The 90,957-nt window shown below is 55.0% G+C and carries 81 protein-coding genes and 2 tRNA genes; 38 read left to right on the top strand and 45 right to left on the bottom strand.

Annotation, left to right across the window (positions count from 1 at the left end; all coding sequences use genetic code 11):
• Positions 1-325 precede the first annotated feature (325 nt).
• The 4 genes from purT to FWJ25_RS17480 are packed head-to-tail and all read right to left on the bottom strand — an operon-like array spanning position 326 to position 2,825.
• Positions 326-1,522: a formate-dependent phosphoribosylglycinamide formyltransferase gene (purT, locus tag FWJ25_RS17495; RefSeq protein ID WP_149601554.1), complete on the bottom strand. Its 1,197-nt coding sequence runs from the start codon at positions 1,520-1,522 to the stop codon at positions 326-328.
• A 1-nt stretch (position 1,523) separates the two neighbouring features.
• The gene (locus FWJ25_RS17490; RefSeq protein ID WP_149601553.1) at positions 1,524-1,706 is read right to left on the bottom strand and encodes a DUF1289 domain-containing protein; all 183 of its coding nucleotides are present in this window, start codon (positions 1,704-1,706) and stop codon (positions 1,524-1,526) included.
• Positions 1,703-2,236 carry a gamma carbonic anhydrase family protein gene (locus FWJ25_RS17485; protein ID WP_149601552.1) on the bottom strand — a complete coding sequence of 178 codons (534 nt, stop codon included), beginning with the start codon at positions 2,234-2,236 and terminating at the stop codon, positions 1,703-1,705. The genes FWJ25_RS17490 and FWJ25_RS17485 overlap by 4 nt, the downstream gene beginning before the upstream one ends.
• A complete protein-coding gene (locus FWJ25_RS17480) occupies positions 2,226-2,825 on the bottom strand; it encodes a CoA pyrophosphatase (protein WP_149601551.1) in 600 nt (199 codons plus the stop codon). The genes FWJ25_RS17485 and FWJ25_RS17480 overlap by 11 nt, the downstream gene beginning before the upstream one ends.
• A 97-nt stretch (positions 2,826-2,922) precedes the next feature.
• On the opposite strand from FWJ25_RS17480, the gene FWJ25_RS17475 reads away from it, so the two are divergent.
• Positions 2,923-3,486 (top strand): NUDIX hydrolase, encoded by a 564-nt coding sequence (locus FWJ25_RS17475; RefSeq protein ID WP_149601550.1) that lies wholly within the window; start codon positions 2,923-2,925, stop codon positions 3,484-3,486.
• On the opposite strand, the gene FWJ25_RS17470 is transcribed toward FWJ25_RS17475, so the two are convergent.
• Both FWJ25_RS17470 and purL read right to left on the bottom strand, forming a co-directional pair.
• Positions 3,481-3,792, bottom strand: a complete 312-nt coding sequence (locus tag FWJ25_RS17470; RefSeq protein WP_149601549.1) for a YqfO family protein — start codon at positions 3,790-3,792, stop codon at positions 3,481-3,483. The genes FWJ25_RS17475 and FWJ25_RS17470 overlap by 6 nt on opposite strands.
• Before the next feature lie 415 nt (positions 3,793-4,207).
• Positions 4,208-8,113: a phosphoribosylformylglycinamidine synthase gene (gene purL / locus FWJ25_RS17465; RefSeq protein ID WP_149601548.1), complete on the bottom strand. Its 3,906-nt coding sequence runs from the start codon at positions 8,111-8,113 to the stop codon at positions 4,208-4,210.
• 325 nt (positions 8,114-8,438) lie between these two features.
• Here purL and mltF point away from each other — a divergent pair, with 325 nt between their 5' ends.
• Positions 8,439-9,899, top strand: a complete 1,461-nt coding sequence (gene mltF, locus FWJ25_RS17460; RefSeq protein WP_149601558.1) for a membrane-bound lytic murein transglycosylase MltF — start codon at positions 8,439-8,441, stop codon at positions 9,897-9,899.
• A gap of 18 nt (positions 9,900-9,917) precedes the next feature.
• Here the strand turns inward: mltF and FWJ25_RS17455 are convergent, their stop codons facing one another.
• Positions 9,918-10,394, bottom strand: coding sequence for a regulatory protein RecX (locus FWJ25_RS17455; RefSeq protein WP_149601547.1), 477 nt, complete (start codon positions 10,392-10,394; stop codon positions 9,918-9,920).
• Between the two features lie 167 nt (positions 10,395-10,561).
• On the opposite strand from FWJ25_RS17455, the gene FWJ25_RS17450 reads away from it, so the two are divergent.
• Positions 10,562-13,030, top strand: coding sequence for a DUF349 domain-containing protein (locus FWJ25_RS17450; protein WP_149601546.1), 2,469 nt, complete (start codon positions 10,562-10,564; stop codon positions 13,028-13,030).
• A 12-nt stretch (positions 13,031-13,042) separates the two neighbouring features.
• On the opposite strand, the gene FWJ25_RS17445 is transcribed toward FWJ25_RS17450, so the two are convergent.
• Positions 13,043-13,306 carry a late competence development ComFB family protein gene (locus FWJ25_RS17445; protein ID WP_149601545.1) on the bottom strand — a complete coding sequence of 88 codons (264 nt, stop codon included), beginning with the start codon at positions 13,304-13,306 and terminating at the stop codon, positions 13,043-13,045.
• 213 nt (positions 13,307-13,519) lie between these two features.
• Between FWJ25_RS17445 and FWJ25_RS17440 the strand changes: the two genes are divergently transcribed.
• From FWJ25_RS17440 to FWJ25_RS17425, 4 genes are all read left to right on the top strand, one after another.
• Entirely contained in the window at positions 13,520-14,728 is a 1,209-nt protein-coding gene (locus FWJ25_RS17440; RefSeq protein ID WP_149601544.1) for an acetyl-CoA C-acetyltransferase, read from the top strand.
• Positions 14,729-14,756: 28 nt separating this feature from the next.
• Positions 14,757-16,907, top strand: coding sequence for a 3-hydroxyacyl-CoA dehydrogenase NAD-binding domain-containing protein (locus FWJ25_RS17435; protein WP_149601543.1), 2,151 nt, complete (start codon positions 14,757-14,759; stop codon positions 16,905-16,907).
• 225 nt (positions 16,908-17,132) lie between these two features.
• Complete coding sequence (locus FWJ25_RS17430) at positions 17,133-19,316, top strand: carboxy terminal-processing peptidase (protein ID WP_149601542.1); 2,184 nt, start codon at positions 17,133-17,135, stop codon at positions 19,314-19,316.
• 25 nt (positions 19,317-19,341) lie between these two features.
• Positions 19,342-20,091, top strand: a complete 750-nt coding sequence (locus FWJ25_RS17425) for a helix-turn-helix domain-containing protein (RefSeq protein ID WP_246166877.1) — start codon at positions 19,342-19,344, stop codon at positions 20,089-20,091.
• Positions 20,092-20,103: 12 nt separating this feature from the next.
• Here FWJ25_RS17425 and mtnA read toward each other — a convergent pair whose 3' ends face one another.
• Positions 20,104-21,168 (bottom strand): S-methyl-5-thioribose-1-phosphate isomerase, encoded by a 1,065-nt coding sequence (mtnA, locus tag FWJ25_RS17420; RefSeq protein WP_149601541.1) that lies wholly within the window; start codon positions 21,166-21,168, stop codon positions 20,104-20,106.
• Between the two features lie 107 nt (positions 21,169-21,275).
• Between mtnA and FWJ25_RS17415 the strand changes: the two genes are divergently transcribed.
• From FWJ25_RS17415 to rdgC, 8 genes are all read left to right on the top strand, one after another.
• On the top strand, positions 21,276-22,616 hold the full coding sequence (locus FWJ25_RS17415; protein ID WP_149601540.1) for a TRZ/ATZ family hydrolase: 1,341 nt from the start codon (positions 21,276-21,278) through the stop codon (positions 22,614-22,616).
• Positions 22,617-22,652: 36 nt separating this feature from the next.
• Positions 22,653-23,369 (top strand): bifunctional 2-polyprenyl-6-hydroxyphenol methylase/3-demethylubiquinol 3-O-methyltransferase UbiG, encoded by a 717-nt coding sequence (gene ubiG / locus FWJ25_RS17410; RefSeq protein WP_149601539.1) that lies wholly within the window; start codon positions 22,653-22,655, stop codon positions 23,367-23,369.
• Positions 23,359-24,024: an HAD family hydrolase gene (locus FWJ25_RS17405; protein WP_223163265.1), complete on the top strand. Its 666-nt coding sequence runs from the start codon at positions 23,359-23,361 to the stop codon at positions 24,022-24,024. Before ubiG ends, FWJ25_RS17405 begins: the two co-directional genes overlap by 11 nt.
• Before the next feature lie 55 nt (positions 24,025-24,079).
• Complete coding sequence (locus FWJ25_RS17400; RefSeq protein WP_149601537.1) at positions 24,080-24,829, top strand: YciK family oxidoreductase; 750 nt, start codon at positions 24,080-24,082, stop codon at positions 24,827-24,829.
• Entirely contained in the window at positions 24,829-25,062 is a 234-nt protein-coding gene (locus tag FWJ25_RS17395; protein ID WP_149601536.1) for a glutaredoxin family protein, read from the top strand. The genes FWJ25_RS17400 and FWJ25_RS17395 overlap by 1 nt, the downstream gene beginning before the upstream one ends.
• A 12-nt stretch (positions 25,063-25,074) precedes the next feature.
• On the top strand, positions 25,075-25,845 hold the full coding sequence (gene yaaA / locus FWJ25_RS17390) for a peroxide stress protein YaaA (protein WP_149601535.1): 771 nt from the start codon (positions 25,075-25,077) through the stop codon (positions 25,843-25,845).
• A 23-nt stretch (positions 25,846-25,868) separates the two neighbouring features.
• Positions 25,869-26,069 carry a DUF2788 domain-containing protein gene (locus tag FWJ25_RS17385; protein WP_149601534.1) on the top strand — a complete coding sequence of 67 codons (201 nt, stop codon included), beginning with the start codon at positions 25,869-25,871 and terminating at the stop codon, positions 26,067-26,069.
• 111 nt (positions 26,070-26,180) lie between these two features.
• Entirely contained in the window at positions 26,181-27,107 is a 927-nt protein-coding gene (gene rdgC / locus FWJ25_RS17380) for a recombination-associated protein RdgC (RefSeq protein ID WP_149601533.1), read from the top strand.
• A gap of 36 nt (positions 27,108-27,143) precedes the next feature.
• Here the strand turns inward: rdgC and FWJ25_RS17375 are convergent, their stop codons facing one another.
• Complete coding sequence (locus FWJ25_RS17375; RefSeq protein WP_149601532.1) at positions 27,144-29,888, bottom strand: bifunctional acetate--CoA ligase family protein/GNAT family N-acetyltransferase; 2,745 nt, start codon at positions 29,886-29,888, stop codon at positions 27,144-27,146.
• A gap of 208 nt (positions 29,889-30,096) precedes the next feature.
• Between FWJ25_RS17375 and FWJ25_RS17370 the strand changes: the two genes are divergently transcribed.
• Positions 30,097-31,023 (top strand): histone deacetylase family protein, encoded by a 927-nt coding sequence (locus FWJ25_RS17370; RefSeq protein ID WP_149601531.1) that lies wholly within the window; start codon positions 30,097-30,099, stop codon positions 31,021-31,023.
• A 33-nt stretch (positions 31,024-31,056) separates the two neighbouring features.
• Here FWJ25_RS17370 and FWJ25_RS17365 read toward each other — a convergent pair whose 3' ends face one another.
• Positions 31,057-31,974: a flagellar protein MotY gene (locus FWJ25_RS17365; protein ID WP_149601530.1), complete on the bottom strand. Its 918-nt coding sequence runs from the start codon at positions 31,972-31,974 to the stop codon at positions 31,057-31,059.
• A gap of 174 nt (positions 31,975-32,148) precedes the next feature.
• On the opposite strand from FWJ25_RS17365, the gene pyrC reads away from it, so the two are divergent.
• Together pyrC and rnt are read left to right on the top strand one after the other, a co-directional pair.
• On the top strand, positions 32,149-33,180 hold the full coding sequence (gene pyrC, locus FWJ25_RS17360) for a dihydroorotase (RefSeq protein ID WP_149601529.1): 1,032 nt from the start codon (positions 32,149-32,151) through the stop codon (positions 33,178-33,180).
• Between the two features lie 73 nt (positions 33,181-33,253).
• Positions 33,254-33,880 (top strand): ribonuclease T, encoded by a 627-nt coding sequence (rnt, locus tag FWJ25_RS17355; RefSeq protein ID WP_438616574.1) that lies wholly within the window; start codon positions 33,254-33,256, stop codon positions 33,878-33,880.
• A gap of 53 nt (positions 33,881-33,933) precedes the next feature.
• Here the strand turns inward: rnt and FWJ25_RS17350 are convergent, their stop codons facing one another.
• Positions 33,934-35,919, bottom strand: a complete 1,986-nt coding sequence (locus FWJ25_RS17350; protein ID WP_149601528.1) for an SDR family oxidoreductase — start codon at positions 35,917-35,919, stop codon at positions 33,934-33,936.
• Positions 35,920-36,314: 395 nt separating this feature from the next.
• On the opposite strand from FWJ25_RS17350, the gene FWJ25_RS17345 reads away from it, so the two are divergent.
• Together FWJ25_RS17345 and FWJ25_RS17340 are read left to right on the top strand one after the other, a co-directional pair.
• A complete protein-coding gene (locus FWJ25_RS17345) occupies positions 36,315-36,614 on the top strand; it encodes a hypothetical protein (RefSeq protein WP_149601527.1) in 300 nt (99 codons plus the stop codon).
• A gap of 35 nt (positions 36,615-36,649) precedes the next feature.
• Entirely contained in the window at positions 36,650-39,502 is a 2,853-nt protein-coding gene (locus tag FWJ25_RS17340; RefSeq protein ID WP_246166876.1) for an insulinase family protein, read from the top strand.
• A gap of 7 nt (positions 39,503-39,509) precedes the next feature.
• On the opposite strand, the gene FWJ25_RS17335 is transcribed toward FWJ25_RS17340, so the two are convergent.
• Positions 39,510-40,142: a TIGR04282 family arsenosugar biosynthesis glycosyltransferase gene (locus FWJ25_RS17335; protein ID WP_149601526.1), complete on the bottom strand. Its 633-nt coding sequence runs from the start codon at positions 40,140-40,142 to the stop codon at positions 39,510-39,512.
• Positions 40,135-40,836, bottom strand: a complete 702-nt coding sequence (locus FWJ25_RS17330) for a TIGR04283 family arsenosugar biosynthesis glycosyltransferase (RefSeq protein ID WP_246166875.1) — start codon at positions 40,834-40,836, stop codon at positions 40,135-40,137. The genes FWJ25_RS17335 and FWJ25_RS17330 overlap by 8 nt, the downstream gene beginning before the upstream one ends.
• Before the next feature lie 88 nt (positions 40,837-40,924).
• Here FWJ25_RS17330 and FWJ25_RS17325 point away from each other — a divergent pair.
• Positions 40,925-41,001 (top strand) — tRNA-Arg (locus tag FWJ25_RS17325).
• 92 nt (positions 41,002-41,093) lie between these two features.
• Here the strand turns inward: FWJ25_RS17325 and FWJ25_RS17320 are convergent.
• Positions 41,094-41,990 carry a DMT family transporter gene (locus FWJ25_RS17320; RefSeq protein WP_149601524.1) on the bottom strand — a complete coding sequence of 299 codons (897 nt, stop codon included), beginning with the start codon at positions 41,988-41,990 and terminating at the stop codon, positions 41,094-41,096.
• A gap of 110 nt (positions 41,991-42,100) precedes the next feature.
• On the opposite strand from FWJ25_RS17320, the gene FWJ25_RS17315 reads away from it, so the two are divergent.
• Positions 42,101-43,018, top strand: a complete 918-nt coding sequence (locus tag FWJ25_RS17315) for a LysR family transcriptional regulator (RefSeq protein ID WP_149601523.1) — start codon at positions 42,101-42,103, stop codon at positions 43,016-43,018.
• 40 nt (positions 43,019-43,058) lie between these two features.
• Here FWJ25_RS17315 and FWJ25_RS17310 read toward each other — a convergent pair whose 3' ends face one another.
• The gene (locus tag FWJ25_RS17310; RefSeq protein ID WP_149601522.1) at positions 43,059-43,856 is read right to left on the bottom strand and encodes an AraC family transcriptional regulator; all 798 of its coding nucleotides are present in this window, start codon (positions 43,854-43,856) and stop codon (positions 43,059-43,061) included.
• A 103-nt stretch (positions 43,857-43,959) separates the two neighbouring features.
• Here FWJ25_RS17310 and FWJ25_RS17305 point away from each other — a divergent pair, with 103 nt between their 5' ends.
• The 3 genes from FWJ25_RS17305 (at position 43,960) to FWJ25_RS17295 (ending at position 46,259) form a co-directional block, all read left to right on the top strand.
• A complete protein-coding gene (locus FWJ25_RS17305; protein ID WP_149601521.1) occupies positions 43,960-44,913 on the top strand; it encodes a DMT family transporter in 954 nt (317 codons plus the stop codon).
• A 51-nt stretch (positions 44,914-44,964) separates the two neighbouring features.
• Complete coding sequence (locus FWJ25_RS17300; RefSeq protein WP_149601520.1) at positions 44,965-45,540, top strand: Tll0287-like domain-containing protein; 576 nt, start codon at positions 44,965-44,967, stop codon at positions 45,538-45,540.
• A gap of 71 nt (positions 45,541-45,611) precedes the next feature.
• On the top strand, positions 45,612-46,259 hold the full coding sequence (locus FWJ25_RS17295) for an MBL fold metallo-hydrolase (RefSeq protein ID WP_149601519.1): 648 nt from the start codon (positions 45,612-45,614) through the stop codon (positions 46,257-46,259).
• Here FWJ25_RS17295 and FWJ25_RS17290 read toward each other — a convergent pair whose 3' ends face one another.
• On the bottom strand, positions 46,260-47,876 hold the full coding sequence (locus tag FWJ25_RS17290) for a methyl-accepting chemotaxis protein (RefSeq protein ID WP_149601518.1): 1,617 nt from the start codon (positions 47,874-47,876) through the stop codon (positions 46,260-46,262).
• Between the two features lie 265 nt (positions 47,877-48,141).
• Here FWJ25_RS17290 and FWJ25_RS17285 point away from each other — a divergent pair, with 265 nt between their 5' ends.
• Entirely contained in the window at positions 48,142-48,810 is a 669-nt protein-coding gene (locus FWJ25_RS17285) for a hypothetical protein (RefSeq protein ID WP_149601517.1), read from the top strand.
• Positions 48,811-48,815: 5 nt separating this feature from the next.
• On the opposite strand, the gene FWJ25_RS17280 is transcribed toward FWJ25_RS17285, so the two are convergent.
• The gene (locus tag FWJ25_RS17280) at positions 48,816-49,439 is read right to left on the bottom strand and encodes an L-threonylcarbamoyladenylate synthase (RefSeq protein WP_149601516.1); all 624 of its coding nucleotides are present in this window, start codon (positions 49,437-49,439) and stop codon (positions 48,816-48,818) included.
• The gene (locus tag FWJ25_RS17275; protein ID WP_149601515.1) at positions 49,439-49,783 is read right to left on the bottom strand and encodes a BolA family protein; all 345 of its coding nucleotides are present in this window, start codon (positions 49,781-49,783) and stop codon (positions 49,439-49,441) included. Before FWJ25_RS17275 ends, FWJ25_RS17280 begins: the two co-directional genes overlap by 1 nt.
• Before the next feature lie 125 nt (positions 49,784-49,908).
• Here FWJ25_RS17275 and FWJ25_RS17270 point away from each other — a divergent pair, with 125 nt between their 5' ends.
• The 4 genes from FWJ25_RS17270 to FWJ25_RS17255 all read left to right on the top strand — a co-directional run bounded on the left by FWJ25_RS17270 (position 49,909) and on the right by FWJ25_RS17255 (position 57,155).
• Positions 49,909-52,083, top strand: coding sequence for a DNA topoisomerase III (locus tag FWJ25_RS17270; RefSeq protein WP_149601514.1), 2,175 nt, complete (start codon positions 49,909-49,911; stop codon positions 52,081-52,083).
• Positions 52,084-52,193: 110 nt separating this feature from the next.
• Entirely contained in the window at positions 52,194-52,928 is a 735-nt protein-coding gene (locus FWJ25_RS17265; RefSeq protein WP_149601513.1) for a response regulator transcription factor, read from the top strand.
• A complete protein-coding gene (locus FWJ25_RS17260) occupies positions 52,921-54,558 on the top strand; it encodes a FecR domain-containing protein (RefSeq protein WP_149601512.1) in 1,638 nt (545 codons plus the stop codon). Before FWJ25_RS17265 ends, FWJ25_RS17260 begins: the two co-directional genes overlap by 8 nt.
• 29 nt (positions 54,559-54,587) lie before the next feature.
• Positions 54,588-57,155: a CHASE2 domain-containing protein gene (locus FWJ25_RS17255; RefSeq protein ID WP_149601511.1), complete on the top strand. Its 2,568-nt coding sequence runs from the start codon at positions 54,588-54,590 to the stop codon at positions 57,153-57,155.
• A 51-nt stretch (positions 57,156-57,206) separates the two neighbouring features.
• On the opposite strand, the gene FWJ25_RS17250 is transcribed toward FWJ25_RS17255, so the two are convergent.
• From FWJ25_RS17250 to rpsB, 17 genes are all read right to left on the bottom strand, one after another.
• Positions 57,207-57,416 (bottom strand): fibronectin type III domain-containing protein, encoded by a 210-nt coding sequence (locus FWJ25_RS17250; protein WP_149601510.1) that lies wholly within the window; start codon positions 57,414-57,416, stop codon positions 57,207-57,209.
• Positions 57,417-57,930: 514 nt separating this feature from the next.
• Positions 57,931-58,007 (bottom strand) — tRNA-Met (locus FWJ25_RS17245).
• A gap of 78 nt (positions 58,008-58,085) precedes the next feature.
• Complete coding sequence (rnhB, locus tag FWJ25_RS17240) at positions 58,086-58,766, bottom strand: ribonuclease HII (protein ID WP_149601509.1); 681 nt, start codon at positions 58,764-58,766, stop codon at positions 58,086-58,088.
• Complete coding sequence (gene lpxB / locus FWJ25_RS17235; protein WP_149601508.1) at positions 58,759-59,946, bottom strand: lipid-A-disaccharide synthase; 1,188 nt, start codon at positions 59,944-59,946, stop codon at positions 58,759-58,761. Before lpxB ends, rnhB begins: the two co-directional genes overlap by 8 nt.
• Before the next feature lie 17 nt (positions 59,947-59,963).
• Positions 59,964-60,755, bottom strand: a complete 792-nt coding sequence (lpxA, locus tag FWJ25_RS17230; protein ID WP_149601507.1) for an acyl-ACP--UDP-N-acetylglucosamine O-acyltransferase — start codon at positions 60,753-60,755, stop codon at positions 59,964-59,966.
• Complete coding sequence (gene fabZ, locus FWJ25_RS17225) at positions 60,755-61,192, bottom strand: 3-hydroxyacyl-ACP dehydratase FabZ (RefSeq protein WP_149601506.1); 438 nt, start codon at positions 61,190-61,192, stop codon at positions 60,755-60,757. The genes lpxA and fabZ overlap by 1 nt, the downstream gene beginning before the upstream one ends.
• Before the next feature lie 11 nt (positions 61,193-61,203).
• Positions 61,204-62,229 (bottom strand): UDP-3-O-(3-hydroxymyristoyl)glucosamine N-acyltransferase, encoded by a 1,026-nt coding sequence (gene lpxD / locus FWJ25_RS17220; protein WP_149601505.1) that lies wholly within the window; start codon positions 62,227-62,229, stop codon positions 61,204-61,206.
• A 46-nt stretch (positions 62,230-62,275) separates the two neighbouring features.
• A complete protein-coding gene (locus tag FWJ25_RS17215; RefSeq protein ID WP_149601504.1) occupies positions 62,276-62,773 on the bottom strand; it encodes an OmpH/Skp family outer membrane protein in 498 nt (165 codons plus the stop codon).
• A gap of 44 nt (positions 62,774-62,817) precedes the next feature.
• Positions 62,818-65,136, bottom strand: a complete 2,319-nt coding sequence (bamA, locus tag FWJ25_RS17210) for an outer membrane protein assembly factor BamA (protein WP_149601503.1) — start codon at positions 65,134-65,136, stop codon at positions 62,818-62,820.
• 44 nt (positions 65,137-65,180) lie between these two features.
• Entirely contained in the window at positions 65,181-66,530 is a 1,350-nt protein-coding gene (gene rseP, locus FWJ25_RS17205; RefSeq protein WP_149601502.1) for an RIP metalloprotease RseP, read from the bottom strand.
• A gap of 48 nt (positions 66,531-66,578) precedes the next feature.
• Positions 66,579-67,763 carry a 1-deoxy-D-xylulose-5-phosphate reductoisomerase gene (gene ispC / locus FWJ25_RS17200; protein ID WP_149601501.1) on the bottom strand — a complete coding sequence of 395 codons (1,185 nt, stop codon included), beginning with the start codon at positions 67,761-67,763 and terminating at the stop codon, positions 66,579-66,581.
• 2 nt (positions 67,764-67,765) lie between these two features.
• Complete coding sequence (locus FWJ25_RS17195) at positions 67,766-68,605, bottom strand: phosphatidate cytidylyltransferase (protein WP_149601500.1); 840 nt, start codon at positions 68,603-68,605, stop codon at positions 67,766-67,768.
• 15 nt (positions 68,606-68,620) lie between these two features.
• Positions 68,621-69,397, bottom strand: a complete 777-nt coding sequence (uppS, locus tag FWJ25_RS17190) for a polyprenyl diphosphate synthase (RefSeq protein ID WP_149601499.1) — start codon at positions 69,395-69,397, stop codon at positions 68,621-68,623.
• Between the two features lie 70 nt (positions 69,398-69,467).
• Complete coding sequence (gene frr / locus FWJ25_RS17185) at positions 69,468-70,025, bottom strand: ribosome recycling factor (RefSeq protein WP_149601498.1); 558 nt, start codon at positions 70,023-70,025, stop codon at positions 69,468-69,470.
• Between the two features lie 59 nt (positions 70,026-70,084).
• A complete protein-coding gene (pyrH, locus tag FWJ25_RS17180; RefSeq protein WP_149601497.1) occupies positions 70,085-70,819 on the bottom strand; it encodes a UMP kinase in 735 nt (244 codons plus the stop codon).
• 182 nt (positions 70,820-71,001) lie between these two features.
• The gene (gene tsf, locus FWJ25_RS17175; protein ID WP_149601496.1) at positions 71,002-71,871 is read right to left on the bottom strand and encodes a translation elongation factor Ts; all 870 of its coding nucleotides are present in this window, start codon (positions 71,869-71,871) and stop codon (positions 71,002-71,004) included.
• A 95-nt stretch (positions 71,872-71,966) separates the two neighbouring features.
• Positions 71,967-72,719 carry a 30S ribosomal protein S2 gene (gene rpsB, locus FWJ25_RS17170; RefSeq protein ID WP_149601495.1) on the bottom strand — a complete coding sequence of 251 codons (753 nt, stop codon included), beginning with the start codon at positions 72,717-72,719 and terminating at the stop codon, positions 71,967-71,969.
• Between the two features lie 250 nt (positions 72,720-72,969).
• On the opposite strand from rpsB, the gene map reads away from it, so the two are divergent.
• Genes map through dapE form a run of 6 tightly spaced genes read left to right on the top strand, consistent with a single transcriptional unit; the run spans position 72,970 to position 80,111 of the window.
• Positions 72,970-73,740: a type I methionyl aminopeptidase gene (gene map, locus FWJ25_RS17165; RefSeq protein WP_149601494.1), complete on the top strand. Its 771-nt coding sequence runs from the start codon at positions 72,970-72,972 to the stop codon at positions 73,738-73,740.
• The gene (locus FWJ25_RS17160; protein WP_149601493.1) at positions 73,741-76,386 is read left to right on the top strand and encodes a [protein-PII] uridylyltransferase; all 2,646 of its coding nucleotides are present in this window, start codon (positions 73,741-73,743) and stop codon (positions 76,384-76,386) included.
• The gene (gene dapC, locus FWJ25_RS17155) at positions 76,383-77,588 is read left to right on the top strand and encodes a succinyldiaminopimelate transaminase (RefSeq protein WP_149601492.1); all 1,206 of its coding nucleotides are present in this window, start codon (positions 76,383-76,385) and stop codon (positions 77,586-77,588) included. The genes FWJ25_RS17160 and dapC overlap by 4 nt, the downstream gene beginning before the upstream one ends.
• Positions 77,585-77,932, top strand: a complete 348-nt coding sequence (locus FWJ25_RS17150; protein WP_149601491.1) for an ArsC family reductase — start codon at positions 77,585-77,587, stop codon at positions 77,930-77,932. The genes dapC and FWJ25_RS17150 overlap by 4 nt, the downstream gene beginning before the upstream one ends.
• 27 nt (positions 77,933-77,959) lie before the next feature.
• A complete protein-coding gene (gene dapD / locus FWJ25_RS17145) occupies positions 77,960-78,988 on the top strand; it encodes a 2,3,4,5-tetrahydropyridine-2,6-dicarboxylate N-succinyltransferase (protein WP_149601490.1) in 1,029 nt (342 codons plus the stop codon).
• A complete protein-coding gene (dapE, locus tag FWJ25_RS17140; RefSeq protein ID WP_149601489.1) occupies positions 78,975-80,111 on the top strand; it encodes a succinyl-diaminopimelate desuccinylase in 1,137 nt (378 codons plus the stop codon). The genes dapD and dapE overlap by 14 nt, the downstream gene beginning before the upstream one ends.
• 11 nt (positions 80,112-80,122) lie before the next feature.
• Here dapE and FWJ25_RS17135 read toward each other — a convergent pair whose 3' ends face one another.
• A complete protein-coding gene (locus FWJ25_RS17135) occupies positions 80,123-80,341 on the bottom strand; it encodes a SlyX family protein (protein WP_149601488.1) in 219 nt (72 codons plus the stop codon).
• Positions 80,342-80,500: 159 nt separating this feature from the next.
• Between FWJ25_RS17135 and FWJ25_RS20020 the strand changes: the two genes are divergently transcribed.
• Positions 80,501-81,028: a cold-shock protein gene (locus tag FWJ25_RS20020; RefSeq protein ID WP_149601487.1), complete on the top strand. Its 528-nt coding sequence runs from the start codon at positions 80,501-80,503 to the stop codon at positions 81,026-81,028.
• 49 nt (positions 81,029-81,077) lie between these two features.
• Here the strand turns inward: FWJ25_RS20020 and FWJ25_RS17125 are convergent, their stop codons facing one another.
• From FWJ25_RS17125 to FWJ25_RS17115, 3 genes are read right to left on the bottom strand one after another with little or no spacing between them, the layout of a single operon-like run.
• Positions 81,078-81,452, bottom strand: a complete 375-nt coding sequence (locus FWJ25_RS17125) for a hypothetical protein (protein WP_149601486.1) — start codon at positions 81,450-81,452, stop codon at positions 81,078-81,080.
• Positions 81,439-82,821: a hypothetical protein gene (locus FWJ25_RS17120; protein WP_149601485.1), complete on the bottom strand. Its 1,383-nt coding sequence runs from the start codon at positions 82,819-82,821 to the stop codon at positions 81,439-81,441. The genes FWJ25_RS17125 and FWJ25_RS17120 overlap by 14 nt, the downstream gene beginning before the upstream one ends.
• Positions 82,822-82,867: 46 nt before the next feature.
• Entirely contained in the window at positions 82,868-83,308 is a 441-nt protein-coding gene (locus FWJ25_RS17115; RefSeq protein WP_149601484.1) for a VOC family protein, read from the bottom strand.
• Between the two features lie 79 nt (positions 83,309-83,387).
• On the opposite strand from FWJ25_RS17115, the gene FWJ25_RS17110 reads away from it, so the two are divergent.
• Positions 83,388-84,293 (top strand): DUF1853 family protein, encoded by a 906-nt coding sequence (locus FWJ25_RS17110; RefSeq protein WP_149601483.1) that lies wholly within the window; start codon positions 83,388-83,390, stop codon positions 84,291-84,293.
• 39 nt (positions 84,294-84,332) lie between these two features.
• On the opposite strand, the gene FWJ25_RS17105 is transcribed toward FWJ25_RS17110, so the two are convergent.
• The 5 genes from FWJ25_RS17105 to FWJ25_RS17085 form a co-directional block, all read right to left on the bottom strand.
• Complete coding sequence (locus tag FWJ25_RS17105) at positions 84,333-85,409, bottom strand: hypothetical protein (protein WP_149601482.1); 1,077 nt, start codon at positions 85,407-85,409, stop codon at positions 84,333-84,335.
• Positions 85,410-85,593: 184 nt separating this feature from the next.
• A complete protein-coding gene (locus FWJ25_RS17100; RefSeq protein WP_149601481.1) occupies positions 85,594-86,469 on the bottom strand; it encodes a hypothetical protein in 876 nt (291 codons plus the stop codon).
• Complete coding sequence (locus tag FWJ25_RS17095) at positions 86,444-89,305, bottom strand: toxin VasX (RefSeq protein WP_149601480.1); 2,862 nt, start codon at positions 89,303-89,305, stop codon at positions 86,444-86,446. The genes FWJ25_RS17100 and FWJ25_RS17095 overlap by 26 nt, the downstream gene beginning before the upstream one ends.
• Positions 89,298-90,167: a DUF4123 domain-containing protein gene (locus FWJ25_RS17090; protein ID WP_149601479.1), complete on the bottom strand. Its 870-nt coding sequence runs from the start codon at positions 90,165-90,167 to the stop codon at positions 89,298-89,300. Before FWJ25_RS17090 ends, FWJ25_RS17095 begins: the two co-directional genes overlap by 8 nt.
• Positions 90,167-90,957, bottom strand: a 791-nt coding sequence (locus FWJ25_RS17085; protein WP_368732303.1) for a type VI secretion system Vgr family protein, incomplete at its 5' end; no start/stop codon positions are given. The genes FWJ25_RS17090 and FWJ25_RS17085, both read right to left, overlap by 1 nt.

The raw sequence follows: 90,957 nt of genomic DNA, 5'->3' as shown, positions 1-90,957 counted from the left end.
CGAATTACTTGGTTAACTTTTTAAAGAGCGTTGAGCCTCTGCTCAATCAAGGCCGCGTATTCTACATCGAATCCCGACCTTGTCAACCACTTATTTTCCAAAGAATCCGTAAAACTTTTTCTTCAACACTTTCAAGTGGTTAACTCTTCAGAACCGACCCCGTTCGGCGTCTTGTCCCTCAGAAGTGGTGCGCATTCTACAGCCCTCAGGAAAACTGTCAACGACCTTTTTCAACTTATTTCCCTATGCTTCGGTTTCCACCTACTCAAACGATCAAACCCCCACCAAACTGGCTACATAACAACCAACCTGGCGGGATAAAACCTCAGAGCTCTACCTTTACGGCCGCTGCTGCGCTCCGAGCCCTGGCCTTCGCTTCTTCAATCGACTCGCCCCTGGCAAGCGCCACCCCCATTCGACGCCTACCTTTCAGTTCCGGCTTACCGAACAGACGTAGTTGGGTGTCGGGCTCGGCAAGAGCTGCCTCTACACCACTATAAGCAACCGCTCCGGAATCCCCTTCGGGCAATATGACTGCAGATGCACTTGGACCGTTTTGGCGAATTGTCGGAACGGGCAATCCCAAAATAGCCCGCGCATGCAAGGCAAACTCAGAAAGATCCTGGGAGACCAACGTTACCAGCCCGGTATCATGGGGACGGGGAGATACCTCGGAGAACCACACATCATCTCCCTTAACAAAAAGTTCGACGCCATAAATTCCGTAACCACCAAGATCAGCAACCACCGCCTCCGCGATCTCACGCGAACGCTCTAATGCTTTTGGGGACATTGCCTGCGGCTGCCACGATTCACGATAATCTCCGTCCTCCTGACGATGACCGATCGGATCGCAGAAAGAAATACCATCGCGGTGACGGACGGTGAGCAGGGTAATTTCATACTCGAAGTCGACAAACCCCTCGACAATTACACGCCCTTTACCAGCACGACCGCCTGACTGAGCATAATCCCACGCTGCGTCAACATCGGCCTCAGATTTTACGGTGCTCTGGCCTTTACCCGATGAACTCATTACCGGTTTGACGACTAGCGGCAACCCAACGTCGCGAACAGCCTGGAGGTATTCTTCTTTGGTTCCAGCAAAACGGTATGGAGACGTCGGCAGCCCTAACTCCTCTGCTGCCAACCTGCGAATGCCTTCACGATTCATGGTCAGATTGACCGCACGGGCCGTCGGGATAACCCGATACCCTTCCTCTTCAAGCTTCACCAGTTCCGGTGTTGCGATCGCTTCGATCTCGGGAACAATAAGGTTGGGCTTTTCAAGCTCAATGATCGAACGCAGAGCCTGGGCGTCAAGCATATCCACCACATGGGCACGATGAGCCACTTGCATGGCCGGAGCATCGGCATAACGGTCAATGGCAATGACCTCCACTCCATAGCGCTGAAGCTCAATGACCACTTCCTTGCCCAGTTCGCCGGAGCCACAAAAAAGAACCCGGAATGCATTGCCTTTCAGGGGTGTTCCGATTCTTACCGTATTAGTGTCTGTCATCTCAGAGGGCTACCTTTTCTTCCCGCTTTGCCACTTTGCGCAGAACGTCCCTGCGCTCGTCATTGGTCATTTGAGTCCAACGCAGAATTTCGTCACCGGTGCGGTGACATCCGATGCAAACGTCATTTTCATCAAGCGCGCATACGCTCACACACGGCGACCGAACTTTATCTGAAGCTCTCATCGGACCGGTTCACATACTTTCAGTTGCTGCCGATACCGGGCTGCGTTCTGAACATAGTGCGCGGCACTCATCTCCAGCATTTTTTTCTGACTATCATTCAACTCTTTTCTGATCTTGCCCGGCGAACCAATCACCATAGAGCCATCCGGGATTTCCATGCCCTCCGGAATCAGGGTATTGGCGCCAATCAGGCAGTGCTTGCCAATTTTGGCCCCGTTCAACACAACAGCGTTGATACCGATCAGCGAGTAATCGCCCACCTCGCACCCGTGCAACATAACCTTGTGACCAACAGTCACGCCACGCCCAAGGGTCAACTGAATACCAGAATCCGTGTGGAGAACAGATCCATCCTGCACATTCGTTTCCGGACCAACCGTAATAAGGTCGTTGTCGCCACGAATCACGACGTTGTACCAGACACTGCTCTTCTCCATTAACCGGACGCTGCCAATGACCGTCGCATTATGGGCAACGAACTGTTCCTCACCGACCAGTTCTGGTGTGCGCCCATCCAGCTCATAAAACATGCTTGCCTCCTTCAGGCGGTTCCAGCAAATCAATACCGGCATCGTACACAGCGTTCAGGAAGTCGACCAGAACCACTGCAGACATTCCCCATATTTCGTACCTTTCCCACCGGTAACACGGCACATGGAAAGTATGATTTAAAAAATTCAGTGCATCTGTTCGCTCACGTTTGTCTTCCAGAAAAAATGACAGGGGAACCTTGAAGATGCTCTCTATTTCGTCGGGATTGTGTTGAAGTGGATGATCACCCGGAACGACGCCGACATACGGCGTAACGAGAATGCCATGGCGGGACATGACCTGGCTGAGGGGCGCGATCACCTGGACCTGGTCCGGTGGCAAGCCGATTTCCTCGTGGGTTTCTCTCAGAGCCGTGGCCACCAGTGAGTGATCCTCAGGATCCCTTTTGCCCCCGGGATAGGCCACCTGTCCGCTATGGGTACTCAGATTCGCCGATCTCAGGGTAAAGATCATTTCGGGGTTGCTGTCACTGTCTGTAACCGGAACCAGGATACCGGCTTCCGGATAATCAAGGGTCAGCTGTCTGGGGGCGTAACCGGCAAGGCGCCCGGCAAGAAAATCGCGCACAATGGAACTCCGCGGTAAATCATGACATAGGGTGAGACAGCGGCAGCGTCGATGGTTACACTGACTACCAAACCACAAACAGTATACGGGGAAAAACATGAAGTACTGCAGCACATGCGGCCAACCGGTTGAACAACGCATCCCCGAAGGCGATAACCGTTACCGCTATGTATGCATCAGCTGCGACACAATACATTACCAGAACCCTCGCATCGTTGCTGGCACAGTTCCTGTCTGGGAAGGAAAAATCCTGCTGTGTCGGCGAGCCATTGAACCGCGCTACGGCTACTGGACCCTGCCTGCAGGCTTTATGGAAAATGCAGAGACAACCGTTGAGGCGGCCGCTCGCGAGACCCTTGAGGAAGCGCTGGCAGACGTTGACATCGAAGGTCTCTATTCAATTATTGATGTCCCCCATATCAATCAGGTTCACATGTTTTATCGTGCAAGCCTGAAGGATGGTCGGTTCGGAGCCGGCGAGGAGTCACTGGAGTCCCGCCTTTTCGGGCTGGACGAGATCCCATGGGATGAAATTTCATTCCCCACCGTCCGGAAAACGCTGGAACTGTTCATTGAAGACACCCGCAATGCCAGCTACGGAGTTCACATCAAAGACATTCGTCGGCCAATGGGCGCCGAAAAAAGCAAAGAACCGTTATAGGTTTTCCAATCGATAAACCTCGTAAGCAGGCTCTTCATACGGATGAGCCTGCTTCAGAGCCAGAACCGCATCGGCAATTCGCTCATCCGCACAAACCAGCTCAACCTTGTATTCCCTCACTTTTTCGATTTCCCCTACTTTCCCCAAAAAAGGATCGCTTCCATCAAGGGGACGAAACTGGCCCTGCCCCAGACACTGCCAGGCACAACGATCGTAATCACCGATGCGCCCCGCTCCCGCTTCAAAGAGCGCTATCTTTGTCTCCTCCAGATGGCTTTCCGGAACAAAGTAACAAAGCTTATACATCTAATACCCCCATCCTATTTGAAGATTTTTTGGGCAGATTAGTACCTTAGAAACTTACCCACAGATTCTGTGGATAACTCTGGGGAAAGTTTTTGGGAACAGCCCCCCAAACCCCGTAATTACTGACTCCATGTCAAATTGGCGACAAAATCACCCGATTATATTTTTCATTTATTTTCAATAAGTTATATTTTTCAATAAGAATTTAAGTTCAAATCCAATCATTTTGCGCACATAACAGGCAGCAGGCACCATGAGTGTGCATAAAAATATCGAGTCAAGGGAAATTTTACGTTTTTTGTGACTTTTGAAGCTTGCAAACTGAACAGAAGCAAGGCAGAAAAACAAAAAAAGCCGACCTGAAAAATGCTCCAATACAGCATTTCCCAGGCCGGCCTTTTTAGATCATTCCAGATTAGCCGAACCAGCGACGCGCATTCCGGAACATTCGGATCCAGGGGCCATCCTCCTGCCATGAGTCTGGATGCCAGGAATGCTGAACAGCACGGAACACTCGCTCCGGATGAGGCATCATAATTGTGACTCGACCATCCCGAGTAGTAACACCGGTAATACCGCTTTCTGAGCCGTTCGGGTTATAGGGGTACCGCTCCGTCGCTTGGCCACGGTTATCAACGTAACGCAGGGCAACCAACTCATTATCCGTCAGACCCGCCGCAGAGGCGTCTCCGGAAAATTCGATACGACCTTCCCCGTGAGCAACAGCGATTGGCATCCGGGAACCAGCCATTCCATCCAGGAAGGCGGAAGGTGATTGTGTTACCTCAGCCATCACGAAGCGAGCTTCGAACTGCTCAGACTGGTTGCGAACAAAGCGCGGCCAACCTTCACTACCCGGAATCAACTCGTGCAGATTTGACAACATCTGACAGCCGTTACAGACACCCAGCGCCAGGGTATCCTGACGGTTGAAAAACGCTGCAAACTGATCCCGAACCCGGTCACTGAACAGGATGGATTTTGCCCATCCTTCGCCGGCACCCAAAACATCGCCGTAGGAGAATCCGCCACACGCAACCAGGCTGTTGAAACCTTCCAGCGATATGCGGCCAGACAGCAGGTCACTCATGTGCACATCAACCGACTCGAAGCCTGCACGGTCAAACGCGGCAGCCATCTCAACCTGGCCGTTCACGCCCTGCTCACGCAGCACTGCCACCTTCGGACGCGCGCCCTTGTTGATAAACGGAGCAGCAATGTCTTCGTTAATATCAAAGGTCAGTTCTGTATTCAGCCCCGGGTCCTGGGTATCAAGCAGATTATCGAACTCTTCCTGGGCGCAATCGGCATTGTCCCTCAGAGACTGAATACGATAACTGGTTTCTGCCCACAGACGCTGAAACACAGACCGAGGCTCTTCGACGACAGGTTCACCGGCAAAGCTCAGGCGCAGGCGATCATCATCGTTAAGGGTGCCAATTACGCTGGTGTGGTCCCCGAGACCCGCGGCCGAGAACTGCTGCAGCACAAAATCGGTGTCTCCACGACGAACCTGAATAACCGCCCCGAGCTCTTCGTTAAACAGTTCACGCGGGAACTGGGAGGCATCTTCAGCCAGACCGTCCAGCTTCACATCAATACCAGTGCGACCAGCGAAGGCCATTTCGGCCAGGGTCACAAAGAGACCACCGTCGGAACGGTCATGGTATGCCAGCAGTTTGCTATCAGAGTTAAGCCCCTGAATGACTGCAAAGAATGCCTTGATATCCTCCGGATCATCCAGATCCGGTGCAGCTGCACCGACCTGGCGATAAACCTGGGCCAGAGCAGAACCACCCAATCGATTCTGACCCGCCGCCAGATCCACAAGGATAAGGTCGGTTTCTCCCGCGTCAGTTACCAGCTGTGGCGTCAATGTACGAGCCACATCAGTAACCGGCGCAAAACCGCTGATAATCAGCGACAGTGGTGCGGTAACGCTCTTCTGTTCGCCATTATCCTCTTCCCAGGTGGTCTTCATGGACATGGAGTCCTTGCCCACCGGAATAGTAATTCCGAGCTCCGGACACAGTTCCATGCCCACCGCACGAACCGTTTCGTAAAGGTTTTCATCTTCACCGGGGTGACCGGCTGCAGCCATCCAGTTTGCAGACAGACGGATATCAGACAGTTTGTTGATGGACGCCGCTGCCAGGTTGGTAATAACCTCACCCACCGCCATCCGCCCGGATGCAGGAGCATCAATAACCGCAACGGGCGTGCGCTCGCCCATGGCCATTGCCTCACCGGTACGCACATCAAAAGAGCTGGCCGTTACCGCAACATCGGCAACGGGAACCTGCCATGGACCGACCATCTGATCACGGGCAACCAAACCGGTAATCGTGCGGTCACCAATGGTGATCAGGAAGCTCTTCGACCCCACAGATGGCAAACGCAGAACGCGACGGATCGCATCGTTAAGATCAACTTTCGTGGAGTCAAAGATTGGCTTGGTGAACGAAGCCCGGTTAACACTGCGATGCATGCGTGGAGGCTTGCCAAACAGCACCTCCATCGGCAGATCGACAGGCTTGTCGTCAAAGTAAGAATCACCAAGTTCCAGATGGTGAGCTTCGGTTGCCTCACCGACGACCGCGTATGGGCAGCGCTCGCGACGGCACAAGGCATCAAACAACTCGAGATTTTCCGGAGCCACCGCCATCACGTAACGTTCCTGAGACTCGTTACACCAGATCTCAAGCGGAGACATTCCCGGCTCATCACTCGGGATTTCACGGAGTTCAAACTTACCGCCGCGACCACCGTCTTTCACCAGCTCCGGCATGGCATTGGACAGTCCGCCCGCGCCCACGTCGTGGATGAAGCAAATCGGGTTGTTATCCCCCATCTGCCAGCAACGGTCGATAACTTCCTGGCAACGACGTTCCATTTCCGGGTTGTCACGCTGAACCGAGGCAAAATCCAGATTTTCGTTACTGGAACCAGAGTCCATGGAAGACGCAGCGCCACCCCCGAGACCGATCAGCATGGAAGGCCCGCCAAGCACAATCAGCTTGGCACCGACCGGGATATTCCCCTTCTCGACATGCTCCCCCCGGATATTGCCGAGGCCGCCGGCAATCATGATGGGCTTGTGGTAACCACGCACCTCTTCACCAGCAGCACCCGGAACCTTTTCTTCAAAGGTACGGAAATAGCCAGCCAGGTTCGGGCGACCAAATTCATTGTTGAAGGAAGCGCCACCGATGGGGCCTTCGATCATGATATCCAGCGCAGACGCAATACGCTCCGGCTTGCCGTAACCGATCTCCCACGGTTGGGGATCTCCAGGCAGGTTCAGGTTGGACACTGTAAAGCCAGTGAGGCCGGCCTTCGGCTTTGAACCTCGTCCGGTAGCGCCTTCGTCACGAATTTCACCACCGGATCCAGTGGCAGAACCCGCAGCTGGCGCAATGGCGGTCGGGTGGTTGTGAGTCTCCACCTTCATCAGAATGTGGATGTCTTCCTCGTTATATCCGTACACACCAGTATCGGGATCCGGGAAGAAACGACCGCCACGGCTGCCGCGAATGACAGAGGCATTATCCTTGTAGGCTGAGAGCACACCTTCGCTGTTCATTTCAAAGGTGTTGCGGATCATTGCGAACAAGGATTTCTCCTGCCCTTCTCCGTCGATATCCCAGGAGGCATTAAAGATTTTGTGACGACAATGCTCGGAGTTAGCCTGGGCAAACATCATCAGCTCGACGTCAGTCGGGTCTCTCTGAAGATCGGTAAAGGACTTGACCAGATAATCAATCTCATCCTCAGCCAGTGCCAACCCCAAACGCACATTGGCCTCAACCAGAGCAGTGCGTCCGCCCTCAAGCACGGATACCCGCCCCAGGAGACGCGGTTCCTCATGGCTGAACAACAGCTCCGCACCACCCATCTCATGAAACACTTTCTGGGTCATGCGGTCGTGCAGCAGAGCCGCAATGTGTTCACGCTGCTCAAGGCTCAGCTTCCTGGCCGCACGAATATAGTACGCAGTGCCTCGCTCGATACGGTGGATCTGGCGAAGGCCACAATTTCTGGCGATGTCAGTCGCCTTACTGGACCAGGGCGACAGTGTGCCCGGGCGCGGAACCACCAGAAACAGTACGCCGTCGGGTTCTTCAACCGGCACACTGGGACCATAAACCAGCAGCCGATCCAGAACAGCCTGCTCCGAATCTGAGAGACTGTCATCGAGATCCACGAAGTGCATGAACTCGGCATAGACATGCTCCACCTCAGGAACAATTTCCTGAATCCGGGAATGCAATTTGCGGGAACGGAAGGACGAGAGCGCGGGAGCGCCGCGAAGTTCAAGCATGATATCAACCTGTATCGCGCGAAACGGAGAAATCCGGGTGCAATCTGAAAGGGCGCAATGATACTCGAAAGAAGCCTCGGGATACAGCGTAAGTGCCGTATCGGACTTCCCGTATAATTGACATTATTTTGCACATTAATTAATCAGATTTATTGACCCGACCTGCAGCACCAGAGATCATATAAAGGTGGAAACGGAAGCCACACCCAGCAAGATACCGGATACGTCCCTTTACTGAATCCCTGACGTATCCCCAAGATCCAGCTGTATGGAGTTCAGGGATTTGTCCAGATTGCTAACCACACTTGCCAGCGTTCCAGCGCGGATGGCCCTGTTAGTCAGTGTCATCCTCTCAGTTACCGCCTGCTCACGCCCGACAACCCTTCAGGAAGTTCTCAATGAAGGTGTGCTGCACGTTATTACTCGTGAAGCCCCCTCTATTTACTATGAAGGGCGCGAGGGCGAGACTGGCTATGACTACGAGCTGGCGAAGCGTTTTGCTGAAGAGCTTGGCGTAGAACTGCGTATACGGGTCGCCGACGACAATACTGAAATACTGTCGGTGCTATCCCGGGATTATGCCCATATCGGCATGGCCGGGCTTTCGGGACAGGCGGGAATCGACGACCTTTACCGGGTGCTGCCGACAGGTATTGCAGCGCAGTCTGTCGTCGTTTACAACCGGGAGCATGGCCGCCCAGGCTCACTTAAGGATCTCACCGGACAAACACTTCATCTGGTTCCTGACAGCAACCATGAGCACCACCTGGACACCGAGGATAACTACCAGTGGCAGGTACATCCGGGCATCGATGCAGCCGGCATTCTTGCCCGCGTCGAAAGCGGAGAGTTCGCCTATGCCGTCGTATCGTCCAACGAACTGGAATTGAACCAGGTATTCTACCCGCACGTAAAAGAAGCTTTCGCGCTGGGAGATCCGGAAGAGCTGGCCTGGCTTTTCCCGAAAGCCCAGGACAAAACTCTGATTACCGCCGCCAACCAGTTCCTGCAGAAACTGCAGGCAGACGGCACTCTGGCCCAACTCTCTGAACGCTTCTATGGACACCTGGACCAGCTCAACTACGTTGGCGCCCGCACCTTCATGCACCACGTCCAGAACCGCCTCCCGAACTATGAGCACTTGTTCCAGAGTTATGCCAAGGATGCAGGAATGGACTGGCGGTTACTGGCTGCTATCGGCTATCAGGAATCCCACTGGCGCCCGAACGCCGTCTCTCCAACGGGCGTTCGGGGTCTGATGATGCTCACTCGCAATACCGCAAGCTACATCGGGATTAACAACCGGATGGATGCCGAGGAAAGCATTGAAGGCGGCTCGAAATACTTCCAGATGGTTCACGACAAGATCCCTGCCCGGATTCCGGAACCCGACCGCACCTGGTTCGCCCTGGCCTCCTACAACGTTGGCTTTGGCCATCTTGAGGACGCCAGACGGCTCACCGAGGGCGCAGGCAAGGACCCCGATCGATGGATGGACGTTAAGGAATTCCTGCCTCTCCTTGCGCAAAAGGAATGGTACAAAAAAACCCGGTTTGGCTATGCCCGCGGCCATGAACCCGTGCTTTATGTTCAGAACATTCGCCGTTATTACGACGTGCTGGCACGGATAACAGACCGCCCCCCGGCCCGGCCCGAACCTGTCTCAGAAATTGTAAACCTTGAGGGCACACCGCCAGACACGACTCCGGCTAACCAAAAGGTCGTCCCGGATGACATTCAGGCCAGCCTGCCATCGGATCTGGGCCTGATCCCACCCACTCTCTGATCGTTCTGATACAGCTGCTTACTCGTCTGTCGACCGGGCCTCAAGCGCCGCTTCCACCTGGCTGGAAGAAAATCCCCTGCGGGTCAGAAAGCGAGCCTGACGGACCTTCTCGTCCCAGTCATCAGCGAGATCCGACAACCCGAAACGCTTTTCTCGAAGCCTCGTCACCAGATGACACCAATCTGACTCGGTCATACTGTCAAGGTTCTCTGGCGCGCTCTTTACCCCCCGCTGCTGCAACTCCCCCAGAATCCGGATGGCGCCATAGCCGAGTTCCATGCGCTGACGGGCATAGACTTCGGCGAATCTCTGGTCATCCAACCACCCCTCTTTTTCGTAATCGTCGAGGACTGCATCAATAATCTGCTGATCAAGCTTTCTTTGACGCAACTTGAGCGAAAGTTCGAGCCGGCTATGTTCGCGCCGGGCCAAGAGCCGTAACGCTACGGAGCGAGCCTTGTATTCCTGGTCCTCAAGATTTTCGTGTTTTGCCATACAGACCCTTTTCGCAAACACATACAAAACGCTAGACTAGCGGCCGAATTTTTCTTCCGACACACGTCGGAATTGTGTATCCGACCTGCCAATGGCAGGTCGATGGTCGGCGTTGGGCCACTTTGCCCACGCCGCGGACTGGTTTCAATCCCATTAAGGATACCCACATGGCCGCATTCATCCAGAAACTGTTCAGATCCCGCAAATCTCCGGAAACTTCCACCAAGCCCCGGAGACAGACTCCTCCTGCCGATACTCAACAGACGGACGAACGTGCCAGGCAGCGGGAACAGCAGCTCGCAGCCCTTAAAGGGACACCAGACCAGAAAACCCTGAGCGATCTCGCCACCAGCGGCCTTACTGCCGAAATACGGCTGGAAGCCGCCGGAAGGCTGGCCGATGAAACCTGTCTGCATGCGGTCCAGAAACAGGCAAAGGGCCGGGACAAAGGTGTCTATCAGATTACCAAACAGGCCCTTCAGAAAATCCGCGAAGAGCAGGCTCGGAAAGAAAACCTCTCACAGAACATCACAAACTTGGTCCGGAGCGTTTCCGAGCTGGCAAAAACCGATGACACCAAGCTCTATGAAGCCAGACTGGACTCCCTGATAGCACAATGGTCCAGCGTTGAGAGTGAAGCAGCAACTGATCAGACTCAACAATTCCTGGATTCTGTACATCGTTGCAAGCAGCGTCTTCAGTCTATTCAGAGTGCACTGGAGGAAGAAAAGCGCCACCTGGCCCAACGCGAAGAACGCGCAGAGACATTGGCCCTGATCAACTCCACGATGAATGAGCTTAAGGAACAGTCCCCTGAGGAACTGCCCTCGCTGGCTTCCCTCGATGCGCTACAGAAAACCCAGGAAAATCGATGGCTTGAAGCTACTCGCGACACTGCTGTCGACAAGCAGGAACAGAAGACCTACGAAGCCGCAATGCATGGTCTCCGCAACTACGTGAGCGCCATTCGCCGCATCATCCAGGACAAGGAAACACTTGTCGAAATGGCAGCTGTTTTGGCGTCAGGAACCGAACCTACCGACGACCAGCGGGAGCAAGCGCGGACTCTGAGTCGGGAAATACACTGGCCCGAGGGTTTCCCAACCCCCTCCCTTCTCGAACATGCCCGAAAGCTCTCTGGAAAGCGCAAAGAACGGCCTGCCCCTGATAGCGCCGACGTTGAAAAGCAAAAAGCACTGACCGCTGCACTGGAAACCACCATTGCCAAGCTGGAAGAGGCTCTGGAAGCCAAACAGCTAAAAGAATCCAAGCAACTTCTTAAAACCGCCCAGCAGCAACACCGAAACCTCGACAATCGCCACGGCAAGCCGTTTCAGGCCAGGATGCAGTTACTAACGGGACAATTCAGAGAGCTTTCTGACTGGCAGGGTTTTGCCACAGAACCCAAACAGATTGCCCTGTGCGAACAAATGGAATACCTCGCACAGCAGCCGATGGAGCCGGAAGCCAAAGCCGAGCGCATCAAGGAACTGCAAAATGAATGGCGAGAGCTTGGCGGCTCCTCCGACCGGACCCTCTGGGCCCGCTTCAAAGAAGCGTCAGATAAGGCTTACGAGCCTTGCAAAGCCTACTTCTCCGCCAAATCCGGACTGAAGCAGGCCAACCTTGAAAAGCGCCAGGCCATTTGCGACGAGCTTGAAGCTTTCCTGAAAGCAGCAGACTGGTCGAATATTGAATGGAAAGCTGCTGAAAAGATCCACCAGACGGCACGTCAGGAATGGAAAGCGGCATGGCCAGTTGAATTCCGGGATAACCGCCAGGTTCAGAAGCATTTTGACGACCTGCTCAAGAAGCTCGAAGCACCGCTGAATGAAGAAAGACTGAAAAACGAAGCCATCAAACAGAATATTGTCGACCAGGCCACCGCGCTGGTCAGCCACGAGCCACTTCAGGAGGCCATGAATCAAGCCAAGAAACTCCAGTCCGACTGGAAAGCGGTTGGCATCACGCGGCACCGGGAAGATCGCAAAATGTGGCAATTGTTCCGCCAGGCCTGTGACCAGATCTTCGCCCGGCGCGAGGTTCAGCGCTCTCAGCAGGAGCAGGCCACCCAGGCGGCTGATCAGGCCGCAGCTGATGCGGTGGCTGAGGTACAAACGATTGATCGAAACAGCAGTAACGAGTCTCTCTCAAGCGCTCTTGAAAAGCTTGCAGCACTCGACAGCTCGGCCCTGTCCTCCACGTCCAGGGAGCAGGTTCAGAATGAGAAGAAGCGCCTGAAACAGGCTATTGAGATTAACCGGCTATCCGCCAACATTCAGTCCTGGCAATCGTTGGTGACAGCAAGGACTGCCGGCCCCGTGGCCTCTGCAGAAGCGCCAGCACACTGGCCAGCCCTTGCCGCCGGTCAGGAAACACTGAGCATTCAGGAACTGGTCATTCGCGCCGAGATCCTCGGCGGAATTCCATCTCCTGAGTCAGCTCAGCATCAGAGAATGGAAATTCAGGTAAAAAGGCTGGCCGAAGGCATGGGTTCTTCAGAAAAGGCCGGCGACCAACTCACTGAGCTGGAAAAGCTGGTCGCGGGCTGGTGCCTGAATGAATCCGCCGAACAACCCGATCAGACAATGGCCCAGAGGCTCAATTCTGCCTTGTCAGCCGTTATCGACGGCTAATCACTGAAGGTCTTAACCTCTTTGGTGCTCTCTGACAAAATCCCTGGCGACCTTCACGGCTTCCAGGGATTTTATTTTCATGTCCTTTAGTTCTTCATCCGCAAGATAAAACATCATATCAATGGAGTGGCGGTAGTACCGGGCGGGTAACCTGTTCAAAGCCACACACATGACATCAGTCAGATAATCAGCCGTATCCCCATCGTCCCGCGTTGCCTGGATCGCATCCAGTACGAGCCGCTCATAAAAGTTGTCGATTGCATCTCGGAAGGACATAACCATCTGCCTCCAATCTTTACCAGCGAGTTCCTCTAAACATAGAACTCATTAGAGCGCCTGTCATGGCAGTCGGGAGATTCGTTGCGATTGCCTCATGAGCATTTTCGCCAATGTAATTGGCAGGCCACGTCATTACGCCCGATATCCGCAAACAGCTATGGTTGTCCCAACGCAATTCTGTTCTACACAACAATCATCAGAGGATCAGAGATGACTACCGAGGCGTATATTTTCGATGCAGTCCGCACCCCCAGGGGGAGAGGCAAAAATAACGGCGCGCTGCACAGCGTAAAGCCGATCACGTTACTGACCACAGTTCTGAACGCACTCCAGCATCGTAACCGCCTTGATACCGCGCAGGTCGATGACATCGTCATGGGATGCGTGACAGCCGTTGGTGATCAGGGCGCTGATATTGCCAAAACAGCAGCACTCGCAGCCGACTGGGATGAAAAGGTCGCAGGTGTCACCCTGAACAGATTCTGTGCCTCTGGCCTCGAAGCGGTGAATCTGGCTGCCATGAAAGTTCGATCAGGATGGGAAGATCTGGTTGTTGCCGGCGGCGTCGAGGCCATGTCTCGAGTACCTATGGGATCCGACGGCGGTGCCTGGGCCACAGACCCCGCTACCAATCTGCATACCGGGTTCATGCCTCAGGGTATTGGTGCGGATCTCATCGCCACCCTGGAAGGTTTCAGCCGCGAAGATGTAGACAGCTTTGCTGTGCGTTCGCAGAAAAAGGCAGCCAATGCGTGGGCAAACGGATATTTTGCCCAGTCCATCGTACCTGTAACCGACCAGAACGGCGTAGTGATCCTGGACCGGGACGAGCATGTCCGTGCCGACACAACGGTTGAGTCGCTATCGGGCCTTAAACCCTCATTCCAGATGATGGGGGAAATGGGTTTTGACGCTGTCGCCCGCGAAAAATATCACTACGTCGAGAAAATCAATCACGTTCACCATGCAGGCAACTCATCCGGTATCGTGGATGGCGCGACGGCCATGCTCATTGGCAGTGAAGCAAAAGGCAAGGCTCTTGGCCTCACCCCCAGAGCCAGGATCGTAGCGACCGCAGTCACCAGTACGGACCCCACAATCATGCTCACTGGCCCGGCACCTGCGGCCCTCAAAGCGCTAGAAAAGGCGGGCCTGAGCGCAGACCAGATTGATCTGTTCGAGGTGAACGAAGCCTTTGCCTCCGTCGTCATGCGCTTCCAGAGAGAACTGTCCGTCCCCGATGAAAAAGTAAACGTCAACGGAGGTGCCATCGCCATGGGGCACCCCCTTGGCGCTACGGGAGCAATGATCCTCGGTACCCTGCTGGACGAACTGGAACGCCGTGAGTTGCGATACGGCCTGGCCACACTCTGTGTAGGTGGCGGCATGGGTATTGCCACCATCATCGAACGCGTCTGACCCCATTACTTTTTAAGGAGAAACGAACATGAGCGCTATCCGCTACGAATTGGGGCCAGATCAGATCCTGACCCTGACTATCGACATGCCTGGCCAGTCAGCCAACACCATGAACGGCGAATTTCGACAGGCTTTGGCAGCCACTGTCCATAAAGTCAAAGAAGATCTGGAGAGTATCAAAGGAATCATCATCGCATCCGCCAAAAAAACCTTTTTTGCCGGTGGCGACCTGAACGAACTGCACAAAGTGACCAGGGCAGACGCCGAAGCGTTCGAGACGATGGTCAACGGTCTAAAAACCGACTTGCGCTATCTGGAAACCACCGGAAAGCCCATGGTCGCTGCCATCAACGGCGCTGCCCTGGGCGGCGGGCTGGAAATCGCCCTCGCCTGCCATCACAGGATTGCCCTGGATGATGACAGGATTCAGCTCGGGTTGCCGGAAGTCACCCTGGGCCTGCTTCCTGGTGGAGGAGGCACCCAGCGTCTACCCCGTATGATTGGCCTCGAAGCCGCCTTTCCCTATCTCATGGAAGGTAAGAAAGTCAGCCCCAAGGCAGCCCTTAAAGCCGGCATCATTGATGAGCTGGCCGCATCGCCAGAAGAGATGATCGCCAAAGCCCGCGCCTTTATTGAGGCGAACCCTACCTGCAAGCAGCCCTGGGACCAGAAAGGCTTCCGGTTTCCAGGCGGGGCACCGCATCACCCCGCGATGGCGCAGAAACTTGCGATCGCTCCCGCCATGCTCAAACAAAAAACCAAAGGCTGCTATCCGGCGCCAGAGCGTATTCTGTCGGCAGCCGTCGAAGGTGCTCAGGTGGATTTTGACAATGGTAGCCTGATCGAAACCCGTTATTTTACTGAACTGGTCACTGGCCCGGTCGCCAAAAACATGACCGGAACCTTCTGGTTTCAGCTTAACGCCATCAAAGCAGGCGAGAGTCGCCCTGATGGTATTGAAAAGAAAACCTTCAACAAGGTCGGCGTGCTCGGTGCCGGGATGATGGGCGCCGGCATTGCCTACTCTACGGCAGTACGCGGTATCGAGGTGGTTCTTAAGGACGTATCCGTCGAAAATGCCGAGAAAGGCAAAAGTTACGCGTCGAACCTGCTGTCAAAGAAGGTCAGCCGGGGCCGGATGACAGAAGACAAAATGCAGGCAATCCTTGGTCGGATTAAAACGACCGATTCAGCCGACGACCTCGAAGGGTGTGATCTGGTAATCGAGGCTGTTTTCGAGGACAGCACACTGAAAGCCAGCGTAACCGCCGAGGCAGAACCCAAACTGGTCGACAACGGGATCTTTGCATCCAACACTTCCACCATTCCCATCACCCAGCTGGCTGAGGCGTCTGCCCGGCCGGAAAACTTTATCGGCCTGCACTTCTTCTCCCCAGTGGACAAGATGCAGTTGGTGGAAATTATAGTTGGCGAAAAAACGTCAGATGAAACCCTCGCCCGGGCATTCGACTATGTCCAGCAAATCGGCAAGATTCCGATTGTGGTCAACGACAGCCGCGGTTTCTTCACCTCACGAGTGTTCGGCACCTTCGTGAACGAAGGTATCAGTATGCTTGGAGAAGGCATCCACCCGTCGAGCATTGAGAATGCGGGCTTGCTCGCCGGCATGCCGGTAGGCCCCCTGGCGATCTCTGATGAAGTCAGCATGACGCTGATGCAGCACATCCGGGACCAGAGCAAACATGACACCGAAGCGGCTGGAGGTCAATGGAATGCACACCCGGCCGAAGCCGTCATCGACCAGATGGTGAACACGCATGGGCGTATGGGCAAGGCTGCTGGAGCAGGCTTCTATGAGTACCCGGCCAATGGCAGGAAATACCTGTGGCCAGAGCTGGAAAACCTCTATACGAACTCCGACAAGGCTGCAGCCGTGCAACTTCAGGATCTGAAAGACAGAATACTGTTTATTCAGGCAATCGAAACCGTTCGGTGCCTTGAGGAAAATGTGCTGCGAACGGTGGAGGACGCCAACATCGGTAGCATATTCGGCATTGGCTATGCCCCATGGACCGGAGGAGCCATCCAGTTCATCAACCAGTACGGCGTCCGGGCGTTTGCTGAACGCGCGCGGGAGCTGGAACAACAGTACGGAGAGCGCTTCGCCGCGCCAAAACTGTTGCTGGAGAAAGCGGAATCCAATACCTCCTTTGCCTGATCCATTCACCCTGCCGGAGGGGATTCCCCTCCGGCATCGATAATTTTCTATACGGTAAGCCTTTCTCAACGTTAACAATCTGACCGGTTCATGGACAGATTGTCACGAACCGATACGCCCTGACTATGGCAACGGCTCTGGCGCTTGCCTACAATAAATTTATTCGCTTTCGGGAAAGAGAGGCACCCGTTCCAGCCTCTCACCCTACACCGTCAGGTACGTATTATGACCATCGCGGAAAAAAACATCGCACGCTGCATCAACAACGTTAAACGGCACACCGGCCTGTGCAGGGCAATCTCCGTTGCCCTGTTGTTCTCAATGCCGCTGGGTGTTCAGGCAACGATGGACGACGCAAAGGTCTATGAACCGGTGGCACCAACCATCGATCAGGCCCGAGCGAACATCCTTATTGCCCGTCAGCTTCAGTTTACGCACTTCCGCGATCTGGGAATCAGTGACGAGCTTTCCGGACAAGTCTTTGATGCGTACCTCGATTACCTGGACGGCCAGCGGATTTACCTCACCCAGGATGATGTGTCGACCTTCAGTCAGATTCGTAACCACCTTGGCTCTGCCCTTAAAACAGGGCAGTTGCAACCGGGTTTCGATATCTACAACCTTGTCCAGCAACGAGTCATTGAACGGCTCCAGTTTGCTTTGGATGTCATAGACGATGGCCTCGACAAGCTGAATTTCAGTTCTGACGAAAGCATTCTGCTCGACCGCTCCGATGCTGAATGGGCAACGGACAGTGCGGCCCTTGACGCGCTATGGATCAAGCGTATCAAAAATGCCGTACTCGCCCAGCGCCTCAACGGCAGCGATGACGACACCATCACTGAAAACCTGCAGCGCCGCTACGAAGGGCAACTCAAGCGCGCCTACCAGGCAAGAAGTGAAGACGCGTTCCAGGCCTACATGAATGCCTTTACCGGCATGTGGGATCCTCACACATCGTATTTTTCGCCGCGCACATCCGAGAACTTCAATATCAACATGAGCCTTTCTCTGGAAGGCATCGGTGCGGTACTGCAATCAGACAATGAATACACCAAAGTGGTTCGCCTGGTTCCTGGCGGCCCAGCCTCCCAGCAAGGGCAATTGCAGCCTGCTGATCGCATCGTGTCTGTTGCACAGGATGATGAAAAGCCCGTCAACGTCATCGGCTGGCGCCTCGACGAGGTCGTGGACCTGATCCGCGGCCCCCGAAATTCGGTGGTGACCCTTGAGGTGATTCCATCCAGCGCGACCGATGAGACGATCACCAAAAGCATCGCCATCACCCGGGACGAAGTGAAGCTGGAGGAACAAAGTGCCAGCAAGGATGTCATTCAGCTCAACCGGGACGGTTCAGACTATACCGTGGGCGTTATCACTATCCCGACCTTCTACGCCGATTTTCAGGCCATGCAAGCCGGCGATCCGGACTACAAGAGCACCACTCGTGACGTCCGGAAGCTGATCAGCGAACTGGAAGAACAGGGCGTTGACGGGCTGGTGATTGATCTTCGCAATAACGGCGGAGGAGCCCTGCACGAAGCCAACGATCTCGTCGGTCTGTTTATCGACAAAGGCCCCACAGTCCAGATCCGCAACTCCAACAACACCGTTCAGGTGCTGAACGATGAGGATCCTTCCGTAGCCTATGATGGCCCTCTGGTCGTACTGACCAACCGGATGAGTGCGTCCGCCTCGGAAATCTTCGCCGGGGCGATACAGGATTATGGACGGGGCCTGGTTGTTGGCTCCCAAACCTTCGGCAAGGGCACTGTACAGGCGGTCCGCCCCCTGAACCACGGCCAGCTGAAGATTACGCAGTCCAAATTCTATCGGGTATCCGGAGGTTCAACCCAGCACAAAGGGGTTATTCCGGATATTGAAATCCCGACCCGCATCGACAAAACACGCATTGGCGAGGATGCGCTGGAGCACGCCCTGCCCTGGGATCAGATCGAAGCTGTGCCCCATACCCGGTACTTCGATTTCAGCGGCATCATCGATGAGTTGCGCAAGCGCCACGAAGAACGTTTTGCTGACAGCCCTGAATTCAGCCTGCTGCAGCAGGAAATCGATTTCCTGAACGAACAGAGAGAACAGGACTCCGTCAGTCTGAACCTCGATGTCCGCAAACAGGAACACGAGCAAGTGGAACAAACCCGTCTGACCATTGCCAATGCACGCCGGCAAATCCGGGGCGAAGAGCCGTTCAAAACTCTGGACGAACTCGACGACTGGCAGGACCAGCAGGCAGCTGATCTCGACAAGACCGATGAAGAGCTGGATTTTGTTATCCGGGAAGGTGGCTACATCATGGCCGACATGCTGGAACTGGACAAGCATATGGCCTCCATCGATGAGCCAACCCAGTTTGCAGCCCAGGCCCAGGCCCAGGCCCCGAACCAGTAACCGGGAACCGGGAACCGGCCCCACAATGACCGCAAACGGTAAAGGCAGCCGACAGCAAAAGCAGCCAAGCCAGCCGAATGGTCGCCAGCTTCGGGACATGCTGCTGGATGCCCTTCACGGCATGCGATCAATGGAAGAGATCGAGGCACTGGCAAACACAGGGGGCCAAGCTGCCAAAGAGCCCGAGGGCCTGATCGATCGGTTAACCAGCATAACCGGATCAGCCCTTCGCTTCGGAATCCGCGCAACCGATACGTCCCTGCGAGTCGGACGCGCGCTCATAAATTCACAGGATCAGCTCCGCACCATGCTGGCCGCCGGCCAGTCCCTCAGGGATATCCGTGAGGTTGCCGGCCTCACGCTGTCTGAGATGTCAGAAGCCCTGGACCTGAAAGATAAATCCATTCTCGAAGCCATCGAAAACGGTACGGCCACTCTGTCATTCGAACTGATCCTCCGCCTTGCCGCCCTGATCGCCCGCAATGACCCGATTCCGTTTATCATTCGCACGACCCGGAACTACAATCCGGAAGTCTGGCAGGCTCTCAATGACTGGGGTGTCGGCAGGCTGCCATTGCAATTCGAACGGGAACGGGAATTCATCAACATCTTCCGCAGACACGACGACGCGAGAAACCTGTCGGATGAGGGATTCCGGCGGGTTCTGGAATTCACCCGCCAGAGTTTCGAAATGTCGCTGCACTTTGTGGAAGAACAGGAAAAGCAGGTTGCCGATATGAAGGCGGCGATGGACGCCGACAAACCTTCAACGTAGCACCTGTTAGCCTCAGGAAAAAAGTGCCTTCATGGATTCAGCATCAGGATTCAGTACGGCCCCTTTCTCCGTCACAATGGCATCAATGAGGCTCGCCGGAGTCACATCGAATACCGGGTTGAACACCTCTACACCCGTTGGCGCCAGAGGAATGCCACGAATCTCCCGCACCTCGGTTCCTTCCCTCTCCTCAATCGGAATCCCGGCGCCTGAAGCCATGCCCATATCCACCGTACTCGACGGCGCCACCACCATGAAACGAACACCATGATAGCGGGCCAGAACGGCCAGGCTATAAGTACCGATCTTGTTGGCCACATCACCGTTGGCCGTGATTCGATCCGCGCCTACAACCACCCAGCGCACGTCCTTCTGCGCCAGAATCGCCGCAGCAGCACCGTCGGCATTCAGAGTAACCGGAATGCCATCTCTCGCCAGCTCCCAGGCCGTTAGTCGACTGCCCTGCAGCCACGGCCGTGTTTCGTCCGCATACACCCGGTTAAGCAACGACTCTTCATGCAAACGGCGAATAACACCTAACGCTGTGCCGTAACCACCCGTTGCCAGAGCACCGGTGTTGCAGTGAGTCAATACAGACATGGGAGCTTCCGGTGCCATAACGCTTAACGCATGGTCTGCCATGGCAAGATTTGCCGCCAGGTCATCCTGATGAATCTGTACCGCAGCGTCAGCAAGCTTTGCCACAGCCTCGTCCAGATCCGTACACGCCTCGAAAACAGCCCCCATCTTCTGAAGCGCCCAGAAAAGATTCACCGCTGTGGGTCGGGACGCTGCTAGCACTTCAATCGCCTGCCGGATCACCGCCTGCCAATCACCCGCACCAGCGTGACGGGCTGCCAGCGCAACACCATAGGCAGCACTGATACCAATAGCTGGCGCGCCGCGAACCACCATATCCCGGATACTCTGGGCAACACCGGACGCACCTTCCAGGGTCATCCAGTGTTCCTCGGTTGGCAGAAGACGCTGGTCCAGCAGTTCCAGACTGTCTCCGTGCCAGCGCATGGCGACGGTACCAATGGATCGGGACATGGTTGATTCAGGCGATCTCGCCATAATGCAGCTCCGTATTGAAACGCTGAAAAGCGGCAGTATAACGTTTATACTTCCGGGCTACATTTTCTTCGCGCGGCCGGTTCCGCGCTGGTGACCAAGGCAGTTGCATGACCGCAGAGACCATCATCGCAGGCGACATCCGTATCAATGCCCGCTGGCTGATTCCCATCGAGCCCGAAGCCGCCGTTCTTGAGCACCAGGCTGTCATTATCCAGGGTTCAAGAATCGCCGCCGTCGTCCCAATGGCAGAAGCAGACTGCCAATACCGAACCCGCGAAACCGTTGACCTTCCCAACCATGTGGTCATGCCGGGGCTGATCAACGTGCATGGCCATGCGGCCATGTCGCTGTTCCGTGGTCTGGCAGACGACCTGCCACTAATGACCTGGCTCAATGACCACATCTGGCCAGCGGAAGGGGCATTTGTCAGCGAACAGTTCATTGCTGACGGCACCCAGTTGGCCATGGCGGAAATGCTGAGAACCGGTACAACCACCTTTTCGGACATGTACTTCTTCCCGGAGATCGCTGCCCAGATCGCACGCGATACGGGTATGCGGGCCCAGATCAGCTTTCCACTGCTGGATTTCCCTACTGTTTGGGGATCAGGGCCGGATGATTACCTCAGCAAGGGTGAAGCACTGATCACAGCCTGGGAAGGCGATGATTTTATTATTCCGGCTATCGGGCCGCACGCTCCCTACACCGTATCCGATGATCCTTTGAAGCGGGCTGTCAGCTTGTCCGGCAGGACCGGCGCGCCGATTCAGATCCATCTCCACGAAACGGCGTTTGAGGTTCAGGAAGCCATAGAAAAACATGGTCAACGTCCGGTCGCGAGAATGGCAGATCTGGGTGTGCTGACACCCAACACCCAATGTGTACACATGACCCAGATCGACGACTCCGATCTGGATGCCCTGCAAGCGTCCGGCGCCCATGTGGTGCACTGCCCGGAATCTAACCTCAAACTGGCCAGCGGTTTATGCCCCGCACAGCAACTGCTGGATGCTGGCGTCAACGTCGCTGTGGGCACCGACGGCGCCGCCAGCAACAATGATCTGGATATGTTTGGCGAGCTGCGCACGGCTGCCATGATGGCCAAAGTGGTCGCGGATGATGCTTCTGCGGTTTCAGCTCATCGCGCTTTGAGAATGGCAACATTGAACGGTGCCCGCGCCATTGGCCGGGCACATGATCTGGGCTCGCTCACCAGCGGCAAGTTGGCTGACATCATTGCCGTGGATCTCAGCGACCCGTTTTTGCAGCCCGTTTATGACCCCGCATCCCATCTTGTTTACAGCAACCACGGGCGGGCGGTCAGCCACAGCTGGATTCATGGGGTTCCTCAGTTACAGGAAGGCCGCCTTACCCGAATTGACGTTGCGGATCTCATGCTCAGGGTGCAAGGCTGGCAGGAACGCATTCAAAGGCACAAGGCCCAATAACCGACTTTTAATCGCTTGATCAGGCAGAACTGAATCATGACAAACCAGAATGTAGACCAGAATGAAATCGCCAAGTTTGAAGCCCTGGCCAGCCGCTGGTGGGATCCTTCCAGCGAGTTTCGCCCGCTGCACGACATCAACCCCCTGCGACTGAACTACATTGATGAACGTTCGTCGCTGGCTGGCAAAAAAGTTCTGGATGTCGGTTGTGGCGGAGGCCTTCTGTCAGAAGGGATGGCTCGGCGCGGTGCCCATGTAACCGGCATCGATATGGGCGAAGCCCCACTATCTGTTGCAAAGCTTCATGGGCTTGAGAGTGGGGTCAAAGTCGACTACCGCCAGATCACCGTGGAAGAACTTGCCAGAGATCCCGAGCAGGCCGGCCAGTACGACGTCGTAACCTGCCTGGAAATGCTTGAGCATGTTCCCGACCCTGCCTCGGTGATCAGAGCCTGTGCCGCCATGCTAAAACCCGGCGGTGACCTGTTTGTTTCTACCATCAACCGCAATCCAAAATCCTTCCTGTTTGCGATTGTTGGTGCAGAATATGTGCTGAACATGCTGCCGAAGGGCACCCATGAGTGGAAGAAGTTTATTCGCCCCTCGGAAATGTCCGACCACATTCGCCATGCAGGCCTGGACGTTCTTGAGCTGACAGGCATGACCTACAACCCCGTGACCAAGGCCTATAAGCTGGGTCGGGATGTTGACGTAAACTACCTGATGCATGCCCGGGATTCCCGTGACGCCTGAAATCACACCTTCTGCGGTATTGTTTGATCTGGACGGCACCCTGATCGACACGGCCCCAGACTTCATCCGCTGCCTGAACCAGCTGCGCCGGGACAATGGCCTCGAAGCGCTTCCCGCCGCACACATTCGCCGGTCAGTGTCTAACGGTGCCAGGGCAATGATCCAGGTAGGATTTGGCCTTGAGCCGGAACATCCAGGTTACCTGGAGAAGCATTCTGCCTTCCTGGACCTTTACGAGGCCGGAGTCGCAGTGGAAACCACACTGTTTCCGGGAATGAATGACATCCTGCTGGAGCTCGAAGCCCGACGTATTCCCTGGGGCATTGTCACCAACAAACCGGTTCGATTCGCCAAACCATTGGTCGCCGCCCTCGGACTCGAACAACGCTGCGCGACGCTGATCTGCCCCGATCATGTGGAACAACGCAAGCCTCACCCCGAGGCGCTCTACCTCGCCTGCACGCAGATCGGCGTCAGACCCGAAGATGCGATTTATATCGGAGATCACTTACGGGATATTGAGGCCGGAAAAAACGCAGGAATGAAGACCATTGCCGTGCGATACGGCTATATAGAAGAGCCTGAGGCCGTTGACCTCTGGCAAGCCGACCTGATTGCCGATACGGTCAGCGACCTGGCAAAGCTGTTACAATAACGCTCTTATCCAACCCCGGTTCTGAACCGGCAACCGCCTGACACGGAGACAGGTTATGCAAGACTACCAAGCGCCCGCTGATCTTCTGCAAGACCGCATCATCATGGTTACGGGTGCCGGCAGTGGTATCGGTCGTGCGGCTGCCAAAGCTTACGCTGCCCACGGCGCAACCGTCATTCTGGTCGGCCGTACCGTATCCAAACTGGAGCAGGTCTACGACGAAATCGAAGCAGCCGGCCACCCTCAGCCAGCGATTGTCCCAATGAACTTCGAGGGTGCCGCCGTAAAGGATTATGAAGAACTGGCGATGACGCTGGAAGACAACTTCGGACGCCTCGATGGCATTCTTCATAATGCCGCCATACTGGGTGACCGGAGCCCGGTCGAACTCTACGATCCGGAAACCTGGAACAAGGTAATGCACGTTAATGCCACCGCGCCATTCCTGCTGAGCCGGGCCATGATCCCGCTGTTGCGCCTTTCAACCGATGCCTCGGTTATCTTTACTTCGTCAGGCGTCGGACGGAAGGCCAAGGCCTACTGGGGAGCCTATGCGGTGTCCAAGTTCGCGGTTGAAGGCCTGAGCCAGCTACTGGCAGACGAACTGGATGACGAACGCCATAACGTTCGCGTCAACAGTCTGAACCCGGGCGCCACCCGTACCAGCATGCGGGCACTGGCCTATCCTGCCGAAAACCCGACACAGAACCCCGCGCCAGAAGACCTGATGCCGATTTACCTCTACCTGATGGGTAAAGACAGCCACGGTGTTAATGGCCAGCAACTGGATGCCCAGCCGAAGTAATGGAATTACTGTTTTACACCACAAGCCAATGTCATCTTTGCGAGCTGGCTGAAGCCCTGCTCGTCAATACTCCCATGCCTGCCCCTATACCGGTGGATGTGGTGGACATTGCCCAGTCTGAAGAGCTGGTGGAGCGTTACGGCACCCGTATACCGGTGTTGCGTCGTAATGATACCGGTGCGGAGCTGGACTGGCCGTTTACAAGGGACCAGTTACTCACGTTCTTGCGATGAGGATTACCTTATATGTTGATGGTTATCTCCCCTGCCAAAACACTGGACTACGAGAGTCCGCTGGCAACCGAACGATTCACGCAGCCGGACTTTCTCGATGATGCCTGCGAGCTGATCGACCAGCTGAAGGAGCTGGAGCCTCACCAGATCAGTAACCTGATGAGCATCAGCGACAAACTTGGCCAACTCAACGCAGACCGCTTCCAGCATTGGCATACGCCTTTCGCACCCGGTAATGCCCGACAGGCCATTCTGGCATTCAAGGGCGATGTCTATACCGGGCTGAACGCCGGGACATTCAGTGAAGACGACTTCGATTTTGCTCAGAACCACCTTCGGATGCTGTCAGGCCTCTATGGACTCCTGCGCCCGCTGGATCTGATGCAACCGTACCGTCTGGAAATGGGAACGAAGTTCCAGAACAGTCGCGGCAAAGATCTCTACGCGTTCTGGGGCAGCATCATCACCGATGAAATTAATCGTCTGCTGGCAGCCGATGACGGCGTACTGGTCAACCTAGCGTCTAATGAGTATTTCAAATCGGTGAAAAAGAAGGATCTTGACGGGCGGCTGGTTACCCCGCAGTTCAAGGATTTCAAGAACGGTCAGTACAAGATGATCAGCTTCTACGCCAAGAAGGCCCGCGGACTGATGTGCCGCTACGCCATCGAGAACCGCATCACCCAGGCCGATGACCTCAAGGGCTTCAACCTGGAAGGCTATTACTTCAGCGAAGAACAGTCTGATACCAACAACTGGATTTTCCTCCGGGAAGAGCAGTAATACCGTTTCAATCGGAGTAAATCATGAACGAAGCAATGTTTTCAGAGATCGCCATGCTGGTGCTTCTCACCGCACTGATTGGCTGGATGGGCTTTATCGTGTGGGATCTCGCGAAGAAATCCCAAGCCGGACGTTTCGGAACTGCAGCGCTGTTTATCGTGCTCGGAGCAGGTGTTGTCGGCTTTATCATCAAGACAGTACTGGTAGAGATCATGCAGATCTGATGTCCTGAACGTCACTTTACGGTCACCGCCTGGTGGCCGTATCATCCTTCCCCGCTCAGTTTTACCTGTTTCAGATTCTGACCATTTAATGAATAGCAAGGACCAAGCCTGATGTGGTTTCGTAACGCCCGTGTTTTCCGATTTACCAAGCCGTTCGATATCTCCGCCGAGCAACTGGAAGAAAAGCTTCAGGCCGATGTATTCAAACCCTGCGGCCCACAGGAAACCAGCCGTCAAGGTTGGGTGCCTCCTCTGGGCAAGCACGGCGATCAGCTGGTGCATAGTGCAAACGGTTACCACCTGATTGCCCTGAGAAAGGAAGAGAAAATTCTGCCAGGACCGGTGGTGAAAGAAGCCGTGGAAGAAAAGGCCGAAGCCATTGAGTTCGAACAGGGACGCAAGGTACGCCGCAAGGAAAAAGACGAGATCAAAGAGCAGGTCATGCTGGAAATGCTGCCCAAGGCTTTCTCCAAGAACCGGCGCAGCTTTGCCTACCTGTCAACGAAGGACGGTGTTCTGGTGGTGGATTCAGGCTCCGCAAAGCAGGCTGAAGACCTGGCCTCTACCCTCCGCAAAAGTCTTGGCTCGCTGCCGGTTCGACCACCAGCGGTAGAGCAGGCACCAGCGTTCACCTTTACCGGATGGCTTAACGAGACGATCGATCTGCCAGCCCAGGTAGTACTGGGCAGCGAATGCGAGCTGAAAGATCCTTCCGAAGATGGCGGCGTGGTGCGATGCAAAGGGCTGGATCTGAAAGCCGACGAAATCCGCAACCATCTGGAGGCCGGAATGCAGGTCACCAAACTGGCCCTGACCTGGGACGACAACGTGTCATTTGTTCTGGATGAAGAATTGGGCATCCGACGCCTGAAATTCGGCGAAACCCTGCAAGATCAACTGGACGATGTGGATGCCGACGATGCCGCGGCAAAGTTCGACGCGGCCTTCACTCTGATGACTCTGGAACTGTCACGACTGATTCCCGGCCTGCTGGAGGCTCTGGGCGGCGAAGACCGCTCTGCCATCGTTGACGAATAAAACCTGCACGCCAGAAACCCGCGTACAAGAGCGCCCCTAGTGGGCGCTCTTGCCTAACCTCTCCCGCTTCCATTCCTTATCCGGCTCGTTAAGTACCAACCGTAAATCCATCACTTCTTCTTCCGGGTTGTACTTAATCTCAAATCCGATGTGCTCCGCCAATTGCAACATGGGGCGGTTGTCCGGCAGTACGTTACCAACCATCTCGACCGTTCCCCGTGACCGGCAGTAATCGATCATTTTCTGCATCAGTGCAACCCCGAGACCTTCGCCTTTCATATCGTCATGCACCATGACCGCAAACTCGCACTGCAGGTTGTCGGCATCGGTCCAGGTACGTACGGTACCCAGTGTTTCCTCACCCTCGCCGTCCTCCCGGGGAGCGTTGGCAATGAACACCATTTCCCGGTCATAGTCGATCTGCACCATCTGCGCGACGTCTTCCCGGGAAAAGTGTTTTCGGTACTGGAAGAATCGATAGCGGATAGACTCCGGTGATTGCTTTTCATGGAATACCCGGTGTGCCGGCTCGTCCTCCGCAAGTACCGGACGGATAATCACCCGACGCCCCGATTTTGGCAGCACAATCCACTCTTCCAGCTCACGGGGGTACGGCTGGATAATCGGCTTGCCGGCTTTATCAGACAGGCTGATCGCCACATTCACAGCCACCGCGCCCCGGTCATTGAACAACAGCGGTGCAATCTCCAGGCCCTGGATTTCGGGATTGTCGATCACGATCTGGGACAGGGTGACCAGGGTTTCCGAAACCGCGCGGATGTCTTCCTCTGGCCTGAGACTGTGTTCGTTGAGCAGCTTGTACATATAGGTCCGGCGAAGCAGTTCGCGCGCCAGGACCATATTCAACGGTGGCAGAGCAATCTGGCGGTCCGTCATCACATTAATCTGAGCACCGGCTGCTCCGCAGACCACCAACGGGCCGAACAGTGTATCTCGGGTGATCCCCACGCTGAATTCGATACCGCCAACATGTTGATAGGACCTCTGAACCCCAAACCCCAGAAAACCACTCTCGGGGAAGTGCTCCTGGTATTCCTCCATCAGGAAGCGACAGGCATCCATAATCGCCGCTTCACTGTTCAGTTTCTGCATGGTTCCCTTGTAACGCCGCTGCGTAGGACTCAGCTCCAGGAACGGTAGGCAGGCCTGCTCGTGAATAATGGTGATATCCACTGGGCGGCGTTCAACTGCGAATACCTCCAGCACTTCCTCCATATCGTCACAATACATGGTTTCAATGGTGGTGATGCCATAATCCCGGATCAGGTCCCGGGCTTCCCGATTGGACAAGTGCATACGCCCGGACCGCAGGGCATTCTTCACAACCCTGCGGGTATGGGCGCGGTCATCAAAGTGGTCGGTAAAGGATTCTGGTGTTTCTGTCAGCAGACGCTGAACCCGCTGGTGCCTCACATGCTGCATGAACGCCATCACCGCTTTCTCCGGGTTGAAGAACGATGGCAGCCCCGCCCGGTAGAATTCCTCCCGGGAATCCATCACCGTACTCTGCCCCAACCAGCAGGTGAATACATTCAATCGGGTTCCTTTGGATGCCTGTACTACCGCATCGGCAATCTGCATGCTGTCTTCCGTCAGACTCGGCGCATACATCACCAGCACGTTGGCCACTTCAGGATCCTTGGCGAGGAGCTTGATCGCCTTTGCATAAAGCTCGGGGGAGGCATCATAGTTAAGGTCGATCGGGTTCCTGCGCGTCCAATAAGGTGGCAACAGTTCGGCCAGGGCCTCAATTGTCGGCTCAGAGAGCCTGGCCAGCTCGCCGCCCAGATCCGCCAGGCGATCCACCGCCAGGACCCCGGGGCCTACGCCGTTGGCCATAATGGCCAGCGATTCCCGACGTAACGGGCGCATACGCGTCAGAGTTTCCAGCGCATCAAACATTTGCCCCAGACCATCTACCCGCAACACACCAGCCCGCTGAAGCATAGCGTCGTATATCGGATCGCTGCGCTGGAGCCCGTCTGGCAATTCATGGTGGAACCACTCGGAATCGGGAACACGACCGGATTTGACCGCAATCACCGGCTTGGTCCTGGAGGCGACCCGAACCGCAGACATGAATCGCCGGGGATTCGGAATATTCTCAATGTGCAGCAAAATGGCTCGCGTCTGAGTATCCTGGGCGAGGTAATCGATCAGGTCGTCATGGTCGATATCCATGCCGTCACCCAGCGTCAGGAAATAGGAAAATCCCACCCCGCGGGCAAATGCCCAGTCAATGACCGAACTGGCAATGGTGCCGGACTGGCCCACAAACGCCACCCGCCCCGGAATCGCCCCCATGTGGGCGTATGTGGCGTTCAGACTACGGGCAGGCACCATCAGGCCGATGGTGTTTGGACCAAGCACACGAATGCCGGTTTCCCTGGCAGCCTCCCGAACCGAATACATCAGCGGCTGTCCGGTTTTACTGTGAGTACGGGACATCCCGCCAGTCATCACGATGGCAGTCCGGACCCCAGCCTCTCCGAGACGCTTGATCGTTTTAGCCACCGTATCAGGTGGTGTACAGATAATGGCAAGATCCGGAGAGAAATCCATTTTCGAGACCTTCCGGACGCAGGGAACCCCGTGCACGTTATCGTAGTCATTCTGGTTGATTACCAGCAGCCTGCCGGGATAACCGCCCCCCAGGAGGTTCCGCAATACCATCCCGCCCAGGTTATCGGACCTTTCGGAGGCCCCGATGACAACAATCGAATCCGGGTTGAAGAGACTTTCCAGATACCGGGTACTCAATCAGGTTCTCCTTACGCTCCGCTCGGGGCCTTACAATATGTCTACGTTAATAAAACAGGTTACTTATGGATGTATACCTTATCTTAGGCGTAGTTCAATTGATGTAAAACGGCTATTACTCCTATAAGACGAAAGAAACACGGCACCCTGCGGTTTTCCCTGATAACATTGATGAAAATAACAGCAGAATCAGGGCATCCAGAGGCGTATGACCACGGCATTTTTTTCCCACGACGACTGCATGAAGCACAACATGGGTCCGGAGCATCCGGAATGCCCTGAACGGCTTAGCGCCATTCTCAGCTACATCGCAGACACCAATCTGGAGCAAGACCTGGACTGGGTACGACCGGAGGAAGCCACCCGTGATCAACTGCTGTCTGTTCACCCCGAGAAGTACCTTCAACAGCTGGACATGATGCAGCCTACCCGGGGCCGGGTATTCACCGATCCGGATACCGCCATGATGCCGGATACCCTGAGAGCTGCCCGACTGGCGGCCGGCGCCAATATCCAGGCGGTGGATATGGTCATGAGCAGCCAGGTCACCAACGCCTTTGTCTGTGCCCGCCCCCCCGGTCACCACGCTGAACGTGCCAAGTCCATGGGTTTCTGCTTCTACAACAACATTGCCCTTGCGGCGATGCGGGCCCTGAACTTCCATCATCTGGACCGGGTAGCGATAGTCGATTTTGATGTTCACCAGGGTAATGGCACGGTCGATATTGTCGGCGGCGATGAACGCATTCTGATGTGTTCCAGCTTCCAGCACCCCTTCTATCCTCACTCACACGTGCACAGGCAGGCGCCGAATATCATCAACGCCCCCATTGAGGCCGATTGCTCAGCGGCGGATTACCGGAAAGCCGTGGAAGCGGCCTGGGTGAAAAAGTTGCAGGACTTCAAACCTCAGGTGATCCTGATCTCCGCAGGGTTCGATGGCCACAAGCTGGACCCGATGGCGGAACTGAATCTGGAAACAGAGGATTTTCGCTGGCTGACGGAGATGATCACCAGCATTGCACACGACTATTCGAACGATCGGGTCATCTCGACCCTGGAAGGTGGCTACCACCTGAAAGCTCTGGCTGAGAGCGTGACGGCCCATCTTGAGGTGCTTAACGCAGTCTACTGAGCAACCGCGAATTTTACGGCCGACCCGGCTGATTCAACCTGCTGAATCCCCACCGTAACCATTGGCCTGCTGGAATTCGGGGCGCTCCCCTTCCCGCTGCAAGCGGATAGTCGTCCGGCGGTTTTCGGAGGGTCGGCGGGATGCAGGATACTGGTCGCCATGGGCGCGAACAATAATCAGGTCTTCGCTGATCCCCTGAGCCTTGAGGTAATCCGCCACCACATTGGCCCGTTTCTCTGACAGTGCCCGGTTATCAATCCTGCTGCCAGAGCGGTCGGTATGCCCATCAACGAAGATACGCTCGACGGTGGTATCGGCCTGAACATAGCGCACGATGTTATCCAACAACTGGCGATCGGAACTCGACAGGCTCGCACCGCCACTGGTGAACGGTATCCGGGATCTCTGGATCTGATCGTAATTGACTGGCAACAGATTCCCGGAGCAGGTCTGGTACTGCCGGAACTGGCCACCAAAGTTCACATTGGACACCTGCACTCTGACCGGCTGACCGTTGTACCAGGATTCACGGGTCACGGTTGGCCTCATGCCTTCAAGCAGACCCTGCACCAGTTGCCGCGATTGCCGGGCATTGAGGGACACCGGGCGATTGCTATCGGAAACATCCACCGTCCCGACGGGTGTCGGAGCCACACCGGGCCGCCAGGCCGGAGCTTCCACTATCAGCATACCCCGGCCGGGCTTCATCAGGGGTGAAGCTGATTCCAGGAAAAACGTCAGGCTTTCTCCGGCGCGGTGCCGGAATACTGCCTTGCCGTACCCAGGCACCTCATGCACCAGAGAGCATTCAAAGACCGACTCCGTGAGATACCACTGGCTGTTCTCAATGCCTGCCCCATACGTAGCTCCAAGGGTTGGCAAAGACACAGCTAAACTTAGAGGAAGTGCTCCAAGCAGAAGTGATCGGTTTTTTTGAATACGGCGTGCCATCAGCAGTTTCCGTCGTTTTTCCGAGATTTCATCGTTACCCGGTTTAACGGCCGAAGTCCTTCCACCTTTAGGGCCGGATACAAAAACAAACCGTTTCGCCTTCTGGTATAATCCGCAAAATTTCCGGGGCAAGTGCCTGAGCAGGCCCCACACAGGATTCGCGGAACATACCCAATGACTGATCAGATCACGCTTACCCGACCGGACGACTGGCATCTGCACGTTCGCGACGGCGATATCCTCGCCAGCGTCGTCCCGGCCACTGCAGCCTGTTTCGGGCGCGCCATCATCATGCCCAACCTGGTACCGCCGGTCACCAATGCCAACGAGGCTGCAGCATACAGGCAGCGAATCCTCAGCGCGGCGGAAGGTACCGGTTTTCAGCCACTGATGACGCTGTATCTGACTGAAACCACAACCGCAGATGACATTCGCGAAGCAAAATCAGCCGGTGTCGTCGCAGCCAAGCTCTATCCTGCTGGCGCGACGACCAACTCCGCCTCCGGCGTCAAAGATATCCGCAATATCTACCCGGTTCTGGAAGCCATGGCAGAGTGTGGCATGCTGCTGCTGGTTCACGGGGAAGTGACTTACGCCGAGATTGATATCTTTGATCGCGAAAAGATTTTCCTGGAGAAGGTGCTGGCGCCGACACTCGAGGCATTCCCTAACCTGAAGGTTGTGCTGGAACACATTACCACTGAAGATTCAGCCAGATTCGTGCAGGCGCATACTGGCGACAACCTCGCTGCCACGCTGACGCCCCAGCACCTGATGTACAACCGAAACCACATGCTGGTAGGGGGCGTTCGCCCCCACCTCTACTGTTTGCCGATCCTCAAGCGCAACCGCCATCAACTGGCACTGCGTGATGTTGTAGCCAGTGGCGATAAACGCTTCTTCCTGGGGACCGATTCGGCACCTCACGCCAAAGACCGCAAAGAAGCAGCCTGCGGCTGTGCAGGCTGCTATTCTGCCTATGGAGCTATCGGCTTATATGCCGATGTTTTTGAGGAGCTGGGTTGCCTGGACAAACTGGAAGCTTTCTCTAGCTTCAACGGCGCCGATTTCTACGGACTGCCACGAAACACTGATACCATCACCCTGGTGCGTGATCCATGGACTATGCCGGAGCAGCTTCCGCTGGCAGACGGGACCATCGTACCCCTGAAGGCTGGTGAAACAGTAAACTGGCGCCTGGCGTAAGCCCTGCGAACCCCGACAATATACGGCGAAGACCGGAGTTTGAGTGACTGACGAATCCCAAGATATGCATCCAATGTCCCGACGTTTCCGAGGCTTTTTGCCCGTTGTCGTAGATGTTGAAACCGCCGGTTTTAATCCTGCACGGGATGCGCTGCTTGAAGTTGCCGCAGTGCTTCTGACCATGGATGACGACGGCTACCTGCGCCGGACCGAAACCCACGTTCAGCAGATCGATCCGTTCGAGGGTGCAAACCTTGAACAGTCTGCTCTGGACTTCACCGGAATTGATCCCTGGGACCCGGAAAGAGAAGCGGTTCCCGAACGCGAAGGCCTGAGCGAGATATTCAGCCCCATTCGTAAGGCCGTAAAGCAGCACGATTGCAAACGGGCTGTATTGGTGGGACATAACGCTACCTTCGACCATAATTTCGTGTTTGCCGCCGCGATGCGGGCCGACATCAAACGAAACCCTTTCCACCCGTTTTCCACGTTCGACACCGCCACACTGGCCGGTCTTGCCTACGGGCATACCGTACTGGCCCAGGCGTGCAAACTGGCCAACATACCGTTCAGCAATAAAGAGGCCCACTCAGCGGCCTACGATGCGGAGAAAACTGCCGATCTGTTTTGCGGCATCGTCAACCGCTGGAAAGATCTGGGAGGATTTCCACCTCCAATGATTGAAGACTTCTCTGAATAAGCCATAAAAAACCCCGCACGCGCGGGGTTTTTATTTTCTGCTTCCAGAAACCGTTACCAATAGATACCACGCATAATGGCTGCAAACGCCACCTGCTCCGTAGACACCCTCGGTTTCTCACCCGAACCGCTGCCTGCAGCCGCAGCTGAATCCGGGAACATCCGGTAACCGGTGTTCATCACGATCTCACCCATCTTGGGAGCCAGTGCATGCAGCACCTGGGCGAAAATTCCCAGCCGTGTTGCGATACGCTTGGGCCGATAGACAATCGCATCCGCCACCATCTGGGCGGCTTCGTCCGGTGTCAGCGTCGGTACGGAATCGTATATTTTGGTCGGCGCAATCATCGGCGTTTTAACCAACGGCATATTGATGGTGGTGAAGGTTACGTTGCGATCAGACCACTCGGCGGCAGCGCAGCGGCTAAACGCATCCAGCGCCGACTTGGAAGCCACGTACGCCGAGAAACGCGGAGCATTGGTCAGCACACCAATCGAGGAAATATTGACCACATGCCCGCGGCGCTGCTCAAGCATGCTGGGTGCAAAACCCATTATCAGGCGCACGGAACCGAAGTAGTTCAACTGCATGGTCCGCTCAAAATCGTGGAACCGATCAAACGCGAGATCCAGGGAGCGACGGATGGAACGGCCTGCATTGTTGACCAACACATCGACATGGCCGTGGTTGTCGAGAACCGTCTTCACAAAGCGATCGCAGTCATCCATGTCCGAGAAGTCGCACTGGTAGGCATGAACGCTCGCACCACGGGCTTCCAGCTCTGCAGCCACCTCTTTCATGCGCTCAACCTTACGCGCACCAATCACCAGAATTGCGCCGGCATCCGCCAGCTTCTGGGCGGTGGCAAGACCAATACCGGACGTCGCACCGGTAACGACACAAACACGACCTTCGACGGTACCCCGCAAGGTGCGGTCCTTGAACAGATCCGGGTCCAGGTTGCGCTCCCAGTAATCCCAGATAATCGGCGCATATTCCCGTAACCGCGGCACTTCAATACCCGTTCCTTTCAATGCCCTTTCGGTTTCCCGGGCATCGAAGCGGGTCGGGTAGTTAATGAAAGACATCACTGAGGGCGGTATACCCATATCGTCCAGAACGGCGCTGGTCAGACGTTTGACCGGCGGCAAATTCTTCAGGCTCTGGCGAATAAACGGCGGAATAAACCCGAACATACGGGAGTCGATCCGCATTGCCATCTTCGGCGCATGACCGGCTTCGGAGAAGATATTCAGGATTTCTCCCACCTTGTAGGGATCAGAATCTACCAGGTGGAAGCAGTTACCATCTTCACCGTCCAAGTGAGCGATGTGGTCCATGGCATTCACCACGAAGTCCACCGGTACGATGTTCAGGCGACCGCCTTCAATACCAATGGTTGGCATCCACTGGGGTAACGCATGCCGGATCTTCTGAATCATCTTGAAGAAGTAGTAGGGGCCGTCCACCTTGTCCATTTCACCGGTTTCGGAATGGCCAATCACCATGCCCGGACGATAGATACGGAACGGAACCTTACACTCTTCCCTGACCACTTTTTCAGATTCGTGCTTGGTAAGAAGATAGGGGTGGTCCAGCTTTTCCGCTTCCTCGAACATGTCTTCGCGGAAGGTTCCTTTGAACAGACCGGCGGCAGCGATGGAAGATACATGGTGGAAGTGCCTGGCACCCATGGCTTCCGCCGCATTCACAGCAGCCCGTGTACCCTCGATGTTGGTGTTGCTCTGGGCTTCTTCATCTGCGCCCATGTCGTAAACGGCTGCCAGATGGAAGAAATGGTCAATGTTGCCGCCAAGTGAATCGAGAGTTTCCGCATCAATACCAAGTCGATCACTGGTCAGGTCACCGATCACCGGCTTGACTCGGGACTCGTCAACACCCCAGCGTTCCCGCAGCTGGTCAAGCTTATCCACCGATTGCTCACGCACCAGCAGATATACGGTACCGCCACGCGCCAGTAATTTTTCTACAAGAAAGCGGCCAATAAAGCCGGTTCCACCCGTAAGGAAATAGTTCATTGATGTTCCACCCTGCCTGTTGCTTGATTGTTATCTATCCATGACGGCCACGCACTTCAGATCTCCCTTAGACTAAAGTCGTAGTCCGAATTCAATGGGATTGTACGTTATTGCAACTTGCATGTATCGGACTTTATTAGAGCGATTACTCTGTAACCTTTTGTTTTTTATTGAGTAATTACTCTAAATTCTGGACTCAGGCGAAGACCATGGCCACACGCGAATGCCGATACAGCCTCATTGAGACTAGCACAGCAAAGCCATGTTGCCTGAAGCGAAGCAAGATTAACGGAAAGCCATGAAACCACTGCCGAGCAGTGCGATAATTAGGAACTTAACACGCCTGTGGGTGTCACCAACTGCCACAGTAAACCCTGTTTTCCGGAAACCGAAGCATGCAGAAAGACAATCCCAATACCGAACGTTACATCGCCATCGCCCGCGCCTGCCTGAAGGCCATTAACGATACGGCAGACGATTCAGGAAGCCGGGAACAGAAGATTCAGGCGGTTTATGAGGCCATCGATAAGGCTTTCCAGGCGGAATTCGCCGATTACCGACAGGCAGTGGCCATCATGGCCACCGTTCTGGAACGGATTGCAACCGGGCACCTTGATGCAGAAAAGGCGGCTGATCTGGCTCGTAAAACGCTGGATCAGCAACCTGAAAGCACCCGCAACCCACAAATGCACTGATTGAACTGGCTTCCATCCGACACTAATGAGGCGACATGAGTATTGGTAACGCAATGACCACCCCCTTCCGGGAATACCTGGCCCGTTTCGTCCTGCTAACCGTGCTGATCCTCACAAGTGCGGTTGCTTTGGCAACAGAAACACCGGTCAAGAGTCCGAACGATGACAACAACTACCGGTTTATCGAACTGGGCAACGGTCTCCGGGCCGTTCTGGTGTCATCACCCGGGTCTGACAAGGCTGCTGTTTCCATGAACGTTGCCGTTGGTAGCGGAGACGACCCGGTAGAACGGGAAGGACTGGCTCATTTCCTTGAACACATGTTGTTCCTCGGCACCGAAAAATATCCTGATGCAGGTGAGTATCAACAGTTCATCAAGAGCCACGGTGGAAGCCACAACGCCTTTACCGCGTTCCAGGACACCAATTACTTTTTTGATATTCAGGCACAGTTTCTGGAACCGGCACTGGACCGGTTCGCACAGCAGTTCGCGGCACCGCTATTTACACCGGAACTGGTGGACCGGGAACGAAACGCGGTTCACTCCGAGTTCAGTGCCAAGCAGAAGGAAGACGGGCGCCGTTTCTATTCCGTCAAGAAAGCCGCCAGCAATCCAGATCACGCCTTCAGTCATTTTGCCGTTGGCAATCTGACAACCCTGGAAAATACTGAAGACAACCCTCTCCGGCCGGACCTGGTGGAATTCTGGAAAACCCACTACTCCTCCAACCTGATGACCCTAGCGGTTTATGGCCCCCAGTCGCTGGATGAACTGGAGAGTATGGTTAACGGGCGCTTCAGTGCTATCGAAAACCGACATCTCCGGCAGAAGCAGCATAAGGCCTCTATCTACAATCGGGATGCATTGCCGGAGAAAATCACCGCCAATGCCCTCAAAGATGTCCGTAGCCTGACGTTGTCTTTCCCGATCCCGTCCCAGATTGATAACTACCACACCAAGCCGGCATCCTATGTCGCCAATCTGCTCGGCCACGAAGGACCGGAAAGCCTGTTTGATGTACTGAAACGCGCCGGGCTGGCTGAAAGCCTGTCTGCCGGATCCGGCATGGATACCGGTGAAGGTGCCACCCTCGACATCAGCATGGCCCTCACCCCAGACGGCTTGAAGCGCCAGGATGAGATCCTGCCCCTGGTCTTCGATTACATCGCAAAAATTCGGAACAACGGCATCAGTGAACAACGCTTCCATGAAATGCAGCAACTGGCCACGATTGATTTCCGCTTCCGGGAGAAAGGCGATCCGATCCATGAAGTGATGGGTTTGTCGAGCCAGCTCCAGCATTATCCGGCGAAGGACATTCTCCGTGCCCGGTGGATAATGGACAGCTACGCACCAGAGCAATACCGGGATATTCTTGGCCAATTGACGCCGGACAACGTTATGGTGTTTGTGCTGGCACCAAACCTGGTTACCGACAACGCCAACCTAACCCGATGGTACGATGCCGAATGGACCCGTGAGGCTCTTGACCCGAACGAGCTGACATCCCAGGCTCCGGAAACGCTGGCGGCCCAACTGAGACTGCCGGAAGCCAATCCGTTCATCCCTGAAAATCTTGCCATGGTGAAAGGCTCCACCATGGACAAACCAATGCTTCTGGACAGCCAGAAGGGGTTTGATATCTGGTTTGCGCGGGATACCCGTTTCCATACCCCCAAGGCGAACGTATTCATCAGTCTTCGCACCCCCGCTGCCCGGGAGTCAGCCCGAAGCAGCGTTCTGACCCAGCTTCTGGTAGACGCCGTCAACACCAACCTGAATGCCTGGGCCTATTCCGCACGCCTGGCAGGGCTGGATTACAGCGTATACCCACACCTCCGGGGCATTACGATTCGGGTTGGCGGCTACGACGATAAGCTGCACGCCCTGATCAATCAGATTCTGTTGCAGGTGGCCAACCCTGCATTGACCACCCAACGCTTCGAGATCGCCCGCCAGAACCTGGTAGACAACCTCCAGAACAAGGCTAAAAACCGGCCAGTTGAGCAGACTTCGGAGTTCATTCAGACCGCGCTGATTGAAGGAGCCTGGAGTACAGAAGCCAAACTCGAGGCAGCGCAACAGGTAACGCTGGAGGAACTCAAATCCTTCTCAGACACCTTCCTGGCAAAAGTCGACCCGGTCATGCTCGCCCACGGAAATCTGTCAGAAGCCTCGGCCCTGAATCTGTCCCGACAGGTGCAGGCTTTTGTGCTGAAAGGCAGTGAACCCACCAAGGTCAAGCGGAGCCAGGTGCGCCAGTTGCCAGACGACGAAACCCGGGTGGACCTGGCAGTGAGCCATCCAGACACTGGCTACACGCTCTACATGCAGGGCGAAAACACGAGTTTTGAGGAACGTGCCCGCTTCCGGCTGCTTGCACAAATCATCAGCAGCCCGTTCTATGAAGACATCCGGACCAACCGGCAGCTGGGCTACATTGTCTATGCCACACCGTTCGAGATGCTTGAAACACCCGCCCTCGGCTTTGTGGTGCAGTCCCCGGCGGCCAGTCCGCAGGAGATCGATCAGGCCGTACAGGAATTTTCGGCGCAGTTTGAAAGCCAGCTCCGGGCGATGGACGAAGCTGATCTGAAACGGGAAAAACAGGCCGTTATCAGCGGGCTGCTGGAAAAAGACCGGCAACTGGGAGAGATTTCCGGCCGTTATTGGCGGGAGATTGACCGGGACGCCACCGGTTTCGATTCCCGATCAAAACTGGCTTATGCCGTCAGTGCCGTGAGCCTCGACGAATTACTTGCGACCTTCCAGAAAGCAGTTCTGGAGCGCAAACACGCACTGCGGGTGGTCACCGGTACGGACACACCGGATGAGGCCACCGCGCTGACCCATCTGACCGAGCAGCCACCGGTACCCGCTGGCTGAACTCCGATTACCGGAGTGACTGGTAGCGTTCCCAGTCCTCCGGCTCGTCCACGTCCCATCGGGGCTCCAGCAGTCGCACGCTGAGCCCTGAATCCTTCAGGCGGGCAAGTGTCTGATCCATCACCCGCTCTGTACCCCATTCGATACCGTCCAGCATGCCGTCGACCACTCGCCGGGCACCAATCAGTACATAACCACCATCGTTAGAAGGGCCGAGTACAACATCCGATTCGCTGAGACAGGCAATGGCATCCCGGACGTACTGCGGATCAACGGAGGGGCAGTCGCTGCCGATGACAATTGCCCGAGAGCAACTTTGAAGTGAGTGTCCCAATGCTGCCATCATCTTGTCCCCGAGGGTCTTCCCCTCCTGGAAACGCTGTTCCAGCCCCGCACCCTCAAGGTTGCGGACGATGGATTCCGCTTCCCGCGGCGGATTTTCCAGCTCTCTGTCCCACCAGAACTGTACCGGATAACCGGACGTGCAAAGGTTATCCAGAACCGCCAGCGTCAATTCGAGATGGGCTTCCAAAGCACCCACTGCGCCCAGGGCGGGCATCAGACGGGTCTTCACCCTGCCCTCCTCCGGCCACTTGGCAAACTGCATCAGAACAGCATTTGAAGTCGTATTGTCAGTCATTCCGTACGTCCGAGCGATAGACCTTTGAAAGGGATTCCGGTGATTCGCCACGCCAGTATCGCCAGCGAAGGCGCCACATCAGGAAAATAGTACGCCAGGGACCAAGCTTTTCCCAACGACGACTGTCCGTTACGACCGGAGAAGAAATACACCAGGGGCGGGAAACCAGACGCAATCGACGGGACAACTCAATGTCTTCCATCAGAGGCTGCTCCCTGAATCCGCCCAGAGCCTCAAAAAGATCACGCCGGACGAACATGGCCTGGTCGCCAGTGCACATTCCCGTCAGCCGGGAACGTTTGTTCATAAACCAGCTCACCACCCGAAACAGGGGCCGCTGGCCGCTCAGGCGCACATCAAAGCGCCCCCATGTCGGCTCGTTGAGTTCAAACCACCTCAGCTCATCAAGCGCGTTATCTGGAAGGCGGGTATCGGCGTGAAGAAACAGCAACACATTTCCCCGGGCAACCTCAGCCCCGGCATTCATCTGAACAGCGCGCCCCTTTTTCGCCTGAACCACGCGATCACACAATGGCCGAGCCAGTTCCGCCGTACCATCCGTACTGCCGGAATCAACCACAATGACCTCGTGGCCCGCTTCCCTTAGCGGCGCCAATGGCCGAAGACAATCAACAATACTGGCCGCTTCCATCCATACAGGAACGACGACAGAAAGCGAAAGGGACTCGGGCACGACAGGCTCCTGAGATTCCGGAAGAAATGCGGTAACACCTTGAGCCATAAGCTCCAGCCCGCTATCATACCGGCCTTCCTGACGAAATGCCTCCGTAGCTCATCTGGATAGAGCGTCCCCCTCCTAAGGGGAAGGTAGCAGGTTCGAGTCCTGCCGGGGGCACCAAAATCTCACTATCAAATCAGTTCGCCTCTAGCGTCTGTTGCATGTTCTGAGTCAAATTCTGGCAACATAGCGAGCATGCGAGCGGTAAACTATTACCCCTTTCTAACCTGATATACACCGACAAGCACTAATGCTGTACCGGAAAGCTGAACCCAGGTTATCGGCTCGCCCAACAGCATCCAACCGAAGAAAATCGTCATCACAGGCCCAAGCATGCCCACCAACACTGTTGGCCCTGCACCAATGCGCTGAATGGCCCCAGACTGAAAAAAAATCGGCATCACTGTCGAGAAAAGAGCCATGGCTGCACAATAACCGTAGATCGGCAGTGGTTGTCTCAGATCACTTAGCGGGTTTACAGCAAGGAAATGTACTTGCGCTGCAATAATCGAAACCACCAACGCGAGCACAGAAAACCGGGCTGCTCCTAGTTTACCAATCGACACTTCTGAGAATGCGTTGTAGCAAGCATAAGAGACAGCCGATGCGAAGACCAAAGCGGCTCCAATCAAAGTCGTGGTACTGTCTTCTGCGAGTTGGGTGTCGCTGACGACTACGAGGCTAACGCCTGCATAGCAAAGCACCAGGGCCGAGATCAGCGGCAGGCTGACCTCCTTTCCGAGGAACAACAAACCAATCAGGATCGTTATGGTCGGATAGGTAAACAGGATAATCCGTTCCAGCCCGGCCGATATGTACTGTAACCCCAGAAAATCCAGTATCGATGCGCCGTAGTACCCGGTGAGCCCCAAGAAAACCAGCAGCAACCAATCCTTGAAATCCAATTTTGGCCCGCGTCGCAGGTAGGCAAAACCACCAATTAAGAACAAAGGCAATGAGAACATCATTCGCAATGAAAGCAGCGTTACCGCGTCGACAGGCGCAGACTGGTAGGCAAGCTTGACGAAGATTGCTTTGAACGAAAATCCAAAGGCGGCCAATATCGCAAGCGCGATGCCTAGCTGTCGGGGAGAAATGTTCGCTACCATTACTAACGTTGCCTTTTGGTGAATTCAATAAATCGAATGCTAAGCCCCATAAATCCCTGATAGAATTGCCTTTTCACCAACCACGTGTTCGTTATTTTCGAATTCTCCCCATGAAATACAATCTGACCGACTTGCGACTCTTCATTGCCATCGCCGAATGCGAGAGCCTGACCCGCGGTGCAGAAAAAGCCTTCCTCGCCCCGTCCTCAGCGAGCCATCGGATTAAAATACTGGAATCGTCACTCGGGACAGCACTCTTGCACCGCCGCTCTCGTGGTGTGCAGCTCACGAGAGCGGGTGAAATCTTTCTTCGTCATGCTCGGCAGGTATTTGCACGGCTAGAACAACTCCACTCTGATCTTGTGCCTTATGCGGCGGGCGTACAGGGGCACGTTCAGTTGTGGGCGAACACTCATGCCATCCATACCTACTTGCCCAATGATCTATCGACGTTTCTTGGACTACACCCGCAAATCAGTGTGAACCTTGAGGAGCAAACCAGCTCAGACATCCTCACCGGCGTGGCTCGAGGCGATGTAGAGATCGGTATCGTAGCCGGGCAAGAAGGTAACCAGGACGTTACTCTGACGCCCTATCGGGAGGACCGTTTGGTACTGGTCACCGCCGCAAATCACAGGTTAGCCGGGGACATGTCAGTATTATTCCGGGACGTGCTTGGGGAACCATTTGTGATGCTCCATGCTGGCTCGGCAATCCATACGTTTACAATGAACGCAGCGGCCAATTTAGGGACACATCTTCACGTACGCGTTCAGGTGAAGAGTTTCGAAGCGGTTTGTCGCATGGTCGCAGCGGGCGTAGGCATCGGCATGGTCCCGCGTGAAGCAGTGAAACAATCACGACATCAGCCCTTACACGTTATCGAAGTCGAGGATGCCTGGGCCCAACGAGATCTGAAAATCTGCACAAACCCGAGAACCCCTTTGTCACCATTTGCAGAAAAGCTCATCGCCCACTTGGCGCAAGCACCCTCATCTGAACTTGAGAACCCAGCAACTAGCGAGTGATCCAGCCGAAAAATTAGAAGGGCTTGTCGGGCCACTGTGATCATCCACCGTGTCTTTGACCTCGGCGATATTCATCCGGCGTCATCCCAGTCCGCTTCTTAAACATTGCGATAAAAGCCGAGGCACTAGCGTAGCCCAAGTCGAGGCCAACACTTTCTACCTTTATGCCTGCATCAAGCTGCTTCATCGCCTCCACCACTCTGACTCTCTGTCGCCACTCGGACAATGGCATACCAAGATCCCGCCGGGCTCGTCGCATAACCGTTCGTTCAACTGTGTTGAACCGTGTTGCCAACTCAGCCAGCGGATCGTTCTTCCCAGGGTTACGCTCTATGAAGTCAAGAATGGGGCCAAGTATCGGGTCTGCTGACCCCGGCAAGTAGCTGCCCGCACAGTTGGCGGAACTCAATTGATCCACAAGCACCCGAAGCAGACGGGCCTCAGATTCAGAGTAGGGAAATGATAAAGGGTAGGCCTTCAAATGCTCCAGCATACTACGGGTAAGGTGCGTAATTTCGAGAGCACAAGGTACGTTCGGCAGGTGGTCAGTATACGGAGCCGAGACATATAAGGAGCAGTGACTCGCCTCATAGCGATTCAATCCCTGATGCTCCACTCTTGGCGGTAGCCAGAGCCCATACTGCGAGGGCGCGAGGTAATGTTGCCCTCCAATTTTCACTTCCATGACACCGCGGTAGGAATAGACAAATTCGCCCCAGTCATGCGCGTGGTTTGGGTACTCCGAGCCCGCCAGCATATCCGCAGACCGGAAAACAATTTTCTCAGGCAACGCATCAGTGAAAGGCGGTGTTCGGCGGTGTTTTTCCGATGGAGCCATTGGAACTGTCTCTTTCAATCAATCTTTTGTCCATTTTAAAGTATATGTTGATTTCTCGACAGACAGATAATGTCTCCTCATTCCCTATCAACAGGAGGCACTTATGCAAGAACGACAATCACCCGACACCAGGGCCTTTGGATTAATGGTGCTGTTCTGTCTGATGCTTGGTATGCAGCAAGTCGCACTCAAAGCCGCCGCCTCTGACGTTGCCCCCATCCTCCAGATTGCCATCCGCTCCGGAGTTGGCGCTCTCTTGGTATGGCTTTACATGGTGGTGCAGCGGGAACCCGTTTCTCTCAAGGCAGGTAACTGGAAACCAGGCCTTGTGGTGGGCTTTCTGTTTGCTGTGGAATATTTGTTTCTCGGTGAAGCGCTCCGTTTTACCTCTGCTTCCCATGCCGTAGTGTTTCTATACACCGCTCCAGTGTTTGCAGCCCTGATTCTGCATTTCCTCATTCCGACCGAACGGATGAGCCGGTTGCAATGGACTGGCATCGGGCTAGCGTTCTTGGGCACCGCCCTTGCTTTCATGGGTGGAGAGTCCGGCGTCTCAACTGAGGGCCTTTCCGACATGCTTCTTGGGGACGCTCTCGCCATATTGGCAGGCGCTGCTTGGGGAGCGACGACGGTGGTAATAAGAACTTCCCGTTTGTCTGAGGTCTCTCCCCGGGAAACGCTTCTGTACCAACTGTTGATGGCATTCGTTCTACTACTCGTTGCCGCCTTTGCGACCGATCAGCTTGATTTCGTTCCCAGCGCTATCGCAATTGGCAGCATCACCTTTCAGGGTATTTTTGTCGCCTTTCTGGCCTTTCTGATCTGGTTCTGGCTTCTGCGCAACTATCACGCCTCTCCAATTGGCATCCTATCGTTCATGACACCGATTTTTGGGGTTTTACTGGGAGCCTGGTTGCTGTCCGAGCCTTTGGATCCCAACTTCCTCTCAGGAGGTGCTTTGGTAATTTGTGGGGTAGTTCTGGTGAACAGCCCCTTTTTAGGCTCCAAATCTCGCGGCATTTTGTCGCAGCAAATAACCTCGCGCCCCAAGCTCTAACTTTTGATTCTATACTTATTCCATCATTCAGCCCCAACCGAGATGGAGATCATGAATAGATCAATTCTGGCAACTGCCGCATTTTGCTCATTACTCTCGCTGCCTGCTGCCGCTGAACCGCTTGAGCAGCAATCCGACAAACTGGTATCCGACGCCCGTGCTCTGGTGAAGACGTTTGCAGGCTCCCTCAAACAGGAACTTCAGGCAGCCATCAAGGAAGGCGGTCTGACCAATGGTATTGGCGTCTGCAAAACGGTTGCACCACACATTGCCGAAGCCAACAGCAATGAGAACTGGACCATCAGCCGCACCAGTCTCAAAACCCGGAACCCGAACAACGAACCGACTGACTGGCAGGAGATGCAGTTGCTGGCGATGGATAAACAACCCGTCAAGGGCGGCAGGCCTGTGGAGTTCTGGGAGGTTGTTGAAAACGCAGGGCAGTCAGAGTTCCGCTATATGAGCGCCATTCCCACCCAGAAACTTTGTCTGGGCTGCCACGGGAAGTCTATCGATGACGGCGTAAAGGCCAAACTTGCCGAGCTGTATCCGGATGACAAGGCCACTGGCTTTTCTGAAGGCGATCTCAGGGGAGCGTTTGTTGTGACCTACACGGAGCCTGACTAACCGGGTTTCATTCCGGTTGGATACCAGTACCATAGTGCATCATCCATCTCTGCCGTGAGTCGAGTCCGATCATGTCCCTGAAGTACAGAATTATCCCGGTCACCCCTTTCCAGCAAAATTGCTCCCTGATCTGGTGTGAACGCACACGCAAAGCAGCCGTTGTGGATCCGGGGGGCGATCTCGAGCAGATCAAGGCAGCGATCAGGGATGAGAAGGTCAGCGTTGAGAAAATCCTGCTGACCCACGCCCACATTGATCACGCGGGTGGTACTGCAGAGCTGGCGAGGGAGCTTTCCGTTCCCATTGAAGGCCCTCACAAGGAAGATAACTTCTGGATTCAAGGTTTGCCCCAGCAGGCACAGATGTTTGGATTCCCGGTGCCCGAAGTGTTCACTCCGGACCGATGGCTCGATGACGGTGAACAGGTTACGGTGGGAGAGCAAACCCTGGAGGTTCTGCACTGCCCGGGCCATACCCCGGGACATGTGGTGTTTTTCCATAAAGAGTCGGGGCTGGCCATGGTCGGGGATGTACTCTTCCACGGATCTATCGGCCGAACGGACTTTCCCAAGGGCGATCATGCCACGCTGATTCACTCCATTCGCGGCAAGCTCTTTCCACTGGGAGATGATGTCTCATTCATACCCGGCCATGGGCCCATGTCAACATTTGGGCAGGAACGGGCAACCAACCCATTTGTTTCCGATCACCGAGGCTAATCAGCCCCGGGCCAGCCGGAACTGCTCAATGGTTTTCCTGAGCGTCTCTGCCATTGCCAGCAGTTCGCCGGCAATTCTTGCGGTTTCCTGAGCATCTCCCGAGGTCTGCTCCGCTGAGCGACTGATCTCAATCACGTTCTGGTTGATGGATTCCGAGACTTCGCTCTGTTCATTCGCGGCACTCTCCATTTCTTCATTGAGATCAGTAATTTCCCTCACCGACGCTGCAATGCTCTGCAGCTCAGACTCAACCTTGAGGATGGCGGCAACCTGGTTTTCCGCCATCCCGGAAGCGTGTTGCATGGTAGCGACACAATCCACGACCTCGGATTTAAGGCCATCAATGGTGGTACGGATCTCTTCGGTGGATTCCTGGGTCCGGGACGCCAGAGCCCGGACCTCATCGGCCACTACAGAGAATCCACGCCCCTGCTCACCGGCCCTGGCGGCTTCAATCGCAGCGTTAAGGGCCAGCAAATTCGTCTGGTCGGCAATGTTGGAAATCACTTCGAGCATGTCCGACATTTGGCTGGTCCGCTGGTCCAGTTGTTCAATTCTTCGGGCACCGCTCTGCACTTCCGAGTTCAGCGATTCAATACCTTCCACCGCGGTGCGCGCCAAGCGCTCACCCAGGCTGGCAGATTCGGCTGTTTCGGCCGATTTCTGCGTGGTGTTAATGGCATTTTCCCGGACCTGTACCGCTGAGGCAGCCATCTCTGTTGTGGCACTAGCCACCTGGTCGGTATTGTCCCGCTGAGCCAGCACTTCCCGCTCAGTAGTGTCGGCTTTACCGGCGATTCCCCGGGCGGCCTGCTCCACCTGTTCAGCGTTGTCCATAACGGTATTCATACTTTCCCGGATTCTGGCCATCATCCGATTGAACGCACGAGAAACGGAGCCAATTTCGTCATTGCGGGATACATCGAGTTCGAGTGTCAGATCCGAGTTCCGGGAAATTTCATCCATCCGGTCGTGAAGCAAGCGCAAACGGGAAAATACCAGACGGCCCAAAGCAACAGCGGTCAGGAAGAACACAGCAGCAAAGATAATTACCTGGATCCCGCCACTGGTGAGCAACTGCTGGTGCAGTCTGGCATCGCTTTTGGCCAGGGAGTAGTCCACGCGAATGGCTCCCAGAACATCTCCATCACTGGCCTGATGACAACCCAGACAGTTCACGCCCTGGTAGTTCTCCCGGGCAATCACCGGCTCTATCAGCGTATAGACCCGCCCGTCTGCGTTTTCAGAGTAGAGCTCCACCCGCTCTCCGGACAGCGCCTGCTCATCTTCCGGCTCGCGAAGCTGTTCTGCACTGGTGCCCTTGCCGAACAACCGATTGATCTGGTCGCCCCGTATAACCCGCACGTCCAGTATGTCTTCAGGGGCCATGACCTTGTCCCGAAGCATATCCCGGTTACTGATGGTTCCTGTCACCATCATTGTGTTCAACCCGTCAAAGTAGGACTTGGCCAGTCCTTCTACATATTTGTGGCTGAACTCCTCCATGTGGTCACGCTGGGCGTGCGCGCTATACAGCACGGTAAACACAAGGACCAGGGAGAATGCTGCTGCCAGGGCTGCCAGCAGGAGGAAACGAATAGACTGCTTTGTTTTCATGGGTATCCGGACCGAAGCGCGAACTGACTAAAAGACAGTTTGAATAGTGGTTACAGGATCAATTGACGACTTATCGACGTAAAACTTTATAGATATGCGTCAAGTTTTTACTGATCCAAATCAGCTCCGGCGCAATTCTTACAAATCATCAACAAATGCAACCACAGCTGGGCCTGGCCCGAATCCTGCTATGTCCCAGAGAAGCACCACTGAATGATGAATTACTGCCGCATCGCAGCACGCGGCCAACGGAGGGTTTCCTGTCATGTCGCTACTGGCTTCGCTGGTTCGCGCCAGCACTCAGTTTCAGCAGGCAATGGAAAAACGCCAACAGCCGGCGAGCGCCACGGATAGCATGGCGTCCGCTGGCGTTGCGCAGCCGGAATCCAACCCGGGAACGAACGCCACCGACGACCGCTTCACATGGTCTGGCAGCGATGAAGAAGGCCTTACACGCCCGAAATCCAGCAAGCTGGCCATGACGGAATACAAACTGACGGTCGGGCGGGATGTTGCCTATGTTCGGGACACTCTGCGGCACAAACTTGCCGAATATAGCCTACCGCCGGCAACGGCTCTGAACATCACGAAAGGCTCAAGCGGCGCCATCGAAGTGAAAGGTCCGCTACCAGAGGAAACCCGGGCGCAGATCGAAACCGATCTGAACATCAATACGGGATTCAGGGAGGCATTCAACCGCTTGAGTACCAATGAGCCGACGCTTCAGTTTGTGGACACTGCCATGAAGCTGAACCAGGCATACGGTGTTAACAACCCATTGCTGGATACCATGGTCAGTGAAAACCAGCAATTTAATGGCCTTCAGGACCTGGCACACCGCTATGACTCTCTTCGCCGAACAGCAAGTGCGGAACAACTGGAAGCAGCGGGTAAGGCGCGGGGTTATGCGTTCAACCTGAACACCCGCGCCTGATTGCATCATCCCTCGAAGGGCGCAGGGTCTCCCTTGCCAATCCGGGTTACTGACGGCGCATCACCCGTGAAGTCTACAACCGTGGTAGCTTCCATACCGCAGAAGCCACCGTCAATGATCAGATCAAGGTCACGCTCCAACGTGTCACGGATATCATAGGGGTCGGTCATCGGATCCTTATCCCCCGGAAGTATCAGCGTACTGCTCATGATCGGCTCACCCAGCTCACCCAGCAATGCCTGAACGATGGCATTGTCCGGCACGCGAACGCCCACAGAACGACGTTTGGGATGAAGCAATCGACGCGGCACTTCACTGGTAGCGTCAAGAATGAAAGTGTATGGCCCCGGGGTGAAATTCTTCAACAACCGGTACTGGGTATTGTCCACCTTCGCATAGACACCGATATCCGACAGATCCCGGCATACCAGCGTAAAGTTGTGTTTGTCATCCAGTTTACGAATACGTTTTATACGCTCCGCCGCTTGCTTGTCTCCCAAATGACACCCAATGGCATAAGCGGAATCGGTTGGATAGACGATGACACCGCCTTTTCGCAAAATCTCTACCGCCTGGTTGATCAGACGTTTCTGGGGCGTTTCCGGGTGGATCTGAAAAAACTGACTCATCAGTGATCTCCCTGCGCATTCATAGCCGGGTCTTTCTTGGATCCCCCCATACAGTTGGGAGACTCTGGAGCAGCCTGACCCTTCGCATCCCACTCTGCGGGCGTGTACAGATGCATGGCAAGCGCATGCACTTCACCCGCCAGCTCTTCCGCCAGTACCTTGTATATGGATTGGTGGCGGCGGACTTTCATCTGCCCCTCAAAATCCGGTGACACCAGAGTCACCTTGAAATGGGTTTCCGAATTTGGCGGCACACCGTGCTTATGACTTTCGTTTTCCACCTGAAGGATGCGAACGTCAAACGCCTCCGACAGTTTCGCTTCAATGGCATTCTGAATCTTCATGGTTCCGCGCTGCTCCGAATTCTGTATATCTACCAGTCTACTACACTAACCACCTGTCGCCCGAGCCTTGACAGCAAAGTAGCAAACAGCCACATTCCTTTGCCGATTCCTATACCCTCAAAATCATGCGCCTTTATATTGCCGAAAAACCAAGTCTTGCGCGTGCTATTGCCGCCTCCCTCCCCGGCCCGCATCAGAAGGGGCAGGGCTGGATTCGCTGTGGCAAAGGCGATTCCGCCGCGACGGTAAGCTGGTGTATTGGTCATTTGCTGGAACCTGCTGAACCCGGTCGGTACAACCCTCGCTGGAAAAAATGGCACCTCGAAGACCTGCCCATGTTTCCCGAAAAATGGGAAGTCATGCCCAAGGACAGCGTCCGGCAACAGCTCAAGGTGCTTGAGTCCCTGATACGCCAGGCCGATACCGTTATCCACGCCGGCGACCCGGACCGTGAGGGTCAGTTACTCGTCGACGAGGTGATTCGCTATTTCGGTTGCGAGGCACCGGTACAACGGGTGCTGATTAACGATCTGACCCCCGCTGCTGTCGCCCGGGCTATTCAGTCGCCGAGGGACAATCGCGAATTCAGGCGGCTTTCCCATTCTGCTCTCGCCCGTCAAAGGGCAGACTGGTTGTACGGCATCAACCTGACCCGGTTCTACACGCTCAGCTACCAGCACCAGGGTGAGCAGGGTGTCTATTCTGTGGGCCGGGTCCAAACGCCGGTCCTGGGGCTCGTGGTGGAGCGGGACAACACCATTGCTGATTTCGAGCCCAAACCCTACTACCGCATTGAAGCCAGATTCCGGGCCCAGGATGGCGAAGTGGACCAGCGACCGTTCACTGCCCGCTGGCTTCCGGATGATCAATTCCAGGATTATCTGGACGACGAAAACCGACTGCTGGACAAGGCCACGGCTGAACAAATTGCCGACAGCGTCTCTGGTCGTGCCGGGCGTATCGTTGAATCGCAATTCCGTGACCGCTCAGAACCGCCACCGCTACCGCTCTCTCTTTCCGCACTACAGATAGAGGCAGGCAGGCTGTTCCGCATGGGGGCCAAGGAGGTTCTTGATACAGCTCAGGCACTTTATGAGCGCCATCAGCTCATTACCTACCCCCGATCAGACTGCCGCTACCTCCCTGAAGGACACTTTGAGCAGCGTGAACAGGTCATCCGGAGCATCAGCCGGGTGGCACCGTCGCTGTCCGAAGCGTGTGATGCTTGTGATACTCAGCGCAAGACCAAAGCCTGGGACGACAGTAACGTTGATGCTCACCACGCCATTATCCCGACAACCCGGGGAACCGCGAACGGCAAGCTGTCGCAAGCCGAAGAAAACGTTTACGGGCTGATCAGTCGATACTATTTGATGCAGTTTTCAGCTGACGCAATCCACCGGGAGGGTCGCCTGACAGTTCAGGCTGCTGACCATCGTTTTCGGGCGACCGAGACCGCTGTTTTCGAAGCAGGTTGGAAGACCCTGGAGCTCAGGCTGCGCGACGGACAGGGAGAGAAGGAAAAGCCTCCCCTGCCAAGGCTCGAGAAGAATGAAACTGTCGATTGCCTCGACAGCTCTGTCGTTGAACGCAAAACCCAGCCGCCGCAACATTTCACCGATGCAACGCTACTCTCGGCGATGACCAATATTGCCCGGTTCGTTGCTGACAAAGAACTGCGAAAGACCCTGAGAGAAACCGACGGACTGGGAACAGAGGCCACCCGTGCCGCGATCATCGACACCCTGTTCAAGCGCGAATACCTGTTCAGGGAAAGCCGCCATATCCGGGCAACCGAGAAAGGTCGGGCATTGATTGCAGCACTTCCCGAATCCGTCAGCAAGCCGGACCGGACTGCAGTTTGGGAAGCAACCCTTGAGGAAATTCGCCGGGGAGAAGGCGACCCCAGGCACTTTCTGGAAACACTCAAACAGGAAATTCAGGGCTTCATCAGCGCGCCATCGGGGAAACGTCCGGAAGAATCCAGCCCTGAAACCGCCGCAGACCAGATTCATTGCCCGAAATGCCGGGCTCCGATGACCGAGCGCGATGGCAAATTTGGCCGTTTCTATGCGTGCACCCGGTACCCTCAATGCAAGGGCACACGCCCCATCGAAGACTCCGCCCCCGCCGATGGCACGGGGCTGAAACCGATCCCCTGCCCCCACTGTTTTTCGCCCCTCGTTCGCCGAAAAGGGAAAAAAGGCTGGTTCTGGGGCTGCAGTAATTTCCCTGCCTGCCGACAAACAGTCAATGACGACAACGGCAAACCTGCGATGCAGTTACGGAAGTCTACATAACAATACTGCAAGCCATTCGACATTCTGTGATAATCCGCAGATATACCTGCAATTTCATGGATATGGCAGGCCGTTAGTACCATCGTAAAACGTAAATCCGGAGACGTTTCATGCGCATCGCCCTCCTTGAAGACGAGCATGAGCAGGCACAGAACGTTCAGTCCATACTGTCAGAACGCGGCCACCATTGTGACAGCTTCCCAACCGGCCAGGCCTTTCTGAGCGCGGTTCTGCATCGCAGCTATGATTTGCTGATCCTTGATTGGCAGATCCCTGACATGACAGGTCTGGACGTCCTGAGAACGGTTCGCGCCCACCTGAACTGGCCGATCCCGGTTGTTTTTCTGACCCAGCGCGACAGCGAGTCAGACATTGTTTCGGCTCTGGATGCCGGCGCCGACGATTACCTGTCAAAACCTCCGCGCGCTGCTGAACTGGGCGCCAGAATCAATGCCCTGTCTCGTCGAAGCAACCCCGATGCAGAGAAGGAAATTCTCAATTACGGCCCCTTCGAGATCAACACCCGGCAGAGGTCAATCAACCTCCACGGCGAAGAACTCACGTTGACCGACAAGGATTTTGATCTGACCCTGTTTCTCTTCCAGAATCAGGGGCGGCTACTGACCCGGGAAATGCTGCTGGAACGCGTATGGGGATTGGCGCGGGACATCAACACTCGCACGGTTGACACCCACATGAGCCGCCTGCGCCGGAGGCTCGGCCTGAACCCGGACAACGGTTTCCGGATCAAGACCATCTACCAGCGCGGCTACCGCCTGGAGGCCATGAAAGACCCGGACGGCGTATCTGCAACCACCCGGGCTGAACAGGCAATCGATGAATAAACGGCCAAAGGCAAAGCTCACAGCCCTGATCATGGCTGCGTCACTGCTCGCGTTGACAAATGCCGCGAGGGCTGAGCTTTCGGTCACCCAGGGCTCCGCGTATGCCGCAACCGACGCACGCAGTGCGGCCGTGCCTGAGTGGATATACACTCTGCGTCCGGGCGACACCTTCCCGGCCGTAGCCAGGGAGCTTCTGGCATCAGGATACAGCGCTACCCGCTTGTTGCAGTATAACGGCCTGCAAAACGGCAACATGGTGCAGGAAGGCGACAGCATTCGCCTTCCTCTGAATTGGCTCAAGCGTCAGCCTGAACCTGCACGCACGGTTTCAGTCTCCGGTTCCGTCCAGCTCATCTCAGGCATTGATGGCCGTAAACAGCCGCTCAGGGAAGACAGCCTCGTCAGGGTTGGTGACGAGATTCTCTCCGGCTCAGGTAGCGCCACCGTTGAACTGGCTGACGGATCAGAAATCCGGATATCACCCAATTCACGCCTGATCTTCAACCGACTGACCCAATACGGTAAATCCGGCATGGTCGATACGAGGCTACGCCTCGATCAGGGAGAAGTTCACACCCGAGTAAAACCGGTAATCGAAGGCGGCGCCCGTTTCGAAATCGAGACGCCATCCGCAGTCGCAGCCGTTAGGGGCACGGCCTTTGCTCTGCAAACCTCTGGTCGAGGAACAAACCTCCAGGTGACAAAGGGTGTAGTCGATTTCGGGGCCCCGGGCAAAACCCGCCGCATTCCAGCAGGCTACAGCGCCAGCGTTTCCACCAGTAGCGGAGCGGGCCTGGCCATTCACCGACTCCCTCCCGCTCCGGCGATCGAACCGATCACAACGCCAATCACCAGATTTCCCGCCGAGCTTCGTTGGAAGCAGAGCCCTTCACCGGAATACCGACTCGACATCTTCGAAACGGAATCCGGCCGCTGGGTCGAAAGCCGCAAGCTCCGTGGCAACACTTTTGACATCAGTTTGCTGGACAACGGCGACTACGAACTCCAGCTCGCCGGTCTGGACTCCCGGGGTATCGCCGGGATGCCGGCTGTCATGCCGCTGGAAGTCGCCCTTCAGGCGAGAGCCGCAACACTGGTGCTGCCGGAAGATGGTGCAACCGCAAACGATGACATGCCCGAATTCCGGTGGTCGATGAATGGCAGCAACGAAGTTGCGCGGGTTGAAATTGCCGAAGACATGGATTTCCGCAGCCCGATAACCACAAGTGAATGGGCACCGGAAAACTCGGCCCTGCCTGCCAAGCCACTAGGACCAGGCCAGTATTATTGGCGAGTCGTTACAGAAGCCGGCGGTAATTCCGTGGCCTCTACAGCTCCCCGAAAACTCGTCGTCAACGGCAGCCTGCCTCCAGTGCGGATCATCAGTGTGAACTATGTTGACAGCCAGGTAAGAGTCTTCTGGAGCAAGGTTGATACCGCCAGCGAGTATCGCCTCCAGCTCTCGGAAGAGCCCTCGTTCCAAAGCATCATCAAGGAAGCAACATTACCGGATACCACGGCAGCCTTGCGTCTTATTCCCGGAAGGCGGTATTTTGTGCGGCTAAAAGCTCTTTCGGAAGGCCCCCTGACAAGTCGCTGGGGACCTGGGAGGGAACTATACCTGGAATAATCCACTGATCGACTCAAACAGCAGGACACATGAAGCGGGACTGGCTGCCAACAATAACGAACCCTTGGGCACTTGCACTACTGGTCACATCGCTGCTGATACTGATACAGACCTCAGCGCTGCCCCGCCAACTCGATCACTGGCTGCTCGACAAGGTGATGACAACAACCCCTCCGTCACTCTCCGACAAGGTTGCTATCGTCGCCATTGACGAACTGAGCCTGGAAAGGATCGGACGATGGCCGTGGCCCCGGAACATCCACGCCGAACTCATCCGCAAGCTGGACCAGTCAGGCGCAGATACCATCGTGTTTGACGTTCTGTTCCCCGAGCCGTCACCCGATGACCATCAACTGGCGGAAGCCATGAGGCTTCACGGCAATGTCATTCTACCGATTTACGTTTCTTCATCATTACCGGACCGCCCGCTAAGAGAGGAGCTTCCAGTTCCAGACCTGGCAGGCAGCGCTGCCGCGTTAGGGCACGCCCATGTTGAACTGGACGATGACGGTATCGCCCGTGGCCTTTACCTCTACAACGGTCTCGGCAAACAGCTTTGGCCAAGCCTGTCGCTGGCAGCTCAGGGCATCGGCCCGAAACAAGACAATTCCCGCCCTGCCCCGGCCTTCATCAATGTTCGGGAAGATTTCAGGGTTGTTCCGCTCACCGGTGGCGCCGGCTCGGTTCCCACTTATTCCTACAATCAGGTTCTGGACCAACTTGCTGCACGCCAGGCGTTCGACGGAAAAGTCGTCTTCGTTGGAGCAACCGCAGCCGGATTTGGCGATGTTCTGCCTACGCCCTTCTCCGGACTAAGCCGACCGATGTCAGGCGTTGAATTCCACGCCAATGCGTATTCAGCGCTGCAACAGGACAACCTGATTCGCCCTGTCCCCAATTGGTTCGGTTTCGCGCTGGCGGCATTAACGACCCTCCTGCTGGCAATCGCACTACCCAGAATGCGCCCGAACCAGACCCTCGCAGCCTGCGTGGCGACCGTGATCGCACTGATGGGCCTCTACGGTATCTCGTTCTACAGTTTCGATTTATGGATACCTATTGCCAACGCTCTTCTGGTACCGATACTCGCCTTTCCGGTTTCGTCCGGCTTGCGCCTGGCAATGACCAACCGCTTCCTCAACAGACAGCTGGATGCACTCGCCCGCAGGCCCCAATTGCCACTCCCTGAAGCCTCTCGCCGGCACCCGACCCAACTTCTCGACCATTTCAGAGCGTTATTCCAGCCCCAGGGCTGGCTGCTTCAACTAGGTAGCGAAACCCTGACCAGGCATACCCTTGGCCCCGGTGACATTCCCGGCGATCTCGTCCCGGGGCACTGGCAGCATGCAAACCGCGTTAGCTGGATTGCCCTGCGACGGGGAGAACTCATGTATACCCTTGGCTTGATGTTACCGGACGACCTGAGCAGAGAAGCTATCCAGCGCTACCTCCGCCGCCTGAACCTTGCTGAAACAAGCCGCAAGCATGAAGCAAGCAAACCCCGGGAGAATATCTCTGAAAGGATAGAACGCGTTCGACTGGCTACCGGGCGACTGGACCGAATGCAACAGTTTATACACCGTAGCTTTGAGCGCATGCCTGACGGGGTTATTGTCACCGATGAACTGGGCGTTATCCGGTTTGCCAATGGTCATATCGAAGAGTGGTTCAGGGAGCCCATGCCTTCACTCAACGGCCTGCCCCTCACAAATCTTCTTGAAGGGCACGATCCGAGAGAGACACCCCCCTGGTACGAAACCGTTTCTGAAACCCTGACGCTGCAACAGAGCCGGACGGTCGACTTGCAAATCCGGGGTAAAGATTTTCTGATACATTTCGCGCCCTTTGCCCTGCCAGATAGCGATCAGCACGGCATCATTGCGAACATATCGGACATTTCCGAACTTCGGGAACAACAGCGTCAGCACCGTGAAGCCATCGACTTCATATCCCATGACGTGCGATCTCCACTGGTCTCCCAACTGGCACTGATCGAGCAACTCAAGCGAGACCCCAGCCATGTGGATGCTTCCACGCTTGAACAGCTTGGAAAACTTGCCCGTCGCAGCTATCACCTGGCTGAGGAGTTCGTCCAACTGGCCCGGGCCGAGCAACTCACAGAAACCCGTTTCTATGAATGTGAATTTCTGGCAATTACCGAAAACGCGCGGGATAGTGTCAGTGAGCAAGCGGCGGAGAAAGGTATCCAGCTACAGCTTCAGGGTGTCGAAGACCTCTGGCTCAGAGGCAATGCGGAACTACTGGAGCGAGCGATCATTAATCTGGTCACCAACGCTGTCCAATATAGCCCGGCAAATACGGCTGTCAGCATTCAGGCTTACCGGGCGGGCCACGAAGCCTGCCTGACCATTGCCGACGAAGGCAGCGGAATTGACCCGCAGGAGCTCCCTTTCCTGTTCGACCGCTATCGTCGTCAGAAACAGACCGAGCTCGCCGGTATACATGGCACCGGACTGGGGCTGTCATTTGTAAAAACCGTGGTAGAAAAGCACCGGGGGGAAATATCGGTCAGCTCGACTCCAGGTAAAGGCTCGACCTTCACAATGAGACTACCCATCGCCGATCCACTTGCCTGAGACGTCAGAACTTCAGGCTGGAGGACCAGAAAGCGGCTGGATCGACAAGACTCAGATGGTCTTGCTTACCACATCGGATGGAACACTGATCAATCCGCTGGTATCACGAACCTGAATAGTGAAGTACCAGGTTCCATCGGAAAGGCCACCGATTTCATGGGACATTTCTGCTTCCGCCTGAGCATTGGTCACGACGACCTGGTTGCTCAGATTGCCGGAATCCTGACCAAAACGGATGACGTACTGGTCGAGCTCAGCCATTGGTATGCTCTCACCATTCACCCGTGTCAGGGGTGCACTCCAGCTGAGAACCGCAGCTCCATCTCCAAGTCCGACATTGCTGTCAGTCAGCGAGTTTTCGCTGCCTGAAGCTCCTGAAGAACCACCTCCACATCCTGAGAGAACAGTTCCTAAAACAAACGCGGCGATCCCTGCCCGTGACAAGTTGGTGACGCGTTTCATGTGATTTATTTACCAAATAACTGACGTTTTCAGGGAATACTACAAAGCGGGACTGATTATGGCTGCGACCGTTGCCACTGAACTAGTTACAAAATGGTCAATTTTTCGTCAGGAGAAGGTAATAAACTACGGGAAGTTACTGATGTCTGGGCAATTTTTTGCCCAAAATTCGAAGTGACTACAAAAGCGACTTATCAAAAAGTCTGAAAAAAAGGCCCGCAATGCCTACAACAGAGCAATCAAAAGACGTGGAAGTTAGGCGCCAGGAATAAAAAAAGGCAGATCAGCGGTAACTGATCTGCCTTTTTTAATTTGGTAGCGGGGGCTGGATTCGAACCAACGACCTTCGGGTTATGAGCCCGACGAGCTACCAGACTGCTCCACCCCGCATCAAAACTGTTTGTTTACCGGACTTGCCCCGATCAACGTGGCGCGTATATTACGGACCAAAGTGCACGCTGTCAATTTTTAATTTTCGAACAAGTCGGTTGGATAATGAAGTTCCTGCTGACCTTGCTCGACTGGCATCTGATAGAGGCCCCTTGTTTCAATAACGTCCCGGACCGGCCTGAACGATCGACGATGCTGCGGAGTTGCCCCCAGGCGCTGCAGGGCCTCCAGATGAACCGGCGTGGGATAACCTTTGTGCCGGGCCAAACCAAACCCGGGGTATCTGCTTTCCAGCTCCTCCATCTCCCGATCCCGGGTTACCTTCGCGAGGATTGACGCCGCACTTATCTCAGCAACACGACTATCGCCCTTCACAACCGGCTCAGAGGGCCAGCGCCACTTGGGACAGCGGTTACCATCCACCAATACGTACTCGGGCCTGACCACCAACCCTGCGACCGCCCGCTCCATCGCTACCATCGTTGCCTGGTAGATATTCAGCTCGTCAATCTCGGCGGCTTCACACCTGCCAATGCTCCAGGCTGTTGCCTTCTCAATAATCTCGTCATAGAGCGCAAGGCGCTTCTTTTCGGTCAGTTTCTTCGAGTCCGCCAGCCCCTGAATCGGCTTTTTCGCGTCGAGGATAACTGCTGCAGTAACCACCGCTCCGATCAGCGGGCCGCGCCCGACTTCGTCGACGCCTGCCAGGAGTTCTCCTTGATAACGGCACTCAAAGGGTGGCAATTCGAGCTTAGCCATGACCTTTCTCCCTCAACAGCCCGGAAATGGCCTCTGCTGCCCGTTCGTCCGCATTCCGCCTGAGATTGCCATGAAGATCTGAAAATGCCTGTAAGAGCCGTTCACGCTCGCTCTCGTCTTCCATGCGCTCGAGCACGGCAGCCCCAAGCGCCTCCGGCGAGGCATCATCTTGCAGCAGTTCCGGCACCAGAGCTTCCCTGGCAAGCAGATTGGGTAAGGCCACATGAGGCACTTTCACCAACCGGGACAGTAGCGCATAACTGATATTGCTCAGCCGATAACCCACCACCATGGGTTTCTTCAGCAACATCGCCTCAAGCGTCGCCGTACCGGATGCCAGCAACACCGCATCCGATGCTGCCATGACTTCGCGGGACTGGCCACGAACGATAGTGACAGGGAGCTTCACATCCAGGTTTTCAACCAGCGCCAGTACCTGTTTTTCTCGATCACGGTTTACACATGGGATAACCAACTGGATATCCGGGCGCCGTTCCTGAATCCACCGGCACGCCTCAAGAAACAGCGTGCCCAGGCGCTCTATCTCCCCACCCCGACTGCCCGGCAAAACTGCCAGCAAGGGGGCTTCCGGGTCCAGGCCAAGTAACTGGCGCGCCCGCCCTGTTTCAGGAACCATGGGAATACGATCGGCCAGCGGGTGGCCAACAAAAGCAACAGGTACCTGATGTTCCTCGTAAAAACGCGCTTCAAAAGGAAACAGGGTGAGCATCAGATCGACAGATTTGGCTATCTTGAAGATCCGCTTCTGCCGCCAGGCCCAAACCGACGGGCTGACATAGTGGACCGAGGGTATGCCGGCGTCCCGACACCTGCGCTCAATGGCCAGGGTGAAGTCTGGGGAGTCGATACCAATGACCACATCCGGGCGATTGGTAAAGAAATAATCCAGCACTCTCGCACGAATGCTGAATAGCTCGCGGATACGCCCAAGAACTTCAACAAGGCCCATGACGGAAAGACGTTCCATCGGGACAAGGGAGTGGAAACCCTCAGAAATCATTTCATCGCCGCCGATGCCAACAAAGCGGGCCTTGGGGTAGCGGCGGCGCAAAGAACGAATAAGCCCGGCACCAAGAATATCGCCCGATGCCTCACCAGCAATCATGGCGATGGTGAGCTTGCGTTCGCTGAGTACGGTAGGTTGGGTAGGTTCCGTCACCGGAAAGCTCCGGTGACTTATCGAATAATGCCGCGGTGTGCTCCGCGCAGTGAGTCAATCAGAGGACGTACCTCTGGAATATCAGAATATTCCTTCTCAAGTTCTTCAACGGCCTGCTCGGTAGTGAGCCCCTGCCGGTAAATCGTCTTATAGGCCCGACGCAGCATCAGCAACACTTCCTTGGAGAAGCCTCGACGCTTCAATCCCTCAACGTTCAGACCGTGAGGTTCCGCGGACTGGCCGCTGGCCATCACGTATGCTGGAATATCCTTCAATACAATACTGCCGCCCGCCGCCATGCAATGGGGGCCGATATTGCAGAATTGATGAACCATGGTGCCTCCGCCCAGTATGGCGAAATCCCCAACGGATACATGACCGGCCAATGTCGCACAGTTGGCCAGGATCGTGTTATCACCCACAATGCAGTCATGGGCAACATGAACGTAGGCCATCAGCAGATTGCCACTGCCGATGCGGGTTTCACCCCGATCCTGGATGGTACCCCGGTGCACTGTGCAGTTTTCGCGAATGACGTTATTGTCGCCAATCACCAGCGTGGTCGGTTCACCCGCGTATTTTTTGTCCTGGCATTCTTCCCCGATGCTGGAAAACTGGAAAATACGGTTGTTCCGGCCAATCACGGTGGGACCTTTGACCACAACGTGAGACAGTATCTCGGTACCTTCACCGATTTCCACGCCCGGACCAATATAGCTCCAGGGGCCGACGGTAACACCGTCCGCCAGCTTGGCTGATGGGTCTACAATCGCTTGAGGATGCACACCCGACCAGTCATTTGTTGCCATCAAACTTCTCTCTCAGCAGTCATGATTTCTGCCATACATACGACTTCACCGTCGACCAGAGCACGGCATTCAAATTTCCAGATACCGCGCTTGGCGGAAATGAATTCTGCCTCCATATCCAAACGGTCTCCCGGCAATACCGGGCGCTTGAATCGGGCTTTGCTGGACCCAGCGAGGTATTGTACCACGCCGTCTGCCGGTTTCCGGCCTACGGTCACAAACCCAAGAATACCCGCCAATTGTGCCATGGCTTCAATCAGGAGTACGCCCGGCATAATAGGATTATTGGGAAAATGGCCCTGAAAGAATGGCTCGTTGAAAGAGATATTCTTGTAACCCTTGATTGAGGTTCCCTTTTCAATCTCGGTTACCCGATCCACCAGCAAAAACGGGTACCGATGCGGAAGGTACTCAAGAATTTCATCAATCTTCATCATGTTGATCGGCCTCAGCCCTCTAATTTCTTTTCCAGTTCCTTGATTCGCCGCGCGAGCACGTCCAGCTGGCGGAATCGCACGGCATTCTTGCGCCATTGCCGGTTGGTATCCGCACTGGTGCCGGAAGAGTAAACTCCCGGTTCACGGATATCACCGGTAACCAGCGTCATGCCAGTCAGGTGAACCTGGTCTGCAATCTCAAGATGGCCCGCCACTCCGGAAGCTCCACCGAATACACAGTGGCGTCCAACACGGGTACTGCCGGCTATGCCGACCATCGCAGCCATGGCGCTGTGATCGCCAATCTGCACGTTGTGAGCAATCTGGATCAGATTATCCAGCTTCACTCCATTGCCAATGACGGTGTCGTCCAAGGCACCACGGTCGATAGTGGTATTCGCGCCTACTTCAACATCGTCGCCAAGCACAACACGCCCCAACTGGGCGATCCTGTGCCACACGCCTTTCTCATTCGCGAAGCCAAACCCATCCGAGCCAATCACCGCGCCGCTCAGAATATGGCACCGCTGCCCCACAACGACGTCATGGGCGAGAGTCACTCGCGGACGAATAACGGTTCCCGCGCCAACGCTGGTTCGTGCGCCAATGACCGCACCCGCACCAATCACAACCCGGTCACCGATATCCGCGCCGGATTCTATCACCACATTGGGACCGATGCTGGCACTATCCGACACAGTTGCACCGTCATCTACAACAGCACTGGGATGAACACCCGGCCTGGCGACAGGCTCTGGATTAAACCAGTGACTCAGATGAGCATAGCCCAGGTACGGGTTATCCAATAACAGGACATTGGTAGGGGCGTTGACAGCAGCTGATGGCGACACAATGACCGCCGCTGCCCGGGTATCGTCCAGGTATTTTGCGTAGGATGGATTGGCCAGAAAGCTGATCTGATCCGGGCACGCAGCCTGCAATGTGGCAAGACCGCGAACACGGATTTCGGGATCCCCCCGGAGTTCGGCTCCCAGTGCTTCGGCAATTTCAATCAGCCGATAGGACCTTTCTGTCATGACACTCTCCTGCACTGCATTCCGGGGCCGGGGAACCCCTGATTTGTTAGCGGTTAAGTTTTTCCAGCAGCTGTGGTGTAAGGTTCATTTCCGGCTTGACGTAAACAACAGCTTCGCTGGGAAGAATCAGGTCAAGATCGTTTTCTTCCATGAGTTCCTTGACCGCTGCATCCACTTCCGGGCGAGCGCCCTCAAGAAATTCCTGCTTACGCTGAGCGACCGTGGCATCCAGACGCTGCTTGAGGAAATTGAACTCTTTGACCTTCTCCTGGAACTCTCCAGCCAACTTGTTACGCTCACTTTCATTCATCATGGCGCCATCTTTCTCAAGCCTTTCCTGAAGCTTGCGCGCAGCTTCCTGCGCATCCCGGACCTTGGCTTCATCCCCGGCGAAATCCTTCTGAAGGGTTTCGCTGAAGCTCTTGGCGTCATCCGACGAGAACAAAGCCTGGCGCAGATCAACCACACCAATGCGAGTTTCGGCGGCCGCCGGGACAGCAAGCGCCATCATCACAGCTGCAACAATTACTGAAAAGCGGGACATGGGATTTCTCCTTTGTTTCATTCGTTCTTTTTTATAATCGTGTATCAGAATGTCTGGCCCAGAGAGAACTGGAATACCTGAGTATCATCACCAGACTTGTTATTAAGTGGTTTGGCCAGACTGAAAGCCAGCGGGCCTACAGCTGTTATCCACTGGAAGCCAATACCTGCGGACAAACGGACCTCGCCCAACTCCGGATCAAATCCACGCTCGGTATCAAATACCTGACCGCCATCCAGGAAGAAGGCCGTCCGCATTGAACGGGTATCACCTGCAAACGGCGTTGGGAAAATCAGCTCGAGACTTCCCTCGGTGAGAAGGTTACCACCAAAGGGATCAGGATCAGACAGGTCGTTGGCGTTGTTGGTCGCTCTCAGGCCCAGAGAGTTTGCCTCGTAGCCGCGAACAGATCCATAGCCACCGGCGTAGAAATGCTCGTAGAACGGCATTTGGGTGCGATCACCGTAGCCATCACCATAGCCGATATCCGTACGCGCCCTCACCACCCAACGTCCGGAGTCGGTAATCGGGTAATAGAAGTCTGTTTTATGGGTTACTTTATAGAAAGTGAGATCGCTGCCCGGAACCGCGACATCAAGCGACAGTGAGTGACTGTAACCATCAGTCGGCAGAACTCCCCGGTTCAGGGTGCTGCGTTTCCAACTACCGAACAGGAAGTAGTTGTCAAAGGAGTCGCCTTCTTCTTCGATGAAATCGGTAACTTCTACTGCGGTGTAGTAGCCTTCCTGAATTACCGACCGGGTATATCCCGCACCAAAATTCAACCGGGTTATATTGTCAATCGGATAGCCGAAGGTAAGCCTGCCACCATACTCATCAAGCAGGTAGGATGAGATATCTTCGTCCTCATAGTCCGTCTCCCTGGCAAACAGGCTAAAGCCCCGGCTGACGCCATCAACGGTGTAATAGGGATCCAGATAGGAAACGTTGGCGCTTTTGACGGAATCGCTGACATTAACCCCGAACGACACCCGCTTGCCGGAACCAAAGAAGTTGTTTTCCGACACGTTGGCGCCGAGGATGACACCTGAATCCTGGGAAAAACCCACAGAGGCAGACAGACTGCCGGTGGGCTGTTCCTCAACGGTGTAATTCACATCAACCAGATCATCAGTCCCGGGTACCGGGACAGTTTCAACGTTTACGTTCTTGAAGAAGCCAAGGCGCTCAAGGCGCGTCTTGGAGAACTCAATCCGGTCAGATGACGCGATTCCGCCTTCCATCTGAGTCATTTCCTGACGCAGAACATCATCGCGGGTAGAGACGTTGCCTTCAAAATTAATGCGGCGTACATAAGCCCGCTTACCCGGTTCAACGTAGAACGTCACGGCGGCGGTGTTATCTTCACCAGGCTGAGGTACCGCATTAACATTGGCAAATGCGTACCCTTCACGCCCCAGTCGGAATGCCAGCGCCTCCGAAATGGCGGTCATCTGCGCTCGGGAGAACACATCACCTTCCTTGACGGGAATGAACTTGCGCAGCTCTTCTTCTCCGACAATCAGGTCGCCCCGAAGATTAACCTCAGAAATGGTGTACTGAGGTCCTTCTTCAAGAGCAATCGCGATGAACACCTGTTGCTTGTCCGGCGAGATGGAAACCTGGCTGGACTCCACATTGAAATCCAGATATCCCCGGTCGAGATAGAAAGAACGCAGGGTTTCGAGATCGCCACTCAGACGCTCACGGGCATATTTATCCGAACTGGTTATAGAGTTCCACCAACTGGTAGTCTGCAGCTCGAACAGGTCCAGCAATTCTTCATCGCTGTACTCTTCGTTGCCGACAATATTGATGTGATGGATTGCGGCCACAGAGCCTTCATTGATATCCAGACGAATGGAGACCCGATTCCTCGGCAACTCCTCAGCGGTGGCCTTTACCCGGGCGTTGTAGCGCCCCTGGGCAATGTAGGAGCGCAGAATCTCCAGTTCCAGGCGTTCCAGAGTTGCACGCCGGAATACCTGACCTTCCTGAAGACCAGCTCCGGAGAGCGCATCCATCAGCATGTCGGTTTCGATGTTCTTGTTGCCTTCAATTTCGATGTCGCTGATCGATGGCCGCTCAAGAACAGACAGGATCAGTACACCATCATCCCTGCTCGCCTTGATATCGGTAAACAGCCCTGTACGAAACAGCGTCTTGATCGCATCCGCTAACTGCCCACCATCGACTTCCTCGCCGATATTGACCGGGAAGGCTGAAAATACGGTGCCTGCCGAGACCCTTTGCAGGCCTTCTACTTCGATATCCGCAACCGTGAATTCATCCGCAAGCGCTGGCTTCATACCGGTCAAGGCAACAGCGAGGCCAACGGCTACACTTAGGAGAGAACGTCTCATTAAAATATTTCGCCTGGTTAATGCGCGTAAGGAGCCCGCAATTCTCACAACCGCATCAGGTCGTTGTAAAGAGCAAACACCATTAATGTAAGGATCAATGCCATACCAATTCGTAATCCTAGCGCCTGAGCCGCTTCTGACAGTGGCTTCCGGCGAATGGCCTCAATGGTGTAATACACAATGTGACCACCATCCAGAACAGGCACAGGCAACAGATTAAGCACGCCAAGACTGACGCTGAGGTATGCGAGGAATCGGACAAAATCCTCAAAACCGGAGCTGACACTGGCTTCAGCGACCTTGGCAATAGTGATAGGGCCGCTAAGATTGCTGGGTGACAGCAATCCTGTCACCATTTTTTTGATTGCCACCAGGGTCAGCCGAGTGTCCGCCCAGGTTTCATTAATTGCCCGGGGAATCGCCGCAAACGGGCCATACCGGGCTTCCCGAAGCAGATCTTCAGGCCATGTAACGGGCTCTACACCCGCGCCCACGAACCCAATCACTTCACCATTATCCAGCGTCCGGGATTCAGGCGTTACAGAAACCGACTGCTCGGAACCGTTTCTGACTACGGTAAGAGTCATGGCCTGTTCTGGCGAATTTCGCACATGGTCGACCAGATCAAACCAGTCCTTAACCGGCTGACCGTCCAAAGTAATAACCTGATCACCAGCCAACAGCCCGGCAAGCTCTGCACGGCCACCTTCGGTAATCTGCCCCAGGATAGCAGGTATATCGGGCCGCCAGGGCGTGATACCAAATTCACCCAGAGGATCGGGGGTATCGTCACTGAGCATCCAACCACCCAGCTCACCCGCTATACCACCACGGACGCCATTGTCAGAAATTTCAAAGGTCACTGTGCCATGCTCTCCGGCACGTTCCAGCAACCGCATGTTCACATCCCGCCAGGAGCTGACCTGATGACCGTCAACCGCATGGATTTCCATGCCATGTTCCAGCCCCACCCGCTCGGCCACTGAATCCGGGGCCACCTCACCTACAACGGGCGCAACGTAAGAGACACCCACAACACTCAAGAGCCAGTAGGCAAAGATAGCAAACAGGAAATTGGCAATAGGGCCTGCCGCCGCAATGGCGATACGCTGGGAAGGAGGTTTTGAAGTAAAAGCCTGATGCCGGAGATCGTCAGGAACCGGCCCCTCACGCTCGTCAAGCATCTTGACGTAACCACCCAGAGGAATGGCAGCAACAGCGAACTCGGTACCGTGGCGGTCATACCAGGAAAACAACGGCTTCCCGAAGCCTACAGAAAACCGTAAAACCCTAACACCACACCGGCGGGCTACCCAGAAATGGCCATATTCGTGCAACGTCACGAGTATGCCCAGGGTTAATGCAAGCGCCAGTATGCTTTCAATAATCTGCATAGATTTTCCGATTGATGGCTGAAACCGGCCGGGGATCGGTCAGATATATCAGACAGGCAGCAGGTCGATCTGTTCCCGCGCGCACTCCCGGGCTTCGGCATCTTTGGCCAGAATGGTCTCGAAGCTGTCCGCTGGGGCGACGGTGATAGTCGCCAGCGTCCGCTCTATGATAACGGGGATATCCGTAAAACACAGGTTACCGTCGAGAAAAGCTGCTACTGCCACTTCATTGGCTGCATTCAACACCGCGGGAGCGGTACCCCCCCATTCAAATGCTTCTGCAGCCAGTCGCAGGCACGGAAATCGAACCAGGTCCGGCCGCTCAAAATTAAACTGCCCTATGGTGAACAAATCCAGAGACGGTACCCCGGCATCAATACGCTCGGGCCAGGCCAGGCCGTTGGCAATTGGCGTACGCATATCCGGGCTACCCATCTGGGCGAGAACCGAACCATCGGCATACTCGACCATGGAGTGAATAATGCTCTCCGGGTGCACATGGACTTCGATGTTGTCGGGCTTGCTGTTGAATAACCAGCACGCCTCGATCAGTTCAAGCCCCTTATTCATCAGGGTGGCCGAATCTACCGAAATCTTGCGCCCCATGGACCAGTTCGGATGGGCGCATGCCTCGTCTGGAGATACCGACCTCAATGCCTCAGCACTGTGGTTCCGAAAGGGGCCACCCGAAGCAGTTAGCAGGATGCGGGTAATTCCGGCCGCTTCAGGGTCCCGAATCTTGTCCGCTGGCATACACTGGAACATGGCATTGTGTTCGGAGTCGATCGGCAACAATTCCGCTCCGGACTCCGCTACCGCATCCATGAAGAGCTGCCCGGACATAACCAGAGCTTCCTTGTTCGCCAACAAAACCCGCTTCCCTGCCCGCACCGCTGCCAGGGTTGGTTGCAAACCGGCAGCTCCGACAATGGACGCCATGACCGTGTCGGCTTCAGGATCTGAAGCGACTTCACACAAGCCTTCAGTACCGGATAAAACACGGATATCCGGCAAATCTGCCAGCAGCTCCGCCAGAGCGCCACCGGCCCCAGGGTCCGCCATGACTGCCACCTTTGGATGAAATTCCCGGCACAAAGCCGCCAGTTCTTCAACACGGGTAGCAGCACTAAGTGCGTAAACAGAAAAGCGATTCGGGTGGCGACGGACAACGTCGAGAGTGCTTAATCCGATGGAGCCGGTAGCACCGAGAATCGTAAGGTGACGCTTAGACATGCTTACCACTGCCCGCTGGTCAGCCAGCCTAGCTGGGTAATAATGAGTGCGAACACGGGGATGGCGGCAGTCAGGCTGTCAATCCTATCCATAATGCCGCCGTGACCGGGCAACAATTGACTGCTGTCTTTAATGCCCCTAAAGCGCTTGAGCATGGACTCCAGCAGATCACCCAACACAGAAACCAACCCGGTGATCAGGCTGGCGACAACCAGCAGAAGCGTGTCCGAACCACTTGCAGAGGCGAGCATGCTGGCCACTGCGGCAAACACTCCCACCGCAGCCAGACCGCCCCAGACGCCCGCCCAGGACTTGCCCGGACTTACACGAGGCGCGAGCTTTGCCTTGCCGAACGCCCGCCCTGCGAAATACGCCCCGATGTCCGCCACCCAGACAACGCAGAAAACATAGAGGATCAGCAACAGGTTATTATCAATAGAACCAAAACTCAGGCCTCCGGTACGGAGGTGATTCAGCCCTATCCAGGCAGGCACCAACACAAACAGCCCCATGATCGCCCGAGCCGGCACACCGCCCCATTTCTCAGAGCCTTTCGGGTAACTCCGGACCAGCATGAAACAGAGAAACCACCATACAAGAGACAGCCAGAGAACCTCCACCGCAGGGACGTTGATCAACCCGTAGAGAACGGCAGCTACGAGAGCCCCATAGGCAACGCGTCCACCCTGCCCGGAGATTCCGGACATATTCGCCCATTCCCAGGCACCAATGGAAATGATGACACCGGTAAAAAGAGCAAAACCGAGTGGTGGCAGAAAAAAAATACCGCCGATCGCGATGGGGGCCAGGATGAGGGCGGTGATAATTCGAGTTTTTAGCACGGTGAATATCGCTTCTTATCGTTCTTGTAGTGACACTTTAGCCGCGATCTGGTCATCAGTCTGCCCAAAGCGACGCTGACGCCCGGAATATACCTGCAGTGCCTTATGCATTTCTTCTTCCTTGAAATCTGGCCAGAATACCGGCGAAAAATAGAATTCGGTATAAGCCAGATGCCAGAGCATGAAGTTGCTGATGCGCTGTTCACCGGCTGTCCGGATCATCAGATCAGGCATTGGCAAATCACCGATACACAGATGTTCCTGAATGAGATCATCGGTGATATCGGAGGGTTCCAGTTTGCCTTCCCGAACCTGTTCCGCCACTTTCCGGGTCGCCTGGGTAATATCCCAATGGCCACCGTAGTTCGCAGCGATAACGAGGGTCATGCGCGTATTGTCGCGCGTCAGCTCTTCAGCTTTTTCCATATGCTCCTGCAAGGCAGGACTGAAAGCAGAGCGATCACCGATAATTCTCAACCGGATACCATTGCGATGCAGCTTCCGGACTTCCCTCTCCAGCGCGAAAAGAAACAGGCGCATGAGCGCTGACACTTCATCTTTGGGGCGACGCCAGTTCTCGCTGGAGAAGGCGAACAGAGTCAATACCTCAACGCCTTCCCGGGCACAGGTTTCGACAACAGCCCGAACTGCTCCCACACCAGCCTTGTGACCAGCCACTCCCTTGAGCCGATGAGCCTTCGCCCAACGGTTATTACCGTCCATGATAATTGCCACATGCCGGGGACGACTCTCTGCCGCCACCGGAATATCTGCGGATACAGTTCCTGTCATGAAATCCCCTGCTCGGCCGGTACCGGTTCTGTACCGGCCGTCAATCTCACTGGCAAGACAACCCTGGCGATCAGACCGCCATCAGGTCCTCTTCCTTGGCTTTCAGCATCGTCTCGACTTCAGCAACGTAGCGGTCGGTCAGCTTCTGGATAGCATCCTCTCCTTTACGCTCGTCGTCTTCAGTGATTTCCTTTTCCTTCAACAGCTCCTTGATCATGCTGTTGGCATCACGACGGGCATTCCGGATTGAAACGCGACCATGTTCAGCGTCCGCTTTTGCCTGCTTGACCAGTTCCCGACGGGTTTCTTCGGTCAGCATCGGCATCGGGACACGAATCAAGTCACCATTGGTTGCCGGATTCAGGCCCAGGTCAGACATCATGATGGCCTTTTCGATGGTCGGAACCAGGTTCTTTTCCCACGGAGACACTGCCAGGGTACGGTTGTCTTCGACGGTCACGCTCGCAACCTGCTTGAGCGGCGTGTCCTGGCCGTAGTAGTTCACCATCACGCTGTCCAGAATGGACGGATGTGCACGACCGGTCCGGATTTTGTTGAACGCCGAGCCAAGAGCCTCAAGGCTCTTCTTCATTTTTTTCTCGGCTTCTGCTTTGATATCGTCAATCACGTCAGCTTCCTCAATTCGTTCGTCTGATTCTATCGGATTGGCCTGTTGGCCTAGCCCCATCACTCGATCAGGGTACCTTCCTTTTCGCCGGTAACAATGCGCGTCAGTACGCCAGCCTGATTCATATCGAATACCCGGAGGGGCATGCCGTGATCTCTGGCCAGGCAGATCGCAGTGAGATCCATAACACCCAGCTTCTTGTCCAGAACCTCATCATAGGTCAGGTGGTCATACTTTTCTGCGGTAGGATCAAGATTGGGATCTGCCGAGTAAACACCATCAACCTTAGTTGCCTTGAGCACTGCATCCGCTTCAATTTCAATGCCACGAAGACAGGCTGCAGAGTCTGTGGTAAAGAACGGGTTACCTGTACCAGCACTGAAGATGACCACATCACCTTCTTTCAGGTCCCGAACGGCGCGACGGCGATCGTAGTGCTCCACAATGCCACTCATGGGGATCGCGGACATAACGCGGGTGCGGATATTTGAACGCTCAAGGGCATCCCGCATGGCAAGACCATTCATTACCGTGGCCAGCATACCCATGTGGTCACCTGTGACACGATCCAGCCCCGCCTGACTGAGAGCAGCCCCCCGGAACAGATTACCACCACCGATGACAAGACCCACCTGAACACCAATGCCCACCAGAGCACCGATTTCCAGAGCCATGCGGTCCAGAACTTTGGGATCAATACCGAAATCAAGTTCCCCCATCAGGGCTTCGCCACTGAGCTTCAGGAGGACACGCTTGTATCTGGGCTGGTTTTTCGGACTTGTCGGTGTCGGCATGCTGATCCCCTTTTCGTCTTTTGGTATACGGCGTTCAAAGCCCGTGTCAGGCTTGTATCTGACATACTCCTCACAAAAGGGGTATCTCAGATACAAGCCCGCCACGAAAGCCGGGAAAACCCGACTGACGTGGCAGACTCAGGTGGTACCGTCCGAGACCGAACGGTACCGGAAGAAAAGGATCAGGCCTTGCCTGTGCCAGCGGCAGCAGCCACTTCAGCAGCGAAATCCACTTCTTCTTTTTCAATGCCCTCGCCCACTTCCAGGCGAACAAACCCAACCAGCTCACCACCAGCGGCTTTGATCAGCTCACCAACAGTCTGGTCTGGATTCTTGACGAATGGCTGTTCAACAAGGCTGTTTTCCTTGAGGAACTTCTTGATGCGGCCACCCATCATTTTCTCAACGATCTCAGCAGGCTTGCCTTCCATATCGGGCTGGGCCTTGATGATATCTTTTTCTTTCTCAAGCTCTTCTTCCGGCATTTCTTCCGGCTTGCCTACGCGCGGGTTAACAGCCGCTGCGTGCATGGCAACGTCGCGAGCAACTTCTGCATTACCTGCAGTCAGAGCCACAACGGAAGCGATCTTGGCGTTGCTGTGGACGTAGCCACCAACAACCGGACCTTCAACCTTAACAACGCGACGAACAGTGATGTTTTCGCCGATCTTCTGTACCAGCGCCTCACGCTTGGACTCCAGATCGCCTTCCATCAGCTTGGCTACGTCGGTTTCACCTTTATCGAAGGCAGCATCCAGCACGTCCTGGGCAAAAGCCAGGAAGTTGTCATCACGAGCAACGAAGTCGGTCTCGGAGTTCACTTCCAGGATGAAGGCTACGGTGTTGTCATCAGAAATCTTGATCAGGGAAACGCCTTCAGCAGCGGTACGACCTGCTTTCTTGGCGGCTTTCAGACCAGAAGACTTACGCAGCTCTTCGATTGCAGCTTCAACACTGCCGTCAGCCTCAACCAGTGCTTTTTTGCACTCCATCATGCCAAGGCCAGTGCGCTCACGGAGCTCTTTGACCATTGCAGCGGTAATTGCAGCCATGTTCAATCCTCTTAAACTGTTCCGAATTCGGTGGGGAGGTGTGCCCGGGGACACACACCCGGCACACCTTACATCTCTAACGTGAAGCTAACGCGTCACTCAGCGGCAGGAGCAGTGCCTTCCGCGTCTTCGCTGACTTCAACAAACTCGTCAGCGCCTGCACCAGCAGTCTGGGCAGCTTCCAGGCAAGTGTCAGCAACCGCCTTCACGTAAATCTGGATAGCGCGGATAGCATCGTCGTTACCCGGGATAACGAAATCAACACCGTCCGGATCGCTGTTGGTATCAACAACACCGATAACAGGGATGCCCAGCTTGTTCGCTTCTTTGATAGCGATACGCTCGTGGTCTACGTCGATAACAAACAGAGCGTCCGGCAGGCCGCCCATATCCTTGATACCACCGATAGAACGCTCAAGCTTATCCATCTCGCGGGTGCGCTCAAGAGCTTCTTTCTTGGTCAGCTTGTCGAAAGTACCGTCTTTGCTCTGGGTTTCCAGATCACGGTAGCGACGGATAGACTGACGAATGGTCTTGTAGTTGGTGAGCATGCCACCCAACCAGCGGTGGTTTACGAACGGCTGACCAGAACGCTCAGCTTCTTCTTTGATGATCTTGGCCGCTGCACGCTTGGTACCAACGAACAGAATCTTGTTCTTGCTTTCTGCCAGCTGCTGAACGAACTGCAGAGCGCCGTTCATGGCAGGAACAGTCTGCTCGAGGTTGATGATATGAATCTTGTTACGGGCGCCGAAGATGAACTTCGACATTTTCGGGTTCCAGTAACGGGTCTGGTGACCGAAGTGAGCACCTGCCTTCAGCAGGTCACGCATATTTACCTGAGCCATGATATTTACCTTTTAGCTTCGGGTTAGTCCTCCACGCATCCAATTGCCCCAACCAGCCGCATTTTTAATGGGGTGGCACCCTGGGACAACGTGTCGACACGTGTGTGAATTTACCGGATTCGTTTCCGGCGGGCGCGTTTATACCATAAACCAACACACCAAAGCCATTACTTTTACCCACAACCTTCCTTGTGCCTCAGTAGCCAGACCCTTTAAAATGGCGCTTTGATACAAATCAACGGGAAGCCCAATGCAGGTATCGATCAAGACTCCGGAAGAAATCGAGAAAATGCGCGTAGCCGGCCGTCTGGCAGCTGAAGTTCTGGAAATGCTGGATGAGCACATCAAGCCCGGCATCAGCACGGAGGAAATCAACCGAATCGCTCACGACTATATTGTTGATGTCCAGAAGGCGATCCCGGCCCCCCTCAACTATAAGGGTTTTCCAAAATCCGTCTGCACATCGGTTAACCACGTCATCTGCCACGGCATCCCATCTGAGAAGAAAGTCCTTAAAGATGGCGACATCATCAACATTGACGTCACCGTCATTAAAGATGAATACCACGGTGACACCAGTAAAATGTGGATTGTGGGCAAGCCCAAGCCCGGCACCGAACGCCTGATCAAAATCACCCAGGAGTGCCTCTATAAAGGTATGGAGCTGGTCAAGCCCGGCACTCGTCTTGGCGACATTGGCCACGTCATCCAGCAGTACGCGGAAAAGCATCACTATTCCGTTGTTCGCGACTACTGCGGCCACGGCATCGGCAAAGTATTCCATGAAGAACCCCAGGTCATGCACTACGGCAAGCCGGGAACCGGCATGGAACTACAGGAAGGCATGACCTTTACCATCGAGCCGATGATCAACCAGGGCAAATACCAGACCAAGCTGCTACCGGACGGCTGGACGGTAGTCACCAAAGATCACAAACTCTCTGCTCAGTGGGAACACACCATTCTTGTAACCGCTGACGGCTACGAGGTTCTTACCAAGCGCTCAGAAGAGTCCTTCTAAGTGGACCATAGCGACCTGGAATCCCGCATCAGTCAGGATGTATCCCCTGTTTCCGCCGCACGAGCACTGTTGCAAGAGCGGTACAACGCAGATGCCGAAGCATTCCGACAGGGCGCAGATGTGCGCGCCCTGGTGCATTCCCGGGCAAACACCGTCGATACGGTTCTGCGATTAATCTGGAACAGGTACCAGTTCGCTGCATCGGACGACATTTCCCTCATTGCCGTTGGTGGCTATGGCCGGGGTGAACTTCACCCTCACTCAGATATCGACCTGCTCATCCTCACCCGTAACGGTATTGAAGAAAACTGGCAGGAAGATCTCGGGGCGTTCATCACCCTGCTCTGGGACCTGCGTCTGGATATAGGGCACAGTGTCCGTAGCATTAAAGAGTGTCAGGACGCAGCCAGAGAGGACGTAACCATCCTCACCAACCTGCTGGAAACCCGAACCATAGCTGGGCCGGATCCGCTGCGCGCGGAACTGAGCGAGGCGGTTTATTCCGATCAGGTCAGCACCGACCGCGATTACTTCATTGCGAAACGGCATGAGCAGCAGGAGCGCCATAAGAAGTACGGCGATACCGAATACAATCTCGAACCTAACGTTAAAGGGTCTCCCGGTGCACTCAGGGACATCCAGACAATTGGCTGGATTACCAAACGCCACTTCGGTCTGGAAAGCATCGCCGACCTCACCCGCTTCAGCATCCTGACAGAAGAAGAACATCAGGTACTGCTCCAGGGTGAAACCCTGCTCTGGCAGTTACGATTTGGTCTCCAGTTACTGGCAAACCGCAATGAAAACCGGCTGCTGTTTGACCATCAGCGGGCGCTGGCCCAAATGCTCGGATACAAGGATGAAGGCAAGCGTCTCGGCGTCGAGCTGATGATGCAGTCCTACTATAGAACCGTGCTGGCGCTATCCGAGCTGACCGACGTTATTCTCCAGTATTACGATGAGGCCATCCTGGAAACAGGCGCCGAGGACAACATTCAGCCGCTGAACAAACGCTTCCAGATTCGCAACCACTATATAGAAGCGGTGAACAATCAGGTCTTCGCCTATGCGCCCTATGCCATCATGGAGATTTTTGTTCTGATGGCCCACCATCCTGAGATCAAGGGAATCAGGGCAACGACCATTCGCTCAATCCGTGCCCACCGGCACTTGATTGATGACGCTTTCCGTTCAGACCTGGCCGTCACAACCCTGTTCATGGAGTTGCTCCGCGCCCCCCACGTTCTGGATCAGACCCTGGCCGCCATGAAAAAGTACAACGTACTCGGGCGCTATCTGCCAGAATTCGGCCAGATCATAGGCCAGATGCAGCACGACCTGTTCCATATCTACACGGTGGATGCCCACACCATGAGGGTTATTCGCAACATGGTGAGCCTGAACAGTGCCGAAGCACGTACCGAATACCCTCTGGCTTCGCGCCTGCTTCATCGGTTACCCAAGCTGGAAACCCTGTTTATTGCCGGGCTGTACCATGATGTCGCCAAGGGGCGTGGCGGCGATCATTCGGAACTGGGCGCCATCGATGCAGAAGCCTTCTGCCAACGACACCATCTAAGCGAACGGGATACCCAGCTTGTTTCCTGGCTGGTAGAAAACCACCTTCTCATGTCGATGACCGCGCAGCGCAAGGACATTTCTGACCCGGACATCATCCATGCGTTCGCCCAGGCAATGCCCAGCCAGGCTCACCTGGACTATCTGTATGTGCTGACCGTCTGCGACATTAGCGCCACCAATCCCAAGCTCTGGAATACCTGGCGGGCATCGCTGCTGCGCCAGCTGTATATTGAAACGAAGCGCGCGTTACGTCGCGGCACAGAGTCACCCTTTAATCGGCATGAGTGGGTAACCGCAACCCAGTCGGAAGCGAGGGAAATCCTGCACGCCCAGAATATGAGCGACGAGCAGATCGACCGCGTCTGGGAGACACTGGATGAGGACTACTTTCTTCAGGACTCTACCGTCGATATTGCCTGGCAAACTGCAGCAATCATACGACATGGGGAGAATCCAGACCCTCTGGTCTTGATACGCGACACTCGGGGCGGCCCCACAGACGGTTTTTCCCAGATCATTATCTACATGAAAGACCGGGTTGCGCTGTTTGCCGCAACGACGGCGGTTCTGGAACAACTGAACCTGAACATTGTAGATGCGCGCATCAGCTCCAATGCCAGCCCCTATTCCATCAGCTCCTATGTAGTACTGGATGAAAAGGGGCAGCCACTAGGAACCGACCCGGCCCGCAAGGAGCGGGTCTGCAAGCGGCTGATTGAAGAGCTGGATGACCCGGAAGATTACCCGGACATTATCCATCGCCGTACTCCGAGGCAGCTCAAGCACTTTGCGTTTCCAACGGAAGTCACTTTCTCAAATGATACCGTGAATCAGCGCACCGTGATGGAAGTCATTACACCTGACCGGCCAGGCTTGCTCGCCCGAATTGGCCAGGTGCTTCTGGAGCATCGTGTCCGCCTGACCAACGCAAAAATCGCAACTCTGGGAGAGCGGGTTGAAGACGTTTTCTTCATTACCGACGAAGCCGGTGAGCCGCTACGCGACCCCGGACTGTGCCACGAACTACAGCAAGACCTCTGTAAAATGCTGGACGATATTCAATGAATCCAAACCTGGACAGACTCCACCCTTACCCATTTGAAAAGCTTGCGAAGCTCAAAGCAGGCATTACAGTTCCAGACCATATTCCCGCTATTTCCCTCGGCATCGGTGAGCCTAAGCACCCGTCACCGGGCTTCGTAAAACAGGTGATCGCCGAGAATCTGGACAAACTCGCCAACTACCCGACAACCAAGGGTACAGAAGAACTCAGGGAAGCCATCAGCAACTGGGCTACCCGCCGCTTCAACCTGAAAGAAGGTACCCTGAGCCCGGCAGATCACGTTGTTCCGGTGAACGGCACCCGAGAGGCTATTTTCTCGCTGGTGCAGGCAGTGGTTGATTCTTCAGCACCCAATGCAACCGTTGTCAGCCCCAACCCCTTCTATCAGGTATACGAGGGCGCAGCCTTCCTGGCCGGCGCGACACCGGTGTATTTGCCCTGCGATGGCAACAACGGATTTATACCGGATTTCGATGCCGTTCCGGACGATGTCTGGCAGGATTGTCAGGTCCTTTTTCTCTGCTCGCCAGGTAATCCCAGCGGTGCCGTCATTCCCCGGGAAACACTGATCCGAGTGATCGAATTAGCCGATCAGCACGACTTTATCGTTGCGTCAGACGAGTGTTACTCCGAACTCTATCCGGACGAGACCAACCCGCCCGAAGGGCTACTGCAGACCTGCGCAGCAATAGGACGGGACGACTATGCCCGATGCATCGTGTTCCACAGTCTGTCCAAGCGTAGCAACCTGCCGGGCCTGCGTTCAGGGTTCGTTGCTGGCGACGCCAGCATTCTGAAAGGCTACCTGAAATACCGCACCTACCATGGTTGCGCCATGCCCATCCATAACCAGTTGGCCAGCATCGCTGCCTGGCAGGATGAGGAGCATGTAAAAACCAACCGCGAGGCATACCGAGCCAAATTTGAAGCCGTGGTTCCCATCCTCCGCGAAGTGATGGATGTAGACTTCCCAGACGCAGGCTTTTACCTCTGGCCAGTCACCCCAATGGACGACGAAACCTTCGCACGGGAACTTTCAGCACAACAGAACGTGCACGTACTTCCGGGGCGCTACCTGTCCCGCACCGTGGATGGCCACAACCCCGGCGAGAACCGGGTACGCATGGCGCTGGTGGCTCCCGTCGAGGAGTGCGTGGAAGCCGCCAGCCGCATTGTTGAATTCGTTAAGGCAAACACTCCATGAAAATCTTCGGCATCCGCAACTGCGACACCGTTAAAAAAGCCCGAAAGTGGCTGGATGATCAGGGCATTGAATACGAGTTTCACGATTTCAAAAAGGAAGGTCTGGATGAATCCCGGCTGACCGAGTGGGAAAAGGCCGTAGGCTGGGAAATACTGCTGAACCGTCGCGGTACCACCTGGCGAAAACTTCCCGACGAAGTTCGTGATACCATTAGCGCCCAATCCGCCCATGACATCATGCTAGAGAACCAGTCCATCATTAAGCGACCGGTGGTCGAGCATGGCGGTTCTGTATTTGTCGGCTTCAACGCTGACGACTGGGCCAAACAGTTTTCCAACGCTTAAAGACGAACAGATAGGAGCAACCACCTGATGAGCTTTGCATTCGGTATCGGCATCGGCACCCAGAACAACCAGGGCGAATGGCTGGAAGTGTTTTACCAGCAGCCGGTTATGACACCCGACAACACCCTGCTAGAGGTGGTTCAGAATATCCTGGGTTATCAGGGCGGAAACCAGGGTATCAGCGCATCATCCGAGCAACTGAGCCAACTCGCAACTGCCCTGCGTCAGACTGGCCAGAATAATCAGGCCGCGCTGGCGGATAAAGCTGCGGAAAGCACCCGACCGGTCGTGGTGACTGTACTGGAAACCGACGATACAGCGTCCAGTACTCCCGAGGTTTACCTCAAGCTGCACCTGATTTCTCACCGCATGGCCAAACCTCACGGTCTGAAACTTGATGGCATTTTTGGCCTGCTGCCTAACCTGGCCTGGACCAACGAAGGCGCCGTCGATCTGAATGAACTCCCGGAACGCCAACTGCAGGCAAGGCTCGAAGGCCGTACTCTGGAAGTAAAGTCTGTAGACAAGTTCCCGCAAATGACTGACTACGTGGTTCCCAAAGGCGTTCGCATTGCTGATACAGCCCGGGTACGTCTGGGCGCCTACGTGGGTGAAGGCACTACGGTCATGCACGAAGGTTTCATCAACTTCAACGCCGGCACCGAAGGCACGAGCATGATCGAAGGCCGTATCTCTGCTGGCGTTATGGTTGGCAAGGGTTCCGATCTTGGCGGTGGTTGCTCCACTATGGGCACCCTGTCTGGCGGCGGCAACATCATCATCGCTGTTGGCGAAAACTGCCTGATCGGTGCTAACGCCGGTATCGGTATCCCTCTCGGCGACCGCTGCAAAGTTGAAGCCGGCCTGTACATCACTGCTGGCACCAAAGTCGCTCTGCTGGACGACAACAACGAGCTGGTTGAAGTCATCAAAGCCCGCGATCTTGCCAACCAGCCAGACCTGCTGTTCCGTCGTAACAGCCAGACTGGCGCGGTAGAGTGCAAGACCAACAAATCCGCCATCGAGCTGAACGAAGAGCTGCATGCAAACAACTGATTCGAAAACCATTGATCTCGCCATTGATCTGATCCGTCGCCCATCGGTTACACCCGATGACGCCGGATGCCAGGAACTGATGATGTCCAGGCTGGCCCCTCTCGGTTTCAACGGCGAGAACCTTCGGTTTGGCGACACTGACAACCTCTGGGCCCGCAAGGGCTCAGAGGGGCCGGTACTGGCGTTTGCAGGCCACACCGATGTCGTTCCTACCGGACCGGAAAAGAACTGGGCTCACCCGCCTTTCGATCCGGTGATTCAGGAAGGCTATCTTTATGGCCGTGGCGCGGCTGACATGAAAGGCAGCCTTGCCGCCTTCGTCACAGCCTGCGAGCGCTTTGTGGCCAATCACCCGAATCATCGGGGATCGATTGCGCTTCTGATCACCAGTGATGAAGAAGGTCCTGCGCAGGATGGAACTGTCAAAGTTGTGGAAACCCTCGAGGCTCGCAACGAAAAGATTGACTGGTGCCTGATCGGCGAACCTTCGAGTACCCATGAAGTAGGTGACGTGATCAAGAATGGTCGCCGGGGCTCACTGCACGGCTACCTGACGGTCAAAGGCATTCAGGGCCATGTGGCCTACCCTCACCTGGCAGAGAACCCTGTACATACTGTAGCTCCCGCGCTTGATGCACTGGCCAAAGAGTTCTGGGACAACGGGAATGATTTCTTCCCGCCGACCACCTTCCAGATAACCAAAGTGGAAGCCGGGACCGGCAGCAATATCATCCCTGGTGAGTGCACGGTGCACTTCAACTTCCGCTATTGCACAGAGAACACGGCAGAAAGCCTGGAAGAACGGGTGGTGGCCATTCTGGATCGCCATAACCTCAAGTATGACCTCCAATGGCATCTCAGCGGACGTCCGTTCCTGACGGATAAGGGCGCTTTGGTCTCCGCAAGTCAGAGCGCCATTCGCACTGTCACGGGGCGGGAAACCGAGCTTTCAACGTCAGGCGGTACCTCTGACGGGCGATTCATTGCCCCAACGGGCGCGCAGGTTGTGGAACTCGGACCGATCAACGCAACCATTCACAAAGTGGATGAATGCGTGAAGGCAAAAGACCTGGATACACTTTCGGACATCTACGAGCAGATCCTGGTGGAACTGCTCGCCTGATCCAGCCGGTATCAGTAGTGAGGGGGAGGCGTTTCGTCCTCCTCTCGCCTGATATTGGAAGGGGATACTTCCTTCAGTTGCTTGTGCAGCAACCTCTTCGCTTCCCATAGTTCCCTCAACTCCAGCTCCTGCTTCGCTACCTGTTCGCTCAGGGTATTGATGAGATCATCCTGGAATGCCATGCGCATTTCGAGCTCATCCAGTCTGATTTCGAGGTCTTTCTGTGTCATGGGTTTGGTCAGCACTCAATGTAATCTGGTAATATGCCGCTTTTACCGCCACGGCCTCCCTTTTTCGGGAGTTGGCGGTGTTCACAGGCCGGAGTCGTGAGTTTACCTGATATCCGGTTCGTTATCGTTAGCGTTAATAAAATGGAGAAGTTTCTGTAAATGCGTAATCCAGCCAAAGCGATCCTTGTCGCCATTCTGATCGCCATTCCTGCTCCGCTGATCCTGGCGTTTATTCTGACATCGACACCAGAACCGCTACGCCTGATTGCAGCCGGTGAGGTTATTGAAGCTCTGGGAAGTACCGGTGGTATTGCTGCATACATCATCACACTGGTTCTGTTCGCCATAGCCGGTTTCCTGGCAGTGACACTTGCCAGCAAACAACAGGCTACCCGTAGCTCAGGCAACCGCGCCCAGTCCCGCCCTCAGATGGACGACGATGAGGACGACGGCGACTATGACGAAAACAGTCCGGAAGGCAATGAAGAAGGCACTGTAAAGTGGTTCAACGTCAAGAAAGGGTTTGGCTTTATCGTACGCGAGAGCGGCGATGAAGTATTTGTTCACTTCCGCGCCATCCGTGGTCGTGGCCGTCGCGTTCTCCGCCAGGGCCAACTGGTTCGTTTCGATGTTGTGGAAGCCGACAAGGGCCTTCAGGCAGACAACGTATCCATCCTGAGCGACTGATCCCAGCGCGCAGTAAAGCAGTTAAAAGGCAGCCCTCGGGCTGCCTTTTTTAGTTCCAGACGACCTGCTGTTCGCCCCGGTGGTCCAGGCGCCACCATTTTTCTTCCTCAACAGGCTGACCTTCCTGCCACTCTCCCGGGCTGCACCGGATTTCCGTGTCCATTGCTCGCCATGCGCTTCTGGCGCAGTCAAGGTCAGCATTCCAGGGCAGTTTCTCACCCTCGATAACCAGAGACGTGAAACGTTTACCGAAAGCCCCTGGGTACAGCGAAACCCTTAGCCGGACACCTTCGTAAAGGGCACTTCCTTTGACGACAGAAGACACGTCGCCATCATCCAGCGCCAACTCATCGACGTGATTTTCCAGCCAGGCTGACACAGCACCGGCTTCGAGATCACGGACATATATTTCAAGATCCTGCACCTATGGGGTCTCCATCCTGTTGTTCTTGATGCAGCACATAGTGAACCGGGCCGGGGCGGGCTGCAACCCATCGTTCCAGTTCCCGACGTAAATCTTCTGTCGACAAGCGGCGCAACCCGTTGCCCAACCTACGCTCATGCCAGGCAACATCAGCGGCAGCCTGTTCCAGACGTAACCCATCCATGGACTCATCAAGGGCCACAAAAGACTCACCCCTGGCAAGGGCTACCAGCTTTTGCCGGTTCAGGGTATCTTCCCGCCCCGCCAGAGCGATCGTTTCAGCCGGGCCTAGCCGGGCCAGCATGTCGAGCCGGGCCGCTGCCCTTTCAACCCACTGGAGCATACCCCCTGGTGTCGAGACACAACGGCTCCGTCGGGTAGCAGCGTATTGAACAACCGACTGGGGCAACTGCACATTCCAGCGCTTTTCAATCGCACCCTGGTGTGCAGCCAGGATCGCCTTGCGCTGCCCCGGACTGCTCAGCGGCATGTTGTACACCTCGAAGCTTCTCCCAAGCCAATGGGACAGCAGACGCTCTTCTCCATCACGACTTTCCGGACCGATCAACAACATCGGCCCCTGCCATGAAGAAACCAGTTCAGCAGCAACACTTGAAGGACGTTCCATCAACGCCATCAGATCAGCAGGAGAGGTATTGTCCAGAATCAGCACCGGCCATTGAGGCGTGTCTTGCCCCGAAGGAACAACCGCCAGATCACTGTCCAGAACCTCCGCCTCTCTGCGCAAATCCAGTTCCAACGACTCGAGATTGAGTACGGACAACAGGCTATGCAACCAGCACGATTTTCCGGACCCACGCTCTCCGCGGAGCCAGACAAACGCTGAAGGGTTAGCAGATAAGGTGACACCCACTTCTTCCGCCAATTCCAGCCAGGCAGAGTCCGTGACGACAATAGGGGCATCGCCATGTTCTTCAATGCCTTTGGACACTTCCACTTCGGAGTTACCGGGCCAGCGCTGCACCAGCTCCAGAACGGCGACATAAGCCTTGCTCTGCAGCCGTTCAGCTTTCCGGGCCAATACCTCCAACAGCAGAGGCCAATCGAGCCACGGCTCATCATTGATCTGCCGGGCAGTGGCAAACCAGTATATCAACTGGGATGAAAGTAACCCTTCCCCGCCCACTTCTGTCACGATGGGCTGTTCACACTGGATCGTGCGGGTCAGCTCGTCCATATCGATGCCGCAGCCTCGCAGGAAAGCACCGATTGATGCGCAGCTGTCCAGAAGTGCGAGAAGATAATCCTCGACGGTAACGACACAACCACCCCGTCGTTCAACATCGTCCCTTGCACTCACCAGGGCCGTTTGACAGCGGGGAGCCAGGCATCCTTGCCATTCCTCCATGATCTACTCCATATAGTATTTTGTTGGTTCCTTGTGAGAAGCCTTGTTACCAGCTTCCGGTATTCTCCATGCTGGCCCAGGGCTCCTTGGGCGGCAGTGCGTCGCCTTTCTGCAACAATTCGATCGAAATGTTATCCGGAGTCCGGATAAAAGCCATGTACCCATCCCTCGGCGGGCGATTGATGGTTACACCATTGGACTGCAAGTGTTCACAAAGCTCGTAGATGTCATCAACGCGATAGGCCAGGTGCCCAAAATTCCGGCCTCCGGTATATTCCTCTGGATCCCAGTTGTAGGTCAGCTCAACCATCGGAGCCTTATCCTCCCGGGCACGCTCTTCATCTCCCGGAGCTGCAAGAAAAACCAGCGTAAACCGCCCCTTTTCACTGCTCTTTCGGCTGATTTCCTTCATACCCAGAAGATCGCAGAAGAAATGCAGAGTTTCATCCAGGTTGCTGACCCGAATCATCGTATGAAGGTATTCCATAACAGCTCCTCAAAACCAGGTAACAGACTGGAGGGATAACGTCCCTCACCACCTGCTCAGTTTAAGGTATTCTGGGGGCATGGAACTATCCGACAAAAACCGAAACCTGATGGCATTTCATACCCCGGTGATTCGACACCTCGCCTGGCTCTGTGACGCCCCTCAGCTCATAAACTCCGAGCTGAGTTTTCGACCACTTGACTATCTGCCTGCAAACTACCGCGAAACGTTGCTCGACTGGGACCAGAACCCGCAACATGCCCCCGCAAGCCTGCTTGAACCGCCACCACGCCGGCTCGGGTTCTATTTTGAACACTTGTACAACGTGCTTCTCACCGACCTTCTCGGCTGGAAAGTTCTGCTGAAGAACATCCAGATCCAGGCTGCGGGAAAAACGCTGGGAGAGCTCGACTTCGTCGTCCACAACACCAGCGATGATCGTATCGAGCATCACGAGATCGCGATCAAGTATTACCTGGGTGTTTCGGAGAGAGACATGCCCCCTCTCTGGTATGGTCCCAACGCCCGTGACCGACTGGACCTGAAAAGCGACCGACTGCTTCACCATCAAAGCCAGAGAACCCGGGAGCCTCAAACCCGGGCCCTGCTGCAATCTCACAGAATTGATTCGCCACTGACCGCACGCGTATTTATGCCGGGTTACCTGTTCTACCCCCTGAACCCCGTTCTCTCCTCTCCGTCAGGCTGTCCCGAGAATCACCTGAGAGGCCGCTGGACATATGCCAGCGACACAAAGGAAATCGATACCTCCCACTGGGTTCAGCTCCTGAAACCTCATTGGATCGGGCCATGGCTGCAGCAACACTTGCCATTGTCTGACGCAGCAGACAACGCACTTGGTAAAATCGAGCAAGACCAGATCCCCAGGTTATTCGCACAGCTGGCTTTCAGTGAACGATTCCACCAATGGTGCGAAGTTGAACGTTACTTTATAGTCCCCTCCTGCTGGCCAGATAAACGATAGCTCCAGAGCAAACACTGTTCGCGGATAATGACTAACCGGCTATATCGGAGCCGCTGTCGCCGGGCGTTGCTTCCGATAGGTCGCCATGTCAATCTGACCCAGTTTCGGAGTGAGTTTGCACTCTCGCTGCCCCCATGGATATTCACACTGCCGACGATGCACTTCATTCCAACCCTCACCCTCTTTCCAGGCTTCCAGATCCAGGTCACGCCAGTACCGGGGATTGCGCCCGGTCTTCTTGTCGTGCTCGGCGGTCACCGGGTCCAGGTGCCGGAATGGCTCCAGCCGGGGTGTATCGGGCAATGGCTGACTCACGTCCATGTATTGCTGGAGAACATCCCAAAGCGCCAGCACCTCAAACTTACTGGATTCAATGCTACTGAACGCGGTGTTGTGAAAGCACTTTTGGGTATAGCGATGCACCAGAATCAGCCGGTAGAAGATGCCACCTTGCTGGATCACCCGATCCACGTAAGCGTCGAACTCCACAAACGGCGCCTCGAAATACCGGCCACCCCCTTGGGCAATTCGAACCTGTCCGGTGACACGGTTGAACTCGCTACAGCCGTCTTCCAGCGTGTCGTCTAGCTTCTTGTTGATGGTCTTCTCGAAGGGCTTGAGAAGGAACCCGATGCCGGTACTCATGAGCCAGTTGGTCGTGAAGGGAGTTGCCCACACTGCAAACACAAACCACGCTAGGGTAAAAAGAATGATGAAAATGCCCAGCAGCAAGCCGGGAACTTCCCTTACCAACTCGACCTCACCAGTCGCCCAGATCATGGCTGCAGGTCCTCCGAGCCATAGAACGAGGATCCATGTCATTGGTATGAATAGGACCAGAAACTTTAAACCTAACTTTCCATTCAGAAACCGAATCCGCTGGTGATCCCACCACCAGTCCTTGGACTTGAACTCAGGATCGGTCTTCTCTTGATCCTGAAGCACCTCGACATCCTGAATCGTACCCAGATAGGGGATGATACCTGCATAGGAACCTACAGGCTGTAGCTCTTCACCGGTACGGACCCGTTTCCTCGGGGATTCCGGCAAGGGGCCGATTCCATTTGCCCGAAAGGCACTTGCCGAAAACCCTTCTACTTCCTGGGGTTCAACCATCTCACGTTCCTTGTAAATACAGCACATGTTTGCAGACTAGGCCTCATACTCCATATGGGCCCGCTGCGCCTACCAGACGCAGATCGCCTAGATTGGCTGCAGCTCATTAACACCCAGTTCCGCTACGTCATTTCCATCCAGAATGATGCGCCTCCTGCCATGGCGCTGAGTTACTTCCGCATTATCAGTAGTAGTTGATCTTGCCAAAAACGGCTTCGATTTCTTTTGGCCATTTGAACTTGAAGGGACTAAATTTCCACCAAATAAACGTAGGCATAAAAATAACAAAAACGAAGTGATCTATCAGGAAGACCCTCAAAGACTTAAAGCCTACGTGTTTAATATATGAGTCATAATTCGTAGTGACCAAATTGCCCTTATCCTCTTCCACAAAGCCTTCGTTATAGTATCTAACGATAAAATTCCATTTCCGGTACATATCATCTTCGTTAAATCCAGACGATATCTTCTTGCGTTGCAGAGGTCTTTTAGGGGCTTTCCCACAAAAGTAATATTTGTCGCGGAGATAGAGGTGTGAATAATACTGTCGTTCCCACATCACACCGGAGCCCAAATACTGCAGGTTATGGGAAAAACTCACCTCCAGCTCATCCCAAGGTATCCGGTAGAAGGTCCCCCGGTGCCCCACGTACACAAAACCCTCTTGTCGGTCGACTCTCACCGGCAGCGTGAGCGGGAAGAAAATCTCGAAAAGGTAAACCGCTGCCCATAGGGGTACGAACAGCGCAGCCGACGCCGCGAATACCCCGTAGTAAAACTGGCCAACCACCCACATAAGCGACAGGGCCGCAATCATGAACAAATTTATGACAACCAACTGGAAACGCCGGAAAATCAAAAAAGCTGTCCGGATATCCATAAACCGGTCATTGATATACGCAATACCGTAGCTCATATCCTCTGAAGAATCGGGCGCCCCCGCCACCTTTCGCGCAGGAGGGCTAGCAAGTCGTTCGCCATGGGTCCGATACCAGCGTTTTTCCAGTTGTTGTTCGATGTCTGTTACCGGCAAATCACAGTTCAAAGGTGAGTCGCTCATCCACACCCAGCTCCTCTACGTCGGTTCCATCCAGAATGATGCGCAAGCCTTCATCCCCCGTAACTTTGCGGCCATCCTTCACGTATTCGATCAGCAGTTCAAGTTGCTCGTACTTCTCATGGTTAAAATGAGTGAAGCGATACGTCGCCCCCTGAGGTGAGGCCTCAACTTTTTGCCTAGCATCGAACACATCTGATATGTCATTCACATCGTTGCTGGTGAAAAAATGCCGGCTGGCTTCGTAGAGTTGGATCGACACTGTGCAGGTCCCCTCGTCAAAACCGGGGAAATGCACAGCGAAGCTGGTGAATTCCGACAGCACCTTCAGCTCTCCCTGTCGGGTTGTTTCCCAGTGACTGGCCACAAAGTCATTAATCCGCACCACCGGAGAGAACAGCAGGTAGTAGAACGCGTCCACCTCTGCCTCGAAGTAGCTCCTTATACCTATCCCTTTATCCGAAGAGACAATCGCCTTACTCGTCTCCAGAAGCTCCATTGCCCGGGGTCTCCTTTGGCCGTCCCAGTAACGCAGATAGGGAGCATTGCCCCAAAAGGACTGCGACAGGAAATCCTCAATTCGCGAGCGGGCGATGTATAGCTGGATAGCAGTAACTGTTATAGAAATTACCACTAATACCGCCCCCACAAGCACGACCGGGGCGCCAACGACAGTCCCTGCTACTGCCAAAGCGGTCAGGTAACCAATACCAATGGTCAGACCTATCTGTACTGCAGCCAAAGCCACCGCCATATTATGACCTGTATGCCAGGCCCGCCAACCAGCTCTTCCCTCAAGACCTATCGCCAGCAGCGGCCCGACGAAGGGGAGATACTTGACAGCTACTTTTGAGATAATTTTCGTACCCTTAGATATCGCCTCAACTGCTCGGGTCCCATTGAATATCACCGATACTCTAGTCCCAGCCGCGGCCAAATCCACACCCAACGCCTTGGCATACTCCGACCGGATCAGCAATCCACTAAGGTTGACCACCCCTTCAGCTAGATTCCAGAGGCCATCCATAAACGGCAGCCACCTATCGAGCGCGGCCTGACGATCGGACATCATGACGTCTTGCTGAGTCTCTTTCAGGCCACTGAACAAGCTCACCAAATTAAACGCCTGGAAGAGGGTCACCGCACCAATGAACCTGCCCCTATTCTGCTTTATACCTTCGACAACAGGATCAAGCCTGGTGTGAAGCCAGCCAAATGGGTTATCCCGAAGGTTCGGGTCGAGGTGGAAGACGTCTATCAGGCTATCGCGCAGGCGATTTCTGATATTGGCTTCCATCAGTCCAGCTGCAAGGGGGGTCATCGAGAGCTCGGTGAGATCGTACCCTGAGACGCCAGCCAGGGCTTCGCGATTAGCTTTCAGCAGGAACTCTGTCGCATCGTCCAACGTCATGCCATGTTCGTGGATATCAATTTCATAGCGTTTCGAGACACGCTTGATCCACTTTTTCCACTGAGGCCGGGTTTGGGGATTGGCGGCCCAGCCTCCCATATCTGCTGCAGGTGCGGCAAACTCCAATAGCAAAGTGTCAGTAGCGAGCGTGGCGGTCACATAGCCAGGCATGTCGTACATGCTATCGACAATCTTCAGACTGCCGTAATCAAAATCGGGTAGGTCTTTAAGCTTCTCAGTTATCTTGTTGGTAGAGGTCACCAAAAACAAAACGCTCTTTAACACAGCCCCCACGACACTGGAGCCATTACTCGGCTCTAGCCATGCCTTGGCATCTTCCCTGCCTTTCTCAGCTGAGACATAGCCATCCAGAATATCTGCGAGCTCTTGCTCAACCGCCTGAAAACCATCGGCACTGTATAGGTCGTTGAACTGCAACTTACTGGCCAGTTGGTTGGAATCGACCCACTTCTTCCAGTCGTCAAATACCTGGGAGCGGGCCTGGTCATATTCTTCAATTTGTTTGTGGTAACGCTCAACAAACGCCTCCTTGTCGGAAGCACGAATCCGCTCTTTCAGTTTGTCGGCGACCTCTTTCCGGTCGTCTTCGTCCTCGTTTTTCGCCGATTCCTGGGCGATCAGCGCATCCACCATCTGTGCGGTGGTGTAGGCATAAGCATTCTCTTCAGCATGATTCTGGATGAGGTTTACATAGAGCGCATGCAGTTGCCCCAACTCAGACGTTATCCCGATCTCATCATCCAGTGCGACGCAATAGGAGAACTCCGTCGCCTTCTTGCAAATGCCATTAAAATCCGGTTCTTCAATACCTTGGGCGAAGTCCGTCAGACTCCAATTGAACTCTATCGGCTCGGGGCGAAAGTCCTCTACTACCTGATTCGCAATCTCCGTTTCAGCAATATTCACCCCTTCGCCGGTTTCCGGAAGACCATCCAACTCGAAAGCCTGCATGTAACCCGCCCTGACAACAGCATCTACACGGATCAGTTCCTGCAAACGAACAGTCCATCGGTGGCGTACAAATTTTAAAAACACCGTTCCAATTGCCGGGTGGTGAATGCAGGGTAAAGCTGAGTCAGCATCGACATCCGGTAACAGTTCACAACGATTTCCAGGAAGCACCTCAGTGATGGCGCCCTGCTCATCCACTCGATATTCATGGAGTGTGGCGAATGCCTCTGAATACAGATAAACCCACCCCGTGGTCAGCTTTCGAACACAGTAGTGAGTTTTATCCAGAGCTACCGAGGGCGGGAAAAAATTGTCGGGCAGTGTGACTGGCTCCTGACTGATAGCCCACCGAGTAGGATAGAGAGCGACCGTTTTTTGCTGTAGGGGACACACCTGCACGGCGGAGTTTATGTCATCCCGCCCCTGCAGGAATGCTGCGCTGTTGGCACTACCCATGATTCAGTCCCTCCATTGACTTCTTCTCTGCGTATTCCGCTATTTGTGCGATGGCTTTACCCGGCTGTACGGAACTGCTACGCCATAAATTGCAGACTTCAGCATCCTCAAATGCATCAGCTCCAAGCCAGCCAATTGTATTGATGAAAAGAGCTACGTCCCTCGTACTCCACAGCCCTTTCCCGTTGGCAGCTTTAATCAACCGTGCCACCGCAGAACCTCCTGCTTCCTGCTCGTCTTCACCGTTACTCAGAAGATGAGGAAAATAGGTAGCCGTGTGCGCTTCCAGATTTCTTAACGCAGTTCTTTCGGCCCCCTGTTCCATGGCAACCAAGTGTTCTTCCCTGATGACGAACAATGCTGTTTGATAAGATGTCGGGTGTGCATCATTCGGGAAATACTCCCAGTGTCCATTGCCCCGATCCTGAATGGCAACCGAGCTGCACGGTCCTAACAAGCGTCTGACGTCATCAGCCAAATTGCCAGCCGACAGGAGATTCCTGAGGATTTCTGGATCATAAAATCGGAAAATCGCGTCTTCACCAGTGGTTGTTTGTGCAATCAACAAACTTCGGAAGTGCTCGAGCAAGGCATCAAATCCAGCCTCCGACGTTACTGCAATCGCCACACCATCGTGCATCCTATCCACAAAGCACTTTCTGGAAATCGGCCCATCAAATTCTGCCTTCACCAGCCACGGAGAAATCTCAACAAGAGACTCCAATTCTGTCCGCCGATAGAGCGCATCGCATTCGGGAGACAATTCCTCCCGGTAAATATACTGGGGCAAGGCGTCTACTTTCGCCCCATCAACCAGTATAAAAGTCTCCCCTTTGCCCCGGATTTGTGGAACTGCGACCATTACGCACTACCCTCAGCATTACCCGCACATATTTGGCAAAGTCCTTTCCCCTGACTGGCGGCGCTCTTTAATGCTCTAATTTGATCGGGTGTCGCCATCGGCCGTTGCGAGACTTCTGGGAGTTCGTCCGCGCGAACATCTGCTGGAACAGACCGACTGAATATCGCTGGCAACTCCGCCCCACTCGCCCCCTGCCCGCTACCACTCCCCGGACTTCCCCCGGAGTTAATCTTGATGCCCGGGCCACTCAGGGTCACACCGCTGGGGTCCAACTTGATGAAGCTTCCACCGCCAGCAATCGTGAGTTCCGCACCCGCATCCAGAACCACTTTGGCGCCAGCCTTGTGGTGAACTTCGGTGCCCGCTTCGCTGGCCATGACTGAGCCGGTTTTCTGGTGCAGGGTGCCACCGATAATCTGGCTGCAGTCTGCGCCGACAGACACACGTTTCTCGCCATCCGTTGTGCAGTGATCGTTTGCCTGAATCCGGCTGAATTCGTGGTTCTCCACCGTCAGGTGGCTTTCGTTTTTGATCACTTCGGTGCGATTATTTTCCGTCAGCAGGTCCAGATCTTTCTGGGCGTGCACGTAAATCTGTTCCTGGTCCGCTTCGTCCTCGAACCGCAGTTCGTTACTGCCTTCGCCCTTGTGGGTCTGGGTTTTCAGGGTGGTCCGGGTTTTGTGTTCCGGCAGCGCGTACGGCGGTGTGTTGGTGGCGTGGTAGGTCCGGCCGGTGATGATCGGCTGGTCCGGGTCGCCATCCAGGAAGGAGACAATCACTTCGTGGCCGA

Origin of the sequence: Marinobacter salinexigens (assembly GCF_008370345.1) — a bacterium.
Classification (GTDB): Bacteria; Pseudomonadota; Gammaproteobacteria; order Pseudomonadales; family Oleiphilaceae; genus Marinobacter; species Marinobacter salinexigens.
Note: the sequence above shows the minus strand (reverse complement) of the source record. Positions and strands in the feature narration are given on the sequence as shown.

Coding starts and splice junctions, on each gene's coding strand:
- FWJ25_RS17270 (WP_149601514.1), top strand. CDS start 49,909: ATGCGCCTTTATATTGCCGAAAAACCAAGTCTTGCGCGTGCTATTGCC.
- FWJ25_RS17315 (WP_149601523.1), top strand. CDS start 42,101: ATGAAATACAATCTGACCGACTTGCGACTCTTCATTGCCATCGCCGAA.
- tsf (WP_149601496.1), bottom strand. CDS start 71,871: ATGGCTGCAATTACCGCTGCAATGGTCAAAGAGCTCCGTGAGCGCACT.
- FWJ25_RS17295 (WP_149601519.1), top strand. CDS start 45,612: ATGTCCCTGAAGTACAGAATTATCCCGGTCACCCCTTTCCAGCAAAAT.
- FWJ25_RS17135 (WP_149601488.1), bottom strand. CDS start 80,341: ATGACACAGAAAGACCTCGAAATCAGACTGGATGAGCTCGAAATGCGC.
- FWJ25_RS17415 (WP_149601540.1), top strand. CDS start 21,276: ATGACCGCAGAGACCATCATCGCAGGCGACATCCGTATCAATGCCCGC.
- rseP (WP_149601502.1), bottom strand. CDS start 66,530: ATGCAGATTATTGAAAGCATACTGGCGCTTGCATTAACCCTGGGCATA.
- FWJ25_RS17490 (WP_149601553.1), bottom strand. CDS start 1,706: ATGAGAGCTTCAGATAAAGTTCGGTCGCCGTGTGTGAGCGTATGCGCG.
- pyrH (WP_149601497.1), bottom strand. CDS start 70,819: ATGCCGACACCGACAAGTCCGAAAAACCAGCCCAGATACAAGCGTGTC.
- FWJ25_RS17400 (WP_149601537.1), top strand. CDS start 24,080: ATGCAAGACTACCAAGCGCCCGCTGATCTTCTGCAAGACCGCATCATC.
- FWJ25_RS17090 (WP_149601479.1), bottom strand. CDS start 90,167: ATGGTCGCAGTTCCACAAATCCGGGGCAAAGGGGAGACTTTTATACTG.
- rnt (WP_438616574.1), top strand. CDS start 33,254: ATGTCCCGACGTTTCCGAGGCTTTTTGCCCGTTGTCGTAGATGTTGAA.
- FWJ25_RS17275 (WP_149601515.1), bottom strand. CDS start 49,783: ATGAAGATTCAGAATGCCATTGAAGCGAAACTGTCGGAGGCGTTTGAC.
- dapE (WP_149601489.1), top strand. CDS start 78,975: ATGCAAACAACTGATTCGAAAACCATTGATCTCGCCATTGATCTGATC.
- FWJ25_RS17475 (WP_149601550.1), top strand. CDS start 2,923: ATGAAGTACTGCAGCACATGCGGCCAACCGGTTGAACAACGCATCCCC.
- FWJ25_RS17370 (WP_149601531.1), top strand. CDS start 30,097: ATGACCACGGCATTTTTTTCCCACGACGACTGCATGAAGCACAACATG.
- FWJ25_RS17250 (WP_149601510.1), bottom strand. CDS start 57,416: ATGGCTGAGCTCGACCAGTACGTCATCCGTTTTGGTCAGGATTCCGGC.
- FWJ25_RS17310 (WP_149601522.1), bottom strand. CDS start 43,856: ATGGCTCCATCGGAAAAACACCGCCGAACACCGCCTTTCACTGATGCG.
- map (WP_149601494.1), top strand. CDS start 72,970: ATGCAGGTATCGATCAAGACTCCGGAAGAAATCGAGAAAATGCGCGTA.
- purT (WP_149601554.1), bottom strand. CDS start 1,522: ATGACAGACACTAATACGGTAAGAATCGGAACACCCCTGAAAGGCAAT.
- FWJ25_RS17350 (WP_149601528.1), bottom strand. CDS start 35,919: ATGAACTATTTCCTTACGGGTGGAACCGGCTTTATTGGCCGCTTTCTT.
- mtnA (WP_149601541.1), bottom strand. CDS start 21,168: ATGGCGAGATCGCCTGAATCAACCATGTCCCGATCCATTGGTACCGTC.
- FWJ25_RS17320 (WP_149601524.1), bottom strand. CDS start 41,990: ATGGTAGCGAACATTTCTCCCCGACAGCTAGGCATCGCGCTTGCGATA.
- bamA (WP_149601503.1), bottom strand. CDS start 65,136: ATGAGACGTTCTCTCCTAAGTGTAGCCGTTGGCCTCGCTGTTGCCTTG.
- FWJ25_RS17340 (WP_246166876.1), top strand. CDS start 36,650: ATGAGTATTGGTAACGCAATGACCACCCCCTTCCGGGAATACCTGGCC.
- rnhB (WP_149601509.1), bottom strand. CDS start 58,766: ATGGCTAAGCTCGAATTGCCACCCTTTGAGTGCCGTTATCAAGGAGAA.
- FWJ25_RS17110 (WP_149601483.1), top strand. CDS start 83,388: ATGGAACTATCCGACAAAAACCGAAACCTGATGGCATTTCATACCCCG.
- FWJ25_RS17265 (WP_149601513.1), top strand. CDS start 52,194: ATGCGCATCGCCCTCCTTGAAGACGAGCATGAGCAGGCACAGAACGTT.
- FWJ25_RS17300 (WP_149601520.1), top strand. CDS start 44,965: ATGAATAGATCAATTCTGGCAACTGCCGCATTTTGCTCATTACTCTCG.
- uppS (WP_149601499.1), bottom strand. CDS start 69,397: ATGACAGGAACTGTATCCGCAGATATTCCGGTGGCGGCAGAGAGTCGT.
- dapC (WP_149601492.1), top strand. CDS start 76,383: ATGAATCCAAACCTGGACAGACTCCACCCTTACCCATTTGAAAAGCTT.
- FWJ25_RS17450 (WP_149601546.1), top strand. CDS start 10,562: ATGGCCGCATTCATCCAGAAACTGTTCAGATCCCGCAAATCTCCGGAA.
- FWJ25_RS17255 (WP_149601511.1), top strand. CDS start 54,588: ATGAAGCGGGACTGGCTGCCAACAATAACGAACCCTTGGGCACTTGCA.
- dapD (WP_149601490.1), top strand. CDS start 77,960: ATGAGCTTTGCATTCGGTATCGGCATCGGCACCCAGAACAACCAGGGC.
- fabZ (WP_149601506.1), bottom strand. CDS start 61,192: ATGATGAAGATTGATGAAATTCTTGAGTACCTTCCGCATCGGTACCCG.
- FWJ25_RS17425 (WP_246166877.1), top strand. CDS start 19,342: ATGACCGCAAACGGTAAAGGCAGCCGACAGCAAAAGCAGCCAAGCCAG.
- FWJ25_RS17440 (WP_149601544.1), top strand. CDS start 13,520: ATGACTACCGAGGCGTATATTTTCGATGCAGTCCGCACCCCCAGGGGG.
- lpxD (WP_149601505.1), bottom strand. CDS start 62,229: ATGACAGAAAGGTCCTATCGGCTGATTGAAATTGCCGAAGCACTGGGA.
- FWJ25_RS17345 (WP_149601527.1), top strand. CDS start 36,315: ATGCAGAAAGACAATCCCAATACCGAACGTTACATCGCCATCGCCCGC.
- FWJ25_RS17150 (WP_149601491.1), top strand. CDS start 77,585: ATGAAAATCTTCGGCATCCGCAACTGCGACACCGTTAAAAAAGCCCGA.
- FWJ25_RS17290 (WP_149601518.1), bottom strand. CDS start 47,876: ATGAAAACAAAGCAGTCTATTCGTTTCCTCCTGCTGGCAGCCCTGGCA.
- FWJ25_RS17280 (WP_149601516.1), bottom strand. CDS start 49,439: ATGAGTCAGTTTTTTCAGATCCACCCGGAAACGCCCCAGAAACGTCTG.
- mltF (WP_149601558.1), top strand. CDS start 8,439: ATGGCCCTGTTAGTCAGTGTCATCCTCTCAGTTACCGCCTGCTCACGC.
- ispC (WP_149601501.1), bottom strand. CDS start 67,763: ATGTCTAAGCGTCACCTTACGATTCTCGGTGCTACCGGCTCCATCGGA.
- FWJ25_RS17485 (WP_149601552.1), bottom strand. CDS start 2,236: ATGTTTTATGAGCTGGATGGGCGCACACCAGAACTGGTCGGTGAGGAA.
- FWJ25_RS17385 (WP_149601534.1), top strand. CDS start 25,869: ATGAACGAAGCAATGTTTTCAGAGATCGCCATGCTGGTGCTTCTCACC.
- purL (WP_149601548.1), bottom strand. CDS start 8,113: ATGCTTGAACTTCGCGGCGCTCCCGCGCTCTCGTCCTTCCGTTCCCGC.
- FWJ25_RS17445 (WP_149601545.1), bottom strand. CDS start 13,306: ATGTCCTTCCGAGATGCAATCGACAACTTTTATGAGCGGCTCGTACTG.
- FWJ25_RS17095 (WP_149601480.1), bottom strand. CDS start 89,305: ATGGGTAGTGCCAACAGCGCAGCATTCCTGCAGGGGCGGGATGACATA.
- FWJ25_RS17285 (WP_149601517.1), top strand. CDS start 48,142: ATGTCGCTACTGGCTTCGCTGGTTCGCGCCAGCACTCAGTTTCAGCAG.
- pyrC (WP_149601529.1), top strand. CDS start 32,149: ATGACTGATCAGATCACGCTTACCCGACCGGACGACTGGCATCTGCAC.
- FWJ25_RS17435 (WP_149601543.1), top strand. CDS start 14,757: ATGAGCGCTATCCGCTACGAATTGGGGCCAGATCAGATCCTGACCCTG.
- FWJ25_RS17105 (WP_149601482.1), bottom strand. CDS start 85,409: ATGGTTGAACCCCAGGAAGTAGAAGGGTTTTCGGCAAGTGCCTTTCGG.
- FWJ25_RS17470 (WP_149601549.1), bottom strand. CDS start 3,792: ATGTATAAGCTTTGTTACTTTGTTCCGGAAAGCCATCTGGAGGAGACA.
- FWJ25_RS17120 (WP_149601485.1), bottom strand. CDS start 82,821: ATGGAGGAATGGCAAGGATGCCTGGCTCCCCGCTGTCAAACGGCCCTG.
- FWJ25_RS17365 (WP_149601530.1), bottom strand. CDS start 31,974: ATGGCACGCCGTATTCAAAAAAACCGATCACTTCTGCTTGGAGCACTT.
- FWJ25_RS17115 (WP_149601484.1), bottom strand. CDS start 83,308: ATGGAATACCTTCATACGATGATTCGGGTCAGCAACCTGGATGAAACT.
- lpxA (WP_149601507.1), bottom strand. CDS start 60,755: ATGGCAACAAATGACTGGTCGGGTGTGCATCCTCAAGCGATTGTAGAC.
- FWJ25_RS17430 (WP_149601542.1), top strand. CDS start 17,133: ATGACCATCGCGGAAAAAAACATCGCACGCTGCATCAACAACGTTAAA.
- rdgC (WP_149601533.1), top strand. CDS start 26,181: ATGTGGTTTCGTAACGCCCGTGTTTTCCGATTTACCAAGCCGTTCGAT.
- FWJ25_RS20020 (WP_149601487.1), top strand. CDS start 80,501: ATGCGTAATCCAGCCAAAGCGATCCTTGTCGCCATTCTGATCGCCATT.
- FWJ25_RS17335 (WP_149601526.1), bottom strand. CDS start 40,142: ATGACTGACAATACGACTTCAAATGCTGTTCTGATGCAGTTTGCCAAG.
- FWJ25_RS17395 (WP_149601536.1), top strand. CDS start 24,829: ATGGAATTACTGTTTTACACCACAAGCCAATGTCATCTTTGCGAGCTG.
- yaaA (WP_149601535.1), top strand. CDS start 25,075: ATGTTGATGGTTATCTCCCCTGCCAAAACACTGGACTACGAGAGTCCG.
- FWJ25_RS17305 (WP_149601521.1), top strand. CDS start 43,960: ATGCAAGAACGACAATCACCCGACACCAGGGCCTTTGGATTAATGGTG.
- FWJ25_RS17100 (WP_149601481.1), bottom strand. CDS start 86,469: ATGAGCGACTCACCTTTGAACTGTGATTTGCCGGTAACAGACATCGAA.
- rpsB (WP_149601495.1), bottom strand. CDS start 72,719: ATGGCTCAGGTAAATATGCGTGACCTGCTGAAGGCAGGTGCTCACTTC.
- FWJ25_RS17455 (WP_149601547.1), bottom strand. CDS start 10,394: ATGGCAAAACACGAAAATCTTGAGGACCAGGAATACAAGGCTCGCTCC.
- ubiG (WP_149601539.1), top strand. CDS start 22,653: ATGACAAACCAGAATGTAGACCAGAATGAAATCGCCAAGTTTGAAGCC.
- FWJ25_RS17260 (WP_149601512.1), top strand. CDS start 52,921: ATGAATAAACGGCCAAAGGCAAAGCTCACAGCCCTGATCATGGCTGCG.
- FWJ25_RS17215 (WP_149601504.1), bottom strand. CDS start 62,773: ATGTCCCGCTTTTCAGTAATTGTTGCAGCTGTGATGATGGCGCTTGCT.